The sequence below is a fragment of the Chromobacterium sp. FG22 genome (genome assembly GCF_057809415.1).
Window position 1 is genome coordinate 1 of sequence record NZ_JBMDJX010000016.1, and the last position, 113,577, is coordinate 113,577.

98 protein-coding genes, 1 tRNA gene and 1 pseudogene (1 of these 100 only partly in view) are annotated in these 113,577 nt (G+C 64.5%); 59 read left to right on the plus strand and 41 right to left on the minus strand.

Annotated features, from left to right (window positions below):
* Window positions 1–273 precede the first annotated feature (273 nt).
* Window positions 274–1,239, plus strand: coding sequence for an acetyl-CoA carboxylase carboxyltransferase subunit alpha (locus tag ACODSD_RS15830; protein WP_107798665.1), 966 nt, complete (start codon window positions 274–276; stop codon window positions 1,237–1,239).
* Between the two features lie 37 nt (window positions 1,240–1,276).
* On the plus strand, window positions 1,277–2,557 hold the full coding sequence (tilS, locus tag ACODSD_RS15835) for a tRNA lysidine(34) synthetase TilS (protein ID WP_488877765.1): 1,281 nt from the start codon (window positions 1,277–1,279) through the stop codon (window positions 2,555–2,557).
* An 84-nt stretch (window positions 2,558–2,641) separates the two neighbouring features.
* Here tilS and ACODSD_RS15840 read toward each other — a convergent pair whose 3' ends face one another.
* From ACODSD_RS15840 to ACODSD_RS15850, 3 genes are all read right to left on the minus strand, one after another.
* A complete protein-coding gene (locus ACODSD_RS15840; protein ID WP_253315508.1) occupies window positions 2,642–3,358 on the minus strand; it encodes a UDP-2,3-diacylglucosamine diphosphatase in 717 nt (238 codons plus the stop codon).
* Window positions 3,359–3,434: 76 nt separating this feature from the next.
* On the minus strand, window positions 3,435–3,926 hold the full coding sequence (locus ACODSD_RS15845; RefSeq protein WP_107798668.1) for a peptidylprolyl isomerase: 492 nt from the start codon (window positions 3,924–3,926) through the stop codon (window positions 3,435–3,437).
* 65 nt (window positions 3,927–3,991) lie between these two features.
* The gene (locus ACODSD_RS15850; protein WP_227107700.1) at window positions 3,992–4,549 is read right to left on the minus strand and encodes a peptidylprolyl isomerase; all 558 of its coding nucleotides are present in this window, start codon (window positions 4,547–4,549) and stop codon (window positions 3,992–3,994) included.
* Window positions 4,550–4,794: 245 nt separating this feature from the next.
* Here ACODSD_RS15850 and ACODSD_RS15855 point away from each other — a divergent pair, with 245 nt between their 5' ends.
* From ACODSD_RS15855 to ACODSD_RS15875, 5 genes are all read left to right on the plus strand, one after another.
* Complete coding sequence (locus ACODSD_RS15855; protein WP_488877766.1) at window positions 4,795–6,075, plus strand: OmpP1/FadL family transporter; 1,281 nt, start codon at window positions 4,795–4,797, stop codon at window positions 6,073–6,075.
* Between the two features lie 232 nt (window positions 6,076–6,307).
* Complete coding sequence (locus tag ACODSD_RS15860) at window positions 6,308–7,510, plus strand: tyrosine-type recombinase/integrase (RefSeq protein WP_488877767.1); 1,203 nt, start codon at window positions 6,308–6,310, stop codon at window positions 7,508–7,510.
* The gene (locus ACODSD_RS15865; protein ID WP_488877768.1) at window positions 7,507–8,625 is read left to right on the plus strand and encodes a PDDEXK nuclease domain-containing protein; all 1,119 of its coding nucleotides are present in this window, start codon (window positions 7,507–7,509) and stop codon (window positions 8,623–8,625) included. Before ACODSD_RS15860 ends, ACODSD_RS15865 begins: the two co-directional genes overlap by 4 nt.
* Before the next feature lie 140 nt (window positions 8,626–8,765).
* Window positions 8,766–9,476 (plus strand): hypothetical protein, encoded by a 711-nt coding sequence (locus ACODSD_RS15870; protein ID WP_488877769.1) that lies wholly within the window; start codon window positions 8,766–8,768, stop codon window positions 9,474–9,476.
* A gap of 265 nt (window positions 9,477–9,741) precedes the next feature.
* Window positions 9,742–11,463 (plus strand): AAA family ATPase, encoded by a 1,722-nt coding sequence (locus tag ACODSD_RS15875; protein ID WP_488877770.1) that lies wholly within the window; start codon window positions 9,742–9,744, stop codon window positions 11,461–11,463.
* 199 nt (window positions 11,464–11,662) lie between these two features.
* Here ACODSD_RS15875 and ACODSD_RS15880 read toward each other — a convergent pair whose 3' ends face one another.
* Window positions 11,663–13,030, minus strand: coding sequence for an RES family NAD+ phosphorylase (locus ACODSD_RS15880; protein WP_488877771.1), 1,368 nt, complete (start codon window positions 13,028–13,030; stop codon window positions 11,663–11,665).
* Window positions 13,031–13,432: 402 nt separating this feature from the next.
* Here ACODSD_RS15880 and ACODSD_RS15885 point away from each other — a divergent pair, with 402 nt between their 5' ends.
* A complete protein-coding gene (locus tag ACODSD_RS15885; protein ID WP_488877772.1) occupies window positions 13,433–13,939 on the plus strand; it encodes a JAB domain-containing protein in 507 nt (168 codons plus the stop codon).
* Window positions 13,940–13,976: 37 nt separating this feature from the next.
* Here the strand turns inward: ACODSD_RS15885 and ACODSD_RS15890 are convergent, their stop codons facing one another.
* Entirely contained in the window at window positions 13,977–14,789 is an 813-nt protein-coding gene (locus ACODSD_RS15890; RefSeq protein WP_488877773.1) for a hypothetical protein, read from the minus strand.
* Window positions 14,790–15,427: 638 nt separating this feature from the next.
* Between ACODSD_RS15890 and ACODSD_RS15895 the strand changes: the two genes are divergently transcribed.
* Both ACODSD_RS15895 and ACODSD_RS15900 read left to right on the plus strand, forming a co-directional pair.
* Window positions 15,428–16,255, plus strand: a complete 828-nt coding sequence (locus tag ACODSD_RS15895; protein WP_488877774.1) for a DUF932 domain-containing protein — start codon at window positions 15,428–15,430, stop codon at window positions 16,253–16,255.
* A 66-nt stretch (window positions 16,256–16,321) separates the two neighbouring features.
* On the plus strand, window positions 16,322–18,346 hold the full coding sequence (locus ACODSD_RS15900) for a ParB/RepB/Spo0J family partition protein (RefSeq protein ID WP_488877775.1): 2,025 nt from the start codon (window positions 16,322–16,324) through the stop codon (window positions 18,344–18,346).
* A 109-nt stretch (window positions 18,347–18,455) separates the two neighbouring features.
* On the opposite strand, the gene ACODSD_RS15905 is transcribed toward ACODSD_RS15900, so the two are convergent.
* Window positions 18,456–19,514, minus strand: coding sequence for a DUF4917 family protein (locus ACODSD_RS15905; protein WP_488877776.1), 1,059 nt, complete (start codon window positions 19,512–19,514; stop codon window positions 18,456–18,458).
* Window positions 19,515–20,707: 1,193 nt separating this feature from the next.
* On the minus strand, window positions 20,708–20,998 hold the full coding sequence (locus ACODSD_RS15910; protein ID WP_488877777.1) for a helix-turn-helix domain-containing protein: 291 nt from the start codon (window positions 20,996–20,998) through the stop codon (window positions 20,708–20,710).
* A 604-nt stretch (window positions 20,999–21,602) separates the two neighbouring features.
* Here ACODSD_RS15910 and ACODSD_RS15915 point away from each other — a divergent pair.
* From ACODSD_RS15915 to ACODSD_RS15980, 14 genes are all read left to right on the plus strand, one after another.
* Window positions 21,603–22,367 (plus strand): DUF2285 domain-containing protein, encoded by a 765-nt coding sequence (locus ACODSD_RS15915; RefSeq protein WP_488877778.1) that lies wholly within the window; start codon window positions 21,603–21,605, stop codon window positions 22,365–22,367.
* Window positions 22,368–22,479: 112 nt separating this feature from the next.
* Window positions 22,480–22,761, plus strand: a complete 282-nt coding sequence (locus tag ACODSD_RS15920; RefSeq protein WP_488877779.1) for a helix-turn-helix transcriptional regulator — start codon at window positions 22,480–22,482, stop codon at window positions 22,759–22,761.
* A 14-nt stretch (window positions 22,762–22,775) separates the two neighbouring features.
* Window positions 22,776–23,618: a replication initiator protein A gene (locus tag ACODSD_RS15925; protein WP_488877780.1), complete on the plus strand. Its 843-nt coding sequence runs from the start codon at window positions 22,776–22,778 to the stop codon at window positions 23,616–23,618.
* A gap of 250 nt (window positions 23,619–23,868) precedes the next feature.
* Window positions 23,869–24,507 carry a ParA family partition ATPase gene (gene parA, locus ACODSD_RS15930; RefSeq protein WP_488877781.1) on the plus strand — a complete coding sequence of 213 codons (639 nt, stop codon included), beginning with the start codon at window positions 23,869–23,871 and terminating at the stop codon, window positions 24,505–24,507.
* Entirely contained in the window at window positions 24,504–24,776 is a 273-nt protein-coding gene (locus ACODSD_RS15935) for a hypothetical protein (protein WP_488877782.1), read from the plus strand. Before parA ends, ACODSD_RS15935 begins: the two co-directional genes overlap by 4 nt.
* Complete coding sequence (locus ACODSD_RS15940) at window positions 24,773–25,285, plus strand: DUF2840 domain-containing protein (protein ID WP_488877783.1); 513 nt, start codon at window positions 24,773–24,775, stop codon at window positions 25,283–25,285. Before ACODSD_RS15935 ends, ACODSD_RS15940 begins: the two co-directional genes overlap by 4 nt.
* Window positions 25,282–25,833, plus strand: coding sequence for a S26 family signal peptidase (locus tag ACODSD_RS15945; protein ID WP_488877784.1), 552 nt, complete (start codon window positions 25,282–25,284; stop codon window positions 25,831–25,833). Before ACODSD_RS15940 ends, ACODSD_RS15945 begins: the two co-directional genes overlap by 4 nt.
* A gap of 283 nt (window positions 25,834–26,116) precedes the next feature.
* A complete protein-coding gene (locus ACODSD_RS15950) occupies window positions 26,117–28,102 on the plus strand; it encodes a relaxase/mobilization nuclease domain-containing protein (RefSeq protein WP_488877785.1) in 1,986 nt (661 codons plus the stop codon).
* 76 nt (window positions 28,103–28,178) lie between these two features.
* Window positions 28,179–28,556, plus strand: a complete 378-nt coding sequence (locus ACODSD_RS15955; protein ID WP_488877786.1) for a PadR family transcriptional regulator — start codon at window positions 28,179–28,181, stop codon at window positions 28,554–28,556.
* 57 nt (window positions 28,557–28,613) lie between these two features.
* Window positions 28,614–29,507, plus strand: a complete 894-nt coding sequence (locus ACODSD_RS15960; RefSeq protein WP_488877787.1) for a permease — start codon at window positions 28,614–28,616, stop codon at window positions 29,505–29,507.
* A gap of 12 nt (window positions 29,508–29,519) precedes the next feature.
* Window positions 29,520–29,717, plus strand: coding sequence for a hypothetical protein (locus ACODSD_RS15965; RefSeq protein ID WP_488877788.1), 198 nt, complete (start codon window positions 29,520–29,522; stop codon window positions 29,715–29,717).
* A gap of 126 nt (window positions 29,718–29,843) precedes the next feature.
* Window positions 29,844–30,929, plus strand: coding sequence for a methyltransferase domain-containing protein (locus tag ACODSD_RS15970; protein WP_488877789.1), 1,086 nt, complete (start codon window positions 29,844–29,846; stop codon window positions 30,927–30,929).
* A 150-nt stretch (window positions 30,930–31,079) separates the two neighbouring features.
* Window positions 31,080–31,754, plus strand: coding sequence for an MIP/aquaporin family protein (locus ACODSD_RS15975; RefSeq protein WP_488877790.1), 675 nt, complete (start codon window positions 31,080–31,082; stop codon window positions 31,752–31,754).
* The gene (locus tag ACODSD_RS15980) at window positions 31,732–32,019 is read left to right on the plus strand and encodes a DUF3363 domain-containing protein (protein WP_488877791.1); all 288 of its coding nucleotides are present in this window, start codon (window positions 31,732–31,734) and stop codon (window positions 32,017–32,019) included. The genes ACODSD_RS15975 and ACODSD_RS15980 overlap by 23 nt, the downstream gene beginning before the upstream one ends.
* Window positions 32,020–32,396: 377 nt before the next feature.
* Here the strand turns inward: ACODSD_RS15980 and ACODSD_RS15985 are convergent, their stop codons facing one another.
* From ACODSD_RS15985 to ACODSD_RS16005, 5 genes are all read right to left on the minus strand, one after another.
* Entirely contained in the window at window positions 32,397–33,878 is a 1,482-nt protein-coding gene (locus ACODSD_RS15985; protein ID WP_488877792.1) for a hypothetical protein, read from the minus strand.
* Between the two features lie 30 nt (window positions 33,879–33,908).
* A complete protein-coding gene (locus tag ACODSD_RS15990) occupies window positions 33,909–35,243 on the minus strand; it encodes a hypothetical protein (RefSeq protein WP_488877793.1) in 1,335 nt (444 codons plus the stop codon).
* Window positions 35,233–37,713, minus strand: a complete 2,481-nt coding sequence (locus tag ACODSD_RS15995; protein ID WP_488877794.1) for a hypothetical protein — start codon at window positions 37,711–37,713, stop codon at window positions 35,233–35,235. Before ACODSD_RS15995 ends, ACODSD_RS15990 begins: the two co-directional genes overlap by 11 nt.
* Before the next feature lie 93 nt (window positions 37,714–37,806).
* Entirely contained in the window at window positions 37,807–38,955 is a 1,149-nt protein-coding gene (locus ACODSD_RS16000; RefSeq protein WP_488877795.1) for an MFS transporter, read from the minus strand.
* 413 nt (window positions 38,956–39,368) lie between these two features.
* Complete coding sequence (locus tag ACODSD_RS16005; RefSeq protein ID WP_488877796.1) at window positions 39,369–39,833, minus strand: winged helix-turn-helix transcriptional regulator; 465 nt, start codon at window positions 39,831–39,833, stop codon at window positions 39,369–39,371.
* A 187-nt stretch (window positions 39,834–40,020) separates the two neighbouring features.
* On the opposite strand from ACODSD_RS16005, the gene ACODSD_RS16010 reads away from it, so the two are divergent.
* From ACODSD_RS16010 to ACODSD_RS16100, 19 genes and pseudogenes are all read left to right on the plus strand, one after another.
* Window positions 40,021–40,956, plus strand: coding sequence for a LysR family transcriptional regulator (locus ACODSD_RS16010; protein WP_488877797.1), 936 nt, complete (start codon window positions 40,021–40,023; stop codon window positions 40,954–40,956).
* Window positions 40,953–41,219 carry an EexN family lipoprotein gene (locus ACODSD_RS16015; protein ID WP_488877798.1) on the plus strand — a complete coding sequence of 89 codons (267 nt, stop codon included), beginning with the start codon at window positions 40,953–40,955 and terminating at the stop codon, window positions 41,217–41,219. The genes ACODSD_RS16010 and ACODSD_RS16015 overlap by 4 nt, the downstream gene beginning before the upstream one ends.
* A gap of 209 nt (window positions 41,220–41,428) precedes the next feature.
* Window positions 41,429–43,429, plus strand: a pseudogene (locus ACODSD_RS16020) (conjugal transfer protein TraG).
* Window positions 43,426–43,890, plus strand: coding sequence for a hypothetical protein (locus ACODSD_RS16025; RefSeq protein ID WP_488877799.1), 465 nt, complete (start codon window positions 43,426–43,428; stop codon window positions 43,888–43,890). The pseudogene ACODSD_RS16020 and the gene ACODSD_RS16025 overlap by 4 nt, the downstream one beginning before the upstream one ends.
* A complete protein-coding gene (gene trbB / locus ACODSD_RS16030; protein ID WP_488877800.1) occupies window positions 43,887–44,939 on the plus strand; it encodes a P-type conjugative transfer ATPase TrbB in 1,053 nt (350 codons plus the stop codon). The genes ACODSD_RS16025 and trbB overlap by 4 nt, the downstream gene beginning before the upstream one ends.
* Complete coding sequence (locus ACODSD_RS16035; RefSeq protein WP_488877801.1) at window positions 44,936–45,313, plus strand: TrbC/VirB2 family type IV secretion system protein; 378 nt, start codon at window positions 44,936–44,938, stop codon at window positions 45,311–45,313. The genes trbB and ACODSD_RS16035 overlap by 4 nt, the downstream gene beginning before the upstream one ends.
* Window positions 45,310–45,582 carry a VirB3 family type IV secretion system protein gene (locus tag ACODSD_RS16040; RefSeq protein WP_488877802.1) on the plus strand — a complete coding sequence of 91 codons (273 nt, stop codon included), beginning with the start codon at window positions 45,310–45,312 and terminating at the stop codon, window positions 45,580–45,582. The genes ACODSD_RS16035 and ACODSD_RS16040 overlap by 4 nt, the downstream gene beginning before the upstream one ends.
* Window positions 45,583–45,594: 12 nt before the next feature.
* Window positions 45,595–48,033, plus strand: a complete 2,439-nt coding sequence (trbE, locus tag ACODSD_RS16045; RefSeq protein ID WP_488877803.1) for a conjugal transfer protein TrbE — start codon at window positions 45,595–45,597, stop codon at window positions 48,031–48,033.
* Window positions 48,030–48,773 carry a P-type conjugative transfer protein TrbJ gene (gene trbJ / locus ACODSD_RS16050; protein WP_488877804.1) on the plus strand — a complete coding sequence of 248 codons (744 nt, stop codon included), beginning with the start codon at window positions 48,030–48,032 and terminating at the stop codon, window positions 48,771–48,773. The genes trbE and trbJ overlap by 4 nt, the downstream gene beginning before the upstream one ends.
* 11 nt (window positions 48,774–48,784) lie before the next feature.
* Window positions 48,785–50,125 (plus strand): P-type conjugative transfer protein TrbL, encoded by a 1,341-nt coding sequence (gene trbL / locus ACODSD_RS16055; RefSeq protein ID WP_488877805.1) that lies wholly within the window; start codon window positions 48,785–48,787, stop codon window positions 50,123–50,125.
* Window positions 50,126–50,136: 11 nt separating this feature from the next.
* Window positions 50,137–50,841: a conjugal transfer protein TrbF gene (gene trbF, locus ACODSD_RS16060; RefSeq protein ID WP_488877806.1), complete on the plus strand. Its 705-nt coding sequence runs from the start codon at window positions 50,137–50,139 to the stop codon at window positions 50,839–50,841.
* Complete coding sequence (trbG, locus tag ACODSD_RS16065) at window positions 50,838–51,851, plus strand: P-type conjugative transfer protein TrbG (RefSeq protein WP_488877807.1); 1,014 nt, start codon at window positions 50,838–50,840, stop codon at window positions 51,849–51,851. The genes trbF and trbG overlap by 4 nt, the downstream gene beginning before the upstream one ends.
* Before the next feature lie 2 nt (window positions 51,852–51,853).
* Window positions 51,854–53,110, plus strand: a complete 1,257-nt coding sequence (locus ACODSD_RS16070) for a TraB/TrbI/VirB10 family type IV secretion system protein (RefSeq protein WP_488877808.1) — start codon at window positions 51,854–51,856, stop codon at window positions 53,108–53,110.
* Window positions 53,107–53,331: a DUF2274 domain-containing protein gene (locus tag ACODSD_RS16075; protein WP_488877809.1), complete on the plus strand. Its 225-nt coding sequence runs from the start codon at window positions 53,107–53,109 to the stop codon at window positions 53,329–53,331. The genes ACODSD_RS16070 and ACODSD_RS16075 overlap by 4 nt, the downstream gene beginning before the upstream one ends.
* Before the next feature lie 318 nt (window positions 53,332–53,649).
* On the plus strand, window positions 53,650–57,120 hold the full coding sequence (locus tag ACODSD_RS16080) for a hypothetical protein (protein WP_488877810.1): 3,471 nt from the start codon (window positions 53,650–53,652) through the stop codon (window positions 57,118–57,120).
* Between the two features lie 379 nt (window positions 57,121–57,499).
* Entirely contained in the window at window positions 57,500–58,270 is a 771-nt protein-coding gene (locus tag ACODSD_RS16085; protein WP_488877811.1) for an HNH endonuclease signature motif containing protein, read from the plus strand.
* Between the two features lie 681 nt (window positions 58,271–58,951).
* On the plus strand, window positions 58,952–60,721 hold the full coding sequence (locus ACODSD_RS16090) for an ABC transporter transmembrane domain-containing protein (protein ID WP_488877812.1): 1,770 nt from the start codon (window positions 58,952–58,954) through the stop codon (window positions 60,719–60,721).
* 89 nt (window positions 60,722–60,810) lie between these two features.
* A complete protein-coding gene (locus tag ACODSD_RS16095; RefSeq protein ID WP_107798672.1) occupies window positions 60,811–62,421 on the plus strand; it encodes a methyl-accepting chemotaxis protein in 1,611 nt (536 codons plus the stop codon).
* Window positions 62,422–62,474: 53 nt separating this feature from the next.
* Window positions 62,475–63,137, plus strand: a complete 663-nt coding sequence (locus ACODSD_RS16100) for a DUF6348 family protein (protein WP_488877813.1) — start codon at window positions 62,475–62,477, stop codon at window positions 63,135–63,137.
* A gap of 176 nt (window positions 63,138–63,313) precedes the next feature.
* Here the strand turns inward: ACODSD_RS16100 and ACODSD_RS16105 are convergent, their stop codons facing one another.
* From ACODSD_RS16105 to ACODSD_RS16135, 7 genes are all read right to left on the minus strand, one after another.
* On the minus strand, window positions 63,314–64,657 hold the full coding sequence (locus tag ACODSD_RS16105) for a sigma-54-dependent transcriptional regulator (protein WP_488877814.1): 1,344 nt from the start codon (window positions 64,655–64,657) through the stop codon (window positions 63,314–63,316).
* On the minus strand, window positions 64,654–66,492 hold the full coding sequence (locus ACODSD_RS16110) for an ATP-binding protein (RefSeq protein WP_107798675.1): 1,839 nt from the start codon (window positions 66,490–66,492) through the stop codon (window positions 64,654–64,656). The genes ACODSD_RS16105 and ACODSD_RS16110 overlap by 4 nt, the downstream gene beginning before the upstream one ends.
* 27 nt (window positions 66,493–66,519) lie before the next feature.
* Complete coding sequence (locus ACODSD_RS16115) at window positions 66,520–67,311, minus strand: ABC transporter ATP-binding protein (RefSeq protein WP_081545119.1); 792 nt, start codon at window positions 67,309–67,311, stop codon at window positions 66,520–66,522.
* A 246-nt stretch (window positions 67,312–67,557) separates the two neighbouring features.
* The gene (locus tag ACODSD_RS16120; RefSeq protein WP_227107708.1) at window positions 67,558–68,388 is read right to left on the minus strand and encodes an ABC transporter permease; all 831 of its coding nucleotides are present in this window, start codon (window positions 68,386–68,388) and stop codon (window positions 67,558–67,560) included.
* A gap of 18 nt (window positions 68,389–68,406) precedes the next feature.
* Window positions 68,407–69,381 carry an ABC transporter substrate-binding protein gene (locus ACODSD_RS16125; protein ID WP_488877815.1) on the minus strand — a complete coding sequence of 325 codons (975 nt, stop codon included), beginning with the start codon at window positions 69,379–69,381 and terminating at the stop codon, window positions 68,407–68,409.
* 257 nt (window positions 69,382–69,638) lie between these two features.
* Window positions 69,639–70,055: a hypothetical protein gene (locus ACODSD_RS16130; RefSeq protein ID WP_107798678.1), complete on the minus strand. Its 417-nt coding sequence runs from the start codon at window positions 70,053–70,055 to the stop codon at window positions 69,639–69,641.
* A 345-nt stretch (window positions 70,056–70,400) separates the two neighbouring features.
* Entirely contained in the window at window positions 70,401–71,444 is a 1,044-nt protein-coding gene (locus ACODSD_RS16135) for a Tle-like phospholipase domain-containing protein (protein WP_486635449.1), read from the minus strand.
* A 145-nt stretch (window positions 71,445–71,589) separates the two neighbouring features.
* Here ACODSD_RS16135 and ACODSD_RS16140 point away from each other — a divergent pair, with 145 nt between their 5' ends.
* The 3 genes from ACODSD_RS16140 (at window position 71,590) to ACODSD_RS16150 (ending at window position 74,465) form a co-directional block, all read left to right on the plus strand.
* Window positions 71,590–72,147, plus strand: a complete 558-nt coding sequence (locus tag ACODSD_RS16140; protein ID WP_253315515.1) for a GNAT family N-acetyltransferase — start codon at window positions 71,590–71,592, stop codon at window positions 72,145–72,147.
* A gap of 298 nt (window positions 72,148–72,445) precedes the next feature.
* Window positions 72,446–73,588 carry a hypothetical protein gene (locus tag ACODSD_RS16145; protein WP_107798681.1) on the plus strand — a complete coding sequence of 381 codons (1,143 nt, stop codon included), beginning with the start codon at window positions 72,446–72,448 and terminating at the stop codon, window positions 73,586–73,588.
* A 34-nt stretch (window positions 73,589–73,622) separates the two neighbouring features.
* Window positions 73,623–74,465: a hypothetical protein gene (locus ACODSD_RS16150; protein WP_488877816.1), complete on the plus strand. Its 843-nt coding sequence runs from the start codon at window positions 73,623–73,625 to the stop codon at window positions 74,463–74,465.
* 73 nt (window positions 74,466–74,538) lie between these two features.
* Here the strand turns inward: ACODSD_RS16150 and ACODSD_RS16155 are convergent, their stop codons facing one another.
* Window positions 74,539–75,264 carry a substrate-binding periplasmic protein gene (locus ACODSD_RS16155; RefSeq protein ID WP_227107714.1) on the minus strand — a complete coding sequence of 242 codons (726 nt, stop codon included), beginning with the start codon at window positions 75,262–75,264 and terminating at the stop codon, window positions 74,539–74,541.
* 170 nt (window positions 75,265–75,434) lie between these two features.
* On the opposite strand from ACODSD_RS16155, the gene ACODSD_RS16160 reads away from it, so the two are divergent.
* A complete protein-coding gene (locus tag ACODSD_RS16160) occupies window positions 75,435–76,703 on the plus strand; it encodes a hypothetical protein (RefSeq protein ID WP_253315516.1) in 1,269 nt (422 codons plus the stop codon).
* Between the two features lie 255 nt (window positions 76,704–76,958).
* On the opposite strand, the gene ACODSD_RS16165 is transcribed toward ACODSD_RS16160, so the two are convergent.
* The 3 genes from ACODSD_RS16165 to ptsP form a co-directional block, all read right to left on the minus strand.
* On the minus strand, window positions 76,959–78,638 hold the full coding sequence (locus ACODSD_RS16165) for a PTS fructose transporter subunit IIC (RefSeq protein ID WP_253315517.1): 1,680 nt from the start codon (window positions 78,636–78,638) through the stop codon (window positions 76,959–76,961).
* A 73-nt stretch (window positions 78,639–78,711) separates the two neighbouring features.
* Window positions 78,712–79,659 carry a 1-phosphofructokinase gene (gene pfkB, locus ACODSD_RS16170; RefSeq protein WP_488877817.1) on the minus strand — a complete coding sequence of 316 codons (948 nt, stop codon included), beginning with the start codon at window positions 79,657–79,659 and terminating at the stop codon, window positions 78,712–78,714.
* Window positions 79,656–82,172, minus strand: a complete 2,517-nt coding sequence (gene ptsP / locus ACODSD_RS16175; RefSeq protein ID WP_488877818.1) for a phosphoenolpyruvate--protein phosphotransferase — start codon at window positions 82,170–82,172, stop codon at window positions 79,656–79,658. Before ptsP ends, pfkB begins: the two co-directional genes overlap by 4 nt.
* Window positions 82,173–82,483: 311 nt before the next feature.
* Here ptsP and ACODSD_RS16180 point away from each other — a divergent pair, with 311 nt between their 5' ends.
* The 5 genes from ACODSD_RS16180 to ACODSD_RS16200 all read left to right on the plus strand — a co-directional run bounded on the left by ACODSD_RS16180 (window position 82,484) and on the right by ACODSD_RS16200 (window position 88,140).
* Complete coding sequence (locus ACODSD_RS16180; RefSeq protein ID WP_488877819.1) at window positions 82,484–83,470, plus strand: LacI family DNA-binding transcriptional regulator; 987 nt, start codon at window positions 82,484–82,486, stop codon at window positions 83,468–83,470.
* Window positions 83,471–83,625: 155 nt separating this feature from the next.
* Window positions 83,626–84,603, plus strand: coding sequence for a helix-turn-helix domain-containing protein (locus ACODSD_RS16185; RefSeq protein WP_107798689.1), 978 nt, complete (start codon window positions 83,626–83,628; stop codon window positions 84,601–84,603).
* A 163-nt stretch (window positions 84,604–84,766) separates the two neighbouring features.
* Window positions 84,767–85,990: an MFS transporter gene (locus ACODSD_RS16190; RefSeq protein ID WP_107798690.1), complete on the plus strand. Its 1,224-nt coding sequence runs from the start codon at window positions 84,767–84,769 to the stop codon at window positions 85,988–85,990.
* A gap of 62 nt (window positions 85,991–86,052) precedes the next feature.
* Window positions 86,053–86,946 (plus strand): SphA family protein, encoded by an 894-nt coding sequence (locus ACODSD_RS16195; RefSeq protein ID WP_488877820.1) that lies wholly within the window; start codon window positions 86,053–86,055, stop codon window positions 86,944–86,946.
* 141 nt (window positions 86,947–87,087) lie between these two features.
* Window positions 87,088–88,140: a DMT family transporter gene (locus tag ACODSD_RS16200; protein ID WP_488877821.1), complete on the plus strand. Its 1,053-nt coding sequence runs from the start codon at window positions 87,088–87,090 to the stop codon at window positions 88,138–88,140.
* Between the two features lie 108 nt (window positions 88,141–88,248).
* Here the strand turns inward: ACODSD_RS16200 and ACODSD_RS16205 are convergent, their stop codons facing one another.
* The 11 genes from ACODSD_RS16205 to ACODSD_RS16255 all read right to left on the minus strand — a co-directional run bounded on the left by ACODSD_RS16205 (window position 88,249) and on the right by ACODSD_RS16255 (window position 99,827).
* Window positions 88,249–89,832 (minus strand): GMC family oxidoreductase, encoded by a 1,584-nt coding sequence (locus tag ACODSD_RS16205; RefSeq protein WP_488877822.1) that lies wholly within the window; start codon window positions 89,830–89,832, stop codon window positions 88,249–88,251.
* Window positions 89,833–89,972: 140 nt separating this feature from the next.
* A complete protein-coding gene (locus ACODSD_RS16210) occupies window positions 89,973–90,893 on the minus strand; it encodes a p-hydroxyphenylacetate 3-hydroxylase reductase component (protein ID WP_486635440.1) in 921 nt (306 codons plus the stop codon).
* A 204-nt stretch (window positions 90,894–91,097) separates the two neighbouring features.
* A complete protein-coding gene (locus tag ACODSD_RS16215) occupies window positions 91,098–92,267 on the minus strand; it encodes a p-hydroxyphenylacetate 3-hydroxylase oxygenase component (protein WP_488877823.1) in 1,170 nt (389 codons plus the stop codon).
* A 144-nt stretch (window positions 92,268–92,411) separates the two neighbouring features.
* Entirely contained in the window at window positions 92,412–93,797 is a 1,386-nt protein-coding gene (locus tag ACODSD_RS16220) for an MFS transporter (protein ID WP_107798695.1), read from the minus strand.
* 76 nt (window positions 93,798–93,873) lie between these two features.
* Complete coding sequence (hpaI, locus tag ACODSD_RS16225; RefSeq protein WP_488877824.1) at window positions 93,874–94,677, minus strand: 4-hydroxy-2-oxoheptanedioate aldolase; 804 nt, start codon at window positions 94,675–94,677, stop codon at window positions 93,874–93,876.
* Window positions 94,678–94,696: 19 nt separating this feature from the next.
* A complete protein-coding gene (gene hpaH / locus ACODSD_RS16230; protein ID WP_107798697.1) occupies window positions 94,697–95,500 on the minus strand; it encodes a 2-oxo-hept-4-ene-1,7-dioate hydratase in 804 nt (267 codons plus the stop codon).
* A gap of 48 nt (window positions 95,501–95,548) precedes the next feature.
* Window positions 95,549–95,938 carry a 5-carboxymethyl-2-hydroxymuconate Delta-isomerase gene (locus ACODSD_RS16235; protein ID WP_227107731.1) on the minus strand — a complete coding sequence of 130 codons (390 nt, stop codon included), beginning with the start codon at window positions 95,936–95,938 and terminating at the stop codon, window positions 95,549–95,551.
* A complete protein-coding gene (gene hpaD, locus ACODSD_RS16240; RefSeq protein WP_488877825.1) occupies window positions 95,919–96,803 on the minus strand; it encodes a 3,4-dihydroxyphenylacetate 2,3-dioxygenase in 885 nt (294 codons plus the stop codon). Before hpaD ends, ACODSD_RS16235 begins: the two co-directional genes overlap by 20 nt.
* Window positions 96,804–96,910: 107 nt before the next feature.
* On the minus strand, window positions 96,911–98,380 hold the full coding sequence (gene hpaE, locus ACODSD_RS16245; RefSeq protein ID WP_488877826.1) for a 5-carboxymethyl-2-hydroxymuconate semialdehyde dehydrogenase: 1,470 nt from the start codon (window positions 98,378–98,380) through the stop codon (window positions 96,911–96,913).
* Complete coding sequence (locus tag ACODSD_RS16250; RefSeq protein WP_488877827.1) at window positions 98,377–99,159, minus strand: fumarylacetoacetate hydrolase family protein; 783 nt, start codon at window positions 99,157–99,159, stop codon at window positions 98,377–98,379. The genes hpaE and ACODSD_RS16250 overlap by 4 nt, the downstream gene beginning before the upstream one ends.
* Window positions 99,156–99,827 (minus strand): fumarylacetoacetate hydrolase family protein, encoded by a 672-nt coding sequence (locus ACODSD_RS16255; protein ID WP_107798702.1) that lies wholly within the window; start codon window positions 99,825–99,827, stop codon window positions 99,156–99,158. The genes ACODSD_RS16250 and ACODSD_RS16255 overlap by 4 nt, the downstream gene beginning before the upstream one ends.
* A 254-nt stretch (window positions 99,828–100,081) precedes the next feature.
* Here ACODSD_RS16255 and hpaA point away from each other — a divergent pair, with 254 nt between their 5' ends.
* Window positions 100,082–100,984, plus strand: a complete 903-nt coding sequence (hpaA, locus tag ACODSD_RS16260) for a 4-hydroxyphenylacetate catabolism regulatory protein HpaA (protein ID WP_107798703.1) — start codon at window positions 100,082–100,084, stop codon at window positions 100,982–100,984.
* A gap of 8 nt (window positions 100,985–100,992) precedes the next feature.
* Here the strand turns inward: hpaA and ACODSD_RS16265 are convergent, their stop codons facing one another.
* A complete protein-coding gene (locus tag ACODSD_RS16265) occupies window positions 100,993–102,000 on the minus strand; it encodes a helix-turn-helix domain-containing protein (RefSeq protein WP_107798704.1) in 1,008 nt (335 codons plus the stop codon).
* A gap of 284 nt (window positions 102,001–102,284) precedes the next feature.
* On the opposite strand from ACODSD_RS16265, the gene ACODSD_RS16270 reads away from it, so the two are divergent.
* The 4 genes from ACODSD_RS16270 to ACODSD_RS16285 all read left to right on the plus strand — a co-directional run bounded on the left by ACODSD_RS16270 (window position 102,285) and on the right by ACODSD_RS16285 (window position 107,326).
* On the plus strand, window positions 102,285–103,784 hold the full coding sequence (locus ACODSD_RS16270) for an aldehyde dehydrogenase family protein (RefSeq protein WP_486635434.1): 1,500 nt from the start codon (window positions 102,285–102,287) through the stop codon (window positions 103,782–103,784).
* Window positions 103,785–103,821: 37 nt separating this feature from the next.
* Window positions 103,822–105,153, plus strand: coding sequence for an aspartate aminotransferase family protein (locus ACODSD_RS16275; RefSeq protein ID WP_488877828.1), 1,332 nt, complete (start codon window positions 103,822–103,824; stop codon window positions 105,151–105,153).
* 102 nt (window positions 105,154–105,255) lie between these two features.
* Entirely contained in the window at window positions 105,256–106,758 is a 1,503-nt protein-coding gene (locus ACODSD_RS16280) for an APC family permease (protein ID WP_235087854.1), read from the plus strand.
* Complete coding sequence (locus ACODSD_RS16285; protein WP_488877829.1) at window positions 106,739–107,326, plus strand: DUF3156 family protein; 588 nt, start codon at window positions 106,739–106,741, stop codon at window positions 107,324–107,326. The genes ACODSD_RS16280 and ACODSD_RS16285 overlap by 20 nt, the downstream gene beginning before the upstream one ends.
* Window positions 107,327–107,357: 31 nt before the next feature.
* On the opposite strand, the gene hpaR is transcribed toward ACODSD_RS16285, so the two are convergent.
* Window positions 107,358–107,798 carry a homoprotocatechuate degradation operon regulator HpaR gene (gene hpaR / locus ACODSD_RS16290; RefSeq protein WP_107798709.1) on the minus strand — a complete coding sequence of 147 codons (441 nt, stop codon included), beginning with the start codon at window positions 107,796–107,798 and terminating at the stop codon, window positions 107,358–107,360.
* A gap of 115 nt (window positions 107,799–107,913) precedes the next feature.
* On the opposite strand from hpaR, the gene ACODSD_RS16295 reads away from it, so the two are divergent.
* Window positions 107,914–108,708, plus strand: a complete 795-nt coding sequence (locus tag ACODSD_RS16295; protein WP_253315221.1) for an SDR family NAD(P)-dependent oxidoreductase — start codon at window positions 107,914–107,916, stop codon at window positions 108,706–108,708.
* 16 nt (window positions 108,709–108,724) lie between these two features.
* Here the strand turns inward: ACODSD_RS16295 and ACODSD_RS16300 are convergent, their stop codons facing one another.
* The 5 genes from ACODSD_RS16300 to ACODSD_RS16320 all read right to left on the minus strand — a co-directional run bounded on the left by ACODSD_RS16300 (window position 108,725) and on the right by ACODSD_RS16320 (window position 113,025).
* Complete coding sequence (locus ACODSD_RS16300) at window positions 108,725–109,549, minus strand: MoaF C-terminal domain-containing protein (protein ID WP_488877830.1); 825 nt, start codon at window positions 109,547–109,549, stop codon at window positions 108,725–108,727.
* A 57-nt stretch (window positions 109,550–109,606) separates the two neighbouring features.
* Window positions 109,607–110,719 carry a class II histone deacetylase gene (locus tag ACODSD_RS16305; RefSeq protein ID WP_488877831.1) on the minus strand — a complete coding sequence of 371 codons (1,113 nt, stop codon included), beginning with the start codon at window positions 110,717–110,719 and terminating at the stop codon, window positions 109,607–109,609.
* Window positions 110,716–111,882, minus strand: a complete 1,167-nt coding sequence (locus ACODSD_RS16310) for an MFS transporter (RefSeq protein ID WP_488877832.1) — start codon at window positions 111,880–111,882, stop codon at window positions 110,716–110,718. The genes ACODSD_RS16305 and ACODSD_RS16310 overlap by 4 nt, the downstream gene beginning before the upstream one ends.
* A 118-nt stretch (window positions 111,883–112,000) precedes the next feature.
* Window positions 112,001–112,786 carry a substrate-binding periplasmic protein gene (locus tag ACODSD_RS16315; RefSeq protein WP_488877833.1) on the minus strand — a complete coding sequence of 262 codons (786 nt, stop codon included), beginning with the start codon at window positions 112,784–112,786 and terminating at the stop codon, window positions 112,001–112,003.
* 163 nt (window positions 112,787–112,949) lie between these two features.
* Window positions 112,950–113,025 (minus strand) — tRNA-Ala (locus tag ACODSD_RS16320).
* A gap of 176 nt (window positions 113,026–113,201) precedes the next feature.
* On the opposite strand from ACODSD_RS16320, the gene hpnC reads away from it, so the two are divergent.
* On the plus strand, window positions 113,202–113,577 hold the start of the coding sequence (hpnC, locus tag ACODSD_RS16325) for a squalene synthase HpnC (protein WP_235087871.1). The gene runs 437 nt beyond the window's last position; only the first 376 of its 813 coding nucleotides appear in the window; its start codon is at window positions 113,202–113,204; its stop codon lies beyond the right edge, outside the window.

Genomic DNA, 113,577 nt, shown 5'->3' on the forward strand with positions numbered 1-113,577 from the left:
AACCGCCGACATTCTGCTTGTAAGGCAGACGCTCTACCAACTGAGCTAAACGCCCTGAATCCTTTTCGCTGCTGCGTTTGCGTTTCAGCGAGGAGGCGAATTAAAACACAGGGTTTAAGCTTGCGCAAGTGGTCTACCCGCAAATTTTTGCAACCGGCGGCAATTTCGAATAAATGCTCCAAAATTTAATGTTTTTGTCAGACAGAAAGGTGACGCCGACTTTGCCGCTAAGGTATCATGCCGCCATTAGCTATTTATCGGATGACGTTACGAATGAAGCCGACCTTTCTCGATTTTGAGCAGCCTATTGCCGAGCTCGAGAACAAAATAGAAGAACTTCGCTATGTTCAGGACGATTCCGTGCTGGACATCTCCGAGGAGATCGCGCGCCTGCAGAAGAAGAGCCAGGACTTGACCAAGTCCCTCTACGCCAAGCTGACGCCGTCTCAAATCGCCTTGGTGGCGCGCCATCCGCAGCGCCCCTACGCGCTCGACTATATAGAGAGTATTTTCACCGACTTCGAAGAGCTGCACGGCGACCGCGCGTTTGCCGACGACGCCGCCATCGTGGGCGGTCTGGCCCGTTTCAACGGCCAGTCGGTGATGGTCATCGGCCAGCAGAAGGGCCGGGACACCAAGGAAAAGATCCGCCGCAATTTCGGCATGCCGCATCCGGAAGGCTATCGCAAGGCCCTGCGCCTGATGAAGCTGGCCGAGAAGTTCGGCATCCCGGTGGTCACCTTGGTGGACACCACTGGCGCTTGGCCCGGCATCGGCGCGGAAGAACGCGGCCAATCCGAGGCCATCGGCCGCAATCTCTATGAAATGACCCGTTTGCGCGTGCCCGTCATTGTGACGGTGATAGGCGAGGGCGGTTCCGGCGGCGCGCTGGCCATCGCGGTGGGCGATTGCGTCAATATGCTGCAATACGCCACCTACTCGGTGATTTCGCCGGAAGGCTGCGCCTCCATCTTGTGGAAGACCGCCGAGCGCGCGTCCGACGCCGCGGAAGCCTTGGGCATCACCGCGCCGCGCCTGAAGACGCTGGGCCTGATCGATCGCGTGGTCAACGAGCCGGTGGGCGGTGCGCATCGCGATCACGCTCAGATGATGGCGACGCTGAAGCGCGTGCTGCAGGAAGAGTTGAAAGACTTGACCGGCAAGCCGATCGACGAGTTGCTGAAAACCCGTTTCGACAGATTGATGAGTTATGGCCGCTTCAAGGAAGCCGCAGCCTGACCCGCTCGAATCTCTGTTAAGCCATTGGCCGGACGAATTGTCCGGCCAATGTGCTTTTGAGGTGGGCTTGAGCGGCGGCCTGGATTCGGTGGCGCTGCTGGCGCTGCTGTGCCGCGCGCGGGAGCGCCGTCCGGAGCTGGAGGTCCGCGCGGTGCATGTGCACCACGGGCTGAGCCCGAACGCCGACGCCTGGGCCGAGCACTGTCGCGCCTTGTGCGCGTCGCTGGGCGCGTCTTTGCGGGTGGAGCGGGTAAAGCTGGTCCTGAGCGGCGGCGACAGTCTGGAAGCGGTGGCCCGCGAGGCGCGCTACCAGGCGTATCGGCGTTCCGCCGCCGGCGTGGTGGTTTTGGCGCATCATCTGGACGATCAGGCGGAAACCGTGCTGCTGCAATTGCTGCGCGGCGGCGGCGCGCGCGCTCTGGCGGCGATGCCGGCCTTGCGCAAGCTGGACGCGGACGGGCCCTGGCTGTGGCGGCCCTTGCTGGGTTTGCGCCGGCGGCAGCTGGAGGCGTTCGTTCAGGCGCAGGGCCTGAGCTGGGTTGAGGACGAGAGCAATCAGGACGAGCGCTGGCGGCGCAATCTGCTGCGTCAGCGGCTGCTGCCGCAGCTGGAGGCGGCGCTGCCGGATTATCGCCGGCATCTGACGCGATCGGCCGGCTTGCTGGCGGACGCCGCCGCGGTGCTGGACGAGGTGGCGGCGCAGGATCTGGCCGCTTGCCGGCGCGAAGGCGGCCTGGACCTGACTCGCTGGCGAGGCTTGTCCGCGGCCAGGCAACGCCAATGCCTGCTGGCCTGGCTGCGCGGCCTGGCCTGGCCGGCGCCGGAGCCGGACGCGTTGGCGGAGTTCCAGCGTCAGGCGCTGGAGGCCGGCGCCGCCAGCTGTCCGCGGCTGAGTCTGGCGCGGGGCCTGTTATACCGTTATCGCGACGGCCTGTTCGCCTTGCCGGCGCTGCCGGCGCCGGCGGCCGTGTCGCTGGGGGCGGTGGAGCCTGCGGCGGAACGCCTGGTGCAAGAGTGGGGCGGGACGCTGAGCTGGGAGTGGCGGCAAAGCGGCCTGCCGGCGGAGGCTTTGGCGCGAGGTTTGAACCTGCGGCCGCGCGAGGGCGGCGAGCGGCTGGCGGCCGGGGTGGGGCGCAAGCCGGTGAAGAACTTTCTGCAGGAGGCCGGCATCGCGCCGCCCTTGCGCGAGCGCTGGCCGCTGTTGTGCGACGCCGACGGGCGCGTGCTGGCGCTGCCCGGCGTGGCGGTGGACGCCGAACTGGCCTGCGGGCCGGGCTGGTGGCCGCTGTGGCGGCCGCTGTCGGCGGAGCCGCGCTGATGTGAAAAACGCCTGCCGATCCGGCAGGCGTTTTGCATTTGTAATCTGATGTCTCGCGATGCGCAGCGGACTTTGCGCAAATTCTCAGGCGGCGTTCAGCGGTAGGCTGACGATGCCCGCATCGTCCAGGCGCAGATAGCCGCCCTGGTTCCCGTGCCAGTCCTGGATCACCCAGCGCTCGGAGGCGCCGTGTCGGTGGACCGCGGGGCGGTGGGTATGGCCGTGGATCAGCGTCGGCCAGTCGTGGGCGGCCAGCAGCGCCTCGACCGCGTCGGCGGCGACGTCCGAAATCTCGCTCAGGCCGTTCTGTTGTTTGCTCATCTCGCTTTGCTGGCGCGCCTGACGCGCAATCGCGTGGCGCTCCGCCAGCGGCCGCGCCAGCATCGCCCGCTGCCACTGCGGGTTGCGGCTGACGGCTCGAAACTGCTGATAGGCGGCGTCGCCGGTGCACAGCGCGTCGCCGTGGCTGAGCAGGCAGCGGCGGCCATGGGCCTCGATCAAGCTTGGATCGTCCAGCAGCCGCGCGCCGCTGCGCAGACAGAAGCCCTCGCCCAGCAGGAAATCGCGGTTGCCGTGCATCACGTACAGCGGCGTGGCGGCGGCGAAGGCGCGCATCGCAGCCAGCGGCGTTTCCAGGAACGGCGAATCGTCGTCGTCGCCCACCCAGTATTCGAACAGATCGCCCAGGATGTAGAGCGCGTCGATCCGGCCTTGCCAGGCTTGCAGCGTGTCCAGAAACAAACGGTTCAGCGCCGGAGTGTCGTCCGCCAGGTGCAGATCGGAAATGAAGTGAATGGCCATGTCGCGTGCGGATGAGTTGAAGCCCGGCCGGACGGCCGGGCTGGGAGCGCGCCGCGCGTCGCGCGGCGTCGGCGAATCAAATGATTTCGGCTTTCTCGATCACCACGGCTTCCGCCGGCACGTCCTGATGCGGGCCGCTGCGACCGGTGCGCACCGCCTTGATGCTGTCCACTACGTCCTGGCCTTCCACAACCTGGCCAAACACGGCGTAGCCCCAGCCTTGGGCGCTTTCCGATTTGAAATCCAGGAAGTCGTTGTCGGACACATTGATGAAGAACTGGGCGGAGGCCGAGTGCGGGTCCATGGTGCGGGCCATGGCCACGGTGTAGGCCTTGTTGGCCAGGCCGTTATTGGCCTCGTTCTCGATCGGCGCGTTGGTCGGCTTTTGCGACATGTCGGCGGTGAAGCCGCCGCCCTGGATCATGAAGCCGTTGATCACGCGGTGGAAGATGGTGCCGTCGTAATGGCCGCTTTTTACGTACTCTTCAAAGTTGGCGGCGGTTTTCGGGGCCTTGTCGGCGAACAGTTCCAGCACGATGGCGCCGAAGTTGGTGGTCAGTTTGATCATGGTGTTTCCTTGATGACGGGCAGGCCGCGTGGGGCCTGCCGGTATGAAAGAGGTTGTAGAAAAGCTTAAGGCTTGATGGTGACTTTCTGGATCACGATGGGCTCGAACGGCACGTCGCCCATGCCGTTCATGCTGCCGGTGCGGGTCTTGGCGATGCGGTTGACCACGTCCATGCCGCGGGTCACTTTGCCGAACACCGCATAGCCGGCGCCCTGGGGCGTCGGGGATTTATAGTCGAGGAAGTCGTTGTTGGCCACATTGATGAAGAACTGGGCGGTGGCGGAATTCGGGTCCGCGGTGCGGGCCATGGCGATGGTGCCTATGCCGTTCTTCAGGCCGTTGCTCGCCTCGTTGGCGATGGCGGCGCGGGTGGGCTTCTGGTTCAGCTTGGTGTCGAAGCCGCCGCCCTGGATCATGAAGCCGTCGATCACGCGGTGGAACACGGTGCCGTTGTAGTGGCCGGCCTTGGCGTAGGCGACGAAGTTTTCCACGGTCTTGGGGGCTTTGGCCGAGTCCAGCGCAATCTCGATATTGCCCTTGTTCGTGGTCATTTCCACTGTCGGCGAGGCCAGGGCCACGGCGGGCAGCGCGCTCAACGCCAGCATGCTCAGCATTCGTTTCATGGTTGCTTTATTCAACAGGGTTATGAGGAGCCGCCAATATTAGCACAGCCTTTTGATTCAGCGCATGGCGCGGCTGTCTTATGCTTTTAGCCTAAGGCGGACTTCTTGTTTTTTTAAAAAATAGTATTTAGACTCCACCCCCTAAAAATTGTGTGATCGCTATCTATTTGGATGGCATATTTTCGCACGCAAGCTCGGTTTCCAATAACAAAGGCGGCAGCCGCCGCCGGGGTAGATATAAAAAAATGAAAGCATTCGCACCTTCCGCTGTTCGCCTCATTCCCGCGCTGGTGGCCGGCCTGTTGGCCGCCGCGCCGCTGGCTCAGGCCGCCGGCTTCCAATTGTCCGAGCAAAGCGTGGCCGGCCTGGGCCGCGCCCACGCCGGCGCCGGCCTGGTGGGCGACGACCTGTCCGCCGTCTTCTACAACCCGGCCGGCATGACCTTGATTGAAGGCACCCAGGTGCAGGGCGGCTTCACCTACGCCGAAATCGACGCGCCGTTCGAAGGCAAGGGAGGCTTCCCGGCCGCGCGCCAGGGCAGCGACAACGGCCGCGCCAAGGCCGAATTCATCCCCAACGCCTATCTGGTGCATCAGTTGAGCGAACGCGCTCGCCTGGGCCTGGGCATCACCGTGCCCTTCGGCCTCGGCGCCAGCTATGACGACAACTGGGTGGGCCGCAACCACGGCATTTCCAGTTCCATCATGACCGTGGACTTCAACCCGTCCTTCGCCTACAAGCTGGACGACAAGTGGAGCTTCGGCGCCGGCGTGTCGGCGCAGTACGCCAAGGCCGATCTGAAGCAGGGCGCGTTTTTCCAAGGCGCCACCGGCGAGATCGACGCCGACAGCTGGGCCTACGGCTACAATCTGGGCCTGATGTACGCGTTCAACCAGGACAACCGCGTTGGCCTGTCCTATCGCTCCAAACTGAACCACAAGGCGCGCGGCGACTACACCGCGAGCGGGTTTGATCGTCTTGGCGTCCCTGGTTTGCCCAAGTTGGATGGCGTGTATGCCGGCGCCGCCGACGTCACCACGCCGGAATCGCTGCTGCTGTCCGGTTTCAGCCGTCTGAACAGCAAGTGGGCGCTGAGCGCCACCGCGCGCTGGACCAACTGGAGCCGCTTCGATCAGCTGGTGATCAAGGGCAACCCGATGGCTGAAACCGTGATCGACAATCACTGGAAAGCCAGCTGGCTGTTCTCGGTGGGCGCCGACTACAACTTCAACGAGCAACTGACGCTGCGCAGCGGCGTGGGCTACGAAACCAGCCCGGTGCGCAACGCCAGCTACCGCAATCCGCTGATTCCGGACACCGACCGCGTCTGGCTGAGCCTGGGCGCCAGCTACAAGGCCAGCAAGCAGCTGACCGTGGACGCCGGCTACACCTATCTGATGGGCGTGGGCGACCGCGACGTCAACCATACCGCTAAGAGTCCTCGGAACAACATCGACACGCTGCAAGGTTCTTACAGCTCCATCCGCGGCCACTTGCTGGGCGTGCAGATGCAGTACAAGTTCTGATTCAGGCAAGCCTGACCGTCCCGCCGCCGCCGGCTTCGCCCGCGGCGGTTTTTTCATTTCATGCTGACTTCAGCACCGAACTTTGCTGGACTACGCCAAAGCCAGATACAGAAGGTTTATCAATAACTTAGCTTAGTTCAGCATATGCCGGTGCTTTCCGAAACCTGACCCGGCTTGTGCCCGCATGGCTCCCATGTGGCCCCTGGAAACCGGGTCATTCCGAGGAGTCATCATGGCTAAGATCAAGCTCACCAAGTCCGCTGTCGATGCAGCTCAACCCCAGGCGCAGCCCGTCGAACTGCGTGACACTCTGGTGCCAGGCTTCCTGTGCAAGGTTACCCCAACCGGTCGCAAGGTGTTCATGCTCCAGTACCGGACGAACGCCGGCGAGCGCCGCAAGCCCGCGCTGGGGCAGTACGGGGAACTGACTGTCGAACAGGCCCGCTCGCTGGCCCAGGAATGGCTGGCTGAGGTGCGCAAGGGTGGCGATCCCAGCGCCGACAAGGCGGCGGCGCGCAAGGCACCCACGGTCACGGAGTTGTGCGACAAGTTCATGGAGGATCACTCCAAGCAGCGCAACAAGCCCAGCACCCAGGCCGGCTACCAGAAGTGCATCAAGCGCAACATCATCCCGCTGCTGGGCCGCATGAAAGTGCAGGACGTGAAGCGTCCGGACATTGCCGGGGCGATGAAGAAGATGGCACACAAGCCGGCGGACGCGAACCGCACCTTCAGCATCATGCGCAAGATGTTCAACCTGGCCGAGGTGTGGGGCTATCGGCCAGATGGTACGAATCCTTGCCGCCATGTTCCGATCTTCCCTGAGGGCAAGCCCACCCACCTCATCAGTGACGAGGACATGGGCAAACTGTTCCGGCACCTTGACGCCATCGAGGCCGAGGGCGTGGAGAACTACGTCATCCCGTTGGCGATTCGCCTGCAATTCGAGTTTGCTGGGCGGCGCTCCGAAATCATCGCGCTGGAATGGGCTTGGGTCGATCTGGACAACCGCCGCGTAGTCTGGCCTGACAGCAAGACGGGCGGCATGTCCAAACCTCTGAGCGAGGAAGCCTACCGGCTGCTATCCACCGCGCCCCGCCGGGACGGTTGCCCCTACGTGCTGCCGTCGCCGAACAATCCGGCCAAGCATCTCACCGAGGACGAGTATTACGGCGCCTGGTGCCGCATTCTCAAGGCGGCGGGCGCTACGCATGTCGGCACGCACGGCATTCGCCACCGTTCGGCCACGGACATTGCCAACTCGGGGATTCCGGTCAAGGTCGGCATGGCGCTGACGGCGCACAAGACAGTGGCGATGTTCATGCGCTACGTCCACACCGAGGATGCCCCGGTGCGCCAGGCGGCCGAACTGGTTGCGAACCGGCGCAAGGCCATCACGGGTGCCCTGCAGCAGCCATCGGAGAAGATGACATGACCAGAAAGACACCTTCGGGGATGGAAAAGTCCACAGCCTTGCCGGCTGGCTATGCCGGTATCCACGGCGACATCGTGGGTCTGTTGGGCGCTGCGCGCCAGTCGGCGGCGCGCAGTGTCAATGCGCTGATGACGGCCAGCTATTGGGCGATTGGCCGGAGGGTCGTTGAAGCGGAGCAGAAAGGCCGGAGGCGCGCCGGCTACGGCGAGCAGTTGCTGGAGCGGCTAGCCACTGATTTGACTGCCCAGTTTGGGCGGGGCTTCGGTGTGAACAACCTGGAAAACATGCGCCGCTTTTTCCTCGCATTCCCTTGCTCTGCAATTTCCCAGACGGTGTCTGGGAAATTCGATCTCTCGGAACTGGCCCAGGTCTTCGTGCTGCCGTGGTCGGCCTACGTCCGGCTGCTGACGGTCAAGGATGAGCACGCCCGTCGGTTCTACGAAGCCGAGGCATTGCGTGGCGGCTGGAGCGTGCGCCAGCTCGACCGGCAAATTGGCAGCCAGTTCTACGAACGTACGGCGCTGTCGAAGAACAAGGCGGCGATGCTGGCCACGGCAGCGGAGCCAAGGCCCGAGGATGCGGCTACGCCTGACGAGGCGATCAAAGACCCGTATGTGCTGGAATTCCTCGACCTCAAGGACGAGTATTCGGAGTCCGATCTGGAAGCGGCCCTGATCCAGCGGCTGGAGGATTTCCTGCTGGAACTTGGCGAAGGTTTCACCTTCATAGGACGGCAGCGGCGCTTGCGTATCGATCAGACCTGGTACCGGGTGGATTTGCTGCTCTTTCATCGCCGGCTGCGTTGCCTGGTCATCATCGACCTGAAGCTGGGCAGCCTGAACCACGCCGATGTGGGCCAGATGCACATGTATTGCAACTATGCCAAGGAGCACTGGGCGTACCCGGACGAGAACCCGCCCGTGGGCCTGATCCTGTGCACCGACAAGGGGCACGCGATGGCGCGCTATGCGCTTGAAGGCTTGCCCAACAAGGTGATGGCGGCCAATTACCGCATGATGCTGCCGGACGCCCAGGTGCTGCAAAAGGAGCTGGAGAGCACGCGGCTGTTGCTGGAGTCCCGTGGGATGCTTGCCCTCATGAGGCCCAAGCCATAGCTCACCGTGGCTGCGATTGACGCTTCCCTGCACCTTGTGTTGCCAAAGCTGCTGGCCAAACGCATCATTTGGGTTGATCGCAGTGGTGTCCGGTCTGCGCAGCAATCATGAAACATCCGCCTCGGAGGTGTAGCCACACGATGCCTGAAGTTATTTTGCAATCGAACAGTCTGGCCGAACTGAAGGTTGGCCTTGCTGGGTTGGATATCACCGTCCCTCTTCGCTCCGAGGGCCGTAGAAGTCACCATGCGGAGCGCTATTGCATCGCGCATCTGCTGGCAACGCTGCCGATCCATCAGCTTTCATTTCCGCTGACTTTGACACATACCGACAGGCCGGACTTCGTGTTGGCCATGCCCAGCGGCGATGTTGGAATTGAGCATACGGAGGCGGTGCCGGAGAACGTAGCTCACGCCGATTGCTTACGCGAAAGAGAAGACCTGGGGCCGAGTGTTTATTTCACCCCCCATGCCATGCCTGGAGAAGCACGCAAAACAGCAGCACAGCTCCGAAGCGAAATCGTGGACAACGCACCTGGTTGTGGATGGGCGGGGGATGCTCCAGAGCGCGAGTGGGCCTGGGCAATGGCGCACTATGTCCAAGAAAAAATCCCCAAAGCCGCTGCTTCCGGCTTCGCTCGATACCCTGTCAATTGGTTGGTCGTCTATGACAACTGGCCGTTGCCAGCGGTCGATTACACCAAGGCCGCAGCCTTCTTAAAGCCTCTGTTGGACGAGATGAGTGCTTTTTCGGTGTTCGATGCAATCTTTGTCCACAACGACTCCCTTCTGTGCCATTTCCAAAGTAGCCCAGCTATCTATCAACTGGTGAAGCCTGGCTTGATGCGGTAGTTCCAACAGGCAGACGGTATTTGCATCTCAGCGTTTTGTCATCGGGTTTACTGGCTACGTGCCTTGTGCAGAGTCGTGGTCATTCGGCTTTGGTCTCTGATGCCTTGGCCCATGCCCCCCCTACCGTCTCACGGTGTACTCGCAGTCAGTGCTACGACGGATGGCACGATAGCTGGAACATTCTGGGTGCTTGCTCTTCATATGCATCACCCTCATCAGGCCTCTTGCTATGATGAAACGCCAATACTCTATGGGGACTGCACAAATGGAGCTGCAAGCAGTTGAGATTAAATCGTTTAAGCGTTTGCAAAAGATTGAGCTACTAACGCCAACGCTTACGGTGCTCGTGGGGGGCAACAACTCCGGTAAGTCCTCGCTATTGCAAGGAATCCACTTCGCCATTACGGTGCTTCAGTCTGCGCGACTCTCAGTGGAGGGGGGCAAGCCAATGAATACTCTTGGGTTTGACCAGTTCATCTACAAACCGACAGGGGACTTAATTCGGCTGAATCATGCTGGACCAATCACTTCAAAGAGTGGCCCTGAGTTCTCGTTCACTTACACCGATGCCGGCTCTCAGGATCTTAAGAAGTTCGATCTGAAACTAAGACGAGGAAAGAATGCAAACATCGCCATAACCTTCGATCAAAAAAGTACGTTCTACATACGAGCGGCCAACCGTACTGAGCCTTTTTCTGTGTTCGTGCCAGGCCTTGCTGGTGTCCCGCTGCGTGAGGAGTTGAGGACTCCTTCGATCGTTGCAAATGGAATTGCGCAAGGTGATTCAAACGTTTATCTCAGAAATGTGCTGTACAGGATTTGCAAGGAGCCGGCGAAGCTCACACGCTTCCACGAGATGATCGCATCGGTGTTTCCGGGGCTGACCATTTCATCTGGATTTGACCCAGAAGCGCATCTCTATATCGATATCACAGTAGAGCAAGACGGGCGCGCAGTTCCTTTGGAAATGGTTGGGACGGGGGCACTCCAAGCAATACAGCTAGTGGCTTATGTCACCGCATACAACCCAGCACTTCTTCTCTTGGATGAGCCGGACGCGCATCTCCATCCGTCAAATCAACGGCTGCTCGCACTTACGTTGCAAAAAATCTCAGAGGCCGGCAGCACCAAGGTCGTGCTCGCCACCCATAGCAGACATATGTTCGATGCTCTCGCGCAAGACGAAATGGCACAAATCATCTGGCTGAAGTCCGGCGCAAAACACGATGAGACAGACAAGATGAATCTGTCGGTGCTGCTGGACCTTGGTGCCTTGGATAGCTTCGAGTTGGTGCACGCTGGTCAGCAGCGTGTTGTGCTCCTCACGGAAGACACGAAGGTTGCGAAGCTCCGTGTCTTCCTAGAAGCCAATGGACTTCAGGAACGGGAGTTCTTTCTGCAACCCCTGAACGGCGTCAATAACTTGGCCGCAGCGGTTCCAATCGCCGACTACTTTACGAGGCAGGCGGAGAACACATACGTGCTTGTTCATCGAGATGGGGATGGGATGACGGACGTGGAGAAAGAGTGGTGGATCGCCAACGAGTCGAAGAAACTCCCCGACCGGACAACCGTGTTTGTCACTCCGTTCACGGATATCGAACACACGTTCTGCCGGCCGGAACACATTGCTGCGGTATACGGCATGTCTATTGCGGATGCTAGAGAGATGGTCAAGACAGTAATTGCCGCAAATAGTGCCCCGTTTGCAGCAGAGTTTGCACAGAAGCGCAGCAGCCTCAAGGACACCGCGTTGCGCAAGATGGAAAACCTCCCATCGGCTGTTGACCTCTTGGCACAAGGCGTGCAGTTCGAGCAGGTCAAAGGTAAGCGGCTCTTACCACTTGTTCTTGCTGCCATCCAAGGTGCCGGGCACAACCCTATGCATCTCACACAAACTGTGTCTGACGCGCTGATTCATCAGCCGCTACGAGATTGCATTACTGCAGTTAAGCAGGCCGCGGCAGCGGTGCAGGCACCTCTGTAGTGGCCTACAGCAACGGAGCACAAGCACTCTCAGGGCAGGTCGGAAACTATGTCGCCCGCTCCCGAGCCTGACGCGGCCATACAACACCTCAGACCCGGCCTTATGTCCTGCCCGATAGCGGTGGCCTATCCTCGGGTAGCGGTTCTATGCGTTTGGTGGGGGATAACCCCCCTTCAACCTAGGCTGGCTTGAATGGGCCCTATAGTTTCACCTCTGATTTCCAAAATTCATAGTTGATGCCCTTGATTTCGTAAATCACGATGGACTGAGGGGTTAGCCCCACGGTGGCATCGTTCCTCTCCAAAAAACCCAGATCCTCGTTGAGCGTTGTGGGGTCGTCCCTGTACCGAATATGTGGGTCAAACCATTGATTACCCTTGTCATCTGTTTCGTACAGATGGGCATCTAACTTGCGACCATGTCTGTTGAAAACTCTCTTTACGGATGATGCCTTGTTAAAGAGCGTGACATTGAGTCTGGGCTTATTTCCGGTGGGTGGCTCCTGTGAGGAGGTTGGCACCTGTGTGGAATTGAAGATTAATCCATCCAAATTGAGCCTAATGTGGGTGGCGAGATAGTCGGATATCACTTGTGTTAACAGATAGCCATCCTCACTGTGATCAGGAAGGACGGGCTTGGTGAGGACTCTTCCGAGTTGAGAAAGGAACTTCTGCCGGCGCGCACTTTCCAGTGATGACGCATCAAACATGCTGCGATTGATGACAGGTGGAATTTGCGGTAGGCGCGTCAAGTCCAGCAGTCGTATTGAACGAAGAATTTTGAATTCTGCGACCGCAACCTTGCTTCCAACGGGAGGCCGGACTTCGGCAATCGCGACATCTGGGGAATTGGCACCATAGAACATCGAGATGCCTCTGGCGTTCATCCGTCCTGCATTGCCAACACCTGAAGGGGGCGGCCCAAGCTGAGCGTCGGGGTCCTCCAGTGCCTTCTTCAAAGCATCGTCGTTCTGAAAAACACGTGCACGGAAAAGCGTTCCCAGTTCATGGTCGGAGCCGACCTCTACAATCAAAGGCTCGCCTGAGGCCGTGACATCTTTGTCCACCTTGTCAAAGACCATCTGGAGTACTTCGAGTGCGTCAGGATTAACAAACCTCGCACACTTCCAAAGACTGTCCTGCATGTCATGCCATTGGCTACGAAGCCAGTGGTCTGTTACACCAGTATTAACGAACAAGGCGTCCGCGTCTGGCGTTTGGCCATCGAATGCATTGCTTTCCCAGATGTTTCGAACGCGTTCAGACAAATTGTCGGCAAGTTCCTCGCATGCGGGCTCGACTTCTCGCTGAATGATTTCTTGGAGTTCATCACCAAGAGACGGATACCCATGATCCTCACGAAGACTATTGTCAGCAACTTGGTAGTTTTCTTGGAACTCGCGGTCGAAATGCTGCGCTATTAGATACAGATCTAATGTCGGTGCATCGCAATTGCAATAGGCGCAAGCCACATCGATCGTTTCGCTCGCATTTATCTTCTGGCTTAGAAATTGATTGCCGATGCATGCACCACAAACTGCCTTTTCATCAAGATCAATTCCGCTCATGCTGTTACTCCATTGTTCTTGGGTTGCTCTGTCTTGGCCCCATGCTGGATGAGGCATACGAAACTCAAATTCATGGGGTCATGTTCCCATAGGGAGTCATCACTGGAGTAGCTCAATGACATGTGTCGCTACGGTTTTATCGGTTGTGGATGCACAGCGTCCCGGCCAAGAAGCATGGCCGGTCGCGCTGTCGTGCGCGTAGCGCAACGCCAGGCGTGTGCAGTGGACGGGGTGGGGCGGTCTTGCTGCTCCCTTCACCGTACCACGGCGTTCTCGCCGTCAAGGGCTGCGCGCGTCTTGCGCGCTGGCGTCCTGGCGGCCGTCGTAGACCCCTGACTGCTTGCGCCGCGCCGAGCTGAACACGGTTCCGGGCAACTCCGCCCGAGCAACCGGAGCACGATCATGTCGCAACTTTCCCTGTCTCTCGATTCCTCGCTGCTGGTACGTGACGCGCAGGGGCGCTACTTGCAAGCGTCGGCGGACCAGATTCTGGCGGCGGCTCGCCAGGTCATCGGCCAGAAGACTCCGCGCGGGACGCTGTTCACTTCGCCGGCGCTGGTCAAAGACTACCTGCGCACCAAACTGGCCCGCCTCGAGCACGAGGTGTTCGCGGCGCTGTTCCTCGACAGCCAGCATCGGTTGATCGAATACGTGGAGCTGTTCCGCGGCACGATCGACCAGGCCTCGGTGTATCCGCGCGAGGTGGTCAAAGAGGCGCTGTGGCACAACGCGGCGGCGGTGGTGTTCTCGCTCAACCATCCGAGCGGGAGTCCTGAGCCGAGCGGCGCCGACAAGATCCTGACCCAGCGGCTCAAAGAAGCTCTGGCACTGGTGGACGTGCGCACACTGGATCATGTCATCGTGGCCGGTAAGGCCACGATGTCTTTTGCCGAACAAGGGCTGCTTTGACCCCAGGGGCTTCGGCCCCTTTTTGCGGGGCCTGGCGTTACAGCTTGGCGTCGTTGCGTTCGCGCTGGCGAAGCCGCTTCATGTATCCATCGTCCACCAGTTCGTCGGCGCCGAGGTCCAAGGCGCAGTTCGCCAATGAGGCCAGCGTTTTGTCGGTGAGCTTGAAGCCTGGCGGCAGTTGGCCATAACTCTCGGCACTGTTTTCCTCGATGGCGGCGAACAGCGCCTTGAAGAAGTCGGCCTTGGACGCGCGCGTCGCCGCTGTGGCGGCCGCCGTCAAAGGGTTTGTGGCTTCCATGACGGCTTTGTCCGCATCGGATGCCAGTTCCTCCATGCAACTGCTCAGCGAGGGCCAGTATTTCAGGTCGAACTGGCCACGAAGGGCGTCCAAGCGTTCTTGGACGTAGGAACTGAACAGATAGTTGTGCCGGGATGCGGCCTCGATCACATCGCAGACGTGGTAGTGGGTATTGCTGCTAAAGCCTGAGGTATCGCTCAGCTCGGAGCGCTGCTCCAGCAGCGTTGCCAGCTCGGCGGCCTTCCTGGCGATCTGCCGATTGACATTGGCGAGATCGTCGCGTGCGGCGCGTGCTTGCTGGATCTTCTTCGGACTCCAGAACGCGGCGGTGCTCAAGACCAGGCCGAGAAAGACCTTCAGTGCCGGCGGACGCGGGTGGAGCTTGCTGTGCAATTCTTCGTAGGCGTCCTTCAGTTCGATGCCACGGGCCAGCAGACGATCCGCAACGGCGTTTTCGCTGGGCAGGATGCGGTGCTCGATGTTGTATTGCTTTCCCTCCAGAAGAAGGTTTTCGCAGATTTGTTGTGGGTTTGTTGATGGAGATGGGTTCATGTCCGTCCTTGTTGTATTCGACGATTCACAGCGTATAGAGCCCAGCTGAATTTGTCGGTACCCCAGTCATGTTTGTTTGGCCCGTGCTGAGGTACCTGCATAACGCCAACGGACTGCAAGATCCGGGCGTCCCCGGCCAAGAAACATGGCCGGTCGCGCTGTCGTGCGCGTAGCGCATCGAGCCGCCGCACCCTTCGGGCACGGCGTCTCACCCCTGGCGGGCTTCCATCGTTCCCTCGCGCTGCTCGGCTGACGCCTTCGGCCCGGCTTCCAGCTTCGGGCCTGCGCGCTTCGCTTGCGTGCGGTTCGGCACAGGGAAAGGCCGTTGCCATGTCCAGCCATCTTTCCTGACTTCATCACCTTGCCCGCGACCGTAGCACCCGTTCGTGCGCCGTCAAGGCGCGCAGGGCCGAGTCCTCGGCTGCACCTGCGGGCCGCACCCACCCTGCGCTTGTCTCCTTGACGGCTCCCGTCCGCGCGCTCCTTTGGCCGCGGGCGATGAACTCAGGAAAGACGGTGGCAACAGGGCCAACCGGGTTCCTCTCGCCCACCGCACCAACAGCCGAAAGGCTGGGCTCCGAATCTTGGAATCCGGTGTGCGGTGTGACAGCCAACCCTTTTGAATCAGGAGAAAGACCATGCAACTCGCATCCCGCTTCGCTTCCCATTCCCCCACGCTGCGCAGCGACTCCCCGCTGACCGACGACCAGATTCACCGTGTGGCCCCGTCCATCTTCGCGGAGGCCCCGCATGAAAGCCGCTCCGAGCGCTACAGCTACATCCCCACCGTCGCTGTGTTGAACGAGCTGCGCAAGGAGGGTTTCCAGCCCTTCATGGTGACACAGACCCGCGTGCGCGATGAAGGCAAGCGCGAGCACACCAAGCACATGATCCGCCTGCGCCATGCGAGCCAGATCAACGGCGCGGAGGCCCACGAAATCGTGCTGCTGAACTCGCACGATGGCACCAGCAGCTACCAGATGCTGGCCGGCATGTTCCGCTTTGTGTGCAGCAATGGGCTGGTGTGCGGTGACGTGGTGGAGGACGTGCGCATCCCCCACAAGGGCGACGTGGTGGGCCGCGTCATCGAAGGCGCTTTCGAGGTGTTGAACGGCTTCGAGCGGGTGAAGGAGTCCCGCGACCTGATGCGCGCCCTCACGCTGGACAGCGGCGAGGCCGAGGTCTTCGCCCGCGCTGCACTGGCGCTCAAGTACGACGACCCCCACAAGCCCGCGCCCGTCACCGAGGCGCAAATCCTGATGCCGCGCCGCTTCGAGGAACGCCGCCCGGACCTGTGGAGCGTGTTCAACCGCGCGCAGGAAAACCTCACCAAAGGCGGCCTGCCAGGGCGCAGCGCCAACGGGCGCCGCCAGCAAACCCGGCCCGTGCAGGGCATTGATTCCGATCTGCGCCTGAACCGCGCCCTGTGGCTGCTGGCCGATGGCCTGCGCCAGCTCAAAGCCTGATCTGTCCCATCCGCCGGAGGGGCGGTTTCCCCTCCATTCCCTGTGTCACTCGATTGGAGATTCACCATGAACGCCATCACTCATACCGAAGCCCGCGCCATCGAAACCGCCTTCCCGCTGGAAGCCGCCGACCCGAGCAAGAACCTGATTCTTGTTGCGCTGTCGCGGCTGGTGCTGCGCCCCAAGGGGCGCAATGTGCGCAAGACCCCGCGCATGTCCATCCCTGAGCTGGCGGCCAGCATCCAGCGTGTGGGCCTGCTGCAAAACCTGATCGTGATTGCCGCCGCCGATGGTGTGCATTACGAAGTCGTGGCCGGAGGCCGACGCCTCGCAGCCCTCAAGCTGTTGGCGAAGAAGCACCGCATCGCCAAGGATTGGGAAGTGCCTTGCCTGCTGGTGGCCGATGGCACGGCCCGCACGGCCAGCCTCACCGAGAACGTGCAGCGCGAAGCCATGCACCCGGCAGACCAGTTTGAAGCCTTCGCCGCTCTGGTGGCTGAAGGCCGCCCCATCGAGGACATTGCAGCGGATTTTTCCGTCACGCCACTGGTGGTGCAGCGCCGTTTGAAGCTCGCCAACGTGTCCCCGCGCCTGATGGCGGACTATCGGGCTGATGCCCTGAGCCTTGACCAGTTGATGGCCCTGGCCGGAACGGATGACCATGCCGCGCAGGAAGCCGCTTTCTACGATGCCCCGCAGTGGCAGCGCCAGCCGCACAATCTCCGCGAACGCCTGACCGAGCGCGAGATAGACGCTTACCGGCATCCCCTGGTTCGGTTTGTGGGGCTGGAAGCCTACGAAGCTGCAGGCGGGGGCGTCCGCCGCGATTTGTTCGCGGAGGATGACGCGGGTGTGTACCTGACCGACACCGCGCTGCTGGAGCGGCTGGCGCAGGAGAAGCTGGCAGGCATCGCCGCCGAAGCGAAGGCCGAGGGATGGGGCTGGGTGGACGCTGTACCCGCTGCCACGTTTGCCGACCTGCAAGCCTTCCAGCGTGCCCCGCGTGAGCGGCGCGAACCCACCAAGCGCGAAGCGCAGCGCATCGAGAAACTGCAAGAGAAGATGCGGGCCATCGGTGAAGCCGTGGACACGGCGGTGGACGCCAACGACGAAGACAAGGCCGATGCCCTGCAGGAGGAAGGCGAAGCCCTGGGCGAGCAGTTGCAAGCCTTGGAGGATGGCTTGCAAGGGTATAGCGACACCGTGAAGGCCGCTTCCGGTGCCATTGTCACCATCGACCGCCACGGCGAGGCCGTGATCCATCGCGGACTGATGCGCGAAGCCGAGGCCAGGGCATTGCGCACGCTGGAACGGCTGCGCCAAGGTTTCAGCGGCGAGGTGGCCGAGAGCGACGACGAAGGCGACACGGCAGACGCAACGCAAGCCCCCGCCATGTCCGACCGACTGGCCCAGCGCCTGAGCGCGCACCGCACGGCCGCGCTGCAAGCCGAAGTGGCCCGGCATCCCCAGGTGGCGCTGGCCGCGCTGGTGCATGGCATGGTGCAGACCGTGCTGCAAGACCGCTACTACGGCCACGACCTGCCGCTGGGCGTGCGCCTCACGGTGCAAGACCGGCTCGACGGCATGGCCCCGGACTGGCCCGACTCGCCTGCCGCCGTGGCGCAGCGCGATGCACAGCAGGCCTGGGGCGACAAGCTGCCCCAGGACAGCGCCGAACTGTTCGCCGCGCTGCTGGCGATGGAGCAAGGCGAACTGCTCCAGCTGCTGGCCGTGTGCGTGGCCGCGACGGTGGACGTGGTGACGCCGCGTGCCACGCCGCACCAGCCCGGCGCGGAACTGGCGCGGGCCGTGGGCCTCGACATGGCGGCATGGTGGAAGCCCAGCAGCGAAGGCTACTTCCAGCACGTATCCAAGGCGGTGATCCTGGACGCCGTGGGCGAGTTCGCGCCGGACGCCGTCCACCGGCTGGCGAAGCTCAAGAAGGCCGACATTGCCAGCGAGGCCGAGCGGCTGGCCGAGGGCACGGGCTGGATGCCGGCGATCTTCAAGGCCCAAGGCCCGCCGGAGGGGGCGGAGGCTGGGGCCGCCGTAGCCATCGCGGATGAAACCGCCGAAGTGTTGGATGCTTGACCCGCATCCGCAGAGCAGCGCCCCGGTTTGTCCGGGGCGTTTTGCTTTAGGTTTTGGTTTACGGGTTGATGCGCAAAAAATCCGGGCGCGGCAGTGGCCGCGCCCGGTGTCAAAGTCCAACTGCCGGTGGCTCAGGATGAATCCAACACCCAGGACTCGCACTATCAAAAAAGTCCACACGCACAGGGCCCAAGTCATCCTGAATGATTTGGTGCGCGTAGTTACAGTAGCCCTGATCATCACCATAAACAGAGACTGCCACTCGCTGAATTCCAGTGCCGCACATTCGCTGCAGCAAATGCCGGTCATGCTCTCCAATCCCCCAGCCGAATAACGTCAAAGTAATCCGCGGCGACGTAAGCACTTCTCGGTATACAGTGGAAAGATAGTAGCTGTTCTGGATGGAGGAAATTTTCTGCTCCTTCGTTCCTTCGCTGACAAATAGCGGCACAACTCGCTCGCTTTGCCATTCCGCAAGGATTGCCTCCAAAAGTCTCGCTCCAGCGCTATGAATCTTGGACTCTTGCTCTAAGACATTTCTGCACAAAGCCAAGCTGCCGTGTGGATAGAACACCAACGTATTAGTTTCCTCCCGGTAGGGTGTACGAAATTTTTGCCAATCGTCATCAAACCTGCTGTTGAGGAAACAATCCTTGAATAAATGCCCATCCCGGATGTCGAGTCCATAGGTCATCGTCCAATAGACTAGCAGATCGTAATTCAAGGAGATTACCGTATCAAATTCCTTAAGAAAATTATACATGCTGGGCAAATGGATATTCACTAGATCGTATGTGGGATGTACGGCACGAACGGCCTGTATCAAACACTCACGGACGTTCAAGTAGGCTTGATGGGTGCGATTGTCCGGTATCTCTAATGATCTATTGACGTTGGATGCCTGCCAAACTATTCGAAGGATCAGCTCAAAGTCGGATGTTCTAAAAAAACGAAATAACCGGTGAACATCCTCATCAATAAGGCCCGCCTGTTGAGCTGTTTCTCGTAAAGAGCCATAGCTAAAGCTCGGCGAGACCGCAATGCTTGAGCCATTGCCCAGTAAAATCGTGCCTTGGCGATAGTTGGGTGAAATCTGTGCCCATTGGGCAATGTGATGTGGCATAAAGGGTTTGCCCTTTCCTTTTAATCGTGCATAGTTATTTTGCATCACCGCGCTGATTGAGAGTCGGGGGCCTGCGGAACAGCCATCCGGCTTCAATCCCTCACGCCTTCGCGCCTGCGGCGCTGCGCGCTTCGCTTGCCTCCAAGGGAAAGCCCTGCGGGCTATCCCCGCCGCGCATGGCTTGGCGCCCCTCGATACCCGAACCGGCTGAGCCGGATCGGCGGGATGAGTTCATGGCCCGCTCAAATATCTACTACCTGCATCACCCACAGACCTCACAGCTCAACAGAGGGTTGACGTAGGTACGGCGCGCCTTATGGGGGTCAATGATCCGTTCGGGATGGTAATGCTCGTGTAAGCATTCGGGGGGAATGTCTTGGCGCACGACATAGCAAGGAGGGATATCACCAAATGGCAATGGCCGCCGAGCGGCTAATTGCCCCCATTCGGACAAAATTGTCTTTGCTATCGCAACCTGCTGCACTCCTGGCACGAGTTTCACCGGAATATCTACTTCTAGGATTGTAGGAATGCCATATTGCCGAAGTCGAAAGCGATAGTCCTCCCCGCTCGGGGATCGGCCTAGGTGTGCCGCTAGTGCCATCAGATACTCACTGCCCTGAATAATGTAGTGGCCACATTGTTCGACAAGGAACTTGTCGCATCCCAAAAGCCACGTGGCTCCTCGCTCCGAGTCGCTACGACCAGCAAATTGCGTGATAACGCTCTCTACGTCCTTCGTGGGTACATCGGAGAAAATTTCACGGAACTGGTTGCAAAGAAGGTCGCTATTTTGCCCAAGCAAGCCACGTTCATAGTAGCTAGAGACGTTTATCGGCCGACAACCATGAAAGCCTTTGAAGTGTGTGTAGTAACTGGTGAGACTGCCCGTAAATTCAGGCAGGATGTATTCCGAGTCGGGAAGCCACGAAAAATTGTCGGACCAACACTCCGGTCGCTCTTGTGCAAGGTGCTGTCGCAAGTCGGCTGTAAGGATATGGCCTGCATAGAGGCGAATACAAGCCAGCCAACTCCGGCGCTTTCTCCAGTCAAGGACTTTGCATGCTGAATTAATTCGTGGCGGTGGATTAATCTTCATCATTATCTCAATGCCTTCCCTTTGCCCCGAGTATTAAGTCTGCGCAGACTGGCAAGAGCACCCGCCAAGACGACTATCGGGCCTTAGGCTCAGTTTAACGAGCATCGAAAACTTCTCCATGGCAACGAAGCTTCAGCGGCTACTGCTTAGCTGCTGCCAGCAGTTCTTCTGCCTCGCCCATCAGCACGGCAGCGCTGCATTCGAGCGCACGGGCAATCTTGAAGATGATCGCCAGCGTAGGCATGTGCTCGCCGCGCTCGATCTTGCCCATGTGCGAACGCTCGACACCTGCCCGATGCGCCAAGGTTTCCTGGGCCACCCCTTGTTCTACACGCAGCGCCCGCACCGCTGCACCGAAGACCATGGCCAGTTCGGCGTCGAAGGTGGTGGCACCGGCCGGACGGCCGCGCGGGATGGTTTGCTTCTGCATAGACAGAAGCGTCGATTCACAACACAATTAAAACCACGTTATTTTTAACTCATTGGCCACGGTTCATTCCATTTTTGTGCTTCTGCGTTTTTACGCCCACCCGTATTTGTGGCTTCGGGCAGAAGCGCAAAACCGCATCTGTGCTTTGGCGCAAATCCGGCGATACGGTTCTACGTTTGCACGCTTTTGCGGATTTGCGCCATCAAGCGAGCAGCCGATGAACCTGCCCAGCCCACGCGCACCTTGTCGGACTACACCAAGGTGGCCCAGCGCGACGGAGCCATCCCGGACTGACAGCGATCTGCTGTGACTCTTTCAGTCTATGGCCATACCGGGCAGGTCTCAATCGGCATTATTCCGGCACAGCCGCGCCAGCCTGCTGTAAATAGTCATGATGCTCGGCGTCAGCTGCGGCAGGCTGGCTTGCACGGCGCCCCGTGGGCGGGGCGCTGCCGTCGCAGTATTGAGACGGATACCGCAACGCATCGGAGCCAATCGGTCTTGACGTCTTGTACCCACTTTGCAAGCGCTGACGTTCTGACGATGGCGACGTAGCGCGCAGTCGATCCGTGGCTGCCAGTCCTGTCCGCAGGGAGGAGGCGTCATGGTCGATCCTCGTCACTTTGCGCCTTGGTATCCCATGGCGGCCTACCTTTACATCCTGTGGCTCGATGCTGTTGCCCTGGCCTGGGAGTACCTGCGCAGGAACCCCGATTACCGGCGCGACTGGCGGCGGCGTCGCCGCCGGCCGGACGCGGCGCAGCGCTGGGGCCTGCGCCTGCTGGAAGATCCCGCGCTCGATGCGCGCGATGCGCACCCGGCCTGGTTTCCCGATCACGACAGCGTGATTCAACTCTGTCCGGACGAAGACCCGCCGCCGGATGCCCATGCTTTCGAGCTGTGGAAGGTCCCGGGGCGCAAGCACCTGGTTCACGACGGCAAGCGCCTGGTGCTGACGGCGCGATGGCCGGGCTGCAGCGTGCAGCTTGCGCTCGCGCCGAGTCTGGCGGACGGCAAGGCCTTCCTCTACGCCATCCGGGGCTGCGCCCGGCCGGGCACGCGCTGCCGCGCGCTGGCGGCGGGGCTGGGGGCCCTGGCCGTCGCCGCCGTGGCCGTGCCGACAGGCGCCGCCCGTTCCCGGCCCGCGCCGGCCGCCGTGCTGGAGCTGCACACCTTGCAGGCGCTGGACGCCACCCTGGCGGGCGCGTCCTTGCGCGAGGTGGCCGAGGGGCTGTTCGGCGCGGACACCGTCGCCGCCGACTGGCATGCCGACAGCGCCTTGCGTGCCCGCGTGCGCCGGCTGGTTCGCCGTGGCGAGGCGCTGATGCGCGGCGGCTATCGCCGCCTGGCGCAGCTGCCTTCGCGCTGAAGGGGGACGTTTCGCGCCCTTCGCAGATCGTCCCTTAGCAAGAAGCCTGGCTTTCTTGAAAGTGCTTCCATCCGGCCACGCTGTGTGGCCGGGCTGGATGGAGGCTTATCCCATGCGACCCGATCCCTTGCGGCCTGCCGCCGCTGCCGTTGCTGCGCCCGCGCAGCCCCAACGCTATCTGACCAACGACGAAGCCGCCGGCTACCTGCGGCTGTCGCCGCGCACGCTGGAGAAACAGCGCGTGCTCGGCGGTGGGCCGCGCTTTCGCAAGTTCGGCCGCCGCGTGATGTACGCCGTGGCCGACCTTGACGCCTGGGCGGCTGCCCGCAGCTTCGAGAGCACGTCTGATCCCGAATACGCCGAACACCACGCGGCGGACAGCCGTGTGCGCTGATCGGCGGCGCGCGGGTGGCCGCTGCCCTGAGGCCTTCGCAGGAACGCGAGCAGCTCGACCTGTTCCGCGCCCTGCGGGGCGATATGGCGCCGCGCGACAGCCAGGACCTGATGGCGTTTCCGTTCTTCTCGCTGGCGAAGTCGCGGCGCACGGCGCCGATCGACTTCCAGGCCGGCGGCGTGACGATCCGCGTCGAGGGCACGGCCGAGCACGGCATCGCCACGATCTGGGACGCCGACATCCTGATCTGGGCGGCCAGCCAGATCGTGGAGGCACGCGATGCGGGCCTGCGCCCGTCGCGGCGGATGCAGGCCACGCCTTACGAGATCCTGCGCTTCATCGGGCGCGGGACCTCGCTGCGCGACTACCAGCGCCTCAAGGCGGCCCTGGATCGCCTGCAGTCCACCACGGTGGCCACGTCGATCCGCGAGGCCACCGGGCGGCGTCTGCACCGCTTCTCGTGGATCAACGAGTGGAAGGAGCTGGCCGACGCCCGCGGCACACCCTTGGGGCTAGAGCTGATCTTGCCGGACTGGTTCTTTGGCGGCGTGCTGGATTCGGCCCTGGTGCTGACTATCGACCCCGCGTACTTCCGGCTGACCGGTGGCATCGAGCGCTGGCTGTACCGGTTGGTGCGCAAGCACGGCGGGCGGCAGCCGGAGGGCTGGTGGTTCGATTTCGAGTCCCTGTACCGCAAGTCGGGCAGCGCGGCGCGCTACTACGACTTTGCCGCCGACCTGCGGGCGCTGGTGGCGCGCCAGGCCCTGCCGGGCTATCGGCTGGACATCGAGTACCGCTCCTCGATGAAGGTGCCCTTGCTGCTGTTCCGGCCCGTGCCGTCTACGGCACGGGGATAACCGCGCCAAATCCTGTGGACGGGCTCGTGCTATCAGGCAACACAAGTGTCGTGCTATCAGGCAACAGACCCTCGTGCTATCAGGCAACAAAATCGGCCGCCAGCCCAATGCTGGCGCGGGTTTCGGCCGCCTATAACATTGATAACTTAATACCAATAACTGGTAAGAGCGCTGCGCCACGGTGGATAACCGGGCTGCGGCACCGCGCGCAGCAGGAACAGCCGGGCTTTCCAACACGGAGGGCCGGGCCATGATCATCGCGCTGCTCAACCAGAAAGGCGGCGTGGGCAAGACCACGCTCGCCACCCACATCGCGGGTGAACTGGCCCTGCGTGGCTTGCACATCATCTTGCTGGACGCCGATCCGCAAGGTTCATCGCTGGACTGGACGCAGCGCCGCAGCCAGCAAGGCTTGCCACGCCTGTTCAGCGCCGTGGGCCTGGCCCGCGAAACCCTGCACCAGGAAGCGCCAGAACTCGCCCGGCGGGCCGATCACGTCGTCATCGACGGCCCGCCGCGCATCGCAGCGCTGGCGCGCTCCGCGCTGCTGGCGGCCGAGCGCGTGCTGATCCCGGTGCAGCCCAGCCCCTACGACCTGTGGGCCAGTGCCGAGATGGTGGCGCTGGTCCGCGAGGCGCAGGTGTTCCGGCCGCAGCTGCGCGCCGCCTTCGTCATCAACCGGCGCGTCAGCACCACCGTGATCGGGCGCGAGGCACGCCAGGCGCTGGCCGAGCAGCCGTTTCCCGCGCTGCGCGCCGAGGTGCGGCAAAGAATCGTCTTTGCCGACAGCGTGGCCGCAGGCCGGCTTGCCCGCGAGACGGCGCCGGACAGCGCCGCCGCGCGCGAGATCACCGCGCTGGTGGACGAGATCTTGCGGTGGCCGTCATGACCGCGAAGCCGCCACCACGCGCAAAGCGCGTCGGCATCGGCACGCGCCCGCCGGCCAATCCGCACGCCGAGGCCTGGATTCGCCAGGGCGACGCCGATGCGCTGGGCAAGGGCGATCTCTACACGGCCCGCCTGACGCTCGACATCACGCCCGCGCTGCGCGCGCGCATCAAGGTCTCGGCCTTCACGCAGGGCGTGACGGTGGCCGACCTGCTGCGCGCGCTGCTGGAGCGGGAGTTTCCAGAACACCGCAGGGAGAACACCCCATGACCGCATCCATTGCGCCTGCAGCAAGCCGCGTATTTCCAGCGGGCGGCGACACGCCGCTGACGCGCGTGGCGCTGGTCTATATCGAACATCGTTTCAAGCTCTATCTGCGCTTTGGCGAACCGGCCCGCATCCTGCGGTACGACCGTTGGCGGCGCAGCGCGGTGTTCCCGCCGAACGCCGTGTTCTGCCGCATCCGCTGGCAGGCCAACGACTACGGCACGGTACGCTGGCAGCTCATGGTGATGCAGGCCTGCACGCCGCTGGACGGCGCGCAGCGCATCCCCGGCGTGCAGCCGGGCGCGCGCCTGCTGCTGCACGCCGAGGGCGAGGCCCCTGTGCGCGCGGTGCTGGCGCGCATCGACGCCATCGAGGCGCTGGGCATGGCTGCCATCGACGTCTCGCCCGCGTACTGGCGCACGCTCGCCAACCGGCTCGCGGCGCGCCAGCCGCTGCCCGAATACACCGCCGAGCGGCACGCCGTGTGGCGGGCCGGGAGGGCATTGTCATGAGCACGATGACGGCCACACCGCCCCGCTCACGCCGGCGCGCACGACTGGTGCTGGCGTGCCTGTCCGCCTGCGGCCTGGCTGCGCTGGCCTGGGTGTCTTTCATGCAGCCGCTGCCACGCCTGGTCTACAACCCGTCGGGCAGCGCGCCCGTGGGCTGGTATCGCATCGTGCCAGCCGATGCGCCGCGCGTCGGTGCCCTGGTGCTGACCTGGCTGCCGCCGGATGCCGCCGCGCTGGCCGCGCAGCGCGGCTACCTGCCCATGCGCGTGCCGCTGCTCAAGCGGGTGGGCGCGGTCGCGCCGCAGTACGTCTGCGTGATCGACGGGCTGGTCTGGATCGACGGCGTGCCGGTGGCCGCCGTCCTGCCCGCCGACCGGCTGGGCCGTCCGCTGTCGTCCTGGCCGTATTGCCGGCAGCTTCAGCCTGGAGAACTGTTCCTGCTCAGCACGACCAATCCGGCCTCGTTCGACAGCCGGTATTTCGGGCCGGTCGGCGCGGCCGATGTGATCGGCGTGGCGCGCCCGATCTGGCGGGAGGGGCCGCCATGAGGGCGGCCCACGTGCAGGCGTCTTGCCGCAACCGTGCAGGGCTGGCGGCCAGTGCAGCGCCGCCGGGCCGCCGAGGCCGGGAGCGAAAGCGACAGGCACAGGCGGAAGGCAAGACAAAAGGACGCGGCACCGGGCCGCGTCGAAAGCCCGTCTGCACATGGGGGTGGCGCAGCACGCAGCGGCTGCGCCGCCGTGCCGCGTGGGGCGCGAGGCCCGCGCCGTTGCAGGCATGTCCGCGTGCTTTGCCCGATGGGGCATGCCGCAGCTTTCAGGGCGCGCAGCCATGAGCCAGCGCAGCGACGACGAATTCCGCATCCGCCCCAGCGCCCCCAAGAACCGCAGCAAGGGCCGGGGGCAGAGCTTCGTTTCCAAGGTGCTCAGGCAGACGGGCAAGGCCAGCGGCGGCAAGTCCCCGGTGCGCCGCCCTGCATCGGCGCGTGGCGCCGGCCAGCGGCCCGGCTCGCGCCTGGGCCGCGGCCACACGGCGGCGCGCTTTGCCGGCGAGAAGCTCACCCCCCTGTCGCGGCGGGTGGCCATCAAGACCCTGCTGGTCAACCACCAGCGGGCCAGCCCGCAATCGCTGGCCCGGCACCTGCGCTATATCGAGCGCGATGGCGTGGGTCGCGACGGCGAGCCGGGCCAAGCCTACGGGCCGCAGACCGACGCGGCCGACCTCGGCGCCTTCAAGGTGCGCTGCGCCGACGACCGCCACCATTTCCGCTTCATCGTCTCGCCGGAAGACGGCGCGGAGCTGGAGGACCTGCGCAGCTACACCCGGCACCTCATGGGCCGCATGGAGGCTGACCTGGGCACCGGCCTCGATTGGGTTGCCGTCAACCACTGGAACACCGACAACCCGCACACCCACATCGTCGTGCGCGGGCGCGACGACACCGGCAAAGACCTCGTCATCGCCGGCGACTACATCGCCCACGGCTTGCGCCACCGGGCCGCTGAACTCGCGACCGAATGGCTGGGGCCGCGCACCGAACTGGAGATCCAGCAAACCTTGGGGCGCGAGGTGGAGCAGCAGCGGTGGACAAGCCTGGATCGCACGCTGCAACGCGAAGCCGGCGAGGATGGCCGGGTGCATGTCAAACGCTTCAACGAGCCGAACTTGCAGCGCCAGCGCCTGCTGCTGATCGGCCGCTTGCAACGCCTGCAGCGCCTGGGCCTGGCCGACGAGACGCAGCCCGGCACCTGGGCCGTCCATGCCGATGCCGAGAAGACCCTGCGCGCCCTGGGCGAGCGCGGCGACATCATCCGAACGATGCAGCGGGCCATGGGCGGCCAGCCGCGTGAACTGGCGGTGTTCGAGCCCGGCGACGCTGGCCGCAGCATCACCGGCCGCGTGGCCGCGAAAGGCCTGGCCGACGAGCTGCACGACCGGGGCTATCTGGTCATCGACGGCGTGGATGGCAAGGCCCACTACGTCGCGCTCAATGCCCGCGACGAACTGGCCAACTACCCGGCCGGCGCGGTGGTGGAGGTGCGTGGTTCCGCCCTGGTGCGCGCGGCCGACAGGAACATCACCGCGCTGGCGAGCGATGGCCTATACCGCACCGACCATCACCTGGCGATGGAGCAAGGCCGGGCCAAGGAAGGACGCGACCCGCGGGAGGTGGTGGCGGCCCATGTCCGCCGGCTGGAGGCCCTGCGCCGGGCCGGCATCGTGGAGCGCGTGGCCGAAGGGCTATGGAAGGTGCCGGACGACCTGGCCGAGCGCGGCCGCCAGCACGACGCGCAGCGCCTGGGCGGCGTGGCCGTGGAGCTGAAATCGCACCTGCCCATCGAGCGGCAGGCGCGCGTGATCGGCGCCACCTGGCTGGACCAGCAGTTGATCGGCGGCGGCTGTGGGCTGGGCGAGCTGGGCTTTGGTGCGGAGGCCAAGCAGGCCCTGCAGCAGCGCGCCGACTTCCTGGCCGAACAAGGGCTGGCCCAGCGGCGCGGGCAGCGCGTGATCCTCGCCCGCAACCTGCTGGGCACGCTGCGCAACCGGGAGCTGGCGCAAGCCGCCCAGGACATGGCCGCCGAAACCGGGCTGGCGCATCGCCCGGTAGCGGATGGGCAGCGCGTGGCCGGCATCTACCGGCGCAGCCTCATGCTCGCCAGCGGGCGCTACGCGATGCTCGATGACGGCATGGGGTTCAGCCTGGTGCCGTGGAGGCCGGTGATCGAGCAGCGGCTGGGGCAGCAGCTTGCAGCGACGGTGCACGGCGGAGGGGTGTCGTGGGAGATCGGGCGACAGCGTGGCCCGACCGTCGCTTGAGATGCCTTGCCCGTGCTTGCCGGCGCGAGCTGCTTGCCCCTTGATGCATTGATGGGAAAGGTATAGAGTGGCAGCCATGGCTCAATCGACAACTTCCCTCAAGACCGTAGAACGCGCGCCGGTGGACTACACCGACCGCCTGTACTGGAACGGCATCATCAAGATGAGCCTGTCCAAGTTCTTCATCCTCAGCGTCTTGCACAAACGCCCCATGCACGGCTACGAAATCGCCCGCGAAGTGGAGTGCTCGACCCAGGGCTGCTGCGCCCCTACCGAGGGCACCATCTACCCGGTGTTGCGCGAGTTCGAGCAAGGCGGTTACGTCACCGTGCAGACCGAGATGGTCGCGGGCCGCGGGCGCAAGGTCTACACGCTGACCGAGAAAGGCCGCGAAGCCTTCACGGTGGCGGTGCAGGCCTGGATGGAGGTGGCCGCGCACATCACCCGCCAGTGATGGCGGCTTTTTTTGAACCAAGGCATTGCCCATCTATGCATTGAACAGGAATACACGATGAACCTGAACACACTCACCGAGACCCTGCAATTCTTCGCCATGATCAGTGCCGAGCTGGTGGCGCTGTTCTTTGTCATCAGTTTTATGGTGGCGATGATGCAGGAGTACGTGCCGGCCAGCACCGTGCAGCGCCTGCTGACCGGGCGCGGCCTGCGTGGCAACATCGTCGGTGCCGGGCTGGGGGCGGTCACGCCGTTTTGCTCCTGCTCGACCATTCCGGTCACGGTCGGCTTGCTCAACGCCGGTGCGCCGTTTGGCGCCACCATGTCCTTTCTGGTGTCCTCGCCCATCCTCAACCCGGTGATCCTGGGCCTGCTGGTCACGCTGTTCAGCTGGAAGTTCGCCGTGTTCTACGGAGTCGCGTCCTTCGTGCTGGCGGTAGCCGTGGGCGCGGTCTGGCAGTTCTTCGGCCTGGAGCGCGACGTGAAGAAGGTGCGCGTGGTGGGCGAGAGCGAAATCGCGGGATCGACCGACTTCAAATCGCGCCTGCGCCGAGCCGCCAGAGCGGCCTTCGGCCTGTTCAAGACTTCCTTGCCTTACCTGCTGATCGGCGCGGGCATTGGCGCGCTGATCTATGGCGTGGTACCCGGCGAGTGGATCGCCAATGTGGCAGGTGCCGACAACCCGCTGGCGATTCCCGTGGCCGCCGCCATCGGAGTGCCGCTGTACATCCGCGCTGAAACCCTGATTCCGATTGGTATGGCCTTGCAGTCCCAAGGCATGAGCATCGGCGCGGTCACGGCGCTGATCATCGCCGGCGCGGGCGCCAGCATCCCCGAAGTCACGCTGCTCAACACGATATTCCGGCCCCGACTGGTGGCGGTGTTCGTGCTGACGATCTTCACGGTCGCCATCAGCGTGGGTTACGTCGCCAATCTGTTGTTTGTCTGAAGGAGAAAGACCATGTCAGAGAAAAAGGGCTTGATCGCGCGGTGGTTTGGCAAGCAGGAGGACGCGGCCTGCTGTGCGGTGCGCATCGAAGAAGTCCCCGAGGTGGACGCGGCACAGCCCCCCGCCGCCGAGAAGCCCGCGTGCTGCGCGGTGCGCATCGAGGAGGTCAAGGACGACGATACGGCCCCTGCGTCGTCTGCCACCCGGTAGACAGCGCGACGCGGCTTCGCAAGAGGACCCGCCAAACGATAGCAGGGTCATCTTGCGGGCCATCACCGAATGGGGGAGTCCACGCACATCACACGCCAGCAAGGGCGACATGAAGGAAGACAGTCCATGAACCATCAAGCGTCAACACGGGAACGGCGGATCGGGGAGGTACAGCACTACTACGGTGCCACCTTGGCGGACAAGCAAGACCTGGCGACCAATGTCTGCACGACGGACGAGCCGCCGTCAGACACCCTGCGGGCCATCCTGGCGCAAATACACGACGATGTGCAGATGCGCTTCTACGGTTGCGGAGCGCCCTTCCCGCCGCTGCTGGAGGGCGCGAGCGTGCTGGACCTGGGCTGTGGCGGCGGACGCGATTGCTTCGTGCTGTCCAGCCTGGTGGGCGAGCAAGGCAAGGTGATCGGCGTGGACGCCACGGCCGAACAGATCGCCTTCGCACAAGGCTATGTGGAGCACCACCGCAAGGCCTTTGGCCACGCCAAGAGCAACGTCCGCTTCCTGCAAGGCCATATCGAAGCCTTGGACCTGCTCGATCTGCCGCCGCAGAGCATCGATGTCATCGTATCCAACTGCGTGATCAACCTGTCGATGAGCAAGGGCGATGTGCTGGCGGGCATGGCCAAGCTGCTCAAGCCGGGCGGCGAAATCTACTTCGCCGACATTTTCTCGGACCGCCGGCTGGCCCCCGAGCTGAAAGACGACCCGCTGCTCGTTGGTGAGTGCATCGGCGACGCCCTGTACTTCGAGGACTTCGTGCGCCTGGCGCGGGCGGCCGGCTTCCTCGACGTGCGGGTCATCGCCAAGACGCTCAAAACCATTGCCAATCCGTCCATCGAGGCCAGGCTCGGCGGCGCGAAGCTGTATTCCATCACCTTGCGCTTGTTCAAGATGGATTTGGAGGACCGCTGCGAGGACTACGGACAGGTGGCCATCTACAACGGCAAGCTGCCGGAGGCCCCCGACCGGTTTGTGCTGGACAGCGGCCATGCTTTCGACACCGGTCGGGCGGTGCCGGTATGCCGCAATACGGCCGACATGATCAGCAAGAGTCGTTATCGCAGCCTGTTCGACGTGGTGGGCGAAGGCCACCGGCACTATGGTCTTTTCCAGTGCGGCACGCCGCCGGCCGAACTTGTGCCAACACAGGTGGACGCGGGCGGTGGTGGCCCTGCGGCTTGCGGGTGCTAGGCAGGTCCTGCCTGGCACGCAACGCACAACGAGATCAGAGCGGCCGTTCACGCCGTTCTGATCTTGGCGTATGCAAGGCGCAAGAGCTCAGGAATGCTGCGAAGAGGAGCGCCGCATTGAACCCGAACGCTAGTCCAAGGAAGAGTCCGTATGCTCCCTGTGCAGTGGCGAAATTTTCTGTCCGAACTGATCGGCGTTTTCGCGCTGGTCTTCATTGGGGCCGGGGCGGCGATACTGAGCAAACAAGGCGATGCGGTCAGTGATCTGGGCGTCGCGCTCGCGTTTGGGCTGAGCGTGACCTGCATCATTGGCGGGATGTCGACACCCAGCGGCGCCCACCTCAACCCCGTGGTGACGCTTTCGCTCTGTGCCACCGGCAGATGCTCGTATGGATGCCTGCTCTATTACACGGTCGCGCAGATCCTTGGCGCCAGTCTGGCATCGGCCGCCTTGTTCTCCCTGTTCGGACCCGGGATCGAAGCGGGCACCACCCGTATCGGCGCCGGCGTCAGCCTGGCGAATGGCTTCATGGTGGAGACCATTCTGACGTTCTTCCTGGTCCTGACCGTGCTGCGAACAAGCAGTGCGCTGATCATCGGTTCGGTGGTGTTCTTGGGGGCGCTGCTGGGCGGACACCTCACCGGCGCCGGCATGAACCCTGCGCGAAGCTTCGGACCTGCGCTGTTCAGCCTTTACTGGGAATATCACTGGCTCTATTGGTTGGCGCCCTTGTCCGGGGCGCTGCTTGCCGTACTGGTATTCGTGGTGACGGGCACGTCTACGACGCAGCCGGAACGCAGCAATGCAGACTCGGCGAAGCCGTGAGGGCAGCGGACTGCAAGAAACGGAAAAGCAGCGCTCAAGTCTGAGGTTCGCCGCGGCGCGTCAACCATTCCGTGAATCCCTGATGTCCGTCACCTTCCTCGTCTTGGCCAGCGGGCGCTACGCGATGCTGGACGACGGCATGGGGTTCAGCCTGGTGCCGTGGAGGCCGGTGATCGAGCAGCGGCTGGGGCAGCAGATCGCTGCGACGGTGCGCGACGGTAGTGTGTCTTGGGAAATTGGGCGGCAGCTAGGGCCTGCGTCTTAGCCGTTGCACCGCCAAACTCTCAGGCTGTCACCGCAGGGTATTTGCCTCTTTATATTTTGGGCTTTCAGCAACAAACCTCCTTGCTCTCAAGGGGAAGAAGCCAAGTGTTCGTAATACATAGCAGCCAGCCCACGCCGCTCCTTAGCAAGGGACGGCATGCCGCACCAGGCGGGTCCACGACCCGTTTGCAGGTCGGCGCTGTTTCCAACGCTGCGGCCAGATGTTCGAGTTTCCATATCCACGCCATGAATAATCCTTAGATGGTTCAAGGATGGGTATCAGGCTGATGGCACCTCTTGGGCGGACGTAGCGGACGCAATGCACCCAACCTAAGGAGCATCGATTTTCCGATTCCCAGAAACGCCGGAAACATTGATTCATAAAAGAGAAGTCAACGGAAATCGAAACTTACTGTATAGCTCGGTCTCGGGAGACTGCCTGCCTCGCATGCGCAGAGCATAGCTAATCAATGCATTGTTCAGCATGTACAGCCTATTACTTTCTGCCACTCCATTTTCAGATAGGTTTTCTATAACCCAAAGAACCGGTGATTTTCCCGCATAGCGTTCCCTCGGCGAGAATACATAGCTTGGCTGCCCTATCTCTCCAAGAATGTTTAAGCCATAGCTAATGGTATAAGGCCGATTTACTATATCAGCTGGCGTTCTTTGAAGCTCATAGAAGGAGTCAGCAAGCTTGCCTAATATGTTCGACTTAACAAGGTCAATTCGACCCGTGATCATGGCTGTTTGTATCATATAATGATACGAAAGACCGTGTGCAAAATAATCTTCTCCAGGATTCACGCCCTCCAATTGATTTATAATTACTGCTAGAAATGCATTTATATCAGGTATTTCCTCTTGCAACCTGCCTAGATTGTGGAGGGCGACGATATAGTACAAGCCCATATGCGTCTTTTCTAAATCTTGAAGGCCTTTCCATAAATTTCTCATCTCCAATAATCTATTCTTCTTGTATGTTAGATATTCAGTTCTTCCAGACATTGCAATGGCATTGAGCAATGTTACAAGCGGATAGGTTTTAGAGAAGTATTTGGACAGCGATTGTGGAAAATACGGATAAAGATTTATTTCGTCGGCGCGATCTAGGTGGTCAAGGATCACCTTCATATAGTCTTTCTTTCCATCGAATATGAAACCACCTTTTTCGATCAATAATATACTTGATAACAGCATCGCGCCGCCGCGCCCTCGAAAAAAGGGTGTTGGAATTCGCTCGAGACACTCAAGTGATTCGAGTATATAGTTTCTTTCATTTGAAACTAGGCGAGATGTAATGCTCATCTGGCCAAATGCAAAGAATAGAGATGAAAAGGCAGAGAGTTTCTCGTAGTCACCGTGTCGCTCGCAGTTTTCATCGTTGCTGCCGTTGGCTTTAATTCTATCCATCGCACGTAAAATCTCGGCTGGAAAATCATAGTCTTGACAGATGAGAGCCTCTTTTTCTATTCTGAGCTTTGCGAAAGCATCCATGACTATGCATCCCGCCATAACCTGCCAGTAAGGGTTCTTCTCTAAGCGAATGGCATCGATAATCCCTTTGGCTTCCTTATGCACTTGCGCTTGAGGGAGGCCATCGCGGCTACTCACCCAATTCAAGATCATCCGCACCAGTAAGCGAGAGAATAGATTGTACGAATTGGAAGTAGGTATTTTTCGTTCTAAAGCATGCAACGAGGATAGAATGTGCGCTGCAATATTCTCATCGTAGTCTATCGGATATTGCCCGAGACCCACGCCTCTTACTATGCGACTCCACGGCGTCGCGATGATGCGCGATTCCGTGCAAAGTAAGTTAAGTTGATTAAATGCAATATTTGGCGAACGATAGGTCATTTTCTCTCCAAGATGCAGTGATATGTCGAATTAACGATCGGGCAGCGCGGGGGCCGTAATTCCGAGGAAAGCCGTTCTGCGGCCGTCCAAAAGCTCAACAGCCCAATTTAGCCACTTTACGCCTTCGCAGTAGATTGCCAGAGGACGCCTTTGCGTTTGATAGTCGTCAATTAATTCACCATCAATTTCTGACTGGAAGTGAAACGGCGGCATGGCTGAGAAATGTGTGCCCATCACGAACACAAAGCGGATCAACCAGTATGGATCATCCTGAAGATAGGCGCTTGCTGGGTTGTCGAGATCAAAGACTTCGGCCATCGTAGGCGCAAAGAAATCCTCCAAACCCATAATGGAATTATCAGTTGCTTGTGCTTCTTGATCCAGTGAATCATCTCTGATCTGGTAGGACTTTTGAAAAGGGTTGTCTTTTTGAAAATCAATTCTTACGCTGAGTAAGCCATCTTTCTCGACTTCAACCTTTAATTCAAAATAATCATGATGAATCTCATCGTAGTGCCCTATTGAATTGTGCCAAGGCTTGTTGTCGTACATAGGGTCATCTCTCGTGGACGCTCCATCACTTTTGTACCCAATGGCACGTGGATCGAGGAACGCCAATCCCATAGATTCAACAGTGATATTCTCCAGAGCCTCATTGATCACGCTGTTTTTTGCCTTCGATACAACTAGGTTGCTTGCATGAAGAAGTGAGTCTATGTTCGCTATCTTTATATTTTCTGTATTCGTATCACCCATCACCAAACTGTGAACCCTTGGCTCTAGTATCTTTAAATAGTCAGGCTTGCTTCGAAGGTAATCAATGAGAGCAAGACAATTAAGATATGTCCGACCATTTATAACTATCTCTCTTGAGTCCAACAGACACTCATCGAAAGTATTAGGCGCAGATTTTCGGCATAGCGACAGTCGATCCGATATTTTCTTGAAGTACGCCTCCTCTAGGGTACTTGGAGTGGAGGCTGCCCGGTTCACCACATGCACCTTTTCATTCAAGAACTTTATAATATTTCTGTACAATCTAGCTACCACAATCGGCGGCGGTGAGAACTTCCGAATAAATTGACTGACTTCTTCCCCGGGGATATAGCTCATCTCATAGATGGCCTCTTGGTATTGAGAAACTCCTTCTTTCTCATTGTGGAATGAGGCGGGGATCACCCGTTTTAATGTGGAATACACTACGGGGAAATACTGTCTTAGAGACTCCGGTAGACCTTGCAGATACTCGGCCTGTCTCTGCGCTTTAACAAAGGGCGGCATCATTGGCCCTTTGCCGTGCGGGTCCCATTTCACGGATGTCAGGGCTTCACTCAGTATTTTCCGGACGATAATCTTATTGCCCATGATTTTCGTCCCTCGCAATAAACATTGTCACCGACTCGCTACCACCTAGTCCAAAACCGATGAGTTTCTCATCAGACTCGATGTAGGAATTTATCGTGCTGCTCGGAATTCGCCTGCTCTTGGCATACTTCAAGACCATTCGGTTATCGCGAGTGTTGCTCAGAATTGACATTTCATCAAAGCTTGCGAGGTACCTGTTGGAATTTTTGTTCCACACATCTTCTGGCGAAGTTATTGATATAACTGTTATTTCATGGGACGAAGATTCGATATACCCCTCGGGAAGAGGCGAGCCGATTGAAATAATTTTGATGTAGCCTTGAAGTTGGAGGCGTCGAATGCTATGCCTCAAGGGTGATACTTGCTGGAATAAATTCCGAGTTTTGGTTTGAATATCTTTCTTTGACTGCACCAACGTATCGTTTTGTGCGATCACGCAGTCGGTCGCACCTTTCAAAGAAGAAACAAATCTCTCCAATATAGAATTCCAGTGCGCTGTTTCTTGATTCTCTCGAAGGTATTTCACATAAAAATGTATGGCGTCGGAGATTGAAACAGCATCCGCTGCGGCCAGAGAAAGCAACCACCCCATATGATCTCCAGCAGCGTAGAAGACTATATTCTGAGAAACTATGGCTGGACGATAATATATCAGAAGTTTGAAAAGTATGTATTTGTATGACATGTAGTCAGTTGCTATCAAGTTTGCGGGAAGGACATATTTATAGTCCCCGCTTTTATAAAGGCAATCTGGGTCTATATGTAAGTCATACAGAATCTCGCTCCAAATCTTTCGGGCTAAAGGCTGGCTGTTTAAGATTAGGCGCATATTGTGGTGCAACTCGCCCAATGACATATCGAAATTATGATCAAAATGAAAAATGATCATTTCTGTGCTGTTGCCATCCTCCAACTCGACAATTCTCACGCGCCTCTTGGAGCCTTGGATTTTTATTTCCGTATAGGGGGTGCCAACCAAGGATTTCTCGCCGACGATTCTCCTTTTTACTCTGGCGTTGACGACAATCTCACCTTTTTTCAACTTTACGAAATCTCGATATCGATAGGTGTGCTGAAGTATCTCCACATATTGATTATAGGTAGGCCATGAATTCCTACGTGGATTTTCCATTTCTTGTTTGAGCAATTCAATCAAGTTCCTGTAGAGCAAAATTTCGCAAACCCCGTTTGAGGCTGCGCTCTTGAAATATTTGCCTATCGATTGATAATGCCCTTCATGCAGGCTTTCGTTCTCAAACCGCAATGCCCGTAGATCACTATTTGTTCGATGAATTTCTTTTAAAGCACGAACTAGCTGAAAAGAATCGGCAGGCTGTCCCGTATACGCTATTGCAGTAGCATTTACGCCATTATCTTCTAAAAGTTTTATTGATTTCTGACCAAGACCGAATTCCACTATTATATTTGGCTTCAATACTTCAATTTTTTTGACCGTGTCTCGCGAGTCCATGATCTGGTCTGCGATGGCAAGCACTGCCTGCAAAGCGTCAGACGCTGTTGTGATGATCTCCGATCCATGATTGGGAACTATGGGTGTATGTGGAGTATGGAAGGTGATCCCTTCCATCTTGATGAAATTCCCAATGGCATGGCGTATGTCGCGCATTCTCGTTGAATGAGCCAGGAACGCTGTCGGCGCCTTTAAAATGGTGATGTTCACCGAGGGAAAATTCTTCATGAATATAAAAAATTCCTGCTTTAGGCTGGCTCTGACATAGATATTTTTCTGCGTTGAAGAATACACTTTGTGAACCTCGATATCGGCCACTGTATAAAATCTTGAAATTCCCGCAGTAGCTCGAGCCAACTCATCAGGTTGAGCCGTTAAAGCAATCACATAAGATGGCTCCTGATTGGTCGCTTCCTTGTGAATGGCATTTTGGACAGGGAGGTATGATCTTATTTTAGATACAAAAGGATCATTGCTTTCCGCCTCCGTTCCTGAGTGCAGCAATATCAACGGCTCGAAGATATGAGCTATTTTTGTGGCATCATGTGAAGTTAAAGAACCGCTGGCGGCGAGTGAGGCCAAAATCCCAAGACTTTCCCCTGTATAGGAAATAAATTCAACGGGGATTCCTTGCCGGTGCAGTTGTTCGCGAAAATGTGCTTCTAGTGCCAGGTTGTATGTTAGAAATGCGGCCCCAAGAAATCCGCATTTCTCCAGCCTTCCCAATGGCATATTATCTTGTGCGAAAAGCAATTTTTCCGGCTGCTCTGGATGTCCCAGCGCCAGCGCTGCTTGAAGGTACACATTGGATACTTCACTAAACTCAGATGATAATAAATGGACTCCGGCAGTTTTATAGGCAAAGCGACTTCCCAAGCCAGGGAAGAAGCCGACCAAGCGCATCCCTTCATACCCCGCGGCTACATGTTCATTGTCTTGCTGGTTGGGCACAGAAAATGGAGATGACTTTGTATTAGAAAAAGGCTTCGAGGAGTCCATATATTTCCCTTCCCTTTCATTCTGAGTTTTTCACCAACAGCTCCTTTGGAGTGAAATTCTTCAGTTCAACTGTACTTGTTGGTCAAACGATTTCTAGGTTCTAGGTCTTGCTACCATCGATCCCAGTACAAGAAGTAAAAGCGCAACAGAGGATAGTCCCGCTCCGACCCAAAGAGGTGAAACAAACCCGTATCCTGCTCCAAGAGCCACTCCGCCAAGCCACGCACCCAAGGCGTTGCCCAGATTGAATGCCGCAATATTTACACCGGACGCTACCGTGGGGGCTTCGCTAGCGTGCGTCACCATGCGCAATTGCAGCCCGGGAGCTGTTGCCAGGCCTACGCCTCCCATCAATAGAAGGGAAACTATCGTCATAGCTTTGCTTTCAGCAGTAAGAGCAAACACGGCAAGAACTGCTGCGAGAAGCGCGAGGTTTATGCCAAGCGAAAGGTTGAGCGCTCGATCAGCGACTTTCCCGCCTACAATATTTCCTACAAAGGTTCCGATACCAAAAAGGACGAGGAGCCAGGGAACCTTAGCCGTTGCAAATCCGCTAACTTCAGTGATGGTAAATGCAATATAGGTGTAGCCCCCGATCACTCCGGCAAACGCTAGTACGCTAAGAGAGGCCGAAATCCATACTTGTGGCCTACGCAGAACACGAAGTTCCTTCAATAAGTTCGTATCGGCCGGGACGGGAGTCTTCGGTACGAGCAATCGGATACCAAGCATCGATAGAACCCCAATGCAGGACAAAACCCAGAATATTGATCTCCATCCCAGTTCCAAACCTACAAATGTACCGAAAGGAACGCCCATGACGTTCGAAACAGACAATCCAGCAAATATGAGTGCGATAGCGCCAGCTTGTTTGCTTTTGTCGACCATATCTGTCGCCACAACCACACCAATTCCAAAAAAGGCCCCGTGACACAGTGCGGCGATTACTCTCCCTAGCATCAGCACCTCAAATGTTGATGCGATGGCCGATACCAGATTACCGACAATGAACAGCACCATTAATGAGACAAGAACGCTTCTTCGCTCAAATCGAATAACCGCCGCCGTCAACCCGATCGCTCCCACTGCAACGCTGACGGCATACCCGGACACGAGATACCCGGCGACGGGCTCACTTATTGAAAGGTTGATTGCTATTTGAGGCAAAAGGCCGACTACACCGAACTCCGTCAGTCCGATACCGAAGGCTGCTAAAGCCAGCGCAAATATTCCGACAGGCATACAAGGCACTCCTAAGATGCTTAAAGGGGCTCCATGATGTACGCCTGAGTTGGGTCGCACAAGTACGCACATATTTTGCACATGGTGCAAAATATGATACTTACATCAGTGCTTTACCTCTGGAAGAGGTCCGAAAATTTGCTGGTATCCGGCTGTGGCAGGACAGCGAAATGCAGGCAACGACTAAAGATCATCACGGCAGGCCAATTAGCTTTTTTGTACTTTTTGAATGTTTTGAAAGCGCTGCATGTGCATTTGAGAGCCCTGTGAGATAGGCTTGGTGCTGAAATGCCTAGTACAGAGCGAGGAATCGCCTAGTGCTGAATTGCGCGGGATGCTATGCACCAAATGCGCTCATATGAATTTATCGTTTATAGGCTCTCATTTTTTATTACATCATACGACTCTAATTCTTATGCACGCTTTCCTTCGTCAATATCATCATCCTGATGAAGCGATGGTAAGGAAGCGTGAATTTCATGATCGGAAAGCTCATTCATATCTTGTTCAATCAGGTCCTCGGGGACTTGAACCGATTGAGAGTATTTAAAATGGACCGCTCCCCAATGATCTAGTGCGGCAATGACAGGCTTGAGCGTAACGCCCTTGTCGGAAAGGCTATACTCAACGCGGGGAGGGACCACAGCAAATACCCTACGGATTACCAGTCCATCGCTTTCCAATTCTCGCAGCTGATTTGTCAGCATTCTTTGTGTAATTGTTGGCAAAGACCGCTTCAGCTCGCTGAACCGCATAGTTCCCCGCTGAAATAGATGATGAAGTAATACTCCTTTCCATTTTCCGCCTATTACTGAAAGGGTTGCCTCCACCGTGCAACCAGGAGCTTTATCAAATCGGGTGTGTGGTATGCGCGGCATGACAGTATCCTTTATGTTACTAAGTCCAAAGAATGTGCATTCTTGTGCCCTGGAGTAGGTTAGCAGCAAAATGGCACCGGTACAGTCCGTGTCAAATATTGTTGTCGGGCCCTGCTTGCTCCTTTCGCGCCACCATGCAAGTCAGCTCTGACGCCGTGACTCGGGCTATAGAAGAGGAGACAGCCCCATGGAACTGCGCCACCTCCGTTGCTTTCTTGCCGTTGCCGAGGAGTTGCACTTCGCCCGCGCAGCTTTGCGCCTACATATGGAACAGTCGCCGCTGTCACGGACCATTAAAGAACTGGAAGAATTTTTGGGCGAACCGCTGTTCGCGCGCACCACCCGCAGCACCCGACTGACTCGCGCTGGCAAATTGTTTTTGGCGCATGTTCCTCGGATATTTTCCGCTGTGGAGCAAGCGCGAAACAGTGTGAAGGCTGCGGCTGTTGGTTTCGATGGCCAGCTCCGTGTCGCGCTGTCTGATGGCATCACGCCCTTGCGCTTTCCAGCTTTGTTAGCACTGTGCAGGCAGGAGGAGCCCGAGGTAGAACTGCGCTTTTTCGAGGTGCCACTTTCGCAACAGGTCCGAGGGTTGCATGACGACCTGTATGACGTAGGTTTTGCGCGTGCGGATGAAGTCGGAGATGGCATTTTGACCGCAGCCGCCTGGGATGATCCGCTGATGGTGGCTGTGCCAGCGCGACATCCTCTACTCGCCCACAAACGCATCCCGCTTGAAGAGTTGTTGCGGTACCCGCTGGTGCTCTGTGACGCGCAGGTCTGCGAGGGACATGCACGGCAGGTAGATCGTGTGCTGCGCCGCGCAGACATGGAGCCGTTGGTGGCAGAGCGCGTAACGTCCTGCGATCTAATGATGGCGCTGGTATCGGCCGGCTTTGCACTCGGCCTGACAGGCGGGGCACACATCCTAGCCAGCCGTGAGGCTGGCGTCGTGGCAAGGCCATTAGCCGGGCGCACGCCTCGATTACGAACCTATCTCCTGTACCCCGCATGCGAACCGTCCGAGGTACTAGCCCGGTTCATTGAGCGAGTGCAAGCCATCGAATCGCCCGATGGCACCAGGTCCGTTAGTGACGTAGCGCACTTGGAGACGATGATATGAAGACGACGATCGCACTGCTATTGACTGGCATAGTGATGGCAGCCTGCGGCCCAACCGGATCGCCGGACGCGCGGGACGTACCGCCTGTGGATGAACTGGCATCGAATGGCGAGCGGCTTAAAGAACTGCGCCAACAATGCAAGACGGACCGCGCGAAGCTCGGCGACGTGTTTTGCAACCGAGTTGCTGAGGCGACCAACCGGAGATTCTTTGGCGAGGGCACGACGCCGTATACGCCACCAAAGGAGCCGCCCAAGTTCTGAGAGTTGGCCTGGCGCCGTCACCCCTTCATTTTTCTGACCGACACGCCGCAAAGCACTCGCGCTTGCGGCGTTTTTCTTTGTCTCGCCGCTGTACGCATTCTTTCTTTTTCCTCGACCTTTCTGCCTCAAACGGTCTTTGACCGGCACTGACCCGGCACCGATCCTGACGCCTGCGGCACGTCCTTGTGTCGTGCTTTGGAGGCCAGGTCATGCAAGGGACGAACGTGCTGTTCGGTCAGATCGCCGTGGTGTTCGGCATCGTGATCGCCGGGGTGTGGGGTGCCACGCAGTGGACGGCAGCGGCCCTGGGCTATCAAGTGCGCCTGGGCTCGCCCTGGTTCGACTTCCTGGGCACGCCGGTCTACCACCCGTGGCGGTTGTTCGAGTGGTGGTTCTTCTTCGATGCCTACGCGCCGCGCGTCTTCAACGCCGGCGGCACGATCGCGGGCGGCAGCGGCCTCTTCGCAGTGGTGGTGGCCATTGGCATGTCGATCTGGCGCTCGCGCCAGGCGCGCCTGGTCACGACCTACGGCTCGGCGCGCTGGGCGAACGCGCGGGACATCCGCGATGCGGGGCTCACGCAATCGGCCGGCGTGTTTCTGGGCCTGCACGACCGCCAGTACCTGCGGCATGAAGGGCCGGAACACGTCCTGACCTTTGCGCCGACGCGATCCGGCAAAGGCGTCGGCCTGGTCGTGCCGACGCTGCTGTCCTGGCCGGCCTCGGCCGTCATCCACGACATCAAGGGCGAGAACTGGCAGATCACGGCCGGCTGGCGCTCGCGCTTCTCGCACTGCCTGCTGTTCAACCCCACCGATGCGAAGTCGGCGGCCTACAACCCGCTGCTGGAGGTTCGGCGCGGCGCGCACGAAGTGCGCGACGTGCAGAACATCGCGGACATCCTTGTGGACCCCGAAGGCGCGCTGGAGAAGCGCAACCACTGGGAAAAGACCTCGCACGCGCTGCTGGTCGGCGCCATCCTGCATGTGCTCTACGCAGGCGAGGACAAGACGCTGCGCGGCGTGGCCAATTTCCTCAGCGACCCCGCGTGCCCGTTCGAGCTGACGCTGCACCGGATGATGACGACGCGCCATCTTGGCGACACATCGCATCCCGTCGTTGCTTCGGCCGCGCGCGAGGTGCTCAACAAAAGCGACAACGAACGCTCGGGCGTGTTGTCCACGGCCATGTCATTCCTTGGCCTCTACCGTGATCCCACGGTGGCCGAAGTCACCTCGCGCTGCGACTGGCGCATTGCGGACCTGATCGCCGCCGAGCATCCGGTGTCGCTGTACCTGGTGGTGCCGCCCTCGGACATCAGCCGCACGAAGCCCTTGATTCGGTTGATCCTCAACCAGATCGGGCGGCGGCTCACCGAATCGCTCGACGGCTCGGACGGCATCGCGCGCCGCCACAAGCTGCTGCTGATGCTCGACGAGTTCCCGGCGCTGGGCCGACTCGACTTCTTCGAGACGGCTCTCGCCTTCATGGCGGGTTACGGCATCCGCAGCTTTCTCATCGCGCAGTCGCTCAATCAGATCGACAAGGCCTACGGCTAGAACCATTCGATTCTGGACAACTGCCATGTGCGCGTGACCTTCGCCACCAACGACGAGCGCACGGCCAAACGCATTTCCGAAACCCTGGGCACCGCGACCGAACTGCGTGCGCAGCGCAACTACGCAGGCCATCGGCTCGCGCCCTGGCTGGGCCATCTGATGGTGTCGCGCCAGGAGACGGCCCGGCCGCTGCTGACGCCGGGCGAGGTGATGCAGCTGCCGCCCGATGAGGCGGTGGTGATGGTGTCCAGCCTGGCGCCGATCAAGGCGAAGAAGCTGCGTTATTACGCCGACCCCAACTTCAAGCTGCGCGTGCTGCCGCCGCCCGTGCTGGCGGACGGTGGCCCGTACCCCGACATGCCGCCGGCACGCACGGATGACTGGCGCGGGCTGGCGATTCCCTCGGTTCCGGCAGCACCGGCCTTCGACACCGACGATGGCATCGGTAGTGCCGACGACGGCGGCCCGCGCCGCCAGCCCGAGCTGTCTGAAGCCGTCGAGTACGACCCCGAGCTGGCGGCTCCTGCTGCAGACCTCGCGCTGCTCGATGACGACGACTCGCCGCTGTCTCTTCCACGCCAGCTCGACCCGGCCCTGCAGCGCACGGCCCGGCTGGCATCCCTAGCCCCTGACGACGGAATCGATCTATGAGCCAGCACCGTTTGAACCTCTTCATTCAGCCCGAGCACGCCAGGCGCCTGGACGCGCTGTCCGCCATGAAGGGGGTGTCCAAGTCATCCATCGTCGCGGCGGCGCTGGCGTCCTGGCTGTCGCCCGATGCGGGCGACCAGCGCGAGGCGGCGATTGCCAAGCGGCTGGACCGGCTGTCGCGCCAGTTCGAGCGCCTGGAGCGTGATCAGAACATCGAGATCGAGACGCTGGCCTTGTTCATCCGCTACTTCCTGACGGTGAGCACGCCGGTGCCCGAAGCGCACCAGGACGCGGCCCGCGCGCAGGGCAAAGCGCGCTTCGAGCAGTTTGTCGAGCAACTGGGCCGGCACCTGCTGCGCGGGCGCAGCCTGGTGCGCGACGTGGTGGAGGAGCTGCATCCAGACCCGGTGCGGATGGACGACCTGGCGGGGCAGGAGCGGACGGCGGAGCGTGCCCCATGAGTGCCGTTCCGCAATCTATGAGCGCCACGTCGCTGGACCGCCGCATCCAGATGCTGCGCACGGCGATGGGGCCGCTGATTGCCGCCGCGCTGGAAGACCCGGACGTGGTGGAAATCATGCTCAACCCGGATCGAACTTTGTGGATCGACCGGCTTTCAACGGGCCGCGCACCGATGGGGGTGGAGCTGTCTGAGGCCGATGGCGAACGCATCATTCGCCTGGTCGCCGCCCACGTCGGCGCAGAAGTCCATCGCGGCCAGCCGCTGCTATCCGCCGAGCTGCCCGAGACCGGCGAGCGCTTCGAGGGGGTGTTGCCGCCGGCCGCGCCGGGGCCGGCCTTTGCGCTGCGCAAGCGCGCCGTGAGCATCCTCAGCCTGGATTGCTATGTGGCCGACGGCATCCTGACCACCGGGCAGGCCGAGTTTCTGCGCTGGGCCGTGCGCGAGCGCCAGAACATCCTGATCGCCGGGGCCACCAGCAGCGGCAAGACCACGCTGGCCAATGCCTTGCTCGCGGAAATCGCCGCCACCGGCGACCGGGTGCTGGTGCTCGAAGACACCATCGAGCTGCAATGCGCGGCCCGTGACCACGTACCGCTGCGCACCCGCGCGGGCGTGGTGTCCATGACCGATCTGGTGCGCGCCACCATGCGGCTGCGGCCGGATCGCGTCATTGTCGGCGAGGTGCGCGGCGGCGAGGCGCTGGACCTCGTCAAGGTCTGGGGCACGGGCCACCCCGGCGGCATCGCCACCATCCACGCGGGCTCCGCCGTGGGCGCGCTGCTGCGCCTGGAGCAACTGATTCTTGAAGTGGCGGTGAACCCGCCGCGCGCGCTGATCGCCGAGGCGGTCAATGTGGTGGTCTATATCGCCGGGCGCGGGCGCAAGCGCCGCGCCGAGAGCATTGCCCGTGTCGTTGGTTTCGACGGCGTGGGCTACCAGCTGGCGGACGCGCTGGAAGCGCCGTTTCCCGAGCTGCCGCCGGTGTCCCCCGCAGCGCTTGCCGCTGTGCCTTCCCTGTCCTCAGAGTCCGCTGGAGAACTGCCATGACCCACGCCCATGCTTTGCGCTTTTCTGTCAATCCGCTTCGCCGGCCCGCACGGCTGGATAAGCTGGCCCGCCCGGCGCTGCAGGGCTTGCTGCTTGCAGCGCTGATGCTGCTGCTCGTGGGCACCGCGCAGGCCGCCGGTTCGTCGATGCCGTGGGAAGGGCCGCTGCAGTCCATTCTCGAATCCATCCAGGGGCCGGTGGCGCGCATCATCGCGGTCATCATCATCATCGCCACGGGCCTGGCGCTGGCGTTCGGCGACACCTCAGGCGGCTTTCGCAAGCTGATCCAGATCGTGTTCGGCTTGAGCATCGCCTTCGCGGCTTCGAGCTTCTTCCTGTCCTTCTTCAGTTTCTCCGGCGGGGCCGTCGTATGAACGCCCCGGAGACCTTCGCCGCGGGCTTTGAGGTGCCTTTGCACCGTTCGCTGACCGAGCCCATCTTGCTGGGAGGCGCACCGCGCACCGTGGCGATTGCCAACGGCACCTTGGCCGCCGCCATCGGGCTGGGCCTGCAACTGTGGATTCCTGGCGTGGCGCTCTGGATCGTTGGCCACTCGCTGGCGGTGTGGGGCGCGCGCGTCGATCCGCAGTTCATGCAGGTCTTTGCGCGCCACATCAAGCATCGCGCGCTGCTGGACGTGTAGGGGGATGCCGCGATGCTGAACCTTGCCGAATACCGCCAGCGGCCCGCGCTGCTCGCCGACTGGCTGCCCTGGGCCGGGCTGGTCGCGCCGGGCGTCGTCTTGAACAAGGACGCAAGCTTCCAGCGCACGGCACGGTTCCGTGGGCCTGATCTGGACAGCGCCACGCAGGGCGAATTGATCGCCACGTCGGCTCGGCTGAACAATGCATTGCGCCGGCTCGGCTCGGGCTGGGCCTTGTTCATCGAGGCCGAGCGCCGGCCGGCGGCGGACTACCCGCGCTCGCAGTTCCCCGAGCCGCTGTCCTGGCTGGTGGACGAGGAGCGCCGCGCCGCGTTCGAGGAGTCGGGCCAGCACTTCGAGAGCGGCTATCACCTGACGTTGGCTTACCTGCCTGCGGAAGAATCCCGCGCCCGTGCGGCCGGGATGCTTTACGAGAACCGCCCGACCGAAGGCGTGGACTGGCGCGAGCGGTTGACCGCCTTCGTGGCCGAGACGGATCGGGTGTTTGACCTGCTCGACGGCGTAATGCCGGAGATTGCCTGGCTCGATGACGCGCAGACGCTGACCTACCTGCACGCGACCATCTCGACGCGGCGTTACCGCGTGGCGGTGCCCGAGGTGCCGTTCCATCTGGACGCGCTGCTGACGGACTCCGCGCTGATCGGCGGGCTGGCGCCCATGCTGGGCGACCAGCACCTGCGCGTGGCGACGGTGCGGGGCTTTCCGACCTCGACCTGGCCGGGGATTCTGGACGACCTCAACCGCCTGGGATTTGCGTACCGCTGGAGTACGCGCTTTCTGTGCATGGACAAGGCCGAAGCAGAGAAGGAACTCGCGCGGCTGCGCCGCCAGTGGTTCGCCAAGCGCAAGAACGTGGTCGCGCTGCTGCGCGAAACCATCTTCCAGCAGGAAAGCCCGCTGGTGGACACCGACGCCAGCAACAAGGCGGCCGACGCCGATGCGGCCTTGCAGGAGCTGGGCAGCGACCAGGTGGCCTTCGGCTATGTCACCGCCACGGTGACGGTGCTCGACGCCGACCCCGCGGTGGCTGACGAGAAGCTGCGCAGGGTGGAGCGCGTGATCCAGGGCCGAGGCTTTGTGACCATCCCCGAAACCCTGAACGCGGTGGAGGCCTGGCTCTCGTCCATCCCGGGCCATGCCTACGCCAATGTGCGCCAGCCCATCGTCTCGACGCTGAACCTGGCCCACCTGATGCCGGTGTCGGCCGTGTGGGCCGGGCCGGAGAAGAACGACCATCTGGGCGGCCCGCCGCTGATCGTCACCCGCACCGACGGCGCCACGCCGTTCCGGCTGGTCACGCACATTGGCGACGTGGGCCACACGCTGGTGGCCGGGCCGACCGGCATGGGCAAGTCGGTGCTGCTCGCCACCCTGGCGATGCAGTTTCGGCGCTACCCCGGCTCGCGCATCTTCGCCTTCGACATGGGGCGTTCGATGCGCGCCACCATCCTGGGCCTCGGCGGCGAGCACTACGACCTGGGGATGGACGGCGAGATCGCCTTCCAGCCGCTCGCGCGCATCGACCGCGAGGGCTACCGCGGCTGGGCCGCCGAATGGGTCGAAGGCCGGCTGTTGCACGAAGGCGTGGCCGTCGGTCCCGAAGAAAAAGCGGCGGTCTGGTCCGCGCTGGGCAGCCTGGCCGGTGCGCCGCTGGAGCAGCGCACGATGACGGGCCTGTCCGTGCTGTTGCAATCCAACGCGCTGCGCCAGGCGCTCGCACCTTATGTGCTGGGCGGTGCCCACGGCAAGTTGCTGGACGCGGATGTAGACCGCCTGGGCTCTGCTGCCGTGCAGGGCTTCGAGATGGAAGAGCTGATGCAGAGCAAGGCCGCCGTGATGGCCGTGCTGCATTACCTCTTTGCGCGCTTTGACGAACGCTTTGACGGTGCGCCCACGCTGCTGATCCTCGACGAGGCCTGGCTGTTCCTCGACGACCCGGTGTTCGCGGCGCGCATCCGCCAATGGCTCAAGACGCTGCGCAAGAAAAACGTCTCGGTGATCTTCGCCACGCAGTCGCTGGCGGACATCAAGGATTCGAGCATCGCGCCGGCCATCATCGAGAGCTGCGCCAGCCGCATCTTCCTGCCCAACCCCCAGGCCACCGAGCCGCAGATCCGCACGATCTACGAGGGCTTCGGCCTGAACGCGCGGCAGATCGAGATCGTCGCCACTGCGCAGCCCAAGCGCGACTACTACTACCAGTCCCGTCTCGGCAACCGCCTGTTCGACCTCGACCTGGGGCCGGCGACGCTGGCTTTCGCCGGCGCGTCATCGCCGCAGGACCAGCGCGACATCGACGCGGTGCTCGCGGCGTCGGCTTCCGCGTCCATCCCGTTCGCCGCCGCCTGGCTGCGCCATGGCGGCCTGCCATGGGCGGCCGATCTGCTGTCTTCCTTCCCGCCCCCGCAAGCACAGGAGACCTCGCCATGAAACCCCGCATCCTTCTTCACGCCGCCATCGCCGCCGTCCTGGCCGCCTCGCTGCTGGCGCCGGCGCCCGTCCTGGCCTGGCGCATCGTTTTCGACCCCTCCAACTTCACGCAAAACACGCTGACCGCGGTGCGCACCCTGGAGCAGATCAACAACCAGATAAAGCAGCTGCAGAACGAGGCGCGAATGCTGATCAACCAGGCGCGCAACCTGGCCAGCCTGCCGTCCAGCGTGGTGAACCAGCTGCGCGCCAACCTGGCCACCACCCAGCGCCTGATCGCGCAGGCCAAGGGCCTGGCCTATGAGGTGGCGGATCTGGACCGGGAATTCGCGCGCCTGTATCCCGAGCAGTACGCCGCCACGGTGAGCGGCAATCAGATGTACCAGGACGCTCAAGCACGCTGGAAGAACACGCTCAACGGCCTGCAGACCACCATGCAGATGCAGGCCCAGGCGTCCCAGAACCTGGCCGACGACGAAGGCGTGCTGGCCGGCCTGGTGGGCAAGAGCCAAGCGGCGGAAGGTGCGCTGCAAGCGCTGCAGGCGATGAACCAGCTGCTGGCCCTGCAGGCCAAGCAGTCCATTCAGACGCAGCGGCTGCAGATCACGCAGGACCGGGCGGCGTCGCTGGAGTTGGCGCGGCAGGCGGCGGCCACCGAGCGGGGCCGCGAGGTGACGCGGCGCTTCCTCGGTACGGGCACGGCGTACACGCCGCAGGCCGTGGACTTCTACAGCCGCTAGCGGGGCCGGCCATGAACGACGTCACGGTGATCGACCGCTTCCTGGACATCTTCTCGCGCTACATCGACTCGGGCTTTGGCCTGCTGCAGGGCGAGGTGGCCTTTCTGACGGCGACGCTGATCGTGATCGACATGACCATCGCCGGCCTCTACTGGGCGCTGGGCCATGCCAGCGGCCAGGGCGAGGACGTGATCGCCAAGCTGCTGCGCAAGGTGCTCTACGTGGGCGCCTTCGCCTACATCATCGGCAACTTCAACAGCCTGGCCGGCATCGTGTTCCGCTCCTTCGCAGGCCTGGGCCTGACTGCCAGCGGCTCGGCCTTGAGCATGGGGAATTTCCTGCAGCCGGGCCGGCTGGCCAAGGCGGGCATCGACGCCGGCGCGCCCATCCTCGGACAGCTCAGCGAGCTGTCCGGTTTCCCCGACGTGTTCACCAACATCGTGCCCATCGTGGTGCTGTTCCTCGCCTGGCTCATCGTCATCCTGTGCTTCTTCGTGCTGGCGGTGCAGCTCTTCGTGACGCTCATCGAGTTCAAGCTGACCACACTCGCGGGCTTTGTGCTGGTGCCGTTCGCGCTGTGGAACAAGACCGCATTTCTGGCCGAGAAGGTGCTGGGCAATGTGATTTCGTCGGGCATCAAGGTGCTGGTGCTGGCCGTCATCGTCGGGATCGGCTCGGGGTTGTTCGCGGAGTTCAAGACCCCGGCCGGCTCCGAGCCTTCCATCGACCAGGCGCTGGTCATCATGCTGGCCTCGTTGTCCTTGCTGGCCCTGGGCATCTTCGGGCCAGGGATTGCGACGGGACTGGTGTCCGGCGGGCCGCAGCTGGGCGCGGGGGCGATGGCCGGCGCTGCCATTGGTGCGGCGGGAACCGCTGTCGCAGTCGGCGCGGCGGCCACCGGCGTGGGCAGCGCGGTGGCTGCCGGGGCGCGCATGGCGCCTGGTGCCGCGCGACTGGCGGCCAGCGGGGCGGGTAGCGCCAAAGCAGCCTTTGCTGAAGGATCGGCCGCCGCGGGCGGCGGCCTCAAGGGGGCGGCTGCCGGTCTGGGCAACGTGGCCCGGACTGGCGCGGAAGCCGCCGGACAGAAAGTGGCCGATGGGGCGCGTTCGATGAAGGAGCGTGTCGCTGCCGCCTTCGGCCCCGATGACGCGGCTTCGGCTTCGGGGGCTGCGGCACAGGCCGCCAATTATTCCGCCCCCGCATCCCCTGTCACCGAACAGCCTGCTTGGGCCAAGCGCCTGCATCGCAGGCAACAGATCACCCAGGCAGCGACCACGGCCGCCCACACGCTGCGTGGCGGCGATGGCGGCAGCTCCAGCCAGGGGCCGAGCTTGCGCGATGCCGACGCATAAGGAGAGAAACCATGCGATTCCAACGACCCCAGGTGCGCTACGCCGACACGCCGCAGCCCGCCACGCCCTACCAGGCCGCAGCGCAGGTGTGGGACGAGCGCATCGGCTCGGCCCGCGTGCAGGCGAAGAACTGGCGCTGGATGGCCTTTGGCTGCCTGCTGCTGGCGCTGTTGATGGCCGGCGGCCTGGTCTGGCGCTCGGCGCAGTCCATCGTCACGCCCTACGTGGTGGAGGTGGACAAAGCGGGCCAGGTGCGCGCCGTGGGCGAAGCCGCCACGCCGTACCAGCCCAGCGATGCCCAGCTGGCTTATCACCTGGGCCGCTTCATCGGCCTGGTGCGCGGCCTGTCCATCGACCCCGTCGTGGTGCGGCAGAACTGGCTCGACGCCTACGACTACGCCACCGACAAGGGCGCGGGGGTGCTCAACGAGTACGCCCGGGTGGCCGATCCGTTCTCGCGCATCGGCAAGGAATCGGTGACGGTGCAGATCAGCAGCGTGACCCGCGCCAGCGACGTGTCGTTCAACGTGCGCTGGACGGAGACACGTTTTGTGAACGGCGCGCTGGACCGCACGGAGCGCTGGAACGCGGTGGTGTCCATCGTGCAGCAGACCCCGCGCACCGAGCAGCGCGTGCGCAAGAACCCCTTGGGCATCTACGTCAACGGGCTGGCGTGGAGCCGAGATCTGGAAGGCAATGAAGGAGCCAAGCCATGAATGCGTATTTCCGTCAATCCGCCTTGCCGGTGATCCTGGCTGCATCGACCATCCTGTTCTCGGGCTGCGCCACGCAGGGCCAGCCGCCGCCGCTCATCTCGCTGGATGAACCGGTGCAGGCCCAGCGGCTGCCCGAGGCGCCGAGGCCGGTGGAAGTGGTCGCGGTGCCCGAACCGCTGGCGCTGCCGGCGCAGTTGAAGCCGCTGCCCGAGACCGATGGGGTCAGGCCCGTGCCGGAACCCGCTGACGAGAAACGACGGGTTTCGCGCGCCAATGCCGAGGCGCGCATCGCGCCCACGCGCGAGGGCTATGTCAATGCGATCCAGGTCTGGCCGTTTACCGACGGCGCGCTGTACCAGGTCTATGCGGCCGTGGGCCGCGTGACCGTGATCGCGCTGCAGCCCGGCGAGGAGCTGGTGACGGTCGCCGCCGGCGATACCGTGCGCTGGATCGTTGGGGACACCTCCAGCGGCAGCGGCGACGCGCTGCGCGTCAATGTGATGGTCAAGCCGATCCGCTCGGGCCTGAAGACCAATCTGGTCATCACCACCAGCCGCAGGACGTATCTGCTGGAACTGGCCTCCACCGAGAGGACCTGGATGGCCTCGGTGTCCTGGGAGTACCCGAAGGACAGGATGCTGGCCCTGCAGCGCCAGGCGCAGGCGGCCAGCGCCGCCGAGCCGGTCGATACCGGCCTGGCGCTGGAGAAGATCCGCTTCCGCTACGCGGTCAGCGGCAGCAATCCGCCGTGGAAGCCGCTGCGCGCATTCGACGATGGCGAGAAGGTCTACATCCAGTTCCCGCCAGGCATCGCCCAGGGCGAGCTGCCGCCGCTGTTCGTGATCGGCGCGCAGGGCGATGGCCAGCTCGTCAACTACCGCTTCCGCCCGCCGTACTACATCGTGGACCGGCTGTTCGGCGCGGCCGAACTGCGCCTGGGCGGGGACAAGGGCGAGGTGGTGCGGATCGAGCGCACCGACGGGGTTTCGGGTGGCGCGCGGAGGAATTGACCATGCATGAAGACCATTCCCCCGGCCTCGCGCCGCCAGCGGGCAAGGCCGCGCCCGAGGCGATGGCCCTGCGCGCCCAGCCGCGCCCGGTCACGCGCCTGAACCGGCGCACGCTGGCCATGTTGACTGGCGGCCTGTCGCTCGCTGTGCTCGGTGCCACGATCTGGTCGTTGCAGCCGCAGCGGCGCGGCGGCTCTGAGCAGACCGAGCTGTACAACGTGGACCGCGTCTCCAAGTCCGAAGGGCTGGACGGCCTGCCGTCCGACTACTCCAAGCTGCCGGCAAAGGTGCCCGAGCTGGGGCCGCCGTTGCCGGGCGACCTGGGGCCGGCCATCGTGCAGTCGCAGCAGCCGGTGACGCCCAGCTATGCGCCGCCGGGCGATGATCCTGAAGCCGCACGGCGCAAGGAGGCCGATGCGGCGGCGGCTTCGACGGTGTTCTTCCGTTCCGCCAGCCAAGGCAAAAGCATTGCGTCGGCCGCAGGGGCGGGCCCGGCATCCGCCATGGCGGGTTTCGATCCGCAGGCGGCCGGGCCGGCCTCCACGGCGGCCCAGCCCGCCGACCCGACGGCGGTGCAGAACCGGCAAGACCAGAAAGAGGCTTTCCTGAAAGCCGGTTCTGCGGAAAACCGCAATTCAGGCCATCTGCAAATGCCGGCCTCGCCGTATCAGGTCATGGCCGGAACGGTAATCGCTGGCGCGCTGGTGACGGGCATCCAGTCCGACCTGCCGGGCGACGTGATCGCCACGGTAACGGAGCCGGTCTACGACACGGGCACGGGCAAGTTCCTGCTGATCCCGCAGGGGTCGCGCATCCTGGGGCGCTACAACAGCCAGGTGAGCTATGGGCAGAGCCGGGTTCAAGTGGTGTGGAACCGCATCATCCTGCCCGACACGTCTTCGCTCACGCTCGACAACCTGGCCGGCACCGACCCGGCCGGCTACGCCGGACTGGAGGACGGCGTGGACTGGCATTGGGGCCGCCTCTTCGCCGGCGCGGCGCTGACCACGCTGCTGGGCGTGGGGGCCGAACTGGCCGCGCCGGAGAACCGGCAGGACGGCAACCGCATCGTGATCGCCGGACGCGACAGCGTGCAGGACAGCGTGAACCAGATCGGGCAGGAGATGACCCGGCGCAACATGAACATCCAGCCGACGCTGACCGAGCGGCCGGGCTTGCCGGTGCGCATCATCGTCAACCGCGATCTTGTACTGCGGCCGTATCAGCCTTTATTCTTCCACCGGAGGGTTGCGCCATGAGCATGGCCAAGAAGCTGCGGCTGGGGCCGCTGCCCAAGACCGAGAGCGTCAAACTGACGTTTGCCTGCCCGTCCAGCCTCAAGGCGGACCTGGATCGCTATGCCGCGCTGCACGCGCAGACCTACGGCGAGAGGGTAGATGCGGCGGCGCTGATTCCGCACATGCTGGAGGCGTTCATGGCGGGGGATAGGGTGTTTCGAATCACTGCTCACAAGCGTTGATCATCTAAGGATTTCTCCGTTCTCTGCGACCAGTCAGTGACGCTGCGGTGGAGGTGTAGTGTGGCTGATGCGCTGAGCAGCAAATTTGTACTCTCGGCGGAGTATCCGATTCCCCGCATTGCCCATCAAGAACACCATGATGGTTGCTGGTGACGTTGGCTATACAGAAAAACAATCGCTTGTGAACTCACTACACCAATGAATCGCTTTTCTAGTTTTGACTATGCCCCAAGCGAAACCCGACGGACTCTGCGAAATCGCTTCGCGAACAAACTGAGTACTGCTCATCAACCCCGGTTTGTCCACCCAGACTTGGAGGTGACATCGGACGAACTTGTGCTCAGGTTGCTGGCTGATCTGAAGATGTCTTCAAACGCAGAGTGGTCTGCTGTCGAGGTTGCTTACGCCGATGCCAAACCGCTTGCTGGTGAGCCACCGGACCTCCAAGCAGTCGCCGACCTGGGCTGGCTGCGTCGTATTTGGGGTCGTGCTGAAATCGGACGAGATCTCCGCATAGCCATACAGCAGGCTCCGGCAGGCGTGATGGATGCCCTCAAACTCCTCTTGTCAGGTCTTCACGAGTGGCACTATGAGGTCGACGCGGCTGCCCGCGCGGCCCCTGAGTTGCGCCGCCTCGTCGAGGTGCTTGAAGCAGCGCATCAAAAGCCACGCCAAATCTTGCCGCAAACGCCTGAATGGGTCGCTGCAAGGCTATGGGAGCGAACTTTGGCGAAAGAGGCCAATCTGGATGGTGCTCTTCGTCGATGGCTGGACTTGTGGAGACTCTTAGGTTTCCCGTCAATTGTCCCTAAAGACGTTTGGAGCGCGTCGGATGCCGAGAGATTTCGAGAAACCGCACTTCGAGTGATCACCAGCGAGTCTTGTTTTCGGGGGTGGGACGAAACGCGTGTTCTCTACGTTAGGCAGACAGCGCTGGCGCAAAACATGACCATGGCCGGGGTTGAGTCTCTATTTCCACAGGCCCCCGTGACTCTGGTAGGAAGAGCGCTCTGGTTGCAGTCTCAAGCCATTGAAGGTCGAGCTTACGATTCACTGACCATCTGTGGGGACCTGTTTGGGCTGATCAGGCTACTCTTCGCCGATGTCGAGGCCGAGGAATATTCTTCAGCACCGCATGCTGTTGCTGCTCAGCTGGTGGATCTGGCAATTGATCGTGCCGAGCTCTTCATTGATTTGCTGTTTCGGGTCCGGACTCACCCAAGGTTGCTTGCGGATCTTGTCCTTTATCCTCCCAGCGCAGGTTTTGCCTGCCTCATGATTGCCCAGTGGAGGTCATCAACTGGCGCATGGGATCGTGGTCTCGTTGAACGCGACCACCAAGATGGTCAGGCGGAGGCCTTTGCGGATGCGGTTGCGATACTCGGAGAGCATTTGCGCAAGGGGAGAGCGAGCGCCGGTGAGGCCGCGGCATTGCTCAATTGGCTGCATGGCCGAGCCGGCCCAAGCTTTGTTGATGACGTTGCTGGCATGGACCCGTTGCTTGCGGCGCTTCGCCGCGAAATCGCGAGTTGTGCTAATTCGACGGTGCTCGCGATGGCGCAATCGCTTGATGGGCCAAGCTTGCGTTCGGGTGTGGATGCTTCCGAATTTGCTGCTGTGCTTGATCTTGCTGATCTTGGTGGTATTGAAGAAGAGGTGGATGCCGACACTATCGTTGCCGCCTACGCAACCTCCATCGCCACGGGCAGTTATTCGCTGTCGGCCCACCGGATAGGGGTCTCTGGTGCCGCCGTGCTGGCCCGCATTGCTGGACGAACACAGGAACTTCGCACGAAGTTCCTTTACCCCCAGGACGTTCGCGCTCGGATGGCTGCCGAGACGGACCCGGACAATGAAATAGTCATTCAAAACTCCATTGGTCGTTCGTTAAGAGCGCATATCCGGATTCTCTGCCGTGCCATCATTGGCGGCAGGGGCGATGTACCCGCTGATCTGTTTGACGCTTTGGTTGTTGCGGTTAAGGTGGGCGCCCTGCAGCACAAGGAAAAGGGCCGCTTCGCCGCATTTGCCGCACGCTTCGAGACGCATGTCTTGGAGCCTGCTTACGATCGGCCACTTGCTGCTGATCTTGCGGCTGCTCTGACATCGCTTAACCGACAGCAACAAGAGGCGTTGTTGGCAGCGATTCTCGAAACAGATGAGCCGCTCATTCTGGCTCAGTTGTTGTTGAGAAGCCCGTCTCATCTGCGTTCTGCCATTCAAAACCGCATCGCAGCACTCGCGCCGATTGACGCGGGCGCGATTCACTCCCTTCCAGAAATGCTGGCTCGAATCGACGAGTTGATTGCTGCTGGAGCTGCAGACGCTGCTGCGAGTTATATGGCTGCCGAGGCCACTCTCAAAACATGGGGGAAGCCCGATGGGCGGGAACTCATCCGGTTCCAGAACCAAGTTCGCCTCCTTTTCCTTCGGGAGGACTGGGCGGCAATTGCGGCAGCAGAAGTTCCGGATCTGCCTACGCCCTATGACCGGAAAGAAGCGACAGAGACCCTGCATCGATTTCGTGCGCTGGCGATGATCACGGGGCCCAATCCCAACCCTGTAGAGGCAAAAGCGTTATTTGCAAAGGTCTTTGAAGAGAGACCATCTCTTGCTGCTGCCACAAACTGGTTTGCAGCCGAGATCAGCTGCCTACTTCCCACAGATAGCTTTGGCATGCTTAGCGGCGAGAACATACGGAGAGGTCAGAAGGCGATTGCCGAAGTTGAGCGGATGATTGCACTACTCCCGGGGGCTTCCTTCGATGAGGCCTTGGAGTGCAATCGCGCGCTGCTAAAGCTCGCCTTGGCGGAACCGAGTCAGGCTCTTGGCGTTCTCTCCGCCGTAACGTTTGTTCGCTTGCAGGATACTGCGGCCGCGTATCGCGCCATAGCTTTGGCTAGGTTAGGCCGGCACTCGGAAGCTACTGCGGCGCTCGATGTGGCTGAACACGCTATCGGTAGGACGGAAGTACTTGCGGCCACACGGAGCCATATCGCAAGCGGTGCAGCCTTCCTTTCGATACCTAACATCTCTCTGCACGAGGATCTGGTCAAAAACGTACGGGCCGCGATTTCTCGTTTCCGGCTGATGAACCCTACTGAACAAGCCAGAATAATTCAGCAAGAGACGGACCCGTTTAACGCCTTGCTGATCGATTACGTTCGAGCAGCCGCTGACGCTGTTGTCTCCCTGGTTCCAATGATGAAAGGTGTCCAGATTGACGCCATCGAAGACGATCTGACCGCCTTTGTACAGCACCTATTGGCGGCTCGTGTTCAGTTTTTTGGTTGGTCAGTTAGTGACCAGTCGAAAGGCGGTTTCAGTGGCAAAGGCAATGCCGGTGAACGAGATTTGCTTGTGACATGGGGAAGCTCCGTGCTGGCCTTGATCGAAGCCGTGGTCTGCGACAAGCCGCTTACTCAGGATGCGATGAAGGCGAATCTGGAGAGTCATTTCCAAAAGCTGCTTGGGTACAGCAGTTCGAGAATCTTTTTCCATCTCACCTATGCCTATCTCGAAGACAAGCAGGCGCTGATGCAGTTCTTGGAGGCATCGGCCGAGACAGCGTGCCCTCCTGGGTTTACCTACCTTGGACGCGAGGCCATCCCTCATGAAGACTCCCGGCCACCGGGATTTGTCGCTCGATACTCTGCAGATTTTGGTGAATTGAAAGTCGTCTTTCTTGTCTTGAATCTTGGTCAACAACGTCAGCGACAAGCGGCTGCAACGGCTGCTGCCACAAAGACGAGAAGAGCGCCAAAGAGAGCAAAGAAGGCAGGGGGTTGATCTGAAAGCAATTTGAGGTATCGACATTGGGCAGGGCTGGGGGTGGCCTGCATTTGTGGGTCAGTTCTGAGCTGTGGCTTGGTTGCCAACATTCTTGATGCAGGGCTCCTCGGTCGGTCGCATGTTTGGGCTTGGGCTCAAGCTGCTGTAGCGTGTCCATCTACGGCGTCAGAGTCTGTTGCTCGTTTGTAGGAGTGCGCAAGGCCTTGACCGGTTGATATAGGCTGTGGACTCATATTACGCAGGGCCATAACATCTGCTACCTGATGGTGAGTCATACATCTGGTGCGTTACGCTTGCTAGTAAACCAACAAGGACGAGGCTCTGACTCGGCTGAAAGCCTGGTTGTAGCTTTTCGTTCGATACAGAAGGAGGCCACGTGTCAGGTTTGACTGATAAGACGATCAAGAGACTTTTCGCGATGTCCGGGAACTTCTGCGCGTTCCCGGGCTGCTCCCTGCCCATCGTGGAGAGCGCCGGAACCATCACAGGTGAAATCTGCCATATCAAGGCAAGAAGTGCAGGGGGCCCGAGATTCGATCAGACTCAGGCCGAAGAGGACCGGCATGGTTTCGATAACCTCATTCTTCTGTGTCGGCACCACCACAAGGTGGTGGATTCAGAACCGGACGTGTACTCGACGGAGGCCCTGCAGGAAATCAAGTCAATCCACGAGAGAACAGTGGGACGTTCCGAGCAGGCAACCGACGGATTCTTCGCGAAGATACTTCTCAACGATCTGAAAAAAACAGAGGTCCACCGCAACTCAGGCAATGTCGCGATCAACAGTCCGGGCGCGATCCTGATGCAGACGGTCAATCTAAAGACGACCCAAAAGACCGTGAAAGTCCAAGCTCCACCAGGGACAATTGGGGCTGACCAGCATGCAAGCAGGTATGTCCAGTACCTGATTGGACGCTATAACGAATTCGCGGGCGCAGACAAGACGCGTGACACGAAGTTCAGCTACGGTGCGATCTCGAAGAACATAGAGACCAACTTTCGTGCTCCTTGGCGGCTTCTTTCCATGGAGAGGTTCGATGTGCTCTGTGCCTATCTCCAGCAGCGAATTGGCAAAACGCGTATCGCCAAGTCGAACTCAGCCAAGGGGCATCGCTCATTCTCTAGTTTTGAGGAGTTCAGCGATTAAGCCGGGCTCAGGCAGAACTCGCAAATTACTCCATCTTCTGCGCCTGCACAGAATGTGTGCTTCTGATGGCCATGGTTAAGAAGTTGCGGCAAGGTCCGTTGTTCAAAACCGAGAGTACTAAACTGGCGGGTCCAACCTCTCGAATGCCATGCGGTGCTGAACGCGCAGCCCTCTGGTGGTGCAGTCGATACGGTAGCGCTGACCCAGCAGAGGCTGGAGGCGTTCATGGCTGTGGATAGGTGCTCCGGAAGAGAGACAACAGAAATAGCCAAGCAGCTCGTGCAGTCTCTCGGTAAACTGGGCCCTGAGTTGAGTCCAGTGGGGCCGAGCCTTCGGCTCTGCCAAGAACTCGCGACGCGCAGCCCGAGAGCTGCGCGTTCTCGTTCTTGAGGGGGCTTGAGTGGAGTTCATCGATCAGCGAACGGTGATCCCGCATGAACAATCCGCTTGCTGTAGCGCTCCAGGGTTTGCCACGCCGTGGCCCCCATGTAGCTCCTAGCTCATTTGCAGCAAGGAGCCTTGGAGCTTGGATGTTCGCCTAACCTATTGCTACACAAAGGACTTTTATCCTCTTTCGGCTAGTTGTTGGACTTGACTGCGGTCATTTTTCATGTCCGGGGGTGCGGTTTGTCCGGCGGCAGGCTAGAGTAGGGCGCTGTGTTTCACTGAGCGTCCATTCCCATGTCCGTTGCCCCCTCCCCATGGCTGCGGCTGAGCCCGCTGGCCGGCCTGTTGCCCTATCTGCGCCCGTACCGGCTGCGCGCCTGGCTGGCCTTGCTGGCCCTGATCGTGGCCGCCGCCGCCACCCTGTTGCTGCCGGTGGCGTTTCGCTTTCTGATCGACCATGGTTTCAGCCAGCGCGCGGCGGCGGACATCAACCGCTATTTCCTCGGCCTGTTCGGCGTGGCGGCGGTGCTGGCCCTGGCCACCGCGCTGCGTTTTTATTGCGTGTCCTGGCTGGGCGAACGCGTCACCGCCGACATCCGCCGCGCGGTGTATCAGCATGTGATCCGGGTCAGCCCGGAATACTTTGAAGTCACCCAGACCGGCGAGGTGCTGTCCCGGCTGACCACCGACACCACCTTGGTGCAGACCGTGATCGGCACCAGCCTGTCCATGGGGCTGCGCAACGCGCTGCTGATGCTGGGCGGCCTGGCCATGCTGATGGCCACCAGCCCCAGTCTGACCGCCTACATCCTGGTGACGCTGTTGCTGGTGGTCTTGCCCATCGTGGTTTTCGGCCGCCGGGTGCGGACCTTGTCCCGTTCCAGCCAGGACCGCATTGCGGATTCCAGCGCCATCGCCGGCGAAACCCTGAACGCCATTCCCACGGTGCAGGCCTTTAATCAGCAGGCGCGGGAGAGCCGGCGCTTCGGCGCTTCGGTGGAGACGGGTTTCGACGCCGCGCTGGCGCGCATCCACGCGCGCTCCTGGTTGACGGTGGCGGTGATCCTGCTGATCTTCGGCGCCATTGTCTTTGTCTTGTGGCTGGGCGCGCACGCGGTGCTGGAAGGCGCGATGAGCGCCGGCCAGCTGGGCCAGTTCATCCTGTACGCGGTGGTGACCGCCGGCGCCATCGGCGCGCTGGCGGAGGTGTGGGGCGATGTGCAGCGCGCGGCCGGCGCCACCGAGCGTCTGATGGAGCTGCTGTCCCTGCGTTCGCCGGTGACGGAGCCGGCCGCGCCGCGCGCCTTGCCGGCCGGGCCCGCCGGCCTGGCGTTGCGCGACGTCGATTTCGCCTATCCGTCCCGCCCCGGCCAGCCCTCGCTCAGCGGCATCCGGCTCAGCGTGCGCCCCGGCGAGCACGTGGCGCTGGTGGGGCCGTCCGGCGCCGGCAAGTCCACCTTGTTCCAGCTCTTGCTGCGTTTTTACGATCCGCAGCAAGGCCAATTGCTGTTGGGCGGCGTGGACGTGCGCGAGCTGTCCTTCGCCGATTTGCGCGGCCATGTGGGCGTCGTCTTGCAGGATTCGGTGATCTTCGGCGCCAGCGCGCTGGAGAACATCCGCTACGGCAAACCCGAGGCCAGCGACGAGGAGGTGCGGGCCGCGGCCCGCGCCGCCGCCGCCGACGGCTTCATCGAGAAGTTGCCGCAGGGCTACGACACCTATCTGGGCGAACGCGGCGTGCGCCTGTCCGGCGGCCAGCGCCAACGCATCGCCATCGCCCGCGCCATCCTGAAGAACCCGCCTTTGCTGCTGTTGGACGAAGCCACCAGCGCGCTGGACGCGGAGTCGGAACAACTGGTGCAGCAGGCGCTGGAGCGCGCCGCGCAAAACCGCACCACCCTGGTGATCGCCCACCGGCTGGCCACGGTCAAGCAGGCGGACCGCATCGTGGTGCTGGACCAGGGCCGCATCGTGGCCGAAGGCAGTCACCAGAGCCTGTTGGCCGACTCGCCCTTGTACGCGCGGCTGGCGGCCTTGCAGTTCGCCGCCGGCGGGGAGGGTTGAGGCCGCGTCCGCTTAAGCATAATGAATAGTCTATGCTCCATGGATGAACGGCCGCCGCGCGGCGCCGAGACCCGTGATGGAGCGAAGACATGAAACTGGCTGTCCGTTTGGGGGGCGTGGTGTTGTGCGCCGGGCTGGGCCTGTGCGTGGTGGCCGGATTCGCCTTGCACACCTTGCGTTCCACCCTGCTGGAGGACCGCAAGGCGCAGATCGGCAGCCTGGTGCACCTGGCGGGCCAGCAGGTGGCGATGTACCAGAAGCAGGAGCAAAGCGGCAAGCTCAAGCGCGAGGAGGCGCAGCGGCGCGCGGTCGAAGCGATGTCCGGACTGCGCGACAAGGGCAACTACGTGTTCGCGCGCGACGCGTCGGACCTGGTGCTGGTGCACCCGGACCGGCGCAAGCTGGGCAAGCGGGACACCGGCGGCAAGCTGCCGGACGGCCGCACCCTGGTGCAGGCCTACCGCGACGCGTTGTCGAACGGCGATTTCGGCTTTGCGCTGGTGCGCACCAAGCGGCCCAACGGCAACGAGGTGCTGCCCAAACTCAATGCGGTGATGCGGATACCGGACTGGAACTGGACCATAGGCACAGGCGTGTTCATGGACGATGTGGAAAGCCAGTTCAACGGCCTGGCGCTCAAGCTCTCCGGCATCGGCCTGGCGGTGTTGGCGGTGGTGACGCTGCTGGCCTGGCGCGTGGCCGCGTCCATTTTCCGCTTGATCGGCGGCGAGGCGGAGGCGGCCGCGGCGACGGCGCGGGCGATGGCGGCCGGCGATCTGAGCCAGACATTGGAGCGCGCGCCGAGCGAGGGCAGCCTGATGGACGCCTTCGCCGGCATGCAGCGCAGCTTGCGCCAGCTGATCGAACGTCTGCAGGACGGTTCCGCGCAGCTGGAGCGTTCGGTGGGCGGTTTGTCCGGACGCATGCAGCAGATTCACGGCCAGGTGGAGCAATCGGCGGCGGCCAGCGCCGGCGCCGCGGAAACCACCGCCGGCATGCTGGACGGCGTGGCCGAGGTGTCGCGCCGCAGCGCGGAGAGCGAGTCGGACTCCGCCAACGCCTGCGCGCTGGCGGACGAGGGCGAAGGCCTGGTGCGCCGCGCGGCCGAGGAGATCCAGGCGGTGTCCGGCCAGGTGGCGGCGGCCTCCGGCTGCATAGGCGAACTGGCCGAGCGCTGCCGCGCGATCGACGTCACCGCCGCGGTGATCAAGGACATCGCCGACCAGACCAATCTCTTGGCGCTGAACGCGGCGATAGAAGCCGCGCGCGCCGGCGAGCTGGGCCGCGGCTTCGCGGTGGTGGCGGACGAGGTGCGCAAGCTGGCCGACCGCAGCGGCGAGGCCACGCGCCAGATCGCCGCCACCATCCAGGCGATTCAGGCGGACACCGATTCCGTGGTGGCCAGCATGGGCGAGGTGGGGCCGCGGGTGGACAGCGGCGTGGCCATGGCCCGGCAGGCCGCGGACGCCTTGCAGCGCATCCGCGGCGGCGCGCAGTCCGCGCGCGACAATATCCGCGCGGTGGCTGGCGCCGCCGCGGCGCAGGCCGAGGCCAACCGCGAGGTGGCCGGCAATATGGAGCAGGTGGCCGGCCTGGCCGGACAGACCCGCGCCACCGCCCTGGCGGCCGAGGCCGAGGTGGAAGCGCTGGAGACGCTGGCCGCCGGGCTGCGGCAGGCGGCGGCCAGCTTCAGGCTGTGAGGCGGGCGGTGGTACACTGCCGGCCTCGCGATCAAATCAAAAGGATGGCCATCTTGTCTGCCCACGTTCCGGAAGCCCAAGCCGCGCTCGACCCCACGCCGCTGCTGGCGCAATTATTGGCCGCCCACGGCCTGCCCTGCCAGGAGGCCAAGGGCTGGCTGCTGCCGCAGGGCCAACTGCCGGCCATAGGCGCTCACTGGACGCCGGGCGAGAACAACGGCCGGCTGGACATCCACGTGCTGTTGGAAAACGACATCCGCTTGATGGAAAGCTTCGCCGGCCTGGGCGCGGGCCGGGAAGGGCTGAACGACGCGCTGGAAAATTTCAGCGCCAATGTGCTGCACGTGTTGCTGGCCGGCCTGTGGGGCGTCCGCGACGAAGCGCAAGTCACCGAACGGCGCTGGGAAATCGCCGGCCGCGACTATATGGCCTATATCGGCAATTTCGGCCTGCGCGGCGGCGCCGAGCGGCTGGAGCAAGCCTTGTTCGAGGCGCTGTTCCGCCAAGCCACCGCCGCGCTGCGCGCGGAAACGCTGTCCGGCGACGCGCATTGGACCCGGCTGTTCTTCTGCAATCTGAACGGCGAGTTCGTCTCCGAGGCGCTGCTGGACAATCAACGCTGGGAAGCGGGCCTGAGCCTGTTGGGCGCCTTGCCGTGGCCGGCGGCGCAGGGTTATTACAGCCTGCGCCATTTCATGCTGCTGCGCGCGGTGTGAGGCGGCTGCGGAGCGTAAATCGTGAACAGCTATCAGACTGCTCAAAGTCTCGCGAGCAAGGGCGAGACAAGGCGAAAACGAGCGAAAAAGCGGAATGTACTCGTGGTACATGAGCATTTTGAGCTCGTACTCACCGTGCAACGCTTCACGACGCGCAGCAGACCTTGAACAGGTTCTCAGGCGCGGTAGCCGTCCGGGTCTATGCCGTGCTTGGCGAACTTGTTGTACAGCGTCTTGCGCGGAATGCCCAGCAGCTCCGCCGCCTGCATCACCTGGCCCTGGGTGCGCAGCAGCGCCTGCTCGATCAATTGCTTCTCGTAGGCGTCCACCCTCGCGTCCAGCGCGCTGGGCGCGTAGGCCGCGGTTTCGCCGTCGTCCGGCGCCACGCCCAGCACATAGCGCTCCGCCGCGTTGCGCAGCTCGCGCACATTGCCCGGCCAGGTCTGCGCCTGCAGGCGGCCCAATAGCGCCGGCGGCGTGTCCGGCGCCGGGCGGTCGAAGCGCGCCGCCGCTTGCTCCACGAACCATTGGAACAAGTCCGGGATGTCCTCGCGCCGTTCGCGCAGCGGCGGCAGCCGCAGCGACACCACATTGAGCCGGTAATACAAGTCTTCGCGGAAGCGCCGCTCCCGGCTGGCCAGGGCCAGATCGTCCTTGGTGGCGGCCACCACCCGGCAGTCCACCGGGATCAGGCTGTTGGAGCCCAGTCTTTCCACCACCCGCTGTTGCAACACCCGCAGGAGCTTGGCCTGCAAGGCCAGCGGCATGCCTTCGATTTCGTCGAGGAAGAGGGTGCCGCCGCTGGCGTACTCTATCTTGCCGATGCGGCGCTTGAGCGCGCCGGTGAAGGCGCCGGCCTCGTGGCCGAAAATCTCGCTCTCGAAAATGGATTCCGGCAGGCCGGCGCAGTTCAGCGGCACGAAATGACGCTCGCGGCGACGGCTCCAGGCGTGCAGCGCCTGCGCCACCATTTCCTTGCCGGTGCCGGTTTCGCCGTGGATCAGCACGTCGGCGTCGGTGTCGGCGACATTGGCCAGCGTCTCGCGCAGCGCCTGCATGGCCGGGCTATGGCCGATCAGCACCGGTCCGTTGCTGCGCGCCAGGCTGGCGCGCAGTTCGCGGTTTTCCAGCGTCAGCCGGCGCTTGTCCAGCGCGCGTTGCACCGTTTCGATCAGCCGGCCCGGCGCATAGGGCTTTTCGATGAAGTCGTAGGCGCCGGCGCGGGTGGCCGCCACCGCCATCGCGATGTCGCCGTGGCCGGTGACCAGGATCACCGGCAGTTCCCGGTCCTGGTTCAGCGCCTGTTCCATCAGCTCCAGGCCGCTGAGGCCGGGCAGGCGCACATCGCTGAGCAGGACGGCGCGCTCGTCGCGCCTCAGCGCGGTCAGCGCGCTTTCGGCGTCGGCGTAGGCCTGCACCGGCAGGCCGGCCAATTCCAGCGATTGCAGCGTGGCCATGCGCACGGCCGGGTCGTCTTCAACGTAGATCACGCCCACGCGGACGTTGGGGGAGGGTTTCATGAGGCGGACTCGCAAGGCCAGTTGATGATGAAGCGGGCGCCGCCGTCCGGGTGGTTGCAGGCTTCGATGCGGCCGCCGGACTGTTCGACGATTTCCTGCACGATGGCCAGCCCCAGGCCCAGGCCCTGGCCGCGCGGCTTGGTGCTGTAAAAGGGCTCGAACAGATGCGGCAGATCGGCGTCGGCGATGCCGGGGCCGTGGTCGCGCAGGCGGAATTCCAGCATGCCCGCCTTGTGCAGCAGGCTGATTTCCAGCCGGCCTCGCCCTTGCTGCCGCATCGCGTCTATGGCGTTGCCCAGCAGATTGGTGAACACCTGCTCCAGGCCGATGGCGTCGCAGGCGATGTCGGGACAGCGCGGCGGCAGGTCCAGCTCCAACTCCACCCGGGCCTCGCGCAGCGCCGGCTGCAGCAAGGTCAGCGTGTCGCGCAGCGCGGCGAGCGGATTGGTCTGGCCCAGCGGGCCGCGGTGGCGGCGGGCGAAGGTTTTCAGGTCCCGGGTGATGTGGGCGATGCGCTCCACCAACTGGGAAATCTGGCCCAGATTGTCGCTGGCGTCGTCCGGGCGGCCGCGTTGCAACAGGGTCACCGCGTTGTCGGCGAAGGCGCGCAGCGCCGCCAGCGGCTGGTTGATTTCATGGGCGACCCCGGCCGCCATCTGGCCCAGCGCCGCCAGTTTGCTGGCCTCGGCCAATTGGCCGCGGGTGATGCGCAGGCTGTTTTCCGTCTGGATGCGCTCGCGGATTTCCGCCGACAGCTGGGTGTTGCTCAGCGCCAGATCGCGGGTGCGTTCCGCCACTTTACGCTCCAGCTGGTCGTGGGCCTGCTGCAAAGCCTGTTGCGCCGCCAATTGCTCCCGCAGCCGGCTCAGCCGCAGCCGCCGGTAATGCCACAGCGTCAGCAGGCCCAGGCCGCTGGCCAGCAGCGTGCTCATGATGGCGAGCAAGGTGAGGTTGCGGCCGTGCATGTCCACCAGCAAGGTCAGCGTCCAGCCGGTTTGCGGCAGGGTCTGGCGGATTTGCAGATAGCGGCCGGCCAGCAGCTTGCGCTCGCTGTCCGGCGCCAGCCAGGCCTGTTCGCGCCAACCCGCGTGCGGTTGCAGCAGCGCGAAGGGATGCAGTTTGGCGCCCAGGTATTGGCGGGTGGCGTCGATCTGGCGGCGCACCGCCGGCGGCAGCGGCTGCCAGGTGGCGAACTTCCAGTCCGGATTGGCGCTGAGAAAGGCCACGCCGTGGCGGTCGCTGACCAAGACCGGCTCCGCGCCCTTGCGCCAGGCTTCCTCCAGCGGCGCCAGGCTGACCTTGACCACCGCCACGCCCACGACGCGGCGGCCGGACAAGACCGGCCAGGACAGAAAATAGCCCGGCTCGCGGCTGGTGCTGCCTATGCCGTAAAAGCTGCCGGACCGGCCGGCCAGCGCCTGCTGAAAATAGGGACGGAAGGCGTAGCTGTTGCCGACGAAGCTGTACGGCGACATCCAGTTGCTGGACGCCAGCGCGATGCCGTCCACGTTGACGATGAAGAGCGCCGAGGTGCGCGACTGCCGGTTCACCTGTTCCAGATAGCGGTTCAACGCCTCCACCCGCCGCGGGTTGCGCGGGTCCGCCAGCAGGTTGAGGATGTCCTGGTTCAGCGCCAGCACATAGGGCAGGTAGCGGTATTGCTCCAGCGTGGCGCCGAGGTTGGCGGCGTGCATCTCCGCCCGATGCCGGCCCTCGCGCTCCGCTTCGGTCAGCAGCATGCGGCTGGCCAACACCCAGCCGCCGCCCAGCGCCAAGGCCAGCAAGAAGAGGGAGGGCAGGCTTTTCAGCAGGAAACGCAACGCGCGTGCGAGCATGGCGGCGGATCGGAAATCGGCGATGCCTCAGTCTACCGCAGCTTGCAGTTCCGCGGCTTCGTGGCGTGAATGTTCCTCCATCACCAGCCGGGTCAGCTCCCGTTTCAGATCGTTGAAGCCCGGCGCGCTGGGGTCGCGCGGGCGCGGCAGCTCCACCCGCACGTCGCGCTTGATGGTGCCGGGGCGGTAGGTCATCACCACCACTCGGTCCGCCAGGTAGATGGATTCCTCGATGCTGTGGGTGACGAAGATGATGGTCTTGCCGCTCTCCTGCCAGATGCGCAGCAGCTCGTCCTGCAAGGAGCGCCGGGTCAGCGCGTCCAGCGCGCCGAAGGGCTCGTCCATCAGCATCACCGGCGAATCCAGCGCCAGCACCCGCGCAATCGCCACCCGCTGGCGCATGCCGCCGGACAGGTCCTTGGGGAAGCGGTGGCGGAAGTCGCGCAGGTGCAGCTTGTCCAGCAGCGGCTCCACCGCGGCGCGGATCTCGGCCGGGGAGCGTTTCTGGATTTCCAGGCCGAAGCCTATGTTCTGTTCCACCGTCATCCACGGAAACAGCGCGTACTCCTGAAACACCATGCCGCGGTCCGGCCCGGGCGCGGCGACGCGCTGTCCGGCCACCAGAATCTCGCCGCCGCTGGGCGGCGCGAAGCCGGCGATGGCGTTGAGCAGCGTGGATTTGCCGCAGCCGGACGGGCCCAGCAGGCAGACGAACTCGCCGGGCTGGATGTCCAGCTGGATGTCGCGCAGGGCGATTACGTCGCCGCCCGGCGTCTTGAATACTTTTTGCACCTGTTGCACTTCGATCTGGGCGCTCATGCCTCATCCTTCCATGTCGCGCAGCAGTGGGGGCCGCTGTTGCGCGAATTCGTTCTTTGCGCCGCACCCGCGTCGAAGCGGGCCCGGCGGCGCATTGTGATCAGAGCCTGTTCAATGTTCCGCGCGCTAGGGCGAGACAAGGCGACAACTGCCGAGAAAGCGGAATGTACGCGTGGTACATGAGCATTTCTAAGCGGCGCTTACCTTGCGAGGCCCCACAACGCGCAGCGGACATTGAGCGGGTTTTTACTGGTCGATGCCGCGATGCCATTTCAGCAGGCGGTTGTTCAGCCCCTGCATCAGCATGTCGATCAACAGGCCGAGAATGCCGATGGTGACCATGCCGGCGATGACCTTGTCGGTCCAGAAATACTCGCGCGCCTCCATGATGCGGTAGCCGACGCCGCTGTTCACCGCGATCATCTCCGCCACGATCACCACGATGAAGGCGGTGCCCATGCCCACCCGCGCGCCGGTGAAGATGAAGGGCGTGGCCGCCGGCAGGATCACCCGGCGGAACAGGGTGGCGCGGCTGGCGCCCAGGTTGCGCGCGGCGCGGATATAGATGCCGTCCACATTGCGCACGCCGGAAATGGTGTTCATCAGGATGGGGAAGAAAGCGCCTATGGTGATGAGGAACACCGCCGGCGGATTGCCCAGGCCGAACCACAGGATGGACAGCGGGGTCCAGGCGATGGGCGGGATCGGCCGCAGGAACTGGATCAAGGGATTGAAGGCCCGGTACACCGGGTCGCTGACGCCCATGAACAGCCCCAGCAGCAAGCCCAGGCCGCCGCCCAGCGCAAAGCCCAGCACCACCCGCCACAGGCTGGCCGCCACGTCGTGGACCAGCTCGCCGGACAGCAGCCAGGCGAGATAGCCGCCGGAGGCCGGATCGTAGGCTTCCAGCGGCTGCCAGTAAGCCAGCCACTTTTGCAATACCGCCAGCGGCGAGGGCAGGATTTGCGGATTGATCCAGCCCAGGCTGGAACTGGCCTGCCAGATCAGCACGATGGCGATGGGCACCGCCAGGCTGGACCAGGCCTGGCCCAGCCGGGAAAACACAGTCTGCTGCATGATTCGCTCCCGCCGCCGTCAATTAACCTTGAGGTCCTGCTTGGCCTTGCTCAGCAAGTCCAGCTTCACCCAGTCCGCCGCCTTGGGCGGCTTGGCCATCTTGCCGATGCCGTACTGCTGCATCATGTCGGTGGTGGTCTGGATATGGGCCACGCTCAGATCGTAGCTGTACGGGGAGTTGGAGATCGCGTCCTGGAAATCGTCGGCGCTGATCTGGTTCTTGAACATATTCTCGCGCACGTATTTTTCCGCCAGCTTGGGGTTCTTGATGAAGGTGTTGGTGGCCTCCACAAAGCATTTGATCAAGCGTTCCGCCACGCCGCGGCGTTCCTTGTACATTTTCTCCGTCATCACCAGGGTGCGGATGGGCTCGCCCAGCGGGGTGTCGTAGGGTTTCAGCACTTCCACGCCGAAGCCTTTATTGATGGCCTGGGACGACTGCGGCTCGGACTGGCTCATCGCGTCTATCTGCTTGCCCATCAAGGCCTGGTTCAGATCGGCGAAGGGCATGTAGATCACCTGCACGTCCTTGCCCGGTTTGTCGGACCAACTGAGCTTGTATTTGGCCAGCTCCGCCACCAGCAGCAGCTCCTGCGCGCCGCCGCGCGCCACGCCCACTTTCTTGCCCTTCAAATCCTTGACGCTCTTGATGCCGCTGTCCTTGGCGGCCACGATGCGCGCGCCGCCCTTGGCGAAGCCGGCCACCGCGAAGATGGGCGCGCCGCCGGCGCGGCCGGCCACCGCCGCGTCCGCCGCGCTGGCGGCGATATCCACTTCGCCGGCGACGATGGCCGGCATGATGTCTATGCCTTTGGCGAACATGCGCTCCTCGATCTTCAGATCGTATTTGGGCGCAATCTCCTTCATATAGCTGATGGCGCCGTAGTGGGCGAACTTGAGATTGCCCAGGCGGACCACGTCGGCGGCGAGAGCGGGCAGCGAAAGGCCGCCGCCCAGGGCGGCGAGACAGAGCCAGGTGCGGATGCGTTGCATGGTGTTTCTCCTTTGCGGGTATGGGGCCGGGCGGAGCGCGGCAACCTTCTATTTATACGACGTTTGCATTTAAACGACGCGGCGACGCGGGGCGAGGCCGTGAGGTGGTTCTTATTAGGCAAAGCGCGTGCCAGCTTATTTAACCGTTAAGTCGTTGATTTTCATGGCTTGCGTCGGGAGCGCGTGGCCGGATTCAGCCAGCGCCGCCGGCGGCTGTGCCAAAAGCGGCTCAGTCGTCGGCGGCGCAATAGCTGCACTTATTCAGTATCGGCCAAGCGTTTTGCCGTCTGCTGGCGTAAGGCGTCCTCCCGGAGCTTGATGCGGTCGATGTAGCCGAAGATGTCGATGGGGAAGATCAGCACCTGTTCGACCAAGGCGAAGAAGCCGGCCCAATAGCCTTGCTCGGGGCCTTGCACCGAGAAATCGACATCGGCGGCGATGCGCGCCAGCAAGGCGCGTTTCGGGACGTCGGGATTGTCCTGCAGGTACTGGATGAAATGGCCGGCGTATTCGCGTCCCAGCAAATAGGCCTGGCGATAATCGTCGGCCGGCGGCACTTGCCAGCAATGGACTTGAGGATGGTCCGGCAAGCGCGCGGCGAAGGGCAGTTCCTGATAGGAAACGGGTTTGAGATTGGGGCGGTAATGGCGGCGAATCGGGTATTTGACGGACATGCGCGCACTCCTGTTGATTCAGGCTGCCGATGGGGCGACGGGCAGCCGCAGGCTCATGGCAGGCGCATGGCAGGATTGGAGTTCCGGCGCCACGGTCCGGCGGGTGCGAGCACCCTCCCACCACGGCCTGCCCGTTTTAGGTATGGCTGAAGGGTGCAAGGGCACGGACCAAGCGGTTGCGGCGCTTGGGCCGAGGCGGCGGGGCCAGACTCCAATCTGGGCGCTGCCGGTTTGGGGCGGCGCGTTTGCGATTGTGCCTAGCGGAGATGAGGGGGTCAAGGCGGCATCGGCGCCTGGGCCGCTGATTGAGCCGCCCGGCCCGGGACCGGGCGGCGGCCGGGTCTTCTAGGCGTAAAACCGGGATTGTCCCTGCCAGGCGCTGGCGACGAAGTCTTGCACATGATCCAGGAATTTGTCATGGCGGCCCAGGCGGCTGTCGTCGGCCTGGCGGTTGGCCGGCAGCAGATAGAGCTGGCCGACGTGGCGCACCGGCAACAGCCCGTCCAGCGCCGGCACCAGATCGCCCTGGACGCAGTAATGACGGATATGGGCCGCGGCCGCGCGCGCCTGATCCAGATCGTTGCCGTGCCGCGCCAGCAGTTCGTTTTGCAGGCCGCGGCCGAACTGGGCGCTGCTGAAGCACTCGGCGTGAACGGGGCGCTGCGGGGTGGACAGCTGCATCGCCGCGTAGGCGGCCATGCCGCCGCCCAGCGAGTGGCCGCCGGTGCTGACGGTGTAGCCGGGCTCGCCGCTGCGCATCAGCGGCAGGCCGGCGGCCAGGCTTTGCAGCTTGCGGGTGAGCTGGGCGGCCTGGGCGTAGCAGGCGGGGCGGCCGCCAAAGGCGGCGTTGCCGATGTTGGCGCGCCACTGCCGCGCCACGCTGGCCAGGTTTTTCAGATTGCGCTGGGCGAGGCCGCCCACGCCGCGGCCGCTGGTGGTGCCGCCGAAGACCAGGCGGATGTCCCCCTCGGCCTTGTTGCGGAACACATAGGCCACCAGGCCGCTTTCCGGGTCCATCAGGCGCGCCTGCTGGGGCTGAAACTCCAGTTTGCTGCCCTTGGCCAGCAGCCGCGCCAGTTCCGCGTCCGGGCTCCATTGGGTGGCGCGCAGGCTGTCCAGATCCCGGCTATAGGGGAAGTTGGCGAGCAGGGCGCTGTCCTTGAGTCTTTGCCGGGCCGGCTCGGGGTTGAGCCGCTCCAGCGGCTGCGGCGCGCAGAGGCCGTCCAGCGGATTGGCGCGCGGCGCGGTCCGCGTCGGGGCGGGGGCGTCCGCGCGGTTGGCCGTCTGGCTGAGCCGCGCCGATATCGGACTGGCGGCGGCGTGGGAGCGGGCGGGTTCGTCCGCTGCCGTGGTTTGGGGCGCGGCGGCGCGGGAAGCTTGAATGAGCATGATGGGCAGACGCGTGAGAAGGTTGATCGCCGCATGCTAAAGGGACGCGGACGGCTTGCCTTGCAGATTTTACTCAGCCGGCGGTTACGGTTCCGTGATAATGACGGATTCGGGATGAATCCGCGGTGAACGGGAAGGGGAAGCGATGGAGATGGAGACGGAGCGTTTATGGCTGCGCCAATGGCGGGACGAAGATCTGGCGCCCTTCGTCGCCATGGGGCGGGATCCGGAGGTGATGCGTTATTTTCCGGCGCTGCTGAGCGCCGAGGACAGCGCGGAAGGCATGGAACGCCAGCGCGGCTTGATCGCGACGCGCGGCTGGGGGCTATGGGCGCTGGAGGAGAAAGCGTCCGGGGACTTCCTCGGTTTCGTCGGCCTGGCGGTGCCGCGCGCGGAATTGCCGTGCATGCCCTGCGTGGAGGCGGGCTGGCGGCTGCGGCGCGCATCCTGGGGCCGGGGCTACGCCTCCGAGGCCGCGCGTCGGGCGCTGGCCTTCGGTTTCGAGACCTTGGGCCTGGACGAAATCGTGTCTTTCACCGCCTTGCCCAATCTGCCGTCGCAGCGGCTGATGCAGCGGCTGGGCATGCGCAACGCCGGACGGGATTTCGATCATCCGGCCCTGGCGCCCGGGCATCCGCTGCGGCGGCATTGCCTGTATCTGTTGTCGGCGGCGGAGTGGGCCGCGGCGCCGCCCGAGGCTTGAAGCCGGGAGGGAGAACCGCCGCCGTCAGGCGGCTTTTTTATTGCCCGCGGCATGCCGGATAGGCTGCTTTTATGCGCGATGAGCGATTTTTGCAATTTCAGGTGGAACCCTGAGTTTAGGCTCTAGTCTATTAGAATTTTATATTACGCTTATTTATTGGCGTGAACGGGTGGCAGCCCGATCCGCGCCTCATCGTCCATGAGCCTGTTCCAAAGCGGCGCTCGCCGCGGCGGATTTTGAACAGACCTGAAAGCGACCCATGCCTCCCTCCTGTTTCTAACCTCCATTGGAGTCCGTGATGACCCAAAGCTTTACTCGGCGTTCGCGCTGGCTAAGCGGCCTGGCAGCCGCCGGCCTGCTGCTGACGCCGCCGGCGATGGCCGAAACCTTTGTGCCCGACACCCTGTTGAAGTCGGTGCTGTATTACAAGACCAAGAACCGCAGCCAGGGCGATCTCGGCGGCGACAAGATCGCCAAGGACTTCCTGAAAACGCCGGGCTCGGCCTACTCCGATCTCAATCTCCAGCCGCCCATCATCAATTCCATTGAGTGGAATAACGCGCTCAGCGATTTCAACCGCTACCACCGCGTCAATCTGAGCATGGACGATTCGGTCAAATTGTTCGCCAGCGAGGCGGGTCTGAACAAGGCCTTGCCGGGCGCGGACGTGGATCTGAACCGCCGCCGCGCCGGCTATCGCCAGGATGAGGACAAGCTGGTGTTGGCCAATGCCTTCAAGGCCGGGGTGGACGGCGACATCTTCTACAAGAGCCTGGACGTGTTCGGCTACGGTTACAGCACCATCGCCGCCAAGTTTGCGGTGGCGGCGCAATTGCTGCGCGACGCGACGCAGAAAGTGCCGGCGGCCAAGCAGTTGCAGAACGGCATCCGCAAGGAGGTGCTGGACCGCTATCTGAGCAGCGCCACCACCGGCGTGAACAGCCTGTCCGAATACGACAAGCACTATCTGATGAACCTGCTGCACAACGAGGTGCGGCGCACCCGTTTCAATTCGTCCGGCTTCAAGAGTGGCCAGTTCCAGCCGGCCGCGCAGTTCCGCGTGGCGCGCCTGGCCGCGGCCTATCAGGACCGCAAGGGCTATCTGTTCGACTTCCCCTGCGCCAAGGACGGCAAGAACCTCTACCCGGAGAGCAGCGGCAAGCTGTGCTACGCCAATATGACCGACCAGAAGCTGAGCGACTGGTATCGCAAGCTCTATCAGCAGCAAATGAAGCCGCATCCGCCCTCCGAACAGGAAAGCAGCGGTTTCCAACGGCTGGCCAAGCTCTTGCTGCCGATCGCGCTGCTGATGGAGGGCATGGCGGCGATGGAGTTCTTCTCCACTTTGGAGGCGTCCGAATTGGGGGCCGAAGCGGCCTTGACCGAAGAGGAAGTGGCGGCCACAGAGTCCGGCTATCTCAGCCGCTTCTGCCGGATTTGAGCTTGGCGATCAAGCAATGCGAACAGGATTGAAGATGACTATGCGTACATTCAAGCAAGCGCGCAGGGCGGCGGCGGCCGTTCTGATGCTGGCCTTCAAGCAAGCGCGCAGGGCGGCGGCGGCCGTTCTGATGCTGGCCTTGTCCGCCGCGGCGCTGGCGGGCGCGACGGTGGACATCAGCAAGGTGACCGACAAGAACAGCCTGGTGCCCGGCGAACTGGTCAACGCGATGGAGTTTCACGTCAACGGCGTCAGCGGCGCGGCCAAGGCCAATCCGCCGTCCTCGTCCAAGCTGAAGAAGCTGGAGACCAAGTGGCGCGGAGCCACGGTGGCCCGTTTCGAGTACAACTATCCGGGCGGCACCCGCGTGTACAACGCGATGTCCGGCCAGGACACCGCGGATTTGCTGTACGAGGCCAATTCCCCGGGCCATAAGGCCTATCCCGGCTATCTGCGTCAGAGCAGCGTGGAAAAGGCCGCCACCAATGTGAACGTGCCCAATGGCAAGCTGTCCGCCATCATAGACAAGCAGGCGACGGACGCGGAGCTGAAGGCCTTGAAAACCTTTGAGAAGGACATCCTGGACGGCGCGGTGCCGCGCGGCGGACGCATGGTCGGCTATATCTCGCAAGCGCCGTGCGCGTCTTGCGACAATGTGATCCGCCAACAGTTGGCCAATCAGACCGACTACGTGTCCGACATCAAGATCTCTTATCTGCCCAAGGCGGCGGAGGAGGCGGAAAACAGCGCGGCGCGCGAGTTGGCGCATGAATTCAACGGACGTCGGCTGCAGTCCTTGAAGGAGAACGTGATGTCGCTGCGCGGCAACGCGGCGGCCAGGCTGAACGTGGGCGGCGGCACCGCCGGCTGCTTGTAGCCGCGGGCGGGGACCGGCCCGGCGCGCCTTCCTCAGAAGGCGGCCGGGCTTTTTTGCGTCCAAGGGCGGCCGCTCATTGCTGCCAGTGGTTGTAAATCGTTTGCAGTTTTCCGCTTTGCTGCAGCCGGGCCAGCGCGGCGTTGAATTGGACGGCGCGGCTGTCGCCCTTGGCGAAGGCGACGAAGCGCGGCATTTCCACCAGCGGTTTGGGCAGGATGCGCACATTGGGCAAGGCGCGCAGCTGGCGGGCGTAGTAGAGCAGCTGGCCGCGGTCGCCGACGATCAGGTCGATGCGGCCGGCCAGCAGCATCAGCAGCAGCTGTTCGGGATTGGTGGCGCTGGCGTCGCGCTTGAGCTGGGCCCTGTCGAAGGCGGATTCATAGGCGTAGCCGTGAACCTGGCCTATGGTCAGCGGGGCCAGGTCGGCCAGGGTGCTCCAGTTTTGCAGGCCGTGCTGCTTCAAGACCATGAACACGGTGCGGCCGGTGCGTATCGGGCCGGCCAGTTCGTACTGGCCGCGCCGCTCGGCGGTGCCGGCGAACTGAAAAGCCATGTCCACATCGCCGTTGCCCAGCATCTGCTTGACGCGTTCCCAGGGATAGAGGTGCAACTGATAGGGGATTCTGGCTTCCGCCATCACCGCCTGGACAATGTCCACGTCCAGGCCCTGGGGTTTGGCGCCGGCGTCGTTCTGGTAGCTATAGGGCGCGAACTGGATGTCGCCGGCGATGCGCCAGGTCTCCGGCTGGGCCGCCCAGGCCGCCCCGCAAAACAACAGCATGCTCAACACACGCCTCATGGTTGCCCCCGTCGTCGCCGCCTTCCGTTGGTATAGCCGGAGCGGGGCGGGGCGGCAAGCCGGGCGGTTTTTGCAAGCGTCCCGCGGCGGCCTTGCCGAGAATGGCCGTCAGGGGCGCCCCCTGGGCGGGGCGCGGTCGGTTCGCACTATCATTGACGGGGTAAGCCGCGATGTCTTCTTCCATTAGTTTCAGCGCCGGCGGTCCGGCGTTTTCCCTGAGCAACGAGCGGGTGGCCCGCATGATGAGTGGCGATCGGCAGACGGCCACGCATATGAGCTTGTGGGACAAGTTCAAGGATGTGTTCCGCGCCGAGAAAAAACAGGATGCGCTGAACACCCTGTTCAAGCTGGTGGACAGCCCGTCGCCGGCGCGCTCCTTCGATATTTTCAATCGCTTGGCGCAACTGGCCACGCCCAGCAACCGGAACTTGTTCACGGTCGCGGTGGCGCCGGAACAGGGCGGCGGCAAGATCAGTTACTGCATCAACGGCCAGCCGCTGAAAACGGAGCGACTGTCGCAGGAGGGGCGTGAAGTGGTGCTGGCGCGCCTGGGCGCGCCGCTGGGCGCCGAGCAGGCTCAGGCGCAGGCGGCGTCGCTGGCGGATTACCGGATGGACGTCTCGCCGGGGCTGATGTATCTGCTGGACGGCGATTTTGCTTCCGGCGGGGTGCACAAGCGCTTTCACGCCGATACCGGGGTCTTGCAGGCGCGGGACGGGGTGGGCCGGGCGGATTTCGTCCGCGAAGGCCAGCTGGAGGCGTACGCCGAGTCGCGTCCGGCGCTGCGGGCTTATCTCTCCACCCAGCAGCAGATCGCCGCGCCGCCGGGCGTCAGCGACAAGTTCGCCTACGCCCGGGTCGAGCAGTACGACCCGGCGGTCATCGTCAGCCGCGAACTGGATGTCGGCCTGCCTCTGCTGTCGCTGGATCAGGCCCGCAGCGTGGCGGCGCAATTGGTGGACATGACCAGGACCTTCTACTGCCATCAGCTGTCCCACCGCGATCTGCACATGCAGAACCTGCTGGTGCACGAACGCAAGGAGGACGGAGCGGTGTTCCTGAAGGCGATCGACTTTGGCCGCGCCAAGTTCGGCGAGTCGTTCGAGGCGGAGCGCTTCAACGACATCGATTACCTGTTCAACCGCGAAGGCTGCTCGCTGGCGGAGACGGTGGGCCGCAACTATCTGGCCGGCAAGGATTCGGCGGTGGCCAAGAAACATTACCCCTTGCATAAGCTGCTGGAGCGTTTCAACGCCCGCGGCGCGGAGGTGACGGAGACCTTGTCCGGCATCGGCAAGATGTTGAAGGCGGATTTGCAGATGGCGGGGCCGGAGGACGAGCGGCGCATCGATCAGGCGTTTGAGCGCGCCTCGGCCTCGGTGCAGATGGTCTTGGCCGGGCTGGCGCGTCCGCAGTTGGGGGTGGGTTTGCGTCTCTGAGAACCTGTTCGAAGTCTGCTGCGCTTCGTGAAAAGTCGCCCGGCGAGTACGACTTCAGAATGCTCATGTGCCGTATGGCCATTCCGCTTCTTCAGCCGCAAGGCCTTGTCTCGCGCATGCTCGCGAGACGTGGAACAGGCGCTGAGGATTTTCACGGTTCGCCGCGCGTCGGCGCCACGGCGCTGAAACCCGCGTGGAAAAGCCCCTCCCGGCTATGGCCGGGAGGGGCTTTCGCTTGCTTGGGCGCCGGCGGGCTCAGGCCGCGGCGGGCTGGGCGGGCTTTTTCAGCGCGCGCAGCGCGATCGCGGTGACGGCGGTGCCGGCCAGCAAGGCCAGCAGATAGAGGCCCAGGTGGCTGACGGCGTTGGGGATGGGCAGCACGAAGACGCCGCCGTGCGGCACTTTCAGCTCCACGCCGGCCAGCATGGAGATGGCGCCGGCCACGGCGGAACCCAGCATCAGCGCGGGGATCACCCGCAGCGGATCGCGCGCGGCGAAGGGGATGGCGCCTTCGCTGATGAAGGCCAGGCCCAACACGCCGGCGGCCTTGCCGGCCTCGCGCTCGTCGGCGCTGAAGCGATCGGCGAACAGCTTGGTGGCCAGCGCGATGCCCAGCGGCGGCGTCATGCCGGCGGCCATGGCCGCGGCCATCGGCGTATAGACCTGGCTGGCGATCAGGCCGGTGGAGAAGGCGTAGGCGGCCTTGTTGACCGGGCCGCCCATGTCGAAGGCCATCATCGCGCCGATGATGGCGCCCAGGACCAGCGCGCTGCTGCCTTGCAAGCTCTTCAGCGCCTCGGTCAGCATGCCCAGCAGGGCGGCCACCGGGCCGCCGATCACGTAGATCATCAAGAGGCCCACCAGCAGCGAGCCCAGCACCGGCAGGATGAGCACGGGCTTGAGGCCGTCCAGATTGCGACCCAGCTGGATCTTGCGGTTCAGCCAGTCGGTGCCGTAGCCGGCGATGAAGCCGGCGATGATGCCGCCGAGAAAGCCGGAGCCCAGGCTGGCGGCCAGCATGCCGCCCACCATGCCGGGCGCGATGCCGGGACGGTTGGCGATGGAGTAGGCGATATAGCCGGCGAGGATGGGCACCATCAGCGCGAAGGCGGATTTGGCGCCGATCTGGAACAGCGCCCAGGCCAGGGTGCCCTTGTTGGCGTCGTCGAAGGCGTAGATGCCGCCCAGCGCGAAAGCCAGCGCGATCATGATGCCGCCGGCGGTGACGAAGGGCAGCATGAAGGAAACGCCGGTCATCAGGTGCTTGTACGGGCCGCTGCGCTCGCTGGCCGGTTTTTCCGGCGCGGCGCCGGCGGCGTCCGGCCGGTGGGGCGCGGCCTCGGCGATGGCGCGGCGCAGCAGCGCCCGGCCGTCGTTGATGGCGGCCTTGGTGCCGCTCTGGAACAGACGCTTGCCGTGGAAGCGGCTCAGCTCCACCTGGGTGTCGGCGGCGATCAGCACCAGATCGGCTTCGGCGATCTCGCCGGCGCTGAGCGCGCTCTGCGCGCCCACCGAGCCCTGGGTTTCCACGCGGATGGCGTGGCCCAGCGCCTGGGCGGCCTGGCTCAGGCCTTCCGCCGCCATGAAGGTGTGGGCGATGCCGGTGGGGCAGGAGGTGACGGCGACGATGCGCAGCGCTTCGGTTTGCGGGGCGCTCAGGGCCGCAGCCCGGCGGACGGCGTCGGCCGGATCGGCCAGGGCCTGGTCCAGGCTCAGGCGGAGCGAGGGCAGGCCGTCCAGGCGCGGATCGGCGGCGGGGCCGATCAGGAGCGCGGCCTGGGCGGCGGCGATTTCGGCCGCGTCCAGCGGCGGCGCGCCGTCCAGTTCCAGGCTGAGAGAATGCCCGAGCCCTTGGGCGGCCTGGCGCAGCGCTTCCGCGGCCAGTCGGCCCTGGGTGCTGCGTTCGCCGGAGGCGATGATGGCAAGTAGGTTCATGGCGTTGTTTCCCTTGTGTTTTTAGTTTGGAGCCGCAGGCGAAGCCCCCTGATGCCGCGTCGCTAACGGGCGCTTAGCCCAGGTTTCGCAGCCGGACTTGCGCCGCCAGCGCGCGCACTTGTTCCGGCGGCGGCAGGTGCGGGCCGACGCGCGCCAGCTTGGCGGCGGCAAAGGCCACCGCCAGCCGGGCTTCGGCCTCGCGGTCCAGTCCGTCCAGCCGCGCGGCGGCGAGGCCGGCCACCAGCGCGTCGCCGGCGCCCACGGTGCTGAGCGGTTGTTGCGCGGGCAAGGCGGCCAGCAGCGCGTGGTCGCGGCCGGCGAACAGCGCGCCGTCCGCGCCCAGCGACACCACCACTTGTTCCACGCCGCGTTGCAGCAGCCCGCGCGCGCCGTCCAGCACCGCGGCGGTGTCGGGCAGGGCGCGGCCGGCCCAGTGCTCCAGTTCGTGGCGGTTGGGCTTGACGCAATGCGGCGGCGCGTCGCCGTCCAGCGTCTGGCTCAGCGCCTCGCCGCTGCTGTCCAGCAGCAGCCGCGCGCCCAGCGGCCGCAGCAGCCGGCACAGCCGCAGATAGCTGTTGGCGGGCAGGCCGGGCGGCAGGCTGCCGCACAAGGCCACGATGTCGCCGGGGCGCAGCCGGGCGGCCAGTTCGGCGCCCACTTGTTCCAGCTGCGCTTCGCCGGCGGCGATGCCGGGCAGATTGATGTCGGTGGTGTCGCCGCTGGAGAGGTCGGCCAGCTTGATGTTGACCCGGGTGTCGCCGGGCAGGCGCAGCATGTGGTCGGCGATGCGCTTGTCCAGGAACAACTGTTCGAAGGCTTCGCTGTTGTTGCGGCCCAGCAGGCCGCAGACGCTTACCGGCGCGCCCCAGTCCGCCAGGCAGCTGGCCACGTTGACGCCCTTGCCGCCGGCGTTGCTGCTGGCGCTTTGCGCCAGGTTGACCGCGCCGGGCGTCAGCCGGGCCAGGGCGATGGTCTGGTCCAGCGCCGGATTGAGGGTGACGGTGTGGACGCGCGCGCTCATGTCAGCTCCCGCGCCAGCATGCGCACTTCGTCGGCGCTGTCGCAGGCCAGCGCTTGCTGCGCCAGCTCGCGCAGCCGGTCGTGGCCGTTGGCGCACAGCTTGGCCTTGACCGAGGCCACGTCGCGCGGGCTCATCGACAGCTCGGCCACGCCCAGGCCGGTCAGCAGCGCGGCGCCGAAGGGATCGCCGGCGATGCCGCCGCACACGCCCACCCAGCGCTGATGGCGGGAGGCGCCGGCCACGGTGTGCTGGATCAGCCGCAGCACCGCGGGGTGCAGGCTGTCGGCTTCGGCCGCCAGTTCCGGGTGCTGCCGGTCCATCGCCAGCGTGTATTGGGTGAGGTCGTTGGTGCCGATGGAGAAGAAGTCCACGTATTCGGCCAGTTGATCGGCCAGCATGGCCGCGGCCGGCACTTCCACCATGATGCCCAGCGGCACCGCCGGGGCGTCCAGCTCGCGGCGTATGCCTTCGCACCATCCCTTGAGCCGGGTGATTTCCTTCAGCGAGGTGATCATCGGGAACATGATGGACAGCGGCTGGCCGCCGCGGGCGGCGCGGTAGAGCGCGCGCAGCTGGGGTTCCAGCAGATCGCGGCGGCGCAGCAGCAGACGCGAGCCGCGCATGCCGAGGAAGGGGTTTTCTTCGGCCGGCAGCTTCAGATAGTCCACCTGTTTGTCGCCGCCTATGTCCAGCGCGCGCACGATCAGCGGCCGGCCGTCCAGCGCGTCCAGCATGGCGCTGTAGGTGTGGAACTGTTCGTCCTCGCTCGGCGCCTGCTCGCGTTCCAGGAACAGGAATTCGGTGCGCATCAGGCCCACGCCTTCGGCGCCGGCGTCCAGCGCGGCGGCCACCTGGTCCGGACGGTTGATGTTGGCGGCGATTTCCACGCGGTGGCCGTCCGGCGTCACCGCCGGGCGCTGCCGCTGCTCTGCCTGCTGCTGCTGGGTGCGCTGCTGGGCCTGCAGCCAGTCGCGGGCGGAGGCCAGGTCTTGCTCGCCGGGGTTCAGATAGAGCCGGCCGCCCAGGCCGTCCAGAATGGCCGGGGTGCCGTCGGCGATGTCCAGCAGCGCCGGGCCGCCGGCCACCAGCGCCGGCAGGCCCAGGGTGCGCGCCAGGATGGCGGTGTGCGAGGTGGGGCCGCCCTGGGCGGTGGCCAGCGCGCGGATGCGGCCGGTGTCCAGGGTGGCGGTGTCGGACGGGGTGAGGTCGGCGGCCAGCAGGATGCAGTCGTCGCCGTCGATGTCGGCCAGCGTGGCGCTGTTCAGCGCCGGGTCCAGCTGGCGCAGCACGCGGCGGCCCACGTCGCGCAGGTCGGCGGCGCGCGCCGCCAGCAGCGGGTTGCCCAGCGCGGCCAGCCGTTCCGCCATGCGCTCCACCGCCTGGTGCCAGGCCCATTCCACGCCGTGGCCGCCCACCATCAGCTGGCAGGCCAGGGTGATCAGATCGGTGTCGGACAGCAGTTCCGCCTGGGCGTGGAAAATGCCGGCCTCGGCCTTGCCCAGCCGGCTGGCGGTGGCCGCGGCCAGTTCGTTCAGTTCGGCGCGGGTGGCGCTCAGCGCCGCGTGCAGGCGGTCGCCGCCTTCGCCCAGCGCCACCGGGCGGTCCGGCACTTTGAGCTGGCCGGCGTGCAGCACGCGCACCACGCCGATGGCGAGGCCGGGGCTGGCGGCGATGCCGGCGATGGACAGCGGGTGGCCGGGCGGGGTCCAGCCCTGTTGCGCGGCCAGCAGCTGCGCTTTTTGCGCGGCGAGCGCGGCGTCGGTCTGTTCCTGGGCCGAGGCGTCGCGCATCGCGGCCAGCAAGCCGGACAAAGCGGCGGCGGCGTCCGGCCCCTGGGCGGACACGGTGACGGTGTCGCCGTGGCGCAGGCCCAGTTGCAGCAGGCTGATCAGGTTCTTGGCGTCGGCGGCGTCCTGGCCGTGGCGCACTTGCAGCTGGGCGGCGTGGCGGCGCGCGGCTTCCACCCATTGGGCGGCCGGGCGCGCGTGCAGGCCGTTGGGGTAGTCGACTATCCATTGCGCGCGCTCGGCCAGATCGGCCGCGGCGTCGACGGCGGCGGGCGGCGCGTCTTCTTCCAGCAGGGCCAGCATCCGGGCCGGCTCTGCGGCGGTGAACAATTGCTCGAGCCTGGCCTCGTCCTGCAGCAGCCGGGTCAGCCGGCGCAGCAGGGTGATGTGTTCGTCGGATTGGGCGGCGATGGCGAACAGCAGCCGGGTGCGCTGGCCGGGATTCCATTCCAGGCCGTCCGGGATCTGCACGATGGCGATGCCGGTGCGGAGGATCAGCTGACGGTCTTCCACCATGCCGTGCGGAATGGCCAGGCCGTTGCCCAGGAAGGTGTTGGCCACCGCTTCGCGCCGCAGCAGGCTGTCGATGTAGGCCGGGTCTATGCAGCCGGCGTCGGCCAGCAATTGTCCGGCCAGGCGGATGGCCGCCTCTTTGTCGGCGGGCTGACAGCCCAGCCGGATCAGTTCGGGCTGGATCAGGGAGGAGGGCGATCCGGTGTCGTGCATGGCGGTCTCTTCTGTCGGTTCAATTGGCTGCGCGGTTCCGGGAACCCGTTCACGGCCCGACGCGCAAGCGGCGCGGCTTGGGACAGGCTCGGTATAGCGGATCGGCCCGCGTCCGCCAGCTGTCATTGCGGAGGGGCGGCGCCGTTCACGCGCTGAGTGGATTGAAAACGATTACATTTTTTCTGTCAATACAGTCGTAGTTTCGCCGCTACATCTTTGCGCCGTCTCAAGCGACAGTGTTGTAAAATTACGCTTTAAGGGTATGCTTGCGTAAACCCAGTTTCTATCTTGGTAAGAGAAAACGATTTCATATGACGGTCAGCATCAAGGATGTGGCGCTGGCGGCCGGCGTGTCGGTGGCCACCGTATCGCGGGCCCTGGCCAAGGGCCCGGTGAGCACGGCGCTGAAGGCCAAGGTGGAGGCGGCCATCGCCGCCACCGGTTATCGGCCCAATTTGTCCGCGCGGCGCTTGCGCTCGCGGCACAGCGACACCATAGGCCTGATCGTGTCCGACATCCGCAATCCCTTCTTCACCGCGGTCAGCCGCGCGGTGGAGGATGTGGCCTACCAGGCCGGCATGCGGGTGATTCTGTGCAATACCGACGAGAACCCGGACAAGGAGGCGATGTACCTCAGGCTGATGCAGGAGGAGCGCGTCACCGGAGTGATCTTCGCCGCCACCCGCGCCACGGCGGAGACGCTGGACGCGGAGGCGCTGGGGTTTCCGGTGGTCTTGATCGACCGGGCCGCGCCCGGCGGCGCGGCCGACGCGGTGGTCTTGGACAACGCCGCCGCCGCCGGCCTGTTGGTCGGCCATCTGCGCGAGCAGGGCCATGACCGCATCGGCGGGTTGTTCGGCAATACCAGCAGCACCGGCGCGGAGCGGCACGCCGGCTTCGCCGCGGCGCTGGCGGCGGCCGGGCTGGCCGCGCCGGCGCGCTTCGTCGCGCCCACGGCCGAGGCGGCGCAGCAGGCGGTGTCCGCCTGGCTGACGGAGGCGGAGGCGCCGCAGGCGCTGGTGATCAGCAACGGCCTGCTGCTGCTGGGGGCGATGCGCGCGGTGCGCGCGCTGGGCCTGGCCTTGCCGCGCCAGCTGGCGCTGGCCGGTTTCGACAACGACAGCTGGACCGAGCTGGCCGGTCCGGGGCTGACGGTGATCGAGCAGCCGGTGGACGAGATCGGCCGCGCGGCGATGGCGATGCTGCTGGAACGGCTGGAACAGCCGCAGCGGCCCACGCGCAAGGTGGTGCTGACCGGTCGTTTGGTGGTGCGGGGCTCCAGCCTGGCCGAGGGCTAGCCGCCGCGCTTGTGGCGGCGGCGAGACAGCCCCTGGTCCGGCGCGGAAGGCGGCCGCGGTTTTGATTTTTAATGTATTAAATATTGTGCCATGATTTGCCGATGCCGTTTCAGCCATCGCCGCCCAGCCGGGCGGCCGTCAGGAGGAGGCCCGCCATGGACACGCGTTACGCCGGGGACATTCATCTTTCCACACGCCAGGCGGCGGACGGCGACAAGCTGGATTTCTGGCTGAGCGAGGTGGACCGCCTCTTGGTCCGGGTGGAGTGCGACCGCCGTCCGGAAGAGCGGCTGGAGGCTTCGCTGGACTGGCAGGATTTCGGCCTGCTGCGCATGGCCACGATACGGGCCAACCAGCACGCGGTGACGCGCAGCGGACATAGCCTGAGCCGGGACGGCCGGGACTCCATCTTCGCCTGTTTGATGCTGCAGGGGCAGGGCTTCAGCCATCAGGGCGTGGAGTGCGCCCGCCACGGCCCGGGCGATGTGGTGCTGTACGATACCGCCCGCCCTTACGGCCACGGCTTTCCGGCCGATATGGCGATGGCGGTGCTGGACATTCCGCGGTCCTTGTTCCAGGAGCAGGTGGGGGTGTGGAACGAGCGCGGCCTGGTGCGCATCGAGCGCGCCGCCGGCATGGACGCCTTGGCCGCCCATCGCCTGCTCAGCGGCGGCGAGGCCGCGCGGCGGCATCTGGCCAGCCAGTTGCTGGAATGGCTGCATTCCTTGTGGAGCGCGCGCCTGGGCCTGCCGGCCTCCCGTTCTACCTTGTGCAGCCTGTGGCGGGCCAAGGCTTATATCGAGCGGCATCTGGCCGAGGACGATCTGGATTGCGAGCGCATCAGCCGCGCGGTGGGCGTGTCCGCGCGTCAGCTGGCCCGCATCTTCGAGCAGGAGGGCGAGTCGGTGACGCGCCACCTGTGGGGCCGCCGGCTGGAACGCTGCCGCGTGGACCTGGCCGATCCGGCCTTGCGCCATTTATCGGTGAGCGAGCTGGCTTTCCGCTGGGGCTTCAACCATATCGCCCATTTCTGTCGCAGCTATAAACGCCGTTACGGCGAAACGCCGAGTCATACCCGAGCCGAGGCCCTGGCCGCGCGCGTCCTTCCCAGACAACAAGACTGTCCTCATTAGGCAAATTTCGCGTTCTCCCCATCGTTAGAGTGGACGGGTCCGCAGCGCTTTCTGGCGCGGCGGACGCCCAACTAATAAAGAGGAGACACCATCATGCACACACGAATGGGCGGTTCGCCGCCGGGCGGCCGCGCGCGCGCCGCTGGCGAAAGAGAGGCCCGCCATGCGCCTCTCCTATGAAAACAAATTGTTGGCCATCCTGGCGCTGAGCTTCGGTTTCGTGTTTTTCGACCGGTTGGCGCTGTCCTTCCTGTTTCCCTTCATGGCGGCGGAACTGCGTTTGAGCCCCGCGCATCTGGGCATGCTGGCGTCGGCGCTGGCGCTGACCTGGTCGCTGTCCGGCCTGGGCCTGGGCGCATGGTCGGACCGGCGCGGCGCGAAGAAGCCGATGCTGGTGGCGGCGGTGCTGGCGTTTTCGCTGTTTTCCGCCGCTTCCGGCCTGGTGGCCGGTTTTCTGTCCTTGCTGCTGTTCCGCGCGCTGATGGGCGTGGCGGAAGGACCGGTGCTGCCCATTTCCCAGTCCTTGCTGGCGGCGGGGTCCACGCCGGCGCGGCGCGGTTTCAATATGGGCATCGTCAACGGCTCCGCGCCGGGCTTGCTGGGCGCGGTGCTGGGGCCGCCGCTGCTGGTGGCGCTGGCCGAGGCCTACGGCTGGCGCGCGGCCTTCTATCTGTCCTGCCTGCCCGGCCTGCTGATCGCCTGGCTGGTGTGGCGGCATGTGCGCGAGCCGGCGCCCGCGCCGGCGCCGGCCGGCCGCGGCGGCGGTTTCGCTTCGTTGCTGGCCGAGCGCAACATCCTGCTGTGCGTGTTGATCGCCTGCAGCTACATCACCTGGTTCATCATCCTGATTTCCTTCACGCCCACCTTTCTGATCCAGGTCAAGGGCATGAGCCCGCAGGCGATGGGGGCGGTGATGAGCAGCCTGGGCTTCGCCTGGGTGGCGTGGGGCGGGCTGGTGCCGGCGATTTCGGACCGCATCGGCCGCAAGCCGGCCATGGTGGCGTTTTCCCTGATCGCCGCCTGCTGCCCGCTGGTGTTGCTGAACGTGGACCGCATGGTCTGGCTGTTGCCGCTGGTCTTCCTCACTTACACCGGCCTGGGCTGCTTCACCCTGTTCATGGCCACGATTCCGGCGGAGACGGTGTCGCCGCGGCGCATCGCCACCGCGCTGGGCATGATCATGGGGGTGGGCGAACTGGCGGGCGGTTTTGTCGCGCCCACGGTGGCCGGCTTCGCCGCGGACCGCTACGGCCTGTCCATCGTGATGTGGATCGCCATGGCCGGCGCGCTGCTGCCGGCCTTGCTGTCCTTGGGCCTGCGCGAAACCGCGCCGCTGCGGCTGAAGCCGGGCGGGGCCGCGCTGGAAGCCGACCGGGCGCCGACCTGAGCCGCCATTCTCATTGCGCGTCCCGCTGCGCCGGGACGCCGCACTCCCTGACGGAGATCATCATGCACAAGACCTTGATCAAGGCGCTGGCCGGGCTGTCGGCGGCGCTGGCCTGCGCGACGGCTCAGGCCACCCAGTCCGGCGCGGACACCATAGGCGCCGGCGCCGAGGGTTTTCTCGCCGGCGCGCTGCCGCCGGCCGGCTGGTACGGCGTGTTCTATTACACCCATTACCAGGCGGACCGCTTCAACGACGACGCCGGCCGTTCCGCTGCGCCGGGTTTCAAGCTGAGCGCCGACGTGCTGGTGCCGCGGCTGCTGTATATGTCGGACCGGACGCTGTGGGGCGGGCGCTTGGGCGGTTTCGCGCTGGCGCCGCTGCCCAGCTTGAGCCTGGACGCCGGCGGCGCGCATGAAAGCCGCAGCGGCCTGGGCGACGCGGTGTTGGGGCCGGTGCTGGCCTGGGGCGACGCCGGGCCGCTGCATACGGCGCTGGCGGCCGACATCGTGCTGCCCACCGGCGACTACGATCGCAATCGGATGTTGAACCTGGGGGCCCATCATTACTCGCTGCGTCCGGTATTCGCCTTTTCCTATCTGCCGGCGTCCGGCTGGGAGCTGTCGTCCAAGATCAGCTACACCTTCAACGGCAAGAACCGCGATACCGATTACCAATCCGGCCAGCTGTTCCACTTCGATTACTCGCTGAGCTACGCGGCCGGCCCGGCCTGGAGGCTGGGCTTGAACGGCTACTTCATCAAGCAGACCACGGACGATGTCCAGTACGGCCGGGCGGTGGCGGGCAACGGTTTTCGCGGCCAGGCTTTCGCCATCGGTCCGGCGCTGCGTTACCAGTTCGACAAGGCCGGTCTGGAATTGAGGTGGTTGAAGGAGTTCGATGTGCGCAACCGGCCCGAGGGCAGCGCAGTCTGGGCCAAGCTGGTGCTGCCGCTGTAACGGGCGGACATGGGGCTTGCAAACACGGCCGGGCGCTTGCGTCCGGCTTTTTTCTTGGCGGAGCCGCGCTCCCGCGCGCGCTCGTCTTCATTTTCCTCTCTTGCTTCTTCTTTCTTCACCGCGCCGTCATCGAGATGCCGCATGATTGGAATTCTTGTGCAATCCAGTGCGCTTCCCATTCCGCGACGCAGTCCGGATGACCGCTGCCCGCTGCAGGCCTGGCGGTCCCAAATTCGTCATGGCGGGCAAGTTGATCGCTTATTGCGCATCTCCCCGCAGCTTGTCGCTGAGTTGGAAAGAAAATCCATGAGTAAGCTTGAGCCACGCCATCACAGACAGGGATGGGAAATCGCGCTGATTTTAGTCACCGCCTTATGGGGGTGGTCCTTTGTCGCTATTCACGATGCGCTGAACGATCTAAGCGACTCGGCGTTTAACGCCTACCGGTTTCTCATCGCCGCGCTGGCGATGTGGATCGTGGTGCGGGTCAAAGGGAGTCGATTCTCGCGGCAGGATGTTTTCGGAGGCGTCGCCGCTGGCGTCGCGCTATATCTGGCCTTCTTTTTTCAAACCAAGGGCTTGGCTTACACCACCGCTTCCAATGCCAGTTTCATTACGGGCTTGGCCGTTGTCTTTACTCCGCTGTTTGCTTATTGGCTGTTAAAGGTGCGCCCGGAAAAACGTCAGCTATTCGGCGCAGCCACGGCGACGATTGGGCTTGCTTTGCTGACCTTGAAAAATCTGGCCATGCATTGGGGAGATATGCTGGTTGTGCTTTGTGCGGCTTCCTTCGCTTTGCACATTGTTGTTTTGTCCAAGGTCAGCAAAACAGCGCGGGTATTGAACATCGCCTTTGTCCAGGTCGCGGTCGTGGGGGGCTTGTCCTTGCTGCAGTCATTGGCTTTGAATGAGTTCTCGCTTCCCTTTCGAAGCGAGACGATGACGGCGATTCTTATCATCGCCCTATTGGGAACGGCAGTCGGTTTTTATGTGCAGACCCGGGCCCAAGTGGCCTCTTCGCCCAATCGAATCGCATTGATCATTGTGCTGGAACCGCTGTTTGGCGGTGTTTTTGCTTATTTCCTGGCCGGCGACCGCTTGTCGCCTCTGAATTTACTGGGGGCCGGGCTGATTATTCTGGGCATGCTGATCACGGAATTTCATTTGAAGGCAAGCCGCGCCGGAGCGGATTAACCCTTCGCCGCGGGTTTTGACGCCGCGGCCATGGCGGGCCGCATCTTGCGCGGCTTGGATGTTTCCATCCCCGCCGTCGCAGGATCTTGAAACGCAGGGGGGCGGCGCTTACTGGCCGCTGAGCATGAATTCCGCGCAGCGCTCGGCGATCATCACCACCGGCGCGTTGGTGTTGCCGGAGACGATGGCGGGCATCACCGAGGCGTCGCAGACGCGCAGGCCGGCCACGCCCTTGACGCGCAGCCTCGGGTCCACCACCGCGTCGGCGTCGGCGCCCATGCGGCAGGTGCCGGCCGGGTGGTAGACGGTCTTGGCGAACTGGCGGATGTGTTGTTCCAGCAGCGCGTCGTCGGCGTCTTCGGCCGGCGAGGGCAGCAGTTCTTCGGCGATCAGCCGGCGCATGGACGGCGCCCGCAGGACGCGGCGCGCCAGCTTGACGCCGCGCAGCAGGCCGGCGAGGTCCTCGGCCTCGCGCAGGGCGCCGCTGTCGAAGCGCAGCGGCGCGGCCGGGTCGGCGGAGGCCAGCGCGACGCTGCCGCGCGACTTGGGACGCAGCAGGCAGGGATTGATGGAAATGCCGTGGCCGGGCAAGGGCTCGCGGTCGACGTCGCCCACCAGGGTGGGCAGTACGTGGAACTGGATGTCCGGCCGGCCGCCGCCGCCGGTGTCGACGAAAGCGCCGGACTCCACCACGTTGGAGCTCAGCAAGCCGGTGCGGAACAGCTGCCATTGCAGGCCGTGGCGCAGCGCGGCCAGGCCGCGGTCCTGGCCCAGCAGGCTGATGGGCGCGCGGGCGCGGCCGTAGACCGACACTTCCAGATGGTCCTGGTAGTTGGCGCCCACTTGCGGCGCGTCGCGCAGCACGGCGACGCCGTGTTCGCGCAGCTGCGCCGCCGGGCCGATGCCGGACAGCATCAGCAGCTTGGGGCTGGACAGCGCGCCGGCGCAGAGCACGATTTCCGCCGCGGCGCGCGCGCGCTGGACGCCGCCGGCGTCGCGCCATTCCACCTGACAGGCGCGGCCGCCGTCGAACCCGATTTTTTGCACATAGCAGCCGGTGCGCAGGTCCAGCTTGGGGTCTTGGCGGACCGCGGCCAGATAGGTGGCGGCGGTGCTGCCGCGCTGTCCGTCGAAGGTGGTGGTGTGGTAGAAGCCGACGCCGGCCTGTTCGCGGCCGTTGAAGTCGTCGTTGTAGGCCAGGCCGGCTTCCTGCGCGCCCTGGACGAAGGCCAGGCTCAGCGGATGGCGGTAGCGGGCGTCGCTGACTTTCAGCGGCCCGTCCACGCCGTGGTAGGGCTCGGACAAGCGCATATGGCTTTCCGCCTTCTTGAAGGCGGGCAGCACTTGCGACCATTCCCAGCCCGCGCAGCCCAGAGCGGCCCAGTCGTCGTAGTCGGCGGCCTGGCCGCGGATATAGACCATGGCGTTGACCGAGCTGCCGCCGCCCAGGGTGCGGCCCTGCGGGACGAAGATGCGTCTGCCGGCGGCTTCCGGCTGCGGTTCGCTGCGGTAGGTGACGGTGCGTTCGCTGCCCAGCACCTTGATGAAGGCGGCCGGCATGCGGATGTAGGGGTTGTCGTCCGGCGGGCCGTCTTCCAGCAGCAGCACGTGCTTGCCGGCCTGGATCAGCCTGTGGGTCAGCACGCAGCCGGCGGAGCCGGCTCCGATCAGGATGTAGTCGTAGTCGCGCATGGCGTCTCCCTTGTTGTCGCGCCGCCCTTGGACTGTTTGAGGATGGGCGGTCGCTCCAGCATAGGGCGGCCGCGCGCGGCGGCCTTGACCCGGCGCGCCCCGGACCTTGACCGCCGCGGACGCGGCGACGGGAGGCGGGCTCAGCCCTGGCGGATCAGCGCGCGCAGCACGCGTTTGCAGGCGGCCAGATCCTGTTCGTCCAGGCCGGACTGAATCTCCCGTTGCTGCTGGCCGGCGATGCGCCACAGCGTGGCGGCCTGCTCGCGGCCGGCCTCGCTGAGGCGGCAGCCGGCGGCGTCGCGGCTCAGCAACCCCTTGCGGCGCAGCTCGGCCTCGGCCAGTTCTATCGCCTCCGGCGGCATCGCCGTCTCGCGTTGCAGCGCGCAGGCATCCTGCTCCGCTTGCTGTTCCAGCACCAGCAGCAGCCGCGCTTCGCCGCCGCTCAGCCCGGTGGCGAGCTGGCGCGGCCGGTAGCTGGCCTGGTAGGCCTGCAGCGCCTGGGTCAGCAGATAGAGCAGATTGTCGCCCAGCCAGCCGGGCAGCGGTTCCGCGGCGGCGGCCGGGCGCGCGCGCGGCAGCGCGGCGGCGTACACGCCCTGGTGGTAGAGCAGCGGCGCGGCGCCGCAGTCGTCGAAGGTTTCGACCAGGCCGAGCAGAATCCAGTGGTCGCCGCCGTCCAGCTTTTGATGCAGGCGGCAATGGAAGCGGGCGGCGCAGCCGTCCAGCAAGGGCGCGCCGCCAAGGCCGGTTTCCGGCGTCAGGCCGGCGAATTTGTCGGCGCCGGCGCGGGCGAAGCGGTTGGACAGCTCGATCTGGTCGGCGGCCAGCACATGGACGACGAAGTGGCCGGCCTGTTCGAACACCGCGTTGCTGGCGGAGCGCTTGTCCAGGCTCCACAGCACCAGCGGCGGGTCCAGCGAGACGGAGTTGAAGCTGTTGGCGGTGACGCCGGCGCGTTCGCCGTCCGGCGCGGTCGCGGTGACGACGGTGACGCCGGTGGCGAAGTTGCCGAGCGCGCGGCGCAGCGCGCGCGCGTCGTGGGCAGGGGCGGGTGCGTTCATGGCGTGTCCTCGGGGCCGTCCGGCGCGGGGCCGGCGCGGCGCGGGTGGGAGGGGCTAATGTCGGTAGAGCCTGTTCGCGATTTCGCGGGCGGGAACGGGGCAGGGCGAAAACCACTGGGACAGCGGCTTTGCTCATACGGCGCATGAACGTTTCGAAGCGGCGTTCACCCTGTCGGGCCTCAGCGAAGATCGTAAACGGCTCGTCTAGACCATGGCGGGGTCCGGCTCCAGCCCCAGCAGCGAACGGCCCAGGATCTGGGCGCAGACGTCGTAGTCGGTGTAGGCGTGGGCGCCGGTCATGTGCGAGTCGCGGAACAGCCGCTGCGCCTCGTTTTCCAGCCGCCAGCAATTGCCGCCCATGGATTCGAACAAGCGGTCCACCGCCTGGATGCACATTTTCACCGCGTAAGCCTGATTGGTGCGCCAGAAAGCCAGCGTTTCCGCCGTGGGATAGCGTTTGGCCGCGCCGTGCTCGGCGTGCTCGCGCCAGCTGGCTTCCAGCAAGGCGCGCGCGGCCAGCACTTGGTGGGTGGATTCGGCCAGCCGCATATAGGCGGGCAGCGCCGCGCCCACCTGGGCGCCGGTATAGGCGCGGATGCGGTTGCGGCTGCGCTCCTTGAACACTTGCAGCATGCGCTCGGCCACGCCCAGGCTGATGGCGGCGAAGCCGCTGGCGAAGTAGGGCCGGTAGGGCGCGTAGAAGATCTTGCTGTCCGGGTACAGGCCGAAGCCGGCGGAGCGGCCTTCCATCATGTCCTTGGCCGCTTCGATCCGGTGTTCCGGCACGAAGACCTTGTCCACCAGCAGGGTCTTGGTGCCGCTGCCCTGCATGCCGGCGGCGCGCCAGTCGTCGCGGATTTGGTAATTGGCGCGCGGCACCACGCCGAAGCAGTATTGCGGCTCGCCGTCCGGGCCGGGGCGGCGGAAGCCCAGGATCGCCCATTCGGCGTGGTCGCAGCCGCTGCTCCAGCCCATTTCTCCGCTGAGCAGCACGCCGCCGTCCGCGGCCTCGGCCCGGCCCAGCGGCGCGATGCTGCTGCTGGCGGTGGCGTCCGGCGCGCCGCCCCAGACTTCCTCTTGCAGCCGGGCGGAGAACAGCGCGATCTGATGGCTGTGGGTGGCCAGCAGGCTGGCGGCCCAGGCGGTGCTGGCGCAGGCGCCGGCCAGCGCCGCCACGCAATCGGCGAATTCGGGCAGGCTGATTTCCAGGCCGCCGTAGGGCCTGGGCTGAAAGGCGCGATGAAAGCCCACGCTTTTCAAGAGGGCGATGTTTTCCGCCGGCACGGTGCGTTCGCGTTCCGCCCGCTCCGCGTTGGCGGCGATGGCGGGCAGGATGGGGAGCAGGGTTTCCAGCAAGGGGTTGGGGTGGCGCATGGAGGTCTCCTTTGTGCTTGATGGCGCTGAAGCGGCCCGCCTTTGGCGGCGGGCGTTTCAATAATGAATACATTCAGCGAATTTGCATTATGGATAGCGACACCACGCACTGGAATGCATCTTCCAAGCTGTCTTAGGTACTTTTCATGGCGCTTCAGCATGAACGGCGGCGACGACGGGCCGGCGCCAGCGTATCGGCGACGCGGCTTGCTCGGCCTCGTGCTCCGGCCCCAGCGGGATGTCGCGGCGGTCGCGCAGCAAGAGCGCGGAGGCGAGGCCGATCAGCGTCATGCCGCTCAGATAGGCGGTCACCGCGGCGGTGGAGCCGGTCTGGGCGATCAGGGCCTTGGCGATCATCGGCGCGAAGGCGCCGCCGAGGATGGCGCCCAGCGCGTAGGAAATGGAGACGCCGGAGAAGCGCACCGAGGCGGGGAAGAGCTCGGCGTAGAAGGCCGATTGCGCGCCGTACGTCAGGCCGGTGCCCACCGACAGCAGGCACAGGGCCAGCAGCACCGCCGGCAGGCTGGCGCTATTGATCAGCGGGAACAGCGTCAGCACGCCGGCCAGCTGCACGCCGAAGCCGATCAGGTAGACGCGGCGGCGGCCGATATGGTCCGACCAGACGCCGGCCAGCCAGGTGAAGGCCATCCAGCAGGCGGAGGCGAAGGCGACGGCGAGCAGTACCGGGGTGCGCTCCATGCGCAGCGCGCCGGCGGGGTCGGTGGTGTAGTTCTGGATGAAGCCGCCGGTGGTCATGTAACCGACGGCGCTGTTGCCGGCGAAGAGCAGCGCGGCCAGCAGCACCAGCGGCGCGTGCCGGCGGAACAGGTCCAGCACCGGGGTGCGCGATCCGGCCTTGCGCGCCTTGATCTCCTCGAAGACCGGGCTTTCCTCCACCGAGCGGCGCACCCATTGGCCGATGAACAGCAGCACGACGCTGAGCAGGAAGGGCACGCGCCAGCCCCATTCCAGAAAGGCGTCGCCGGGGGAGACCACGCCGCTCATCAGCGCGAACACGCCGGAGGCCAGCAGCAGGCCCAGCGGCACGCCTATCTGCGGGAAGGCGCCGTAGCGGCCGCGCTGGCCGCGCGGCGCGTGCTCCACCGCCATCAGCACCGCGCCGCCCCATTCGCCGCCGGCGGAAATGCCTTGCAGCACGCGCAGCAGGATCAGGGCCAGCGGCGCCAGCAGGCCGGCGGATTCATAAGTGGGCAACAGGCCGATCAGCGCGGTGGAGGCGCCCATCAGCACCAGGGTCAGCACCAGCATCGCGCGCCGGCCCAGGCGGTCGCCGTAGTGGCCGGCGAGAAAGGCGCCCAGCGGCCGAAACAGAAAGCTGACGCCGACCGAGGCGAAGGCGATCAGGGTGGCGAAGCGGTCGCCGGCCGGAGCGAAGAACAGTTTGTTGAACACCAGGCCGGCGGCGCTGGCGTAGATGAAGAAGTCGTACCATTCGATGGCGGTGCCGATCACGGTGGCGTAGGCGACTTTGCGCGCGTGGGCGCTTGCGGCGGCGGGGGTGTGGCTCATCTTGCGTTCTCCTCGGGGGTGGGGCCGGGATCGGCTCCGGGCGGCGCCTTGTTCTTGTGTGGTCGCCGCGGGTCAGTCAGTAGGCGGATGGCGTCGGCGGCCGGCCGGGCGCTTCGTCGCGAAAGGCCGCCGCCAGCGCTTCGGCGCGGCGCGCCAGCAAGGTGGTGTCGACGCCGACGGCGATGAAGCCCGCGCCCAGCGCCAACAGCCGGCGCGCTTCGGCCTCGTCGGCCATCAGGATGCCGGCGGCCTTGCCCTGGGCGCGGATGCGGCGGATGGCGTCGTCCATCGCCGCGCGCACTTCAGGGTGGTCGGGCCGGCCCGGATGGCCCATGTCGGCGGCCAGGTCGGCCGGGCCGATGAAGACGCCGTCCACGCCGTCGGTGGCGGCGATGCCTTCCAGCGCGGCCAGGGCCTGGCGGGTTTCCACCTGGGCCAGCACGCAGATTTCATCGTCGGCCCGCGTCAGGTAATCCGGCACGCGGTTCCAGCGCGAGGCGCGCGCCAGCGCGCTGCCCACGCCGCGGACGCCGCGCGGCGGATAGCGGGTGGCGGCCACCGCCCGCGCCGCCTCGTCGGCGTTCTGCACCATGGGCAGCATCAGCGTTTGCGCGCCGATGTCCAGCAACTGCTTGATGCGCACCGGGTCGTTGCTGGCGGCGCGCACCACCGGGTGGCTGGGGTAGGGCGCGACAGCCTGCAGTTGCAGCAGCACGTCCCTGAGCTCGTTGGGCGCGTGTTCGCCGTCTATCAGCAGCCAGTCGAAGCCGGCGCCGGCCAGCAGTTCGGCGCTGTAGGGGCTGGCCAGGCCCAGCCACAGGCCGATCTGGCGGCGGCCGTCGCGCAGCGCGGCCTTGAAGGGGTTGGCGGGAAGTTGCATGGAGGTTCCTCGAGCGGGTTCAGACGAAGCGGCAGCTGATCGCGCCCAGCGGGCCGTAGTCGACGTGGAAGGTGTCGCCGGCGCGCGCCGGCACCGGCCGGGTGAAGGAACCGGCCAGGATCACCTGGCCGGCCTTGAGCTCCACGTCGAAAGGCGAGAGCTTGTTGGCCAGCCAGGCCACGCCGTTGGCCGGGTGGTTGAGCACGGCGGCGGCGACGCCGGATTCCTCGATCACGCCGTTGCGGTACATCAGCGCGGCCACCCAGCGCAGGTCCAGCTCGCGCGGGCGCACCGGCCGGCCGCCCAGCACCACGCCGGCGTTGGCGGCGTTGTCCGCTATGGTGTCGAACACCTTGCGCGGACGCTGGCTGTCCGGGTCTATGGACTGGCTGCGCGCGTCGATGATTTCCAGCGCCGGGATCACGTAATCGGCGGCGTCGTAGACGTCGAACAAGGTGGCGCCGGGGCCGGACAGCGGCCGGCCCAGCACGAAGGCCAGCTCCACTTCCACCCGCGGCACGATGAAGCGCGACACCGGGATGTCGGCGCCGTCGTTGAAGAACATATCGTCCAGCAGCGCGCCGTAGTCCGGCTCGTTGATCTGCGAGGACATCTGCATCGCGCGCGAGGTCAGGCCTATCTTGTGGCCCTTGAGGCGGCGTCCCTCCGCCAGCTTCATCTCCACCCAGCAGCGCTGGATGGCGTAAGCGTCCTCTATGGTGATCTCGGGGTGGTCCAGCGAGAGCTGGCGGATCTGCCGGCGTTCGCGCTCGGCGTCGTGCAGGCGGCGCGCGGCGCCGCGAATCAGGTCGGGGCTGAGCATGGAGTCTTTCATGGTGGTCGCTGAGCTTCGTGATCGGTTTCGTCCGTTTCAGCCCGGCGGGCTGAAGCGTTGATGCACGTTGTTGCGCTTGAAGTTGAGGGTGGCGGACAGTTCGGTCAGTTCGAAGCTGAGCGCCAGATAGCGTTGGGCGAGCAGCGGTTCGAAGTGGCGCTGGATCAGCGCGAACAGCTGTTCGGCGGTGGCGCGGCGATCGGCCTCGCTGCGGCCGCTGCCGATCTGCAAGGTGCAGTGGACGAAGGCGTAGTCGGCCTCGCCGTCCGCCATGCGCCAGGTGTCCAGCCAGTGGGCGCGGCTGCGGATGCCGGCCAGCGGAAACAGGCCGCTGGCGGCCAGACAGTCGTGCACCTGGCGGAACAGCTCCGGCAGATCGGCCTGCGCGCGCAGATTGTCGGTGCATTCAGCGATGAAGTGCGGCATGGCGCTCTCCCAGCGGTTCCACCGGCAGCACCGCGTTGATCTGGCCGGTGCCGGAACTGCCGAAATAGGGGGTGATGATTTCCGCGCGGCCGCGGTAATCGCCCCAGCCCAGCGCGCCCAGCAGCATGGCGGTGTCGTGCATGAAGCCTTCGCCGTGACACTTCTCGGCGTACTCCGGCAGCATGTCGCAGAAGGTTTTCCAATCGCCGTCCAGCCACATGGCGATGACCTCCTGGTCCATGCTTTCCAGGAAGGGGCTCCAGGCCTTGTGCAGGAATTGATCGGCGGTGCCGTTCTGGGCGAAACGATGGGACAGCGAGCCGCTGGCGAAGAAGGCGACGCGGCCGTCGTAATCGCGCTCCACCGCCTCGCGCATCGCCGCGCCCAGCCGCGCGCTGTCGGCCAGATCGTGCACCGTGCACAGCGCGGCCACCGACACCACTTTGAAACGCCGGTCGGCGTTCATATAGCGCATCGGCACCAGGGTGCCGTACTCCAGCGCCAGCGTGGTGGCGTCGTGGGCGCGGGTATGCACGCCGGCGGCGGTGGCCGCCTCGGCCAGCAGCTTGCCCAGCGCGGGGTTGCCCGGATAGGCGTAGGGCATGTTCTTGATGAAGTGCGGCAGCTCGTTGCTGGTGTACACGCCTTCGAAAGCCGGCGCGCAGTTGACGTGGTAGCCGGAATTGACCAGCCAGTGGGTGTCGAACACCACGATGGTGTCCACGTCCAGTTCGCGGCAGCGGCGGCTGATTTCCTTGTGGCCGTCTATGGCGGCCTGGCGGCAGCCTTGATGCGGGCCGGGCAGTTCCGACAGATACATGGACGGCACATGCGTGATCTTGGCCGCCAGGGCTAGGGTTCCCATTGCGTTCTCCTCGGTGCGACTGGGCCGCGGGGCCGGCGCAGTCTTGCTGCTTGGATCGGTGTCGCGCCGGGGCCGGCCGTCTGCGCGGCCTGGGCCCCGGCGGCGCCTCAGGCTTGTTCCACGCCCCAGCGCGGGATGAAATGGCCGCCCATGGAGACGCAGACGTTTTTCACCTCGGCAAAGGCTTCAAAGCTGTATTCGCCGCCCTCGCGGCCAACGCCGGAGGCCTTGACACCGCCGAAGGGCTGGCGCAGATCGCGGACGTTCTGGCTGTTGACGAAGACCATGCCGGCCTCGATGCCGCGCGCCAGCCGGTGGGCCTTGCCGATGTCCTGGGTCCAGATGTAGGAGGCCAGGCCGTAATCGACGTCGTTGGCCTGGCGCAGCGCGTCGGCCTCGTCGCTGAAGCGCAGCAGGCAGGCCACCGGGCCGAAGATTTCCTCCTGGGCGATGCGCATGCGGTTGTCGACGTCGGCGAAGACGGTGGGGCGGATGAAGTGGCCGGAGGCCAGCGATTCGGGCAGGCCGGCCGGCCGTTCCAGGCCGCCGGCCACCAGCCGCGCGCCTTCTTCCAGACCGATGCGGATATAGCCGGTGACCTTGTCGTAATGCTGGCGGGTGATCATCGAACCCACCTGGGTGGCGGGGTTTTGCGGATCGCCGACGATCAAGCGCTGGGCGCGGGCGGCGAATTCCGCGACGAAGCGGTCGTAGATGCCGTTCTGCACGAAGATGCGGCTGCCGGCGGTGCAGCGTTCGCCGTTGAGGGAGAAGATGGTGAACAGCGCGGCGTCCAGCGCGCGATCGAAGTCGGCATCGTCGAACACCAGCACCGGCGATTTGCCGCCCAGCTCCATCGAGTACTTCTTCAGCCCGGCGTTCTGCATGATGCGCCGGCCGGTGGCGGTGCCGCCGGTGAAGGACACCGCGCGCACGTCCGGATGGCTGACCAGGGCTTCGCCGGCGCTGGCGCCGTAGCCCTGCACCACGTTGAACACGCCGGGCGGAATGCCGGCCTCCAGCGCCAGCCGGCCCAGTTCGTTGGCGGTCAGCGGCGACAGCTCGGACATCTTCAGCACCGCGGTATTGCCCAGCGCCAGGCAGGGCGCGGTCTTCCAGGTGGCGGTCATGAAGGGCACGTTCCACGGCGACACCAGCGCGCACACGCCCACCGGCTGGTACAGCGTGTAGTTGAGCATCTGCTCGTCCACTGGGTAGCTGTGGCCGTTCATCCGGGTGCAGACTTCGGCGAAAAAGTCGAAGTTGTGCGAGGCGCGCGGGATCAGCACATTGCGGGTCTGGTGGATGGGCAGGCCGGTGTCCAGCGTTTCCAGTTCCGCCAGCCGCGGCACATCGCGCTGGATCAATTCGCCCAGCCGGCGCATCAGCCGCGCGCGCTCCTTGGCCGGGGTGGCCGCCCACTTGGGAAAAGCCGCCTTGGCGGCGGCCACCGCCAGATTGATTTCCTCGGCGCCGCCGGCCGCCACTTCGCCCAGCGCTTCGCCGGTGGCCGGGTTGTAGTTGACGAAGCTGTCTTGGCTGGCCACTTCGCGGCCGTCTATCCAGTGTTTGATCATGGGGTTTCCTTTTCCGCGTTCCGGCGCGCGAGCCAGTCCGCTTCGCTGATGATCTGGTTGAGCAGCCGTCCGACGCCCTCGACCTCTACGACGACTTCGTCGCCGGGGCGCACGTCGGACAGGCCTTGCGGGGTGCCGGTGGCGATCATGTCGCCCGCTTGCAGCGTCATGAAGGCGGACAGGTATTCGATCAGATGGGGGATGTCGAACACCATGTCGCGGGTATTGCCGCTTTGGACGCGGCGGCCGTTGACATAGGTGGCCAGCTCCAGGCTGTGCGGGTCCGCCACCTCGTCGCGGTCCACCAGCCACGGGCCTATCGGGGTCAGGCCGTCGCGGTTTTTCACCCGCAGATTGGGCCGGTAGTAGTTTTCCAGGTAGTCGCGTACCGCGTAGTCGTTGCACACGGTGTAGCCGGCGACGTAGTCCATCGCCTGGGCGCGCTTCACCTTGCGCGCGGTCTTGCCGATCACCGCCACCAGTTCGCACTCGTAATGCATATATTCAACATTATCCGGCCGCATCGATTGCCGGCGATGGCCGGTCAGCGCGGCGGCCGTCTTCAGGAACACCAGCGGTTCGCTGGGCGGCTTGAAATCCAGTTCGGCGGCGTGGTCGGCGTAGTTGAGGCCCAGCGCGAACAGGGTGCCCTGGCAGGGCGGCAGCCATTCCGCCTCGGTTTCGTCCAGCCGGCGGCCGTCCGGCAGCAAGAGCGCGCCGTCGGCGCCGGCCTGCGCGCGCCAGGTTCGGCCCTGATAACGGATGCGGGCGTGTCTCATTGCATGTCCTCCTCGGCCGCGACGATGTTTTCCAGGCGGCCGATGCCGTCTATCTCCACCGCCACGGCGTCGCCCGGCCGCAGCCGCGCGCCGCGCGGCGGCGTGGCCACGATCAGCAGGTCGCCGGCGTAGAGGGTGAGGAACTGGCTGACGTCGGCGATCAACTGGGCGACGCCGCGCAGCCAGTCGGCGCTGTCGTTGGTTTCGGCCAGCGCGCCGTTGACATAGGTGCGCACCTGCACCCGTTGCGGGTCGATCGCGTCGGGGCCGGCTTCCGGGCCGACGGGGCAGAAGCCGTCGCGGCATTTGGCCTGGATCGCCGGGCGGTAGAAGCTGGTTTCCGCCAGGCTGACCTCGTTGACCACCGCATAACCGCCGACATGGGACAGCGCGTCGGCCGCGCTGACGCGGCAGGCGTCGCGGCCGATGCGCACGCCCAGCGCGCCGCCGGCGTAGACGGCGTCCGCGTCGGCGGGAAAGGGGATGGGCGCGCCGGCGACGCTGACGGTGTTGCGCGGTTTGACGAACAAGACCGGCGCTTGCGGCGGGCGCTGATAGGGCGCTTGTTCGAATTCCGCCGCCAGCGCCGCCTGCAAACGACGGTGGTTGAGCGCCGCGCCGTAGATGGCCGCCGGCCGCTCCGTCGCGGCGTCTAGGACCAGACTCATGCTTAACTCCTTGTTATTGAATGAATCGCCGTTGTTCAAATATTCATTAACATGTTAAAGTTTATAACGATGACGGCGGCCCGCTGTCAATGTTTATCCATGCTGCGTTGCGGGTAATATCGTCAAAAGCCGTGTTTGCGCGGCGGCGGCCCGGGCCGCCGATCCGGCGCGAAAGCCTGAGCGGCGGCCTTTTGGCGAGAGCGGAGGGCGAGGGCGGCCGACTATGGCGAAAATGTCACAAGGGAGGGGCGGCGATGAGCAGAATCCCGCGCGGTCTGGGCGCGCGCATACCCAATATCGACATCGGCAAGGCTTACGACAGCCCCTACGAGTCCGTCGACATCCATTGCGAATCCTTTGGCCGGCTGGCGGCCTTCTTCGGCCGCAATATGCCGGTGCATCGGCACGACCGCTTTTTGCAATTGCACTATCTCGCCAGCGGCGACATCCGTCTGCAACTGGAGGAAGACCATTACCAGGCGCGCGCCCCGCTCTTGTTCCTGACCCCGCCGACGGTGCCGCACGCCTTCATCACCGGGCCGGAGGCCGACGGCCATGTGCTGACCTTGCGCCAGGAACTGGCGCGCGGCTGGCTGGAGGAGGCGGGGCCGGACGCCTTGAGCGCGCCGTTCTGCGTGGAGCTGGCCGAAGTGCCGGCGGAATGGGCCGATATGGCGCGGCGCCTGCCCGAGCGGCTGGCGCAGTTGCAGCGGGAGAGCGAGGCGCCGGCGCCGGGCGCGGAGCTGGCGCGGCAAGCCCTGGCCCAGCTGGTGCTGGTGGACGTGCTGCGGCTGTCCGGCCTGCCGGGACCGCGCCGCGGGCCGCGGCGTGACGAGTGGCGGCTCTACCATCGCTTCAACGGCTTGATAGAAGCGCATTACCGCGAACACTGGAGCCTGGACCGCTACGCGGCCGAGCTGGGGGTCAGCGAGGCGCGGCTCAACGATGTGTGCCGCCGGCTGGCGGACCTGCCGTCCAAGCGGCTGGCGCACGATAGGCTGTTGCAGGAGGCCAAGCGCCTGCTGATCTACTCCGCCGCTTCGGTGCACGCCATCGCCTACGATTTGGGCTTCAAGGACCCAGCCTATTTTTCCCGTTTCTTCCAGCGCATGGCCGGGCGCTCGCCCAGCGACTACCGCGCGCGCCGTCAGGCCTGAGCTCGCGTCTAGTCCGCTGGATCGTTGACCGGCTCCAGTCCGCGCGCGCCGGGAGGCGCGTCCAGATGGGCCAGGGCTCGGCCGCGGGTGTGCGACGGGGCCTCGCCGAACAGCTTGCGGTAATCGGCGGCGAAATGGCCCAGGTGGTAAAAGCCCCAGGCGCCGGCGGCGTCGCGCACGCCGTGGCCGGGCCGCGCCGGGTTCAGCAGCATCCGGCGCACCGCGTTCAGACGGATGGAGCGCAGATAATCGACCGGCGTGGTGTCCGCCACCAGTTGAAAGCTGTTTTGCAGCGTGCGGCGGCTGACGCGCAGCCGGCTGCACAACTCCAGCACCGTCACCGGCTCGTCCGGCTTGGCCAGCGCCAGCGCCTGGCTGCGCCTGACGATGTCGCAATGGGTGGCGAAGGTCAGGTTGCCGCGGCGCTCGCCCAGCGCGCCGTCCGCCAAGGCGTCTTGCAGCAGGCTGAGCAACTGGTGCTGGATCACTTTCTGGTTGCCGGCGTAGGACAGCAGCGCCGGGTCCAATAAAGCCTGTTCGAACACGCCGTTCAGCAGCGCGCGCAGCGCTGCCAGCGCGGCCGGCCGGGCCGGAAACACCGGCGTTTTGCCGCGGGCCTCGCGCAGCGGGCGGCACAGCGCGGGCGTCAGTTCGGCCAGATCCTCGTAAGGCACCGACACCTGGACGGAGTCCGCGCCCGGCGGCAGGTGGAGGACGAAGTCCTCGCCGCCGCGCAGCGCCATCAGCGCGTCGTCGGGCACGGCGACGCCCTGCAGGCTCAGCGGCGACGGCGCGCGGATGGGCAGCGCGAAATGGATCATGCCGCCGGGCGCGCGGCCTTGCTGCACCACGCGCTGGTTGAAGCTTTCGCGGAAAATATCCAGGCGCGCGGTGCGCACCCGGCTCAAGGTGCTGCGGAAGCGGCCGCCGCTGATCTGGCTGTACAGCTGCTCCCAGCCGGGCAGGGCCTCGGCGTGCAGGTGGGCGTCGTCAAAGCAACGGGCTGCGGCAATCATCTGCTTTCTCCGGTGGGTGGGGATGGAGTCCGCCTGTTCTCGGTCCATTCTCTGGATCTCAAAATGATTAATATGTTATTTAAATCGAAATGTCCAGCGCTCTTTGCGTCGCTTAAGCATTGTTTTTACTGCATGTTTCCATCTGGCGACATGCTGCGCCGCAACGAGAAGGGCCGGGTCGCGCTTTGCCGATTTGGGATCAGCCGCGGCGGCGGCGCTGGGTATATTGGGCCATCGCCGGCCGCGCCTACGCGGCGGCAAGCTTGATCGAAAAGGAGACGAGGATGGATCAAAACCTGGTGCTGGTGCTGGATTCGGTGCGGGCCTTTCTGGAACGGGAGCACGGGCTGTGGATAGACGGCAAGCCGCGGGCGGCTTTGTCCGGCCGGCGCAAGGACGTGCGCAATCCGGCCAGCGGCGCGGTGATCGCCAGCGTGGCGGACGGCGAGGCCGCCGATGTGGACGCGGCGGTGGGCAGCGCGCGGCGCGCCTTCGAATCCGGCGTCTGGTCCGGCCTGCGGCCGGCCGAGCGCGAACGCGTATTGCTGAGGCTGGCGGATGTGCTGGAAGCGCACGCCGAGGAGCTGGCGCAGCTGGAAACGCTGAACCAGGGCAAGTCCATCCATCTGGCGCGGGCCATCGAGGTGGGCGGCTCCATCGAATACGTGCGCTATATGGCGGGCTGGGCCACCAAGATCACCGGCGAAACCCTGGACGTGTCGATTCCGGCGCCGCCGGGCGCGCGTTTCACCGCTTTCACCCGGCGCGAGCCGGTGGGCGTGGCCGCCGGCATCGCGCCGTGGAACTTCCCTTTGATGATCGCCTTGTGGAAAACGGTGCCGGCCCTGGCGGCCGGCTGCACGGCGGTGTTGAAGCCGGCCAGCGAGACGCCGCTGAGCGCCTTGCGCCTGGCGGAGCTGGCGTTGGAGGCCGGGGTGCCGCCGGGCGTGTTCAATGTGGTGACCGGGCGCGGCGAGGCGGCGGGCCGCGCGCTGGCCGGGCATCCGCTGATCGGCAAGGTCAGCTTCACCGGCTCCACCGAGGTGGGCAAGGCCGTCGGCCACGCCGCGCTGGACAATATGACCCGGCTGGCGCTGGAGCTGGGCGGCAAGAACCCGATGCTGGTGCTGGGCGACGCCGACATCGACCAGGCGGTGCGGGGCGCTTTGCTGGGCGGCTTTCTCAATCAGGGCCAGGTCTGCGCCGCCGCCTCGCGGCTGTACGTGCACCGCAGCAAGTTCAATCTGTTCGCCGAGGCGCTGTCCGCCGCCGTGGCCGGCATGCGGCTGGGGCCGGGCATGGATCTGGACGCCCAGGTCAACCCGCTGGTGTCGCAGCGGCGTCAGCAGGCGGTGTGCCGGCTGATCGAGCGCGGCCGCGCCGCCGGCGCCCGCGTGCTGACGGGCGGCGGCGCCGCCGACTTGCCCGGCTATTTCGTGCAGCCCACGGTGATGGCGGACCTGGCGCCGGACAATCCGGTGGCGCGCGAGGAAGTCTTCGGCCCGGTGCTGGCGCTGATGCCCTTCGACGAGGTGGACGAGGCGGTGGCGCTGGCCAACGACACGCGCTACGGCCTGGCCGCCAGCGTGTGGACCAATGATTTGTCGGCGGCGCTGGACATCGTGCCGCGTTTGCAGGCCGGCACGGTCTGGGTCAACAGCCATATACCGCTGGACCCGGGCATGCCCTTCGGCGGCTACAAGGAATCCGGCCTCGGCCGCGAGTTCGGCAAGGGCGCGGTGGAGAGTTTCACCGAGATCAAATCGGTCTGCATCGCCCATTGAGCGCGGACGCGCTTCCACTTTGATTCAGGAGAAAGACATGTCCTACGACAAGGCCCGTTTCTGGCACCCCATGCTGCATCCCAACGCAATGAAAGAGCGGCCGCCCATCCGCATCGTGCGCGGCGACGGCTGCCATGTGTTCGACGATCAGGGCGTCAAGCTGGTGGACGGCGTGGCCGGGCTGTGGAACGTCAACGTCGGCCACAACCGCGCTGAAATCAAGCAGGCCATCGCCCGGCAGCTGGACGAACTGGAGTATTTCCAGCTTTTCGACGGCATCTCCCATCCGCGGGCGGAGGAGTTGTCCGCGCTGCTGATCGACATGCTGCGGCCGGAAGACATGGCGCGGGTGGTGTTCAGCTCCGGCGGCTCGGACGCGGTGGAAACCGCGCTCAAGCTGGCGCGCCAATACTGGCGGCTCAAGGGCCAGCCGGACCGGGTTAAATTCATCTCCTTGAAGCAGGGCTATCACGGCACCCACTTCGGCGGCGGCTCGGTCAACGGCAACACGGTATTCCGCCGCAATTACGAACCGCTGCTGCCCGGCTGCTTCCATGTGGAGACCCCATGGCCCTACCGCAACCCCTTCACCGACGACCCTGAGGAGCTGGCCGAAATCTGCGCGCGGATGCTGGAGCGCGAGATCCTGTTCCAGAGCCCGGACACGGTGGCGGCCTTCATCGCCGAGCCGATACAGGGCGCCGGCGGCGTCATCGTGCCGCCGGCCAGCTATTGGCCGCGGGTGCGCGAGGTGTGCGACCGCCACGGCGTGCTGCTGATCGCCGACGAGGTGGTCACCGGCTTCGGCCGCTCCGGCGCCATGTTCGGCAGCCGGCTGTGGGGGGTGAAGCCGGACATGATGTGCCTGGCCAAGGGCATCTCCTCCGGCTATCTGCCGCTGGGGGCCACCGTGGTCAATCAGCGCGTGGCGGACGCCTTCGCCGCCAACGGCGATTTCGGCGGCGTCATCATGCACGGCTACACCTACGCCGGCCATCCGGTGGCCTGCGCCGCCGCCCTCGCCAATCTGCGCATCGTGCAGGAGGAAGACCTGCCGGCCCGCGCGGCGGAAACGGGCGACTACCTGCTGCGGCGGCTGCTGCCGCTGGCCGAGCGTTATCCGGCGGTGGGCGAGGTGCGCGGCAAGGGCCTGATGCTGGCCCTGGACCTGGTCAAGGACAAGGCCAGCCGGGAGCCGATAGACCCGCAAAGCGGCTACGCCGACAAGGTGGCGGAGATCGCGCGCCGGGCCGGCGCGCTGGTGCGGCCGGTGGGCAGCAAGATCATTCTGTCGCCGCCGCTGGTGTTGCAGCGCGAGCACGCCGATGTGATCGTGTCGGCCTTGGAAGCCGGGCTGGCCGAGGCCTGAACGGCCCGGCCCGAACGGGGAGCAGCCGGCCGCGCCGGCACGCCGCCAGGAAGACAGAGAGCGGCGGCCGGCGCGGCGGCGGATGGAAGAGGGAGGAGAACCATGTCTGTTAGCGAACGTTTGAGCCGCAGCCTGAGCCGCGGCGTGGTGGGCTTTCCGGTGGCGCTGGCCAGCTCGGTGGGCGTGGTGATGGCCAGCCCGGTGATACTGACCGCCACCAGCGGCTTCGGCATGGCCGGCGGCACTTTCGCGCTGGCGATGCTGATCGCCTATCTGATGATGCAGGCGCAGGCCACCACTTTCGCCGAAGCGGCGGCGATGCTGCCGACTTCCGGCGCGGTGTACGACTACATCAGCGCCGGCCTGGGCCGCGGCCTGGCCATCGCCGGCACCTTGTCGGCCTATCTATTGGTGCATGTGTTCGCTGGCACCGCCGAGACCATATTGTCCGGCATCATGGCGCTGGTGAATTTCGACCATCTCAACACCATGCTGGAAAAGAGCGGCAGCGCCTGGATGGTGGGCGTGGGCCTGGTCATCGTTTTCGGCGCGCTCAACGCACTGGGCGTGACCCTGTTCGGCAAGGCCGAGGTGGCGCTGACCTTCGGCATGTGGGCGACGCTGACCGTTTTCGGCGTGGCCGGCCTGCTGCGCGCGCCGGCGGTGGATCTGGGCGGCTGGTTCGGCGCACCGCTGCGTCTGGACGACCCGGGCCTGCTGCTCAGCCTGGTGGGCATGGCGATGTTCATGTTCGTCGGCGCGGAGCTGGTGACGCCGCTGGCGCCGGAGCTGCGCGATTCCGGCCGCGCCATTCCGCGGGCTTTGAAGATGGGGCTCAGCGGCGTGGCCGTCACCATGCTGCTGTACGGCGCGGCCATGGTGAGGCAGGTGGCCAATACGCCGCTGGACCCGGCCCATGCGGACGGCCCGCGGCTGCTGGACACGCCGATGGCGCTGCCGGCCTTCGCCGAGCGGGTGATGGGGCCGTTCGGCAAGATCTGGCTGGGCGTCGGCCTGTTGCTGGCCGGCGCGGCGACGATCAACACCCTGATGGCGGCGCTGCCGCGCATTCTGTACGGCATGGCCCAGGACGGCGCCTTGCCGCGCTGCTTCGCCTATCTGCATCCGCGTTTCAACACGCCGTGGTGCGGCATCGCGGCGGCGGTGCTCATCCCCTGTGTCCACGCCTGGTTGATCCAGGGCGATCTGGACCGCATCATGCCCCTGGTGCTGGCGGCGGTCTGTTCCTGGGGCGTGGCCTATCTGCTGGTGACGCTGTCCGTGGTGCGGCTGAGGCTGACGCGGCCGGATTTCCCGCGCGCCTACCGCTCGCCGTGGTTTCCGCTGCCGCAGATCGGCTCCGCGCTGGGCATCGTGCTGGCGATCTGTTTCATCACCCCGCCCGGCATGCAGGCGCGCGACATCTACCTGCCCTTTGGCTGGATGCTGGGCCTGACCCTGGTGTACGCGCTGCTGTGGACCTTGCTGGTGCAGAAGGTCAACCCGTTCCGGCCGGTGCCGCTGGAGCGGATTCTGGACACGCAGTGTCAGGGCGAGGACGAGGCCTTGCGGCGGGAGCTGGAACGTGTGGCCGCGGCTGGTTGAGGCCTGGCGCAGGCCGGGCGGCTATTGTCCGGGCGCGACGCTGGCGCGGCTGAGCCTGGACTGGCCGGAGCTGGATTGCCAGGCCGAAGAGGAGGCGGAGCGGCGTTTTCGCTTTCCGCACGGGGAGTGGAGTTTTTCGGCGCGGGAGCGGGTGGAGGCGGGCTGGCTGGCCTATATGGTGGCTTGCGAGTTCCGGCTGACGGTGCCGGGCGCGCCGGGCCGCGCGCGCATCCGCCTGCGTCACGGCGGCTTCTGGCGTCGCCGCGGCATCGTCGTCGATTTGCTGGACGGCGACGCCGCGGCGCTGGCGCCGCTGCTGGAGCGCTTGCGCGCCGACGCGGATGTGCGCGCCGCCCTGTCGCCGCTGGACTTCAAGCGTTGCGAGCTGCACGGCGGCCAGGACGGCTGGTTGCTGTGTCTGGAGCCTTACGGCGCCAGCGAGGTGGCGTGCCGGCTGCCGCCCTTGCGGCGCTACATCGGCCTGCGCGGCGTGCAGGGCCTGGCGGTGCTGGCCAGCCTGGCCGCCTGCCGCCGCGTCTTGCTGGCGGCGGAGGCGGGGCGGGGCTAGGTCTGGCGGGCGGTCCGCTCTTGAACAGGTTCTAAGACGGCGCGGGCAGGCTTTCCAGCTCATCCAGCAAGGCGAGCAAGGCTTGCAGTTTGGCCTGGGAAAAATGGGCTTCGATCTGGCGGTAACAGTCGTTGGACAGCGGAATGATGCGCTGGGTCAGCGTCTTGGCGTGCTGCGTCGGCGTGACGATCAAGCGACGGTTGTCCGCTTGGGCGCGGTGGCGGTAAACCAGATCGTCCCTTTCCATGCGCGCCAGGATGCCGCTGAGGCTGGGCGGGTGGATGCCGGCGCGCTGGGCGATCTCGCCGGCTTCCATGTTTCCGCGTTCCGCCAGCAGGCGCAGGACGCGCCATTGCTGTTCCGACAGGCCGTGACGGCTCAGCACCGGACGGAAGTAGGACATCACCGCTTCGCGCGCGCGCAGCAGGCGTTGCGGCAGTTGGTATTGGTAGGGACGCTGCGTAGGGTCCATGGCGGCTCCTTGGTTTAAAGTCGCGGGAGGGTAAGGGGGGGCGGCCTGTTTACTTTAAATGAATATATTAACATAATGCCGTCGGGTTTAGACGGCGAACGACAAGGAGGCTGAGATGTCTTTGCGCGATAAAACCATAGTGATCACCGGCGCGGGCTCCGGCATCGGCGCCGCTTGCGCGCGGCGCTTCGCCGCCGAAGGCGCGCGGCTGGCCCTGGTGGGACGGCGGGCCGGCCCCTTGCTGGCGCTGGCGGAGGAAACCGGCGGTCTGGCCTTGGCCGGCGACGCCGCCGACGCCGCTGCCTGGGAGGATTTCCTGGCGCGCATCCGCGCGCGCTGGGGCAGGGTGGACGGCTTGGCCGCCTGCGCCGGCGGCCTGGGCATGGGCGCGGCGCTGGACACCGACGACGCGGCCTGGCGCGCCGCGATGCGCGCCAATCTGGACACCGCCTTCGTCAGCGCCCGCGCCTGCCTGCCGGACCTGATCCGGCAGGGCGGCAGCATGGTGTTGCTGGCCTCCATCGCCGGTCTGGCGGCCGGGCCTGCGGCCTGCGGCTATGTGACGGCCAAGCACGCCTTGCTGGGCCTGGCCCGGTCGCTGGCGCGCGACTACGGGCCGGCGGTGCGGGTCAACGCCCTGTGTCCGGGCTGGGTGCGCACGCCGATGGCGGACGAGGAGATGCTGCCGCTGATGGCGGCTTATGGCGAGGATCTGGACGCCGCCTACCGGCGCGTCACCGCCGATGTGCCGTTGCGGCGGCCGGCGACGCCGGAGGACATCGCCGCGGTCTGCCGTTTCCTCTTGTCCGACGAGGCGGCCATGGTCAGCGGCGCCTGCCTGACGGCGGACGGCGGCGCGACGGCGGTGGATGTGCCGACGCTGGCGTACTCCCGGCTGGAGCGGGACTGAAGCCCGGCGCGGCTCCTCAGCCGCGAACGTGGTTGACGACGCTGGCCCGCGCGCCCACCCGGAAGTTGCGGGTGGCGCCGAAGCCGCCGTCCTGATAGCCGAAGATCTTGCCGTCGGTGCGCATCCGTTCCAGATCGATCAGGATCACGCCCAGGGTGGGGATGATTTTTTCGCGCCAGACGAATAAATACAGCCGCTCCGCCACTTGCAGGCAGTGGCAGCGGTCGACGTCGGCCAGGCCGCGCTCCACGCCTTCCAGGCAGTGCCAGGCGTAGAAACTGTCGTTCAGATAAATGTGTTCGTAGCACTCGGTGGGGCTGTAGCGGTAGCGGTTGCGCATGCCGATCAGCTCCGCGCTGGGCGGATGCGGCGGGACGCTCGCGGCGGCCTGGTCGACGGCGCCGTGGAGGAACTCGACGTCCACGCCGGTCAATTCCAGTTGGCGCTCCACCCGGTCGAAAGCGCAGATCCGCGCGGCGTCGGCGTCGGGCAGCCGGCCCAGAACCAGGGTGAAGCGGCGCTGCGCCAAGTCCAGGATCAGGCTGAGAGACTGCGCGGCCGGGCCCTGGTGACGGAAATCGATGAAATAGACGCCGGCGCGCAAGGAACTGGCGTGGAAGCCGTCTATCTCCGCCAGCGCCGAGGCTCGCCCCGGACGGTCAAGCAAGACGCGGGCGTCGCCGCCGGACTCCAGCCGGCAGTCCGCGGCGCTGTCGTCGTCGAAGCACAGCCGCAGGCTGCGGCCGTCCAGCTCGGCGCAGCGGGGCAGGGTCAGGCTGTCGGGCGCGAAGCCGTCGGCCAGTGCGCCGACCTGGATGAATTCGGGAGTGGGATTGGACATGGGGCGGCTCCTTATCGATGGCTAAATGGCGGACTCGGCTCGTTTTGGGGCGGGCGCTCACAACCCGAGCCGCTCGGCCTGCGCTTCCAGCAGGCGCGTTTGCAGCTCGCGCAGCGGCGCGCCGGGCTGCTGCGCGATGATCAGTTCCAGCAGCGGGTCCCGCACCTCGGTGCGGACGCCGGACAGCGCCTCCAGCGTGGCCAGGCCGCAAAAGGGCACGTAGGCCTCGGAATAGCCGCCCTCGTGCAGCAGGACCAGCCGCCCGCCCGCCTCGGCGTCGGCGTAGTCGGCCAGCTGCCGCGTCATCTCGCGGAAGGTGTCGCTGTGCGCCTGCATTCTGGCCAGGGGATCGACGGCGTTGGCGTCGTAGCCGCAGGCGACGATGATCAACTCGGGCCGGAAACGCCGCAGCGCCGGCAGCACCAGCAGCCGCATCGCGTCCAGATAGGCCTGGTGGCCGCCGCCGGGCAGCAAGGGGATGTTCAGATTGGCGTCCAGGCCCTCGCCCTCGCCGCGGTCCTCGGCCCCGCCGTAGCCGGGCGGATAACAGCCGTCCTGATGCAGGGAGAGGGTCAGCACATCGCCGCGCCGGTAAAAAATGGACTGGGTGCCGTTGCCGTGGTGTACGTCCCAATCGACGATGGCGACGCGGCTCAGGCCGTGGCGGGCGATGGCCAGCTCCGCGGCGAGGGCGGCGTTGGCCAGAAAACAGAAGCCCATCGCGCCGTCCGCCGAGCAATGATGGCCGGGCGGGCGCGACAGCGCGTAGGCCTTGTCCGCCTCGCCGGCGAGCACGGCGTTCACCGCGGCCCAGGCCAGGCCGGCGGACAGTTTGGCGATTTCATAGCTGCCGGGGCCTATCGGCGCCTGCGGTCCCAGCTCGCCGCCGCCGGCGTCGCTGAGCGCCTTGAAGCGCTGCAGATAGGCGGGCGTGTGCACGCGCAGCAGCGCGTCCTCGTCCAGGGGCGGCGCGCGGCGCGTTTGCAGCCGGGCGCCGAGGCCGGACACGTCCATCAGGCTTTTCAGCCTGCGCTTGCTGTCCGGGGATTCGGCGTGGCCGCCGCCGGAAGGCGGTTGCACCCAGCCGCCCACCGGCAGGATCTGAGCGTGGGGGCCGGCGCTGTGCCACAGGCAGAGTTCGTCGAAGAAAAACGCGGTGCGGGCGGTCATTGCGGACTCCTGACGCTTGCGGGCCGCAGCGTCAGCAACAGGGCCAGCGACAAGGCGGCGAGTCCCATGGCGACGAGCAGCAGGGTTTGAGGGTTTTGGCCGCGGGCGGCCATCAATTCGCCGGCCAGCGCCGGTCCCAGCGCCAGGCCGCCGCCTATCGCCAGATTGACGGTGTTCATCAGCCGTCCGCTGTGATCCAGCGCGGCCAGCGTGGCCAGAATGAAGGGCAGGATGAAGGTCCACGCGTATTTGAAGACGAGGGCCGCCGCGGCGAAGCGGCCGGCGCGCGGCGCGCCCAGCAGCAGGGCCAGCGCCAGCAGCATCAGCCCGTAGCCGGCGATCAGCAGACGGCGGCGCGCGCCGCGACCGCCGATCGCCGCGGCGCAGACCGAACCGGCGATGCCCATCAGCGTGGCGAGGGCCAGCCAGTCTCCGCTTTGCTCCGGGCTCAGCCCCGCCTGGGCGGCGATGCTGCCGATGAAAGTCCAGGTGCCGCTCAGGCTGACGTAGAAGCACAAGGTGGCGGCCGCCCCGATCAGCGCCGGGCACCAGGGCGTCGCTCCCGCGCCGGACGGCGCGGCGGGCCGGGCCGCCATGGACGGAAAACAGCGGGCCAGCGGCAGGCAGAGGGCCATCAGCGCCGCCAGGCTCAGATAACAGGCGGCGACGCCGTGACGGGCGAACCAGGCCGGAAACAGCAGCAGGCCCAGGGCGCCCAGCGCCAGCTGGCCGCACACCCACAGGCCGTAGGCGCGTTCGGGATTGGCGCTGGCCGCGGCGGTGGACAGGCATAAAATCATCAGCGAGCCGCCGGCCAGCGCGCTGAGCAGCCGCAGCGGCAGCAGCTCGGCGTAAGTGGCGGCGAAACAGGAGGCGAGATTGGCGGCGATGAACAGCCAGGCGGCGCAGGTGGCGGCGCGCCGCCAGTCCACGCGCGACAGCCAGAAATAGGCCGGCAGCGTCGCCAGGCTCATCGCGCCCAGCTCCACCGCGAACAGGCGGCCGATGCGTTCCGGCCCCAGGCCGAACTGGCTGGCCAATTGGCCGGCCAGCGCCGGCGCGGTCATCAGCACCAGCGGCGCGACGGCGGCGAAGGCGATCAGGGCGATCAAGGCGCCGCCGCGGACGGGCGCGACGGTGTGGGCGGGCAGACGAACGCTCATGTTTCCCCCGGCGGGCGAGTGGTGAACCAGAGCTTACGCTCGCAAGATTCGCGTTTGGGGGCAAGCGGACGGACGGCGTTTTGCCGATTTGGGATAGCGGGGGCGCAACACGGCGGCGTCAGCGGTTGAGCTGGCGCAGCGCGTCTTGCAGAGCCTTGCGGTACTCGGGGGTGTCCCGCGTCTGGGCGATGGCTTCCCAGAATTGGCGGGTCAGCTTGGGGTGGCCGTCCGCGAAGCGGTGGGAAAAAATCAGGTAGTAAGGCTTGGCGACCAAGTCCGGCCCCACTTTTTCTATCCTGTCCCTATAGGCCGGATTGCCCGCCAGCAGGCTGTCGCCGGTCAGCGTGGGCAAGGCCAGGGCGCCGATGCGGCGCGCCAAGAGCTTGTTCAGGTTCTGCTCCGGATTGCGCGAACTGTCGTCCACCTGCGCGCCCAGCGCCTGAAGCTGGGCGATGACGGAGAAGCCGGTCTGCGCGCCGACGGCGCCTTCCAGGTGGCTGAGGCTTTGCCCGTCCCATTCCAGTGGCGAGCCTTTCAGCCGGTACAGGCTGTAGCTGTCCAGATGCATGCGCATCGCCGGGTCGGCGGCGTCGCCTTTCATCGGATAGACGCCGATGCGCAGCCGCTCCGGCTTGAAGCTGATCTCGAAGACGCCGTCCAACTGATTGTTCTGCACCTCGTTCAGGCAGCGCACCCAGGCCATCTCCCGGATTTCCAGCTTGATATTGCTTCTTTGGGCGGCGGACTTCAGCATCTGCAAGCTCAGGCTGGGGCCGTTCTGGCTGCGCCACGGCGGCGAGTCCATGTCTTCGGTGCACAGCCGCAGGCTGGCCGGGCGCGGCTCGGCCGCGGCGCCCAAGGCGCACAGGGACAGCAGCAGGAAGATCAGGCGGGCACGCGGCATACGGAAGCTCCGCGACGGGAGGGGATGGACTTGCTTTAGTTATTTGCGCCGCAACAAAAAAAGGCAAGCGGGAAAAGGGCGGGGACAATGCAAAAAGCCGATTCCTCGGAATCGGCTTTTGCTGCGCGCCGCGCTGGGCGGCGTCTCGCTGTGAAGCAGTTTTTGGTGGAGGTAAGCGGGATCGAACCGCTGACCTCTTGCATGCCATGCAAGCGCTCTCCCAACTGAGCTATACCCCCGCACCGGCTGCGTTTCACAGTGCTGCGCAGTATATGGCAGCGGCAGGAGCGTGTAAATAGCCTCCGCCACTTTTTTTGGATAATTTTCCGGCGGCGGCGCGGCCGCCGGCATAGGAGGGTCCGGAGCGCTCGGTTATAATCGCCCATTCGCCAGCCATACAACAGGAAGCAAGCCGATGTCGGTTGGGCATTACGAGAATTTCCCGGTGGGCTCCATCCTGCTGCCGCGCAGGATGCGCCGCGCCGTGCACGCCATCTACCATTTCGCGCGTTACGCCGACGACGTGGCGGACGAGGGCGACGACACCCCCGAGCTGAGGCTGGCCGAACTGGACCGCCTGGGCGCGGAGCTGGAGCGCATCGGCGCCGGCCAGACGCCGGACACGGCCATGATGCGCAATCTGGCGGCGGCGATCGCCGAGCACGGCCTGGACTTGCAGCCGTTTCACGATCTGCTGGCGGCCTTCCGCCAGGACGTGGGGAAAACCCGCTACCGCGATTACGCGGAACTGGCGGATTACTGCCGCCGTTCCGCCAATCCGGTGGGCCGGC

Bases quoted from the DNA above. Each gene is read 5' to 3' on its own strand.
- ACODSD_RS15830 (WP_107798665.1), top strand. From the start codon at position 274: ATGAAGCCGACCTTTCTCGATTTTGAGCAGCCTATTGCCGAGCTCGAG.
- ACODSD_RS15840 (WP_253315508.1), bottom strand. From the start codon at position 3,358: ATGGCCATTCACTTCATTTCCGATCTGCACCTGGCGGACGACACTCCG.
- ACODSD_RS15845 (WP_107798668.1), bottom strand. From the start codon at position 3,926: ATGATCAAACTGACCACCAACTTCGGCGCCATCGTGCTGGAACTGTTC.
- ACODSD_RS15850 (WP_227107700.1), bottom strand. From the start codon at position 4,549: ATGAAACGAATGCTGAGCATGCTGGCGTTGAGCGCGCTGCCCGCCGTG.
- ACODSD_RS15855 (WP_488877766.1), top strand. From the start codon at position 4,795: ATGAAAGCATTCGCACCTTCCGCTGTTCGCCTCATTCCCGCGCTGGTG.
- ACODSD_RS15860 (WP_488877767.1), top strand. From the start codon at position 6,308: ATGGCTAAGATCAAGCTCACCAAGTCCGCTGTCGATGCAGCTCAACCC.
- ACODSD_RS15865 (WP_488877768.1), top strand. From the start codon at position 7,507: ATGACCAGAAAGACACCTTCGGGGATGGAAAAGTCCACAGCCTTGCCG.
- ACODSD_RS15870 (WP_488877769.1), top strand. From the start codon at position 8,766: ATGCCTGAAGTTATTTTGCAATCGAACAGTCTGGCCGAACTGAAGGTT.
- ACODSD_RS15875 (WP_488877770.1), top strand. From the start codon at position 9,742: ATGGAGCTGCAAGCAGTTGAGATTAAATCGTTTAAGCGTTTGCAAAAG.
- ACODSD_RS15880 (WP_488877771.1), bottom strand. From the start codon at position 13,030: ATGAGCGGAATTGATCTTGATGAAAAGGCAGTTTGTGGTGCATGCATC.
- ACODSD_RS15885 (WP_488877772.1), top strand. From the start codon at position 13,433: ATGTCGCAACTTTCCCTGTCTCTCGATTCCTCGCTGCTGGTACGTGAC.
- ACODSD_RS15890 (WP_488877773.1), bottom strand. From the start codon at position 14,789: ATGAACCCATCTCCATCAACAAACCCACAACAAATCTGCGAAAACCTT.
- ACODSD_RS15895 (WP_488877774.1), top strand. From the start codon at position 15,428: ATGCAACTCGCATCCCGCTTCGCTTCCCATTCCCCCACGCTGCGCAGC.
- ACODSD_RS15900 (WP_488877775.1), top strand. From the start codon at position 16,322: ATGAACGCCATCACTCATACCGAAGCCCGCGCCATCGAAACCGCCTTC.
- ACODSD_RS15905 (WP_488877776.1), bottom strand. From the start codon at position 19,514: ATGCAAAATAACTATGCACGATTAAAAGGAAAGGGCAAACCCTTTATG.
- ACODSD_RS15910 (WP_488877777.1), bottom strand. From the start codon at position 20,998: ATGCAGAAGCAAACCATCCCGCGCGGCCGTCCGGCCGGTGCCACCACC.
- ACODSD_RS15915 (WP_488877778.1), top strand. From the start codon at position 21,603: ATGGTCGATCCTCGTCACTTTGCGCCTTGGTATCCCATGGCGGCCTAC.
- ACODSD_RS15920 (WP_488877779.1), top strand. From the start codon at position 22,480: ATGCGACCCGATCCCTTGCGGCCTGCCGCCGCTGCCGTTGCTGCGCCC.
- parA (WP_488877781.1), top strand. From the start codon at position 23,869: ATGATCATCGCGCTGCTCAACCAGAAAGGCGGCGTGGGCAAGACCACG.
- ACODSD_RS15935 (WP_488877782.1), top strand. From the start codon at position 24,504: ATGACCGCGAAGCCGCCACCACGCGCAAAGCGCGTCGGCATCGGCACG.
- ACODSD_RS15940 (WP_488877783.1), top strand. From the start codon at position 24,773: ATGACCGCATCCATTGCGCCTGCAGCAAGCCGCGTATTTCCAGCGGGC.
- ACODSD_RS15945 (WP_488877784.1), top strand. From the start codon at position 25,282: ATGAGCACGATGACGGCCACACCGCCCCGCTCACGCCGGCGCGCACGA.
- ACODSD_RS15950 (WP_488877785.1), top strand. From the start codon at position 26,117: ATGAGCCAGCGCAGCGACGACGAATTCCGCATCCGCCCCAGCGCCCCC.
- ACODSD_RS15955 (WP_488877786.1), top strand. From the start codon at position 28,179: ATGGCTCAATCGACAACTTCCCTCAAGACCGTAGAACGCGCGCCGGTG.
- ACODSD_RS15960 (WP_488877787.1), top strand. From the start codon at position 28,614: ATGAACCTGAACACACTCACCGAGACCCTGCAATTCTTCGCCATGATC.
- ACODSD_RS15965 (WP_488877788.1), top strand. From the start codon at position 29,520: ATGTCAGAGAAAAAGGGCTTGATCGCGCGGTGGTTTGGCAAGCAGGAG.
- ACODSD_RS15970 (WP_488877789.1), top strand. From the start codon at position 29,844: ATGAACCATCAAGCGTCAACACGGGAACGGCGGATCGGGGAGGTACAG.
- ACODSD_RS15975 (WP_488877790.1), top strand. From the start codon at position 31,080: ATGCTCCCTGTGCAGTGGCGAAATTTTCTGTCCGAACTGATCGGCGTT.
- ACODSD_RS15980 (WP_488877791.1), top strand. From the start codon at position 31,732: ATGCAGACTCGGCGAAGCCGTGAGGGCAGCGGACTGCAAGAAACGGAA.
- ACODSD_RS15985 (WP_488877792.1), bottom strand. From the start codon at position 33,878: ATGACCTATCGTTCGCCAAATATTGCATTTAATCAACTTAACTTACTT.
- ACODSD_RS15990 (WP_488877793.1), bottom strand. From the start codon at position 35,243: ATGGGCAATAAGATTATCGTCCGGAAAATACTGAGTGAAGCCCTGACA.
- ACODSD_RS15995 (WP_488877794.1), bottom strand. From the start codon at position 37,713: ATGGACTCCTCGAAGCCTTTTTCTAATACAAAGTCATCTCCATTTTCT.
- ACODSD_RS16000 (WP_488877795.1), bottom strand. From the start codon at position 38,955: ATGCCTGTCGGAATATTTGCGCTGGCTTTAGCAGCCTTCGGTATCGGA.
- ACODSD_RS16005 (WP_488877796.1), bottom strand. From the start codon at position 39,833: ATGCCGCGCATACCACACACCCGATTTGATAAAGCTCCTGGTTGCACG.
- ACODSD_RS16010 (WP_488877797.1), top strand. From the start codon at position 40,021: ATGGAACTGCGCCACCTCCGTTGCTTTCTTGCCGTTGCCGAGGAGTTG.
- ACODSD_RS16015 (WP_488877798.1), top strand. From the start codon at position 40,953: ATGAAGACGACGATCGCACTGCTATTGACTGGCATAGTGATGGCAGCC.
- ACODSD_RS16025 (WP_488877799.1), top strand. From the start codon at position 43,426: ATGAGCCAGCACCGTTTGAACCTCTTCATTCAGCCCGAGCACGCCAGG.
- trbB (WP_488877800.1), top strand. From the start codon at position 43,887: ATGAGTGCCGTTCCGCAATCTATGAGCGCCACGTCGCTGGACCGCCGC.
- ACODSD_RS16035 (WP_488877801.1), top strand. From the start codon at position 44,936: ATGACCCACGCCCATGCTTTGCGCTTTTCTGTCAATCCGCTTCGCCGG.
- ACODSD_RS16040 (WP_488877802.1), top strand. From the start codon at position 45,310: ATGAACGCCCCGGAGACCTTCGCCGCGGGCTTTGAGGTGCCTTTGCAC.
- trbE (WP_488877803.1), top strand. From the start codon at position 45,595: ATGCTGAACCTTGCCGAATACCGCCAGCGGCCCGCGCTGCTCGCCGAC.
- trbJ (WP_488877804.1), top strand. From the start codon at position 48,030: ATGAAACCCCGCATCCTTCTTCACGCCGCCATCGCCGCCGTCCTGGCC.
- trbL (WP_488877805.1), top strand. From the start codon at position 48,785: ATGAACGACGTCACGGTGATCGACCGCTTCCTGGACATCTTCTCGCGC.
- trbF (WP_488877806.1), top strand. From the start codon at position 50,137: ATGCGATTCCAACGACCCCAGGTGCGCTACGCCGACACGCCGCAGCCC.
- trbG (WP_488877807.1), top strand. From the start codon at position 50,838: ATGAATGCGTATTTCCGTCAATCCGCCTTGCCGGTGATCCTGGCTGCA.
- ACODSD_RS16070 (WP_488877808.1), top strand. From the start codon at position 51,854: ATGCATGAAGACCATTCCCCCGGCCTCGCGCCGCCAGCGGGCAAGGCC.
- ACODSD_RS16075 (WP_488877809.1), top strand. From the start codon at position 53,107: ATGAGCATGGCCAAGAAGCTGCGGCTGGGGCCGCTGCCCAAGACCGAG.
- ACODSD_RS16090 (WP_488877812.1), top strand. From the start codon at position 58,952: ATGTCCGTTGCCCCCTCCCCATGGCTGCGGCTGAGCCCGCTGGCCGGC.
- ACODSD_RS16095 (WP_107798672.1), top strand. From the start codon at position 60,811: ATGAAACTGGCTGTCCGTTTGGGGGGCGTGGTGTTGTGCGCCGGGCTG.
- ACODSD_RS16105 (WP_488877814.1), bottom strand. From the start codon at position 64,657: ATGAAACCCTCCCCCAACGTCCGCGTGGGCGTGATCTACGTTGAAGAC.
- ACODSD_RS16110 (WP_107798675.1), bottom strand. From the start codon at position 66,492: ATGCTCGCACGCGCGTTGCGTTTCCTGCTGAAAAGCCTGCCCTCCCTC.
- ACODSD_RS16115 (WP_081545119.1), bottom strand. From the start codon at position 67,311: ATGAGCGCCCAGATCGAAGTGCAACAGGTGCAAAAAGTATTCAAGACG.
- ACODSD_RS16120 (WP_227107708.1), bottom strand. From the start codon at position 68,388: ATGCAGCAGACTGTGTTTTCCCGGCTGGGCCAGGCCTGGTCCAGCCTG.
- ACODSD_RS16125 (WP_488877815.1), bottom strand. From the start codon at position 69,381: ATGCAACGCATCCGCACCTGGCTCTGTCTCGCCGCCCTGGGCGGCGGC.
- ACODSD_RS16130 (WP_107798678.1), bottom strand. From the start codon at position 70,055: ATGTCCGTCAAATACCCGATTCGCCGCCATTACCGCCCCAATCTCAAA.
- ACODSD_RS16135 (WP_486635449.1), bottom strand. From the start codon at position 71,444: ATGCTCATTCAAGCTTCCCGCGCCGCCGCGCCCCAAACCACGGCAGCG.
- ACODSD_RS16140 (WP_253315515.1), top strand. From the start codon at position 71,590: ATGGAGATGGAGACGGAGCGTTTATGGCTGCGCCAATGGCGGGACGAA.
- ACODSD_RS16145 (WP_107798681.1), top strand. From the start codon at position 72,446: ATGACCCAAAGCTTTACTCGGCGTTCGCGCTGGCTAAGCGGCCTGGCA.
- ACODSD_RS16150 (WP_488877816.1), top strand. From the start codon at position 73,623: ATGACTATGCGTACATTCAAGCAAGCGCGCAGGGCGGCGGCGGCCGTT.
- ACODSD_RS16155 (WP_227107714.1), bottom strand. From the start codon at position 75,264: ATGAGGCGTGTGTTGAGCATGCTGTTGTTTTGCGGGGCGGCCTGGGCG.
- ACODSD_RS16160 (WP_253315516.1), top strand. From the start codon at position 75,435: ATGTCTTCTTCCATTAGTTTCAGCGCCGGCGGTCCGGCGTTTTCCCTG.
- ACODSD_RS16165 (WP_253315517.1), bottom strand. From the start codon at position 78,638: ATGAACCTACTTGCCATCATCGCCTCCGGCGAACGCAGCACCCAGGGC.
- pfkB (WP_488877817.1), bottom strand. From the start codon at position 79,659: ATGAGCGCGCGCGTCCACACCGTCACCCTCAATCCGGCGCTGGACCAG.
- ptsP (WP_488877818.1), bottom strand. From the start codon at position 82,172: ATGCACGACACCGGATCGCCCTCCTCCCTGATCCAGCCCGAACTGATC.
- ACODSD_RS16180 (WP_488877819.1), top strand. From the start codon at position 82,484: ATGACGGTCAGCATCAAGGATGTGGCGCTGGCGGCCGGCGTGTCGGTG.
- ACODSD_RS16185 (WP_107798689.1), top strand. From the start codon at position 83,626: ATGGACACGCGTTACGCCGGGGACATTCATCTTTCCACACGCCAGGCG.
- ACODSD_RS16190 (WP_107798690.1), top strand. From the start codon at position 84,767: ATGCGCCTCTCCTATGAAAACAAATTGTTGGCCATCCTGGCGCTGAGC.
- ACODSD_RS16195 (WP_488877820.1), top strand. From the start codon at position 86,053: ATGCACAAGACCTTGATCAAGGCGCTGGCCGGGCTGTCGGCGGCGCTG.
- ACODSD_RS16200 (WP_488877821.1), top strand. From the start codon at position 87,088: ATGATTGGAATTCTTGTGCAATCCAGTGCGCTTCCCATTCCGCGACGC.
- ACODSD_RS16205 (WP_488877822.1), bottom strand. From the start codon at position 89,832: ATGCGCGACTACGACTACATCCTGATCGGAGCCGGCTCCGCCGGCTGC.
- ACODSD_RS16210 (WP_486635440.1), bottom strand. From the start codon at position 90,893: ATGAACGCACCCGCCCCTGCCCACGACGCGCGCGCGCTGCGCCGCGCG.
- ACODSD_RS16215 (WP_488877823.1), bottom strand. From the start codon at position 92,267: ATGCGCCACCCCAACCCCTTGCTGGAAACCCTGCTCCCCATCCTGCCC.
- ACODSD_RS16220 (WP_107798695.1), bottom strand. From the start codon at position 93,797: ATGAGCCACACCCCCGCCGCCGCAAGCGCCCACGCGCGCAAAGTCGCC.
- hpaI (WP_488877824.1), bottom strand. From the start codon at position 94,677: ATGCAACTTCCCGCCAACCCCTTCAAGGCCGCGCTGCGCGACGGCCGC.
- hpaH (WP_107798697.1), bottom strand. From the start codon at position 95,500: ATGCTCAGCCCCGACCTGATTCGCGGCGCCGCGCGCCGCCTGCACGAC.
- ACODSD_RS16235 (WP_227107731.1), bottom strand. From the start codon at position 95,938: ATGCCGCACTTCATCGCTGAATGCACCGACAATCTGCGCGCGCAGGCC.
- hpaD (WP_488877825.1), bottom strand. From the start codon at position 96,803: ATGGGAACCCTAGCCCTGGCGGCCAAGATCACGCATGTGCCGTCCATG.
- hpaE (WP_488877826.1), bottom strand. From the start codon at position 98,380: ATGATCAAACACTGGATAGACGGCCGCGAAGTGGCCAGCCAAGACAGC.
- ACODSD_RS16250 (WP_488877827.1), bottom strand. From the start codon at position 99,159: ATGAGACACGCCCGCATCCGTTATCAGGGCCGAACCTGGCGCGCGCAG.
- ACODSD_RS16255 (WP_107798702.1), bottom strand. From the start codon at position 99,827: ATGAGTCTGGTCCTAGACGCCGCGACGGAGCGGCCGGCGGCCATCTAC.
- hpaA (WP_107798703.1), top strand. From the start codon at position 100,082: ATGAGCAGAATCCCGCGCGGTCTGGGCGCGCGCATACCCAATATCGAC.
- ACODSD_RS16265 (WP_107798704.1), bottom strand. From the start codon at position 102,000: ATGATTGCCGCAGCCCGTTGCTTTGACGACGCCCACCTGCACGCCGAG.
- ACODSD_RS16270 (WP_486635434.1), top strand. From the start codon at position 102,285: ATGGATCAAAACCTGGTGCTGGTGCTGGATTCGGTGCGGGCCTTTCTG.
- ACODSD_RS16275 (WP_488877828.1), top strand. From the start codon at position 103,822: ATGTCCTACGACAAGGCCCGTTTCTGGCACCCCATGCTGCATCCCAAC.
- ACODSD_RS16280 (WP_235087854.1), top strand. From the start codon at position 105,256: ATGTCTGTTAGCGAACGTTTGAGCCGCAGCCTGAGCCGCGGCGTGGTG.
- hpaR (WP_107798709.1), bottom strand. From the start codon at position 107,798: ATGGACCCTACGCAGCGTCCCTACCAATACCAACTGCCGCAACGCCTG.
- ACODSD_RS16295 (WP_253315221.1), top strand. From the start codon at position 107,914: ATGTCTTTGCGCGATAAAACCATAGTGATCACCGGCGCGGGCTCCGGC.
- ACODSD_RS16300 (WP_488877830.1), bottom strand. From the start codon at position 109,549: ATGTCCAATCCCACTCCCGAATTCATCCAGGTCGGCGCACTGGCCGAC.
- ACODSD_RS16305 (WP_488877831.1), bottom strand. From the start codon at position 110,719: ATGACCGCCCGCACCGCGTTTTTCTTCGACGAACTCTGCCTGTGGCAC.
- ACODSD_RS16310 (WP_488877832.1), bottom strand. From the start codon at position 111,882: ATGAGCGTTCGTCTGCCCGCCCACACCGTCGCGCCCGTCCGCGGCGGC.
- ACODSD_RS16315 (WP_488877833.1), bottom strand. From the start codon at position 112,786: ATGCCGCGTGCCCGCCTGATCTTCCTGCTGCTGTCCCTGTGCGCCTTG.